This is a genomic window from Streptomyces sp. NBC_00557, from assembly GCF_036345995.1.
In the GTDB taxonomy this organism is placed as follows: domain Bacteria; phylum Actinomycetota; class Actinomycetes; order Streptomycetales; family Streptomycetaceae; genus Streptomyces.
Genome location: NZ_CP107796.1, coordinates 2,633,534 through 2,748,386, shown reverse-complemented (window position 1 = coordinate 2,748,386; position 114,853 = coordinate 2,633,534). Strand labels below are relative to the sequence as shown.

Here is a 114,853-nt window from a genome sequence, read left to right as displayed (position 1 = left end):
CGGTCCACCAGCGACCGGGCGCCCTCCTTGGCGACCAGCTCGAACAGAGCCTGCCAGTCGCCCTCGCGGAACACTTCCGTCCAGCGGGCCGCGCCGTCCGTCAGCGCGGCCAGCGCCCTCACCTGCCCGCGCGGCAGCGTGCCGGCGACCGCGCGGACCGCCACCGAGGGATCGGCGGCGGCCGTGAAGAAGCCGCCCTCCCGGTTGCGCAGGGTGGCGTCCACCAGGGCGTCGGAGGCGAGCGCGGAGCGCGGCAGCCGGGCCAGCCGGTCGTCCAGGACCGCCGTGACCGTGCCGTCCGGGTCCTGCAGCAGCAGCGCGGAGTCGGACAGCACCAGGTACTCGACGGTCTCGGCGGACCAGCGGGCCAGGGCCACGGTTGCCTGGGGGGTTCGCGGGTGAGAAAGGTCACAGGTCTCCGCGTGGGCCTCGGCGGTCCGGGCGATCGCCCGCGCCAGAATCTCCGGGAGCGTCAGATCTATGGCCGAAACGGTCAGTTCGGTCACCGTGCCGCCCAGCCGCGCGGTGAACCAGGGGACGGAATGCAGACACCCCGTCTCGCCCCGTGGCGGAGTCACTCCGTCCAGGACGACCACGCAACCTCCCTGTCCGCAGGCGGGTAGTCCGACGGCGGCGAAGTCCTCGTTGGGTCGGTGCGCGTCGCCGGGTTCCGAAACGAGATCGGTTCGCATTCAGCCAGTCTGCACGAGGCCTTCACAGGATGCCCCAAAGGCTGGCAACCGCCGCCGAATTGACGCGTCCATGCAGGTCAGCCGCCTGGTTTGGGGTGGAATGGCGTACTCCGGGAAGGTGTGGTGGCGAATACTGCCAAAGCCAGCCGCGTGCGTCCAACCGGCGTACCGCCGAACCGCCTCGCACACGCCGGAGGAACTTGCCCGCCAACTCCCCTCCGATGTTCACTCCTTCGGGTGGCGGGTCAGGTGATGCGCGACCACTGCCCACCGGCGCTGGGAGGGTCGGGAACCGTACGAACCGGGTGCAGGCACCACTTGGCCGCCGATATGGCCGGGCCCCGACGGGCAGCGGACATGACGGGACACCACCCGGGCCCTTGGGTAGACGAGTTCAGGAATGCGAGCACCGGTGCAGATGAAGCGGCCTCGGCGCACAGGCAGGCAGACGGCCCCCACGGGGACCGCCCAGCAGACTCCCGTGGGCACCGGCCGCCCCACGCATGTGCGTACCCGGCTCATCGTCGCGGTCGCCGTGGTGGCCGCCGCTGTCGCGGGAGCGGGCGCGCCCTCCCTGCTCACCGCCTCCCAGGACGTCGGCGACTCCCAGGACCTGGTGACGCTGGCCTCCCGCACGCAGGACGCCCTCGCCCTGGCGAACTCCCTCGCCGACGAGCGCGACGAGGTCACCTCCTACATCGCGTCCGGGCGTGACAAGTCCAAGGCGCCCGACGAGGACCGCAGCGCCCGCGTCGACCGGCAGGTCGAGGACCTGCGCGCCGAGGACGACACCCCGGCCAGCCTGCGCGGCGACCTCGACGGCATCGCCGCCGTCCGCCGGGCCGCGCTCACCGGCAAGACCACGGCCCTGCAGACCCAGCAGGCCTACTCCGAGACGATCGCCGAACTGCACCGGCTCGCCGAGCAGCTCGCCGACCGGACGCCCCCGCGGGCCGGCTCCGGCGCCCACGCGCTGGCCGAACTGGACACCGCCGTCCAGCAGTCCGCCGCCGCCCGCGGCCTGCTGCTCGCCGCGCTGAACGTGCCGTCCACCACCCGGACGGTGGTCAACCCCGTCACCGGCGTGCCCACCACGACCTCCAGCACCTCCGCGGCCGACCGCAGGCAGCGCGACCAGCTGACCGCCGCCGCCCAGCAGGCCCGGCTGCGCGCGGACGCGGCCCTCGCCGACTTCCGCGCCGACGCGCCCAGGTCGGCCGTCGAGTCGTACGACTCCACCGTCACCGGACCCGAGGTCAACTCGGCCGAGAAGTACCTCGCCACGCTCACCGACCAGCCCACGCTGGCCGACAGCGAGCTGACCACCAGCACCAAGAAGCTGGACGCGGCCCTCGCCGCCCGCGTCGACCTGATGCGCGGTGCGGAATCGGCCCTCTACGACCACCGCACCAAGGAGCTGGCGAAACTCCGCGACGACGATGTCACGGCTCTGGAGATCCGCATCGCCGTCCTCGGCGCGCTGATGCTGGTCGCCGTGGGCCTCGCCACCGCCATGGCCCGCACCCTGACCCGCCCGCTGTCGGTGCTGCGCCGCGGCACGGCCCGGCTCGCCGAGTCCGAGGACCCGACGGCCCAGGAACCCATCGCCTTCACCGGCCGCAACGACGAGTTCGCCCAGGTCGTGCGCTCGGTCAACGCCCTGCACGGGCACGCGGTGGCACTCCGTGAGCGGGCGGCGGCCCTGCAGGATCGCGTGGCGACCCTGGAGACCGACCGCAAGCACCTGGTCGGCCAGCGCCAGCAGATGGCCGACGCCCGCGAGGAACTGCGCGCCGAACTCGCCGAGTCCGCCGCCCGGCTGGAGCGGCTGCGCACCAGCATCGGCGGCACGTTCGTCAACCTGGCTCTGCGCACCCTCGGCCTGGTCGAACGCCAGCTGGGGGTCATCGAGGGCCTGGAGGAGCGGGAGCATGACCCCGACCGCCTCGCCACGCTCTTCAAGCTGGACCACTTCGCCACGGTCATGCGCCGGCACAGCGAGAACCTGCTGGTCCTGGCCGGTGCCGAGCACGTGCAGCAGCATCACGCGCCGGTGCCGCTGGTCGACGTGGTGCGGGCGGGCGTCAGCGAGATCGAGCGCTACGAACGGGTGCGGATCGCGGCGCTGCCCCCGCACGCGCATGTGGCGGGCTTCGCGGCGGACGACCTCTCCCACCTCCTGGCCGAACTCATGGAGAACGCCACCTCGTTCTCCCCGCCGGACCTGCCGGTGGAGATCTCCGGCTGGCTCCTGGAGTCCGGCGAGGTGATGCTCTCGGTGCAGGACGAGGGCATCGGCATGGCGGCCGACCGCCTGGACCGGCTCAACGCCCGGCTGGCCGACTTCGACCCCGAGTCCGGCTACGACGACGACGGCGACGACGGCCTCGGTCTCGGCCTGTACGTCGTCGCCCGCCTCGCGCACCGGCACGGGATCCGGGTGCAGCTGCGCGAGCAGAAGCAGGGCGGTGTCGCGGCGGTGGTGGTCCTCCCGGCTTCCCTCGTCTCCGACCCGCCGTCCACCGCGCTGCCCCCGCACACCGCGTCCCCCGGTGCCACCGGCACCTTCTCCCTGCCGGGCGCCGACGCCGAGGTCAACTCCAACGTCCTGCACGCCCGCACCAAGCACCAGGACCCCCTGGTCACCCTGGCGGAGGAGGCAGTCCGCCAGGCCTCCGCCGACGCGCCCTCCCGCCCCGAGGAACCGACGGCGACCGCGGGCGGCGCGCCACAGGAACCCACACCGGCCGCCACCGACCGGGCCGACGGGCACACGCCCGGCTCCGCCGACATGGACGACCGGCGGCCCGCGAGTGCCTTCGGCGATGCGGGGGAGGGGCCCGCGAGTGCCTTCGGTGATGCGGCGAAGGGGTCTGTGCTGGACTCCGACGACCGGGCAGGCGGCGACGCAGCCGCGTCCGGCGATGGGAGCGTGCGGCCCGGGGATGCCTTCGGCGATGCCGCCGAGGGAGCCGCGGGGGCCTTCGGCGACCGGGCAGGGGGGACGACCGCCTCCGGCAGCCCGGCGGCCGAGCGGTCGGCCCTCGCCTTCGGGGAGCCGGCCGGTGAGCCCGCGACCGCCTCCGGCGATGCGGCCGACGGGGCCCAGGGCGTCTCCCGCGGCCCGGCCGGCGAGACCGGTGCCGGCCGGGGGCACGACGACGCGTCCCGGTACGCCTTCGGCGGGCAGGCCGGGGAGCGGGCGGTGCCGGACGCCTCCGGGACCCCGGCGGACCAGGGTGCCGGTGCCGCCTCCGTCGGGCCGGACGGTGACGCAGCGCGGGGCGCCTTCGGCGGGCCGGCGGAGCGTACGGCGGACGATGCCGGTGAGCGTGCCGTCCACGAACAGGCGGGGGCCGGGGGCCGGGACACGGAGACGCGGCCGAAGGCGCCGGTGGAGACCTTTGCCGAGACGACGATGGAGCTGCTGCTCCCGGACCTGACGCGGGAACCGACCGACCCGCAGGGTGACGGCGGTGGGGGTGCCCCGCAGGAGCTGCCCGCTGCCGACGACGACGGCCGCAGCCACGCCCGCGCCGAAGGTGAGGCCGAGGCGGACGCCGAGGAGGAGGAGCAGGTCACCGCCAAGGGCCTCCCCAAGCGCACACCCAAGATCACCGTACCGACCCAGGCCCCGCGCCAGCGGCCCCGCTCTGTGGACGCCGAAGCCCTTCGCCGCAGGCTCGGCGGCTTCCGCCAGGGCGCCCAGGCCGGCTACCGCGACGTAGAGGCAGAGATCGCGGCACGTACCGAAAACGTCACGGGGGGCACAGCCGAGGAGGCAAGCAGTTGACCGCGCCGAGTACTTACGGACTGAGCAGCGAAGCCCGCAACCTGCACTGGCTGCTGACCAACCTGGTCGAGGAAGTCCCCGGCATCCAGTCCGTCGCCGTGGTCTCCTCGGACGGACTGCTGCTGCTGTCGTCCGACCCGGCCCACACCGAGCAGTCCCGTCAGAACCGCCCCGCGAAAGGTCCTCGCGGCTCCGCCGCCGACCTGGCCACCATCGTCTCCGGCATCGGCAGCCTCACCGTCGGCGCCGCGAAGCTGATGGACTTCGGCGGCGTCAAGCACACGATGATCGCGATGGAGGAGGGCAGCCTGTTCGTGATGTCGATCAGCGACGGCTCGCTGCTCGGCGTGCACGGCAGCGCCGAGTGCGACATGAGCGTGGTGGCGTACCACATGGCGTTGTTCGTCGGTCGCGCCGGACACGTCCTCACCCCGGAACTCCGCAGCGAGCTGCGGAAGTCCATGGAGGCCGAGTCGGCGGGGAGCGCCTGATGAGCGGCACATCGAAGAAACTCCCCGTGCGCGGCGGCGAGCGCAAACCCGCCCGCGTCCGCCCCTACTCGCTCACCGGCGGCCGGACCCGTTTCGGCCACGTCCTCCTCGTGGAGACCTTCGTCGCCGCGCTGGAGGCCCCGGAGGAGCGCAAGGAACTGACAAGTGCGCCGCTCTCCGCCGGTGTCATGCCGGAGATGCGGGCCATCGTCGAACTGTGCCGCCGTATGCGCACGGTGGCCGAGATCGCCGCGCTGCTGAAGATGCCGCTCGGCGTGGTCCGCGTGCTCCTGAGCGACCTCGCGGACCAGGGAAAGATCCGTGTGTACGGCACCGGAACCGGTCACGGCACCGGCCGCCCGGACCGCGCTCTGCTGGAAAGGGTGCTGCATGGACTCCGTCGTCTCTGACGCCGCCGCCTCCGCCGTCGGGGGCGCCCCCCTCGTCGCCGGGTTCACCGAGCCCGACGACGACCTGAAGTCCTGGCAGACGGACCGTACCCGGGCCCCCATCGCCACGAAGATCGTGGTGGCGGGGGGCTTCGGCGTCGGCAAGACCACGCTGGTCACCTCCGTCTCGGAGATCACGCCGCTGCAGACCGAGGCGCTGATGACCGAGGCGAGCGAGGAGACCGACGACCTCACCGCCACGCCGGGCAAGCTCACCACCACCGTGGCCATGGACTTCGGCCGTATCACGCTCGACGACGACCTGGTGCTCTACCTGTTCGGCACGCCGGGCCAGCAGCGGTTCTGGTTCATGTGGGACGACCTGGTGCGCGGCGCGATCGGCGCGGTCGTCATGGCCGACACCCGCCGGCTGAAGGACTGCTTCCCGGCCCTGGACTACTTCGAGAGCTGCGGGCTGCCGTACGTCGTCGCGGTCAACCACTTCGACGGCAGCGAGCTGTTCGAGCCGGAGGACGTACGGGAGGCGCTGACGATACCCGCGCACATCCCTGTCATGATCATGGACGCGCGGCGCAGGATCTCGGTCATCGAGACACTGCTGGCCCTGGTCGGTCACGCGCTGGACGAAACCCCCGAGTAGTCCGGCGGGCGGCCGCCGCGCGGTCCCCAGTGCAGTCCCCGAGCAGTTCCCGTAAGGAGTCCCCACCCGCATGCGGAAGATACTCGTCGTCGGAGCCGGCCAGTCCGGCCTCCAGCTCGCCCTCGGCCTGCAGTCGCACGGCTACGAGGTCACCCTGATGTCGAACCGGACCGCGGACGAGATCCGCAGCGGCCGGGTCATGTCGACGCAGTGCATGTTCCACACGGCACTGCAGCACGAGCGCGATCTGAAGCTGAACTTCTGGGAGTCCCAGGCCCCGAAGATCGAAGGACTCGGCGTCTCGGTCGCGGCCCCCGGCTCGCACGACCCGGGCCCGACCCAGCGGGCGATCGACTGGGTCGGCAAGCTGGACGGGTACGCGCAGTCGGTCGACCAGCGCGTGAAGATGGCCGGCTGGATGGAGACCTTCGCCCAGCGCGGCGGCCAGCTGGTCATCCACGGCGCGGCGGTCGGCGACCTCGACTACTTCTCCCGTACGTACGACCTCGTCCTGGTCGCCGCCGGCAAGGGCGAGCTGGTCCAGATGTTCGGCCGCGACGCCTCCCGCTCGCCGTACAGCGAGCCGCAGCGGGCGCTGGCGGTGTCGTACGTCCACGGGCTCGGCCCGCGCCCGGAGCACCCGGACTTCCTCGCCGTCCGCTGCAACCTGGTCCCCGGCGTCGGCGAGCTGTTCGTCATGCCGACGCTCACCACCTCCGGCCCGGCCGACATCCTGTTCTGGGAGGGCATACCCGGCGGCCCGCTCGACGTCTTCAACGGCGTCAAGGACCCGGCGGAGCACCTCTCCCTGACCCTGGAACTCATGGAGAAGTTCACGCCCTGGGAGTACGCGCGGGCCACCAAGGTGGAACTGACGGACGCCGGCGGCACGCTGGCCGGCCGCTACGCCCCGACCGTCCGCAACCCCATCGGCCGCCTGCCCGGCGGCGGCCTGGTCCTGGGCGTCGCGGACGTCGTCGTGGCCAACGACCCGATCACCGGCCAGGGCTCCAACTCGGCCTCCAAGTGCGCGGCCGCGTACCTGGCGTCCATCCTCGAGCACGGTGACAAGCCGTTCGACGAGGAGTGGATGCAGGCCACCTTCGACCGCTACTGGAAGACGGCCCAGCACGTCACCAAGTGGACGAACGCGATGCTGGCCCCGCCGCCGGAGCACGTCCTGAACCTCATCGGCGCGGCCGGACAGCTGCAGCCGGTCGCGGACCGCATCGCCAACGCCTTCAACGACCCGGCCGACTTCGAGGACTTCTTCTACGAGCCGGAGAAGGCCGAGGCCTACCTGGCGTCGGTGACGGGAGCCTGACCGTCCGGGCGTACGGCGCCGAGCACCGGATACGACGCCAGGGGTGAGACCTGGATCGTCGCTCCGGGTCTCGGCGCCTGTACGACCTTCCCGTTCCCGACGTACATCGCCACGTGCGTCGCGTCCGGGAAGTACACCACCAGGTCGCCGGGGCGCAGCCCGGCGAGCGGGACGCGCCGCAGCCGGTGCCACTGCTCCTGGCTGGTGCGGGGAATCGGCCGGCCCGCGTGCCGCCAGGCCTGCGCGGTGAGGCCCGAGCAGTCGTAGGAGCGGGGACCCTGGGCGCCCCACGCGTACGGCTTGCCGATCTGGTCCAGGGCGTAGCGGACCGCGCGGGCGCCATCGGGGGAGGCGGGCCGGCTCGCGGGCAGGGAGCCCGCGGTGGTGAGCTTGTGCTGGGCCTCGGTGACGTCCCGCTGTTCGAGCGCGGCGACCGCGGCCAGCTGGGCCGGGGTGAGACCGGCCAGCAGACGTTCCACCGCGGCCAGCTTGGACCGCACCGCGTCCTGCTGCTTCTTCTGCTGCTCGGCGAGGGTGAGCTGGGCGTCCAGGGCCCTGCGGGCGGCACGGGCCACGGCGTCCCTGGCCCGCTCCGTGGCGCTCAGCCGGTTCACGGTGCGGGTCTGCGCCCGCGCCAGCTCGCCGACGACATGGCCCTCGTCCAGCGCGGTCTGCGGATCGCGCGCGAGGAGCACGCGGACGTACGGGCCGAGGCCGTCGGCGCTCTGGTACTGCCGGCGGGCCAGCCGGCCGGCGTCGGACCGGCTGCCCAGCAGGGCGAGGCGGGCGCGGGCCAGTTCGCCGTCGAGACGGGACACCACCGCGCGCTGGCGGGCCAGCTTCACCGCGGTGGCGTTGTAGGTCTCGGTGGCCTGCTCGGCCTGCCGGTACAGGGTCTGAAGGTCCGTCAGCAGCTGGGAGACGGACCGCTGGGGCTGCGGCGCGGCCGCGGCCGGTGCGGGCACGAGGACGGCCTGGGTTGCCACCGTGGCCGTACAGGCCAGGCGCAGAAACGTTCCTGACACGTCATCACCTCGGGTGCGGGGGAGAATCCCGGCGGGCGGGCTGGTCGCCTCCTATCGCACCGCGATAATCAGATGTATGCGTGCGGGGCGCGCGCCCGGTGTGCGCGGTTCGGCGTACGCCTGTCACCCGTCGGTGTCATCCGCCCGGCCCGGCGGCGTGGCGCCCGGCCTCGACCAGGGCCACCGCGGCTTTCCGCCGGAGGCGTCCTCCGGGTCGTACTGGTACTTCCACCCCTGCACCAGCCCCAGCCTCCTGCTGTGCCCGCGCGGCACCCGGCGGTAGACGAGCACCGTGGGCTCTTCGCCCTCCGGGTCCGGGACGGGGATGCGGTACGTCTTCGGGGGGTGCCCGGTGGGGCCGACCAGCACCGGCAGCACGCGCCCGTCCATGGGGCCGCCCTCGAAGGGGGTGTCCTGACTCTTCACCCCTTCAGTTTCCGCCATCCGCGGCCAGCTCGCCGACGACGGCGGCCGTCTGCGGGTCCCGGGCGGCGGTGACCGTGAGGATGGCCACGAACTGCTCCACCAGCCAGTCACGCAGCTCCGTCATCGGGGGCTGCTTGCCCTCGTCCAGCCAGATCAGGGAGGCCGCCTCCACGGCCGTGATCCAGGTCCGCACGCTCATGCGCAGCCGCGGGCCGGGCTCGGCGACACCGAGGTGGCGGTAGATGTGCTCGGCGGCGGCCCGGCGCACCCCGTCGACGATGGCCGTGGTCCGCGAGGTCTCCACCACGCTGCCGCCCTGGAGCAGCGCGCTGAAGCCGGTGTCGTGCTCGTCGACGAAGCTCAGGTACCGGTCCAGGGCCCGCGACAGCCGGGGCAGCGGCGGGCCCTCGCGGGGCTCGTCGAAGCACAGCTGCAGCTCCTCGGCGGCCGACCGCAGCGCGGCCTCGTACAGCTGCTGCTTGCCGCCCGGGAAGTACCGGTACACCAAGGGCCGTGACACTCCGGCCGCCTCGGCCACGTCGTCCAGCGACACGTCCTCCGGGGCGCGGTGGGCGAACAGGCCCAGGGCGGCGGCGAGGAGCTGGCTCCGCCGCTCCTCGACGCTGAGGCGGCGGTAGGCGGGGGTGGCGGCGGGGGTCATGGCCGTCAGCCTAATCGCCGCGGGGGTGTCATCGGCTTCGCGGCACCTCACGGCGAGTAGCGCACGGCCCCTTGTCCGGCCCGGCCCTACGCCAGCAGCCCGGACGACTTCCACAGCCGCCGGCCGACTCCCCGCAGCACCCCGATGTCGTCCAGGAAGTCGGTCAGCCGCTTGGCGCCGGTCTGCATGACCTCGCGGCGGTGCCCGCTCGCCTTCACCTGGGCCATGGCCTCCCGCTTGTCCAGGCCGACGTTGGTGTAGACCTCGGGGTTCACGAACGCGACCGAGAAGACGCGGGCGAACTCGCCGGAGGTGATCCGGGTGAACTCCTGGGACCACTTCGGCGCCGTCACCATCTGGCGCCGCAGCTCCTCACGGGCGTACCGGACGTGCCGCGCCTCCTCGACCACGTGGATGCGCGTCACGCCCCGGATCAGCGGCTGGATCCGCTCGTCCGGGAAGGTCAGCCGCTGCATCCAGTCCAGCACCTCCTCACCCAGCAGCGTGGCGGTGAAGGAACCGGGCGTGGTGGAGATGGTCTTGAACAGGCGGCCCAGGTTCTGGTGGACCCTGCTCACCGGGTACCAGGGCGTGCCGCCGTGCGAGATCAGCCGGGCGAACATCTTCGAGTGCCGGCACTCGTCCTCGATCTCGGTGAGGGCGTAGCGGACGTGCGCGCTCGTCGCGGCCTTGTCGTAGATGTGCCGGACGAGCAGCTGCATCAGGATGATCTCGAACCAGATGCCGAGCGAGGCCAGCGCCGCCGCCTCGTGCTGGGAGAGCAGGATCCGCTGCTCCTCGCTCATCCGCTTCCACATCGGCGTGCCGTACAGCGACACCAGCTCCGGCGGCCAGAACCACTTGCCCTCCTCGAAGGGTGCGTCCCAGTCCAGCTCCCTGTCCGGGTCGAAGGAGTGCTTGGCGGAGGAGGCCAGCAGCCGTTCGGCCACCTGCTCCCGGTCCTTGAGCAGGCCGAGCGCATCGCGCAGGCCGTCCAGCGCGTCCGCTTCCGTCAGGGTCGTCATGGCTCCGTCACCTCGTTACCCGGGGGTAGTGTTCCTCCCCCTTATGAGACTGCCTGTCAGCAAGGGCGTCAATCCCTTGCGCATGACTTGTTGACTTCCCGTCTACGTGTGAGCCTGCGGGGTATGCCGACCCATGACCTGTACGCCAACGCCCCCTCAGACTCCCCCTGGCAGGTGCCCGCGAGCGGCGCGGCCCGGTTCAGCTGGGAGTACGACGACGGCCGCGAACGCCTGCTCGCCCTGTACCAGAAGGGCAAGGACAAGCAGTGGGACGGGCAGCAGCGCATCGACTGGGACCTGGAGGTCGACCCGTACGACGCGCTCGGCACGCCCGACGAGGCGATGAGCCTGTACGGCACCCCGTACTGGGACAAGCTGACCGAGAAGGACAAGGGCGAGCTGCGCCGGCACTACGCCTCCTGGCAGTTCAGCCAGTTCCTGCACGGCGAGCAGGGCGCGATGATCTGCGCCGCCCGGATCGTGGAGTCGGTGCCCGACCTGGACGCCAAGTTCTACTCCGCGACCCAGACCATGGACGAGGCCCGGCACGCCGAGATCTACGGCCGCTTCCTGCACGAGAAGATCGGGCTCGTCTACCCGATCAACGACAACCTGCAGTCCCTGCTCGGCGACACGCTCCGCGACAGCCGCTGGGACATGCCCTACCTCGGCATGCAGGTCCTCATCGAGGGGCTGGCGCTGGCCGCCTTCGGGATGATCCGGGACACCACGAACAAGCCGCTGCCCAAGCAGATCCTCACCTACGTCATGCAGGACGAGGCGCGGCACGTGGCCTTCGGCCGGCTGGCCCTCAGGGACTACTACAAGCAGCTCACCGACGCCGAACTGCGCGAGCGCGAGGAGTTCGTCATCGAGGGCTGCCATCTGATGCGCGACCGGCTGCGGGGCGTGGAGGTCCTGGAGAACTTCGGCATCCCCAAGGCCGAGGCGGAGGCCCTCAGCGAGCGCTCCGAGTTCCTCCAGCTGTTCCGCAAGCTGCTGTTCAGCCGGATCGTGCCCTGCGTGAAGGACATCGGCCTGTGGGGCAAGCGGCTGCAGCAGGCCTATGTCGACATGGGCGTCCTCGAACTCGGCGACTCCGACCTCGACCTGCTCATGGCCCAGGACGAGGAACTGGCCGACCAGCTGGACGCCCAGCGCTTCGCCGCCGAGGAGCGGGAACGCGTGGCGGAGGTCCAGGAGGCCATCGAGGCGGGGGCGGCGGACAGCTGAGGCGGCGGATGCCGAGGCGGGCGTCGGGGTGTTCACCCGGGTGCAGTAGCGTTCCGACGTGTCCATGCCTCCGCCACCGCAGCAGCCGTACCCCAACGGCCCCCAGCAGCCGAACCCGTACGGCCCGCCCCCGCAGGCCGCCCCAGGGCCGTACGGCGCGCCCCCGCAGGCTCCCTACGGTCAGCAGGTGCCGCCGGCCGCCCCCGGCGCCTACGGCCAACAGCCCCCGCAGGCCGCCCCCGGCCCCTACGGCTCGCCGTACCCGCCGCAGCAGCCCTACCCGCCCCAGCCGTACGGCCAGCAGCCGTACGGCGGCTGGGGTGCCCCGCCCATGGCCCCGCTGCCGAAGAAGCGGCGGGTCGGGCTGGTCCTCGGGATCTCGGGCGGCGCCGTCGCGGCGATCGTCGTGGCGCTCGCGCTGATCGGGATGGCGGCCGAGAGCGGCTTCCCGGAGGCGAAGAACAAGCTGACGCTGCCCAGGACCCTCCTCGACGACAAGTACCGGCTCGCCCAGGACATGTCCGACACCGAGGGCAAGAAGGTCGAGAAGGAGGCCGACGGCGCCTGGGACGCCAAGGACATCCACGCCGTCACCGCCCGCTACAGCCCCGGCGGCGACAGCAGCAAGGGCATGCTGCTGGTCTCGGGCATGTACGGCCGGTTCAAGAACAAGGACGCGGTGCGGCGCAGCATGCTCAAGGGCGCCGCCGAGGCGGAGAGCGTGACCGTGGACCAGGCGCCGCAGGACGTCACCCCGTCCGGTTCCGACGTCACGATCAGCTGCGAGGTGCTGACCCAGAAGGCGGCCCTGGTGACGATCACCTACCCGGTGTGCGCCTGGGCGGACGGCAACACGGCGGCCGTCATCGGCGAGGCCGCCCTGCCGGCGCCCGACCCGTCCGACGTCGACCTCGACGCGGCCGCCCGGCACACCCTCAAGGTCCGCTCGGAGATGCTCCAGCCGGCCGGCTGACCGCACGGCTCCCCCCGAGGCCCGCCCTCCGGGCGGACGGCGAGAGTTCGACGACAGGACCTGGGCCGGTGCTCACCGGCCCAGGACCGCCCGCATCACGTCCCGCGCGATCGGCGCCGCGTCGCCGCCGCCGCTGATCTCGCCCCGGTTCGCCGACGCGTCCTCCACCACCACCGCGACCGCCACCTGCGGCTCCAGACTGTCGTCGGCCTGCGCCCAGGACACGAACCAGGCGTACGGCACACCGGAGTTGCCGACCCCGTGCTGCGCGGTGCCGGTCTTGCCGCCGACCAGGGCGCCGCGGATGGCCGCCCGGGTGCCGGTGCCCTCCCGGACCACGTCGGCCATCAGCTCCCTCAGACGCTCGGCCGTCGAGGGGTTCATCACCTGCCGCACCGGATGCGGCCCGCTCCCGGCGACCGTCTCGCCGTTCCTCCGGGTCGTCCGCTCCACCAGGTACGGCGTCCGCAGCTGCCCCCGGTCGGCGACGGCCGCCGCCACCATCGCCATCTGCAGGGGCGTGGCCCGCGTGTTGTACTGCCCGATCGACGACAGCGCCAGCTGCGCCTGGTCGACGCGCGGGTCGAAGGTGCTCCGCGCCACCCAGAAGGGGATGCGCAGCCGGGTGTCGTTGAACCCGAACGCCTCCGCCGTGGCCACCATGTCCTTCACCCCGACGTCCACGCCGAGCTTGGCGAACACCGTGTTGCAGGACCACTCGAAGGCCGACCGCAGCGAGGCGTCCCCGCAGCCGTCGGCCTCGTTGGTCAGCCGGGTCCTGGTGCCCGGCAGCCGGTAGGGGTCGGGAGAGCCGGTGCGCGCGTCCACATCGGTGACCACGCCCGCGTCCAGCGCCGCCGCCGCGGTGACCACCTTGAACGTGGAACCCGGCGGATAGGTCTGCCGCACCGCCCGGTTGAGCATCGGCTTCTCCGGGTCGTGGTTGAGCCGCGCCCACGCCGACGCCACCGCCTCGCCGTTGCCGGACAGCTCCCCGGGGTCGTACGACGGACTCGACACCAGCACCAGCACGCGGCCCGTCGTCGGCTCGATCGCGGCCACCGCGCCCTTGCGCCCGGCGAGTCCCCGGTACGCCGCCTCCTGCGCGGCCCGGTTCAGCGTGGTGACGACGTTCCCGGCCGGGCTCGCGCTGCGGGTCACGTCCTGCCACAGCGGCAGCGGCGACAGCATCGGGTCCCTGCCGGAGAGCACCCCGTCCCCGGAGTGCTCCAGGAACGTCGTGCCGTACGACTGCGAGGAGAAGCCGGTGACCGGCGCGTACAACGGGCCGTTCTTGTAGGTGCGTTCGTAGCGCAGCTGCTCTCCGGTGTCCACGGAGCCGGTGACCGGCTCGCCGCCGACGAGGATGTCGCCGCGCGGCCGGCCGTAACGGGCGATCTCGGCGCGCCGGTTGTACGGGTTGCCGTCGTACACCCCCGACTGCACCACCTGCACCCGGGCCGCGTTGGCCAGCAGCGCCGCCAGCAGGAGTGTGCAGAACGCGCAGGCGTGCCGGATGTACCGGCCCATCGGCCGCTCGCCCTCGTGGAAGCCGCCGTACCCGGTCACCGCGCCTCCCGCCCGTCGTACTGGTGGCGCGCCGAGTCGCTCACCCGGATCAGCAGCGCCACCATCACCCAGTTGGTGACCACCGAGGAGCCGCCCTGAGCGAGGAACGGCATCGCCATCCCGGTCAGCGGGATCAGCCCGGTGACCCCGCCCGCGATCACGAACACCTGCAGCGCCAGGATCGAGGCCAGCCCGACCGCGAGCAGCCGGCCGAAGGGCTCGCGCAGGGCGAGGCCGGCCCGGTAGCCGCGCTCCACCAGCAGCGCGTACAGCAGGATGACCGCCGCGAGCCCCGCGAGCCCCAGCTCCTCGCCCGCCGTGGCCAGGATGAAGTCCGACTTGGCGGCGAAGCCGATCAGGACGGAGTGGCCGAGCCCGAGCCCGCTGCCGAGGACCCCGCCCGCCGCGAAGGCGAACAGCGACTGCGAGAGCTGGTTCGGGCCCTGTCCGGCCTCGATGGTGGCGAAGGGGTGCAGCCAGTCCGTGATCCGCTGGTGCACATGCGGTTCGGTCCGTCCCACGGCCGCCGCGCCGACGACCGCGAGCAGCAGCCCGACCGCGATCCAGCCGGTCCGGCCGGTGGCGACGTACAGCAGCACCACGAACAGCGCGAAGAACAGCAGCGAGGTGCCCAGGTCCCGCTCCAGGACCAGCACGCCGACGCTCAGCAGCCAGATCGTCACGATCGGCCCGAGCACCCGCCCGGTGGGGAACTGCAGCAGCCACAGCCGCCGGCCCGTGTAGGCGAGCGCGTTGCGGTTGGCGGCCAGGTAGGCGGCGAAGAACACCGCGAGCAGCACCTTCGCGAACTCGCCCGGCTGGATGGAGAACCCGGCGAACCGGATCCAGATCCGGGCGCCGTTGACCGGGGGGAACAGGATCGGCAGCGCCAGCAGCCCGAGCGCGACGGCGACGCCGACGTACGCGTACCGCTGGAGCACCCGGTGGTCGCGCAGCACCAGTACCACGCCGATGAACAGCCCCACCCCGAGCGTGGACCACACGAGCTGGGCCGGGGCGGTCTCGTGGCCCGGTGTCTCCAGGTCCAGCCGGTAGATCAGGACCAGCCCCAGCCCGTTGAGCAGCACGCCGATCGGCAGGAAGAGCGGATCGGCGTACGGCGCCCGGATCCGCACCGCCGCGTGCGCGCACAGCGCGAGCACCCCGAGCCCGGCGCCGTAGCCGACCGCGCCGGGCGGGACGGTGCCGGCCCGGGCCAGCCCCACCGCGCAGTAGCCGTACACGGACAGCAGGACGGCCAGCACGATCAGGGCGAGCTCGATGCCACGGCGCCGGCGCAGGCGTACGACGGGCGGGGAGGCCTGCGCCGCCAGGGTGGTTCCGGCCTTGGTCATGCCGCGAACCTACCCAAGGGGGATTTTTTTCTCTGTTTGGGCGCGCCCCGAAGGGGCGCGGGGAACGGCGCGGGAAACCACAACGGACCCGCACCCGGCGACCCACCGGTGGACCCGAGGCCCCTACCGCCCGCCCCCGTCCGGCAGGACCAGCGTGGCGACCGCCCCGCCGTCCACGGCGTTCGCGAAGGACAGCCGCGCGCCCAGCACCTCCGCCTGCCCCACGGCGATGGTCAGCCCCAGCCCGTGCCCGGTGGCCCCGCCCTCCGTACGGAACCGCTGCGGCCCGTGGGCCACCAGGTACTCCGGGTATCCGGCCCCGTGGTCCCGGACGGTCACCACGGCCCCGTTCACCGTCACCACCACCGGCGGCGCCCCGTGCTTGTGCGCGTTGGCGACGAGGTTCCCCAGCACCCGCTCCAGGCGCCGCCGGTCGGTCTCCACCCGCGCGTCGGTGAGGACCCGCACCTCGGTGTCGGTGCCCGAGGCCCGTACCACCCGCCGGGCCAGCGCGCCCAGCTCCTCGGTGTCCACGGCCGGCTTCTCCCGCCCGGTGTCCAGCCGGGAGATCTCGAGCAGGTCCTCGGTGAGGGTGCGCAGCGCCGCCACCCGGTCGCGCACCAGCTCCGTCGGCCGGCCCGGCGGCAGCAGCTCGGCCGCCGCGTGCAGCCCGGTCAGCGGGGTGCGCAGTTCGTGCGCCACGTCCGCGGTGAACCGCTGCTCGCTCAGCAGCTTGCTCTGCAGCGTGGCGGCCATGGTGTCCAGGGCCGCCGCCACCGCGGCCACCTCGTCCTGCGGGCGGGACGGGTCCTTGGTGCGCGGGTCGTGCACGCGCGCGTCCAGGTCGCCCGCGCTGATCCGCCGGGCGACCTGCGCGGTGTCGTGCAGCCGCCGCGTCACCCGGGTCACCGCGAACACGCCGACCAGCACCGTCGCCCCGATCGCCAGCCCCGACGACCACAGGATCGAGTTGTCCAGGCCGGCGATGGTGCGGGACTGCTGCGAGTAGTCGACGGCCACGGCGAGCGCCCGGTGCCCGGCCACCGGGCCCGCCGCCCACATGGTGGGCCGTCCGCCGTGCGAGGAGACCATGGTGCCGCGCCGGCCGGCCGCCGCGAGCCGCCGCAGCCGCGCGGGCAGGCCCTCTGGGTCCACGCCGGCGTTCACTGGCAGCGTGTCCCCGGCCTCGTACGCCGCGGTGGCGTCCGCGAGGCGGGACAGCGCCCGGCTCCGGGCCTGGCCGACGGTCTGGTCGGTCACCGAGACGTGCACCAGGACGCCGAGCAGCGCGGCCAGCGCACAGCACATCACCGTGATGAAGGCGGCGGCCTTCACGGCGAGCGCCCCGGCCCAGCGGGGGAGCGCGAGCCTCATGGCGCGCTCGCGGAGAGGGAGGGGGAGCCGGACGGGGACGGGGACGGGGACGGCGAGGGCTTCTTGGCATGCCGGCCGCCACCGGTGTGCAGGTACTCGTCGCGGGAGAAGACCATCGCGCGCTGCCCCGGGTCCCACACCCAGGTCGTGCGGTACTCGTAGCCGGAGATGTCGGCGGGCGAGCGCTCGATCAGCGTCCGGCCGGCCAGCTCCACGCCGATGATCGCGTCGTTGTCGGACAGCACCTGCACCAGCCGGTGCTTCTCGACCGTGTAGACCCGTACGGCCGTCTGGTTGGTCGGGTAGAGCCGGAAACCCAGCGTCATGTCGTCCCGGCCGTCGCCCGTGAGGTCCCGGTAGTACGGCGGCAGCAGCGGGCAGCGTGCCCGGTCGCCGCCGGGCCGGCAGTCCCCGAGCCGGTCCACGGTCGCGTGGTACGGCCCCTTCGGCCCGTAGTCGTCCGCATGGGCCCTGACCTCCGCCTCCACCACGTCCACCGGGTCGACCCTGCGGATGTCGTCACCGGGGACCGCGACGCCCTTGACGACCTCCCGGGTCGCCACGTCGTAGGGGTAGGCGGGGCTGGACGCCGGGCGCAGGTCGGGCCAGAGCCTGGCGGGGCTGACCGCGGGCGGCGTCGCCCCCGCGCTCCGCAGCCCTCCGGCGTCCCCGCAGGCCGTCGCGGTCGCCGCGAGCAGCACGACGGCGGCCGCGGTGAGGGCGGTGCGCGCGGGACGGCGGGCTGGCACGGTGCTCCTGGGGGTCGGTCCGGTCGGGACGTTCGAGGCCGGTGGGGACGGTCGGGCTGGTGGGGACGGTCGGGGCCGGTACACCTTACGCGTAGACGGGTAAATTCCCATGTACGTACTTTTTGCACCCGTGCGGGTGACGTGACGCCTGTGGGGCTGACGCTTGTGGGGCTGACGCCTGTGTGGCCGTCGCGGCCGTCGGGGTGACCCCTGCGCCCCCGCCTCCGGCCGGCGCCGGCATGAGGCCGGAGGAGAGGCTACTCGGCCAGTTCCTCCAGCAGCCGTACGGTCGACAGGCCCGCGCGCAGGTACTCCACGAACAGATCGTTGTGCAGCGCCCACGCCGAGCGCCGGGACCGGATCAGCTGGATCACCTCGTCCGGCGAGCCCCGCCCGCGCTGCAGCAGGGCGTGCGCGACGACGAGACCCGAACGGTTGTACCCGTGATAGCAGCGCACGAGCACCCGGCGGCCGGCGTCCAGGGCCTCGTTCGCCGCGCGCGCCAGCCGGATCACCCCGGCCAGCTGGGTCCCGTCCAGCGGACCGTCCGGGATCGGCCACACATGGTGCTCGACGCCCGGATCGGGGCCGTACCCCGGCAGCCGCAGCAGCGTCTGCACCACATCGAACTCGTCATGGACGACGGCGAGCTCCGGCCGTCCCGAGCGGCCCCGGAACTCGTGCCCGCCCATCCACAGGCCGGGCACGATCTCGTTCCACGGGCTCTCCGGAGCCGGTACGTCGGGCTGCTTTCCGCGGATCCGCAACGGCGCCTCCCCAACTCCCCCTCGCGGGGCCGCCCTCCACGGTAACCGGTCTTGCCCCGGGAGCACCCCGCCTGTTCCCATGGTCGAGGGGTGATGGCGCATGAGCGCACTGCGCGTGGTGCCGGCCAGCCGGCACGGCCGGGAACGGCTGTACGTCTGCCGCCCGGACGGATCCAACGTCGCCTGGTACGACCGTGAGACAGGCCGGGTCAACCTGCTCGGCGAGGACAGCAGGGACGCCGTACTGCAGGCCCTGAAACCGTTCCTGACCGGCCCGGTCACCGTGGGCCCGCCACCGGTGCCGACCCCCGCGGAACTCGCCCGGCTGACCCTCCACCCCGACGACGACCTGGCGCCCAACCGCCCCGGCGAGGCCCTCCTCGTCGCCCTCGACCGCGACCCCGCCCACCGGCTGCGCCCCGACCCGCGCCGGCGCGCCCTGACCGCCGAGGAGACCGTCGGCACGGCCCTGGACGGCCTGGAGGGCGCCGGCTGGCACACCCTGCACTCCATAGCCCTGCCCGGCGGCGACCGCATCCACCACCTCCTTCTCGGCCCCGGCGGCCTGTTCGCCGTACACGCCCTGTACGCCCGCAAGGCGCGGGTGCGGGTCGCCGACCCGATGGTCACCGTGGGCCGCCGCGAGCCCGAGCCCCTGCTGCGCCGGCTGCGCGCCGTCGCCGACCGGGCCTCCTACGCCCTGACCGCCGAGGTCCACCCGCTGCTGGCCCTGGCCGGCCCGGCCGACGTGACGATCACGGTCCAGCCGAGAACGGTACGGATCCTCCAGGACACCGAGTTGCCCGGCCTGGGCCGGCTCGGAGGGGTGCTGAAGCCGGCGGACGTGGAGGCGCTGCACGCGATGGCGCGGGACCGGAGGACGTGGGGGAGGGTGTAGGCGGAGCGGCGGGCTGAGGGGTAGGCGCCAGCGGGGGTGGGCGCAGCCGTCGAGCCCCCCCCGGTCAGGGCAACGGCGCGGCCGAGTCCGCGTCCAGCAGCGGCGCCATGAGGTCCCCGAGGTCCTGGAGCCGGGGCGCGATGTCGCCGGCCTGGAACTCCAGCTGCCCCGGGCTGCGGCACTGCGCGACCTCCTCCCAGGTCACGGGCGCGGACACCAGCGGAACCCGGCGGGCGCGCAGCGTGTAGGGCGTGGCCGTGGTCTTGCGGGCGGCGTTCTGGCTCCAGTCGACGAACACCTTCCCCGGCCTCAGGCTCTTCGTCATCCGGTGCACCACCAGCCGCGGCATCGCTCGCTCGGCCTCCACGGCCAGTGCCTTCGCGTACTCGCTGGTCCGCTCGGAGGACGCCCCCCGCACGGAGGCCAGCAGATGCAGCCCCTTGGAGCCGGCCGTCTTCGGGTACGCCTCGATGCCGTCCGCCGCGAGCCGGTCCCGCAGCCACAGGGCGACCTCGCAGCAGTGGAGGACGGTCGCGGGCGCACCCGGGTCGAGGTCGAAGACGAGCCGGTCGGCCAGGTCCGGCGACTGCACCAGCCACTGGTGGGTGTGGAACTCGGTGACGAGATTCGCCGCCCAGACCAGGCTCGGCAGATCCTGTACGACGACCATCCGCGCCGGGCTGTCGGCCGACGACCGGGGCACCTCGGCGGTCGTGACCCAGCCGGGCGTACCCGGCGGGACGTTCTTGGTGAAGAACAGCTGCCCGTCCGGGCCGTCCGGGTAGCGCAGGAAGGACACGGCCCGGTCGCGCAGATGCGGCAGCAGCGCACCGGCGCTGGTCGCGTAGTAGTGCACCAGCTCCGCCTTGGTGAAGCCGGTCTCCGGATACAGCACCTTCTCCAGGTTGCTGAGCGCGACCCGCCGCCCCTCCACCTCTGTGATAGGCGTCATACGATGACAATCGCAGACAATCCCATGCAAACCAGTGAAATCGCCGTGATCACCTGATCTCTGCGATCGGCCATCGGCGTAGGAAGGGTGCGGCTCGTGCGATCGATTTGGAACGGCGCCATCTCCTTCGGGCTCGTCAGCATCCCGATCAAGCTGGTGAACGCCACGGAGAGCCACTCGATCTCCTTCCGCCAGATCCACACCGAGGACAACGGCCGCATCCGCTACCGCAAGGTGTGCGAACTGGAGGACCGCGAGGTCAGCCAGTCGGAGATCGGCAAGGGCTATGAGGACGCGGACGGCACGATCATCCCGATCACCGACGACGACCTCTCCCACCTCCCCATCCCGACGGCCCGCACCATCGAGATCGTGGCCTTCGTGCCGGCCGACCGCATCGACCCGCTCCAGCTGGACGCGGCGTACTACCTCGCCGCCGGCGGAGCCCCGGCCGCCAAGCCGTACGTCCTGCTCCGCGAGGCCCTCAAGCGCAGCAACAAGGTCGCCATCGCCAAGTACGCCCTGCGCGGCCGCGAACGCCTCGGCATGCTCCGCGTGGTCGGCGACGCGATCGCCATGCACGGCCTGCTGTGGCCGGACGAGGTCCGCGCACCCGAGGGCGTGGCCCCCGACGCCAACGTCACCGTCCGCGACAAGGAACTCGACCTCGCGGACGCCCTGATGGACACCCTCGGCGAGGTCGACCTCGACGACCTCCACGACGAGTACCGCGAGGCCCTGGAGGAGGTCATCGCCGCGAAGGCCTCCGGCGAGGCCCCACCGGAGGCCCCCGAGCCGGCCGCCGGTGGCAAGGTCCTGGACCTCATGGCCGCCCTGGAGAGCAGCGTCCGTGCGGCCCGCGAGTCCCGCGGCGAACCCCCCACCGCAACGGAGGCCGAGGTCAGACCCCTGCCCAGCAGGGCGGCGCCGAAAGCGGCCGGCGGCAGGAAGTCGACCTCCACGGCCAGGAAGACCACCACCGAGAAGCCGGAACCGGCCCGGAAGTCGACGTCCAGGACGGCCCAGGGCACGAAGAAGACGGCGGCTTCGAAGAGCACGGCGGCGAAGAAGACGGCGGCGGAAAAGTCGGCGGCGAAGAAGACGACGGCGAAGAAGACGGCGTCCCGCAAGCGGACGGCGTGAGGGCGGGGAGCCTGAGAGGGGAGAGCCGGAGAGAGGAGAGCCGGAGAGAGGAGAGCCGGAGAGGGGAGAGCCGGAGAGGGGAGAGCCGGAGAGGGGAGAGCCGGAGGGCGGGGAGCAGAGACTAGCCGTCAACCTCGTACTGTCCGACCTCGAGGAAGTAGCGCAGCGCTTCCGGAGTGTCGTCGTCCAGAGCCGCGCTCGCCGCCGCACGCAGGGCGTCGCTGGTGGCGGGGTCGGCGAGGATCCTGAAGATGGCGACGCGGTCGTCCTCGGCCTGGGCGAGCCGGTACCCGCTCTCGAGCCAGGCGCGCATCTCCTCCGCGGTACCGCTCTCGAGCAGTTCGTTGCCCTCCTGGGTCACGCGCCTGCCGCTGTCGGGATCGGCGAGGATGCGGAGTATCGCGATGCGGAGGTCGTCCACGTCCATGTCGTCGTAGGGGGACCCCGTCTGCGACGCGCTGACGGCGCCCGAGGAGGTCGTGGCACCGGAGTAGGACGTCGCGGCGCCGGCCGAGGACGTCGCGGCGGCGTAGGACGGAGTGGCGAGCAGCAGGACGGGGACGAGGGCGCCACCGGCGACGGCGAGGGGTACACGGGTCAGTCTCACGAAGTCCACCACCTGGGTCATAGGCCATATGCACGGAACGGTGCGGCAGAGAGATCGTTCCAAAGAAGGACGGCCGGATCCCTACCAGGACCACGCAGTGTTGGAAGCCCTTTCCTTGCCGAGGGCAGGCAGACATCCTCCTGGGGCGCGGCGGATGTGGAAGAGTCAGACTCCGTTGCCGACGCCGGCCATGCGAGCGGAAACCGTGTGGCCGAAGGGATGAGGAGCCGTTCCGTGTCCGATGAGATCGTGCTGCGCCCGGTGACCGCTGACGATCTGGACCTGTTCGAGCGCGAGTTCAACAGGCCGGAGGGAACCGGCGAGTTCCAGTGGTTCGGCTTCGGTTCACCGGCCGGCCTGCGTCGGCGGTTCGCGGAGACCGGCCTGCTCAGTCCCGACGGCGGCGTGCTCTCCGTAGCGGAGGCGGGCCGGACGGTGGGCCGGGTCGAATGGTTCGCCGGCACCTGGGGGCGGCCCGCCACCTCCACCTGCTGGAGCCTGGCGATCGGCCTGGTGCCCGCCGCGCACGGCCGCGGCATAGGCACCCAGGCCCAGCGACTGCTGGCCCAGTACCTCTTCGACCACACCAGGGCCGAGCGGCTCCAGGCCTGGACGGACTGCGCGAACCTCGCCGAGCAACGTGCGTTGGAGAAAGCCGGCTTCGTGAGGGAGGGCGTGCTGCGCTCCGCACAGTGGCGCGGCGGCCGGTGGCACGATCAAGTGATCTTCTCCATGCTCCGCGCGGAGCGGCCCGGCAGCGAACCAAGCCGGTGATCGCCCGGACGCGTCTTCACCGCCCGCCACGCTGGGCACCTCCGCAGCCAACACCCATGACAGCCAGACCCTTCAGGCGCTGGTGCAAGGCATCCCGCCGATCCGAGCGCAAGCCTGACCACATCCCTGTAAAGGCCAACGTGCCCGGGTTGTGAGTCCCCAAGGGGGCGAATAGCCTGGTCGGAGGGGGTCGGTTCGATCGGAGGGGCCGCCCATGAGTAAGTACAGAAAGCCTGCATGGCGCGCGATGGGAGTCATCACCGCACTCGCCACGACCGCCACGATCGGCTTCGTCGCTCCGGCTCAGGCTCAGTCCACCGCCCAACTCAGCGCGTACGTTGCTGACGGCTGGGGTGGCGGAACCATTACCAGCAGCCCGGCCGGGATCAACTGCCACATTTCGGCGTGGGATCCATACGCCGGCGACCAGCAGCCGAGCCCGACCGGCACCTGCACTGCGACCTTCTCGGTCGGGACGACAGTCCACTTCAGCGCTACAGCTGACGCGGGTTCTTACGTCAACATCCCTCCCGACCCCAATCCCGTGACCATACGGGCCGGTTACAACTACACGGGGGTTGTGTTCTGTCCGAACAACGGCCTCTGTTCCTCAGGCTAGTCGCCCGTTGAGTCCGATGTGTCGCCGCTGCCCCGCCACCACAAGTGGTCCGGCGCCGCGCGCCGCGTCGGACACTCGGGAAAGTCTCCCTCTCCCGAGCAAGGGCAGGCCCGTTGTGGGGTGGACGGAGCCTGCCCTTGTGCATCGGCGCGGGAAAGTGGCCAACTCCGGTGCGCGTCGGCAGCCCCTGCGGCCAGGCGATCCGTGCTGGGTGGTGACCCTTGGCGTCGGTGCGGGCCTCGCCTTTCCCTGGCCCACACCTGCAGCCATACTCCAAGATCCCGTCAAGAGGCCCCGACGTACGGCCGCTTCGGGCGGCATACGCCTGCACATACGCCAAGACCGCGGCCTCAGCGTTTCCGCTGGTGACGGGGTCTTTGCGCACCTCATGCTGGGTGCCCCCGGCCGGCAGGATTCGAACCTGCGCAGACGGCTCCGGAGTGGATGTAGCGATCCCGTCGCATACCTCGACTGACCTGCAAAAAGGAGACCTGGGGTACCACGGAGACGGGCAGTGTGTCGGAGGTGTGTCGAACGCGTCGCCAAGCATGGGCCTTGGACCGGTGCCTGACTCACCTGCTGCTCGCCTGCGAAGCTAGATCCAGCCGATGCGGCGCAGGACGGGCACAACACGGGTCACCGCATAGAACGCGGGGTGGGCCCCATCGTCGCAGTCCGGTTCGAACAGAGCGCAGAGCTCGCCCTTGCCTGGCCGATCGCGGGTGACGATTTCTCCCTTATGGCCGATGTCAGCGATACCCAATCGGCATGCTGCACGGATGAGGTCTGCGCCGCACTCAGCGTCGAGGGCGTCAAGCGTGTGCGGTTGCCGGTGCATCGGCCAGCCGTCGGCTGCGAAGGTGACGGTGCGTGCGGTCATCCATGTGTGCTGTTCGTCGTCGCAGTAGTAGATGCCGGCGCGGCGCCGCTCGTAGAACTTGGCAATTTCTCGGGGGAGTTCGGGGAGTTGCTCGGGCATGATCGTGCGAATGTCGCGCTTTCCGACCTCCCAGGTAATGTCCCGGATGGTGATGCTAGGGCGATCCTCCACGGTCAGTGCCCAGTCGGAAGCGAAGCCTTGGGATCGTTCTTTTGTGAAGGTCAGCCCGTGGAGTGCGAGCAGCTTTTCGGGCGGTGTGAGAGCTATGCCCTTCCCGAGCTCGATCTTGGACATATGAAGCCTGCCGTTCTCCGTACGTGCGCGGGCTCTGGTGCTCTGGGTCTGGATTGCGGATAACCGGTCAGTTGCACTACCAGATCACAAGGGGACGGGGGCGCCGGAGCTTCCGTCCCTCTTGCTTCCTGTTGTTTCTCAGAAGATGGCCTCACCCTCGCCTGCCCGGGGCAACCGTGTGGCGTATTCTGGGACAGGCAAAACGCCCGCCGCCGTCAGGTCGTTCACCGTAATGCGCGGTCCCTGGCAGACTTCGTCCAGCAGTTGGCGCTGCTCTGGCTCAAGTTCCACCAACAGGCCAACACGTTGAGGAGTTCGAGCAGCTCAGAAGTCCAGTCAGGGAGCCAGGTAGGCGAGCACTCGTGGTCAAGCGAGCGCAGGCGCTTGCCTGCAGGCTCCTTACGGCGGTAGCCGAACCACTTGTCCAGCACATTCATGCCCGACACCGAGTACCGGCGCACTTCTGGCTCTACTGGTCCAACGCAGCCAGCTCCTATCCATAGCTGCTTCGAGGCCTCGTCATACCGCATGGACGTCGGCATGCCATCTGTAGTGTCGGGGATTGCCACCAGACTGACCGGGCGCCGTTCGGCCGGGAGGCGGGGGCTCGGAGGCGCCCCATGCCTCCCGGCGCTGGCATCGGCAAAACGCTCACCGAAAGTATGCAGCCACAGCACCCGCCGCCCAATTTCAACGGCCCGGTCCCAGAGCTCCGGGGCAGCCGTAAATGGTATGCGCGCGCCGGGCATTTCCAAGTCCTCCACGAATTGCTCGGTGTAGGCGGGGTGTGAGGTCACGGCTGCTATATAGGCGATGAGTTCTTGCGCGCTTACTGACACGCCAAGGCGCTGAGATACGACCGGAAGCAGTTCGGGGGTGACATTGGCAGTTTGCCCGGCTGCGTCCCGATAGAGAGGCCGGACCGCCCCGCTGCGCCCATTAAAGTAGTGCATGTCTGGGATGAAGGCACTAAAGACAAGGCCGGGTCCGTTTGTGATCGCGTGAGCATTTTGCTCCACAACGAAGAGTTGTGATGCGCCACGTACGCGCCACAGGTCGGGCCGGGGCACGACCATCAAGCGATTGTCTGGGATCAGCCACTGCCGGTCGAAGGCTCGGTAGCCAACACGCACGGGATCCAACATGCCTCGGCGTTCTTGAGCGAGGGGCACGGCCCCTCGGTCTTGGATGCCCGGAAGCGAGCCCACCGTAGTATGTAGATTGCGGTCGCGAGCTTCTCCGAACATCTCTCTCTTGTCGGCTTCGTCAGCCGCGACGAAAAGCTCCCAGCGGCGCTCCAAAGTCGCCCGGTCCGGCGCATACACCCACACACGACCTGGCGTCACCCCTCTGGATGACCATGGCATGAGATCGCTAAGTCGGGGACTTGATTCCCACAGATCGCTGCCTGGAGGAAGGAACGGAGCGGTTTCACCGGAAGCGCAGGTTCTCCACCGGCTATCGCCGAGGCTGAGGTCCGTCAACGCCTGTATTTTCTGAAGGCGGTGGCCGGCGAGGGAGATGTGCCTCACAACTGCAGGTGGCTTCACGGACTTCGGTTGATCTTCGGGGCGGCTCCACCGCACAAAGACTGCGATGCATAGTTCCTGAGCGACCTCAGGGAAGATCCTCGTAGCTCCGTCTGGCCGTTGGCCCTCAGGCGACAGATCGATGATCCAGCCTTCGTCTGCTGCCGATCGTAGGTACTTGCGCATACCGGCGAATCCTGCGCCCTTGATCCACGCGCGCGGGGTGATGAAGGTGATGACGCCGAATGGAGAATCATCGTGGCATTCAAAGACCTTCCATGTGGCCCAGTTCCAGAAGTAGACGTACAAGTTCGACATCTTTGACTCGTACTTGCCGTTGCCTGGGAGTCGGAAATTCGCGAGAGGGGCCCGAACTCCCAAATCGGGGTCGCCGAGCTCGATCCATTTTCCTGCCCCGTGCTTCACAGCGTCGTAGGGTGGGTTACCCAGAACGACCATGACCCTCTCGTCGCGCTTAACCTTGTTGGCTTGCTTTCGCGACTCTGCGATTGCCTTGAACGTACCGGGAAGCCAATTGAATTCGTCTTTTGGGTTGTCGAGAGTGTTGGTTACGTACAACCGCAGGCCGTGCGCTGGAGCGGAAGACTTCAGGTCCCTGAGTCTGGCATGCATGCGCAATTCGGCGACTGCATAAGGGCCAGTCTGCATCTCGAAGCCAATAAGCCTCTGGCCCGTCATCTCGCGAAGGCGTGGTCCCACGGCACCCGGCCCCTCGTCTTCATGGATCGATTTGGCGGCGCGGTCCAAGATGTTGAGAAGGAATGTTCCTGTTCCCATCGCCGGGTCGACGACTACAACCTGCGGTGACGCAAAGCCATTGGCTATTCCGAGGCGCTGCCGTATCACATCCTCAGTGAACCTGACCATTGCCGCGACGACCCCGTTTGGGGTGTAGTACGACCCGGTGCGTTCGCGCAGTTTTGGGTCGTAAACCTGAAGAAAGTCCTCGTACAGGCGCAGATATGCATCGCCGGAGCCGTCGTCGAGGCGTTCCCAATCAACCGTACCGATAACGCGTATCAGTGTGTCGAGGGTCGTCGAAAGGCCAGTGAGGGAGTCGTCCGTCAACACATCCAAAGCCTTGCCCATGAGGGAATGCTTCTTGCCTAGCTTTGTGGCGATCCCGTGCATGGTGTCGTGTTCGAAGACAATGCCCTCCACACGGGCAAGTAGCAGAGCGAAGACGACGGTCTGTGCGTACTGATCAGCGAACTCTTCGTCGGTTTGTTCCGGGAAAAGGAGCTTGCCCCAGTCCTCCTTGAGGACTGTAAGTGTCTCGAGACGCTTCCCGGACTTTTCTAGGCGCAATGCTTCCCGGACTTCAGAACAGAGCAGCCTGCAGAGGCCAGCCACCGCTCGAACCAACTGCGTGATGGTTCGTGGCGGCTGCGGCTTCCAGGTCAGGAAGTCGAATAGCACCCGGGAAACGCCGTCGTCGGCTGGTGCCAGTTTGCTTCCCGCGGTCTTGACCGACAGGTTCATCCGGGCAATTTCACCGACACGGTGGCCGTTGCGATAAAGACCCCATTCGTTGCCATCGGTGTAGAGCACGTTCGGCAAAAGCTTGAGTTTCTGCCATTGGCTCGCGTTCCGGCCAGTGAATGAGTCCGGGTCCGCACCGACGCCCGGTCGCTTTAATTCGACGTGGCCAACTAGTGCGTCGGCGACATGCACGGCGTAGTCTGGGCGGGCGCCGATGTCAACGAGAGGGACTTCACCGATCAGGACCGATTTCAGCCCGAGCCCTCCGACAGCACTTGTGATGAGGCGTTCAAATGGCCCTCGAAGCTGATCTTCCGTGCCGGTTGAAGCCTTGAGTTTAGGTTTTAATTCTTCCCCGAAAACACCTATCGCTTCGCGAATAATAGACTCGAAGCTCCCCATGCTGGACATCGGCCCCCCAACTACTTGCATGTGGAACTCGTTGATGGCCCGTCACCATATGGCCGATTGTGATCGGCGACAAGAGATCGTGTTGCACTTCGTGAGTGGAAGGTGAAGCACGATGGAAGACGCGTGCGCCCCCCTTGCTTCTACCTGTACGTAACCGCGAGGACGGACTCTGTCGACAGGGCGCTGAGCTGCGTACGAGGGCGTTCCACTGTGCTCGGCTGAGTGTCCAGCTCGCACCGCCGGCAGGCCCGTACCGGCAGCCCCGTACCGTGCACCGACCTTGAGCAGGCAGGGATGTTCGACGCCCTTCTGTCACTCCCTCGCGAGGCAGATCAGATCAGAAGTCGCCTCCGGCTCCTCCGCCCATTGAGAGGTCGGCTTCGCCACGGGCTGTAACACCCGGAGCGCCCGGCTGTTACAGCCATCTGTGACCGGACACCCCGGACAGCGGGCCTTTGGGCTGTCCGGCCGTTTGCGCAGGTGAGAGGCGTAACCGGACAGTCGGACAGCAAGGACACGCCCAGCAACACGGGTGCGCGCGGGAAGCTTGGACGCGACGGTGTCCGAAGGAGGAATGCGTGCCGGGCCCCAGCCCACGCGGGACCTATCAGGTGATCTCTCAGGCGTTGCGTGAGCGAATCGCGGCTGGGGCCTACCTGGACGGGTTACCCTCTGAGGATTCGTACGTCGGCGGGTATGGCCGCGCGCGTGGTCGCCGTCTCGTCGGCCTGTTCGCATGTATGTACTACGGCGCCCTACGCCCGGCTGAGGCCGTCGGCCTCACCAGTGCAGACCTGAAGCTGCCCGAGGTCGGCTGGGGGACGGCACTGCTGAACCGGACGCGCCCGAGAGTCGGCAAGCAGGGGACGGACTCCGGTGAGACCCACGACGACCGGGGCCTGAAGAACCGGCCGGCGGAGGAGGTCCGGCTCGTACCGATCCCGCCTCAGCTCGTCGCCATCCTCCGGCAGCACCTCGACACCTTCGGCACCGCCGAGGACGGGCGGTTGTTCACCAACGAGCGCGGGGGAGTGGTCGGCTCCTCAAACGTACTACCGCTCTGGCAGGAAGCCCGTGCGCTGGCTCTCCCGCCGACCGCGGTCGGCTCGCCGCTCGCCGCCCGGCCGTACGATCTCCGGCACTCGGCCCCGTCAACCTGGCTCAACTCCGGGGTGGATCCCACCGAGGTGGCCGAACGCGCGGGCAACAGTGTTGAGGTCCTGCTGAGCCGCTACGCCAAGTGCATCGACGGACGACAGGACATCGCCAACCGGAAGATCGAGGAGCTGTTGCGTGAGTACGAGTGATCGCCGATCTACCAGGGGCAAGTTCCCGCGCCATCTGGAGGCTTGCCCCTTCAGCGATCAGTGGTCGGCCAACTGGTGCTGTGGCAGCCCGATCTCCGGGTTGTACCAGTCCGGAAGCTCTTCAGTGGCGCGCACCTCAAGGCGCATGAGCGCTCGCACATGCCCCTGCTGCGAAATGATGGAGTCCAAAAGGTCAATGACCTGGTTGAGCCTGGCCTCACGAGTGGATGAGTCCGGCTCGCCCGCTACTTCCATCAGGCGTCTGTAGGCGATCGTAAGCTGGGCATTGACCCGACTTTCGATCTCGAGCACTGCGTCGCTGGCAATCAGCTGAGCTTCAGCACGAGCGTCCCTTTGAGCACGCCGCGCGCTACTTACTTCCGTTGCCTCCGCCTCGGCGGATCCCGATTTGAGCGCGTAGGCGTACGCCAGCATTGCGTCTCGATAGTGACGATCACGGGCGTTCAACTGGACGTAGCAATCCCGGAGCTGATCGACCTTGCGCTGATCTTCAGAAGCTCGCTGCTCCGCGAGACGAACCCGCTCCTCCCGCTCCAGCCTCTGCGACTCAGCTCGCTGAGCAAGAACTTGAGTGATCACTGCTGAGGCCAGCGTGCCACCAACGCCAACGATTGCAACGATCAAAGAAAGTGTCGCACCGGACATCCCCACCCCCTGGCACTCACTGAGCTCCCCGATGTGCAGACAGTAGCTAACGGAGCTGCATGGTTCGGTCCGATCGCGGCTATTGCTGATGGGAGCCGCTACCTACATGGTGCGGTCGGCCGCTCTCTCGCCGTGATGCCTGCTGCCCGACTCCTCGGTGTCCAGAGGTACTCTCGTTCGTTGGGTCTGACCTGGGCAGACGCCCCAAGATCCTGTCCATGAACAGTCCACAGGCCCCGTCGCACGGCCACTTCCGGCGGCGTACGTCTGCGTATACGAGCCGCCGTCTCCGCCGTCTCGGCGCGGGGCCCGGCAGTGGTACGCCGGGCGCCCGCGCCTCGGAGACAGGTTGCGGTCAGCCCGCCTTGGCGAGGGCCGGGACGAAGCGGGCCGCGTCGATCGTTCCGACACCGGTCGCCATGTCGTAGCCCTTCACCGCGGTGTAGCCGGTGACGCCCGCGTAGCTGTTGTTCGTGCCGTCCTTCACGTCCACGATCCCGGTGGACGGGGTCGACGAGGACTTCGCGTACAGCGAGTACAGCGCCTTGTGGATGTCTCCCAGCCGGTGCCCGGCGACCTGGTCGGCCAGGGCCACGATTCCTGCGAAGAGCGGGCTGGCCTCGCTGGTGCCGACGTAGACCTCCCACCCGACCTTCTTCGGGTCGTAGCTGGAGTACACCCATCCGCCGCCCTTCAGCGCGGCGGACATGGAGACGTCCGGGGTGCTGCGGTGATTGCCGGCCACCCCGTTCTGGTATGAGGGACGGGCGAAGACGTGGGACTCGCCGCCGCCGCTGGCGCCGTGGTCGTTGTAGACGCTGTCCGGCGCGGTGCGGTTGCCGTTGGCGTCCAGGTGCAGCTGGGTGCCGCCGACCGAGACCACCAGGGGGTCGTCGGTCGGCCAGGCGTTGACCCTGTACGGATAGGTGGTCTGGCCGTTCGACGTGGTGTCGGTGGGTCCGCTGTCGCCGGAAGCGTCGGTGACGGTCACACCGTGCTTGGCCGCGTCCTTGTAGGCGTAGCGCAGGTTCTGGATGCTGGAGAAGTCACCCTTGCTGAAGCCGGGGAAGTTGTTCTCCGCCACGCCCCAGCTCTGGCTGATCACATCGCCCACGCCGCGGTCGATGAGCGACTTCTCGGCGTCCATGACCTCTTTCAGGCCGGTGGTGCCGTCCCCGATCCGGCCGACCCCGGTCTCCGCCAGGACGATGTGCGCGTCCGGGGCGACGGCATGCGCCATCTCCACGTCGAGGGTGGTCTCCCCGGCCCAGCCGAGCTGGTCGGGGTCGCTGGGGTTGAAGCGCGGGACGTTGCCCCACTTGACCACGTCGACATGGGTGCTCTTCATGCCGAACCGGGCGCTGTAGACGTCCAGGTCCTTCTGGATGGTCGGCGAGCCGAACGGATCCACGATCACGATCGTGCGCCCCTTGCCGGTCACTCCTGCCTTGTACAGCGGGTTCAGGTTGTACGCCTGGCGGTACTGGAGCGCGTTGTAGCAGTCGAACCCCCACACCGCCCGGCACTGCGCAGTGGTCATCAGGCTGCCGGGCGCGATCTTCGACTGCTGTCCGGCCGCCGGCACGGGCTTGACTTCTTGCGCCGGTCGCACGGGTGCGGCGACGGCGGCGGAACCAGACAAAAGCCCTGCTATCGCTGCGAAACTGGTGAGACTGGTGATCCAGGCTGCGGCGACCGCAGTGCGCCGCCGCGCATGAATCCTGCGCATAGATGCTCCTCGTAGTGGACTAGACCAGGCTCGGCCGTTGACTGCCGATCCCACCTCGAGGCCGCCCGTGAGGCAAGGGATTGCCTCTGTGTGGCTTGTCACTGCTTCGGGCGATTCGACGCCCTATGTCCATGACGAGTGGGTCCCGCGCGGCCTTGGCGGCCCGTCGAGGGCGCGCATGTCGACCTGGCTGTCGCACGGCTTCAGTCCAGGTGGCAGCGAGGCCTTCGCGTGTCGGGCTGTCTCCCGCGCAGTCGCGACCGGTCCGATGTTCGGCATACCGGTTTTATGAGATAGGTCTGATCTGACCGCTTCGTGAGATACATCACGGTCTGACCGCCGGAGAGGGGGCGACGCTTGAGCGGGATCGGGTGCTGCTGGAGCATCGATGGACGACGGGAGATCGCCGAACGCAAGATCGAAGAGCTCTTGCGCGAGTACGAGTGATCGCGAGCGAGGGCAGGCTCGGGCCTTCGGGTAGCCGGGGGCCCGCGCTTCAGCCGGGTGCGGGGGATGGCGCCCGAAATCCTGGCTTGTCCCCGCGGTCAGTTCTGTGGGCACTACAGTTACCCGTGTGCGGCGCGTCACACTGCGTCGTATGTCAGGCAGTCAGGGCAGGCTTTATGCCCGACTTGTGCCAATTGGGGGGCGCTGTGCATGAAATGAGCAAAGGCTCGAATGTGGCTCTGGCAGCCCTGAGTGAGAACGTTGGGTCTGTGATCGTCAGTTTGGGCTGGGGGAGCTCGACTGGCGAGGGTGACGCGGACGTCTCCGTCCTGTTGCTGGACGTGAACGGCAAGGTCCGCAGTGACACCGACTTCTACTTCTACAACAACCCAGTCGCGGCCGACGGAAGCGTGCAGCTTCTGGGCAAGACGCCGACGGAGGACGGGAACGAGGACCGGATCAGCTTCGACTTGACTGCGGTATCGGCTGACGTCGACCGGATAGTCGTGGCTGCCAGCCGTTACGACGGAGCGCGCTTCGGGGAACTTGAGGACGTCAGGCTCTCGTTGGCTGATGGGGCCGGTGATGATCTTCTTCGCTTTGCCATCAATGACGTCGACTCGGTGAGTGCGATCATCTTTGGTGAGCTGTATCGGCGCGGACAAGAGTGGAAATTTCGCGCTGTGGGCCAGGGCTACGACACTGGTCTCGCCGGTCTGGCAACGGACTTCGGCGTCGACATCGATGACGATGCGACGGCAGTGGAAGCGCAGGCCGGCGCGAGCGGCGATCAGGCGGACATGACGGGTCCGGCAGCCTCGGCCGACGAGCCGATATCACAAGGATCGCTGGGAGTCGTTCCATCTCCTCGTCGACCCGAAGACGGCGACGAGCCGCAGAAGCCGGCTGCTCGACCGCGTACGGCGAAGAAGAAGGTCACTCTTCCCAAGGCGGTCAAAAAGACCCTGGCTGAGAATGAATCTTGGAGGGTGGCCCGGCTGTTCCCGGTGTCTGCGCTCAAGAGTGACCGGGATCGTGAAATGCGGGCGACCTCCGTGCTGCTGTCGGTGATGGCACAGGTTCCTGAATTCGGCAGGCGACTCACCGCCGGCTTCGGGGCGCCGGCAGGCCGCATGGAGACCTACACCGAAGTCACCCTGCCGCACGGTGATACGCCGCGACGCCCTGACGGGGTGATCCGCGTCGAGCGGGCCGGCAAGCTGTGGACGGCGCTGGTCGAGACGAAGACCAACGGCAACGCCCTCAAGCCCGATCAAGTACAGGCGTACATGGACATCGCCGCGCGCCGTGGCTACGAGGCCGTGATCACGCTGTCGAACGATGTCGCGTTGGAGGGCAGCCCGCTCGTCGACGTCAAGATCGACGGACGGCGCAAGCACAAAGTGGCGCTCCGGCACCTTTCGTGGGCGGAAGTCGCGCACCAGGCGCAGATGCTGATCCGGCACGAGGGTGTCAGCAGCGGGGCGCACGCGTGGCTCCTCCAGGAACTGCTCCACTACCTGCAGCACGAGAACTCCGGCTGCCATGGCTTCCAGAACATGGGCCCGGCCTGGGTGCCTGTACGCAACGGAATCGACGACGAGACCCTGTGCCAGGGAGATACACGCGCACTGGAGGTTGTCGAGAGCTGGGAGCGGCTGATCCGCCAGGTATGTCTCGGGTTGGGTGGTGAACTGGGACAGAAAGTACTGCCCGTCCAGCGAGCCAAGAGGGGAACGGATCCGGCAGCACGCCGGAGCGGTCTCGCCGATCAGCTTTGCCTCGACGGGCTGCTGCAGGCGGAACTGCGCATCGAGGGAACGCCCGGCGTTCTGGCGGTCACCGCTGACCTCCGCACCGGCAAACTGCGCACCTCCATTGAGATCTCGGCACCGGAGCAGGGCTACCCGTTGTCCTGGGCCAAACGACTCGTCCGGACCTTGGCCGAAGCGCCGGCGGACCTCCACATCGAGACCCTGGTCGAAGGGGGCACTGGTGGCCCCCGGGGCACCCTGGAGCGGCTCCGTCCTGAGCCGGCGGACCTGCTTCCGAAGGACAGCAGCACCCACATCACGGGCTTCCGCTTGTCATTGTTCAAGGGGATGGGAAGCGGCCGGGGCAACGCCGAGTCCGGCTTTATCCGGAGCGTCGACGAAGCGGTGCACCGCTTCTACGCCGGCGTGGTGGTCCATTTGGATCGTGTGACACCCCGCCGAGCCCCCACCAAGGAAAAGACGGCGACGGGCTGAGTCTCAACAGTCGCCATGGCCAACTGGGCCGGCAGTCGGTCTCTCCGGCCCTGGAACTGCCCAGGGGCCTTTCCGTTTGCCGGGACTGACCAGGGAGGATGCCCCAAGATCCTGTCCACGAACAGTCCACAGGCCCCGTCCTAGGGCCGCTCGCCGCGGCATACGCCTGCACATACGCGAAGACCCCGGCCTCAGCGTTTCCGCTGGTGACGGGGTCTTTGGGCACCTCATGCTGGGTGCCCCCGGCAGGATTCGAACCTGCATACACGGCTCCTCGAACCTGCATACACGGCTCCGGAGGCCGAACCAGTCCCGGTTGTTCTCGAAGGTCAGAGTGTTGTCTGATCAGCGTCAGGAGAGCGATCCCGCGTATGTCCCCCGATGGCGAAATATTCGGTTCATTCCAATTTTGGGCGTCAGACCTTGATGACGGTGGCGCGGGTTCCGCATAGGGCCGTGAGATCTTCCGGGTCGGAGGTGAGCACGGTGACGGGCCCAGGGGCGGCAAGGGCGGTTGCGCTGAGCATGGCGTCGATGGCGTACTTGTGGCCGTGCAGGCTGGCATCGGTGAGCAGGGCGGCGGCGTGGCGTGCGACTGCGTCGGTGACCGGCTCCACGATGAGGCGGGAGAGCGTCCACTCCAGGGCCGGGCGGTTGATGCGTGGGTGGACGACTTCCACCAGAGTGGCCGCTGACGTGATCACACGCAGGTCATCGGCGCGCGCCAGGGCGAGCCAGGCGGTGACTGTGCGGTCGCGCAGCACGGCCTTGGCCAGCCCCTCGCTGTCGAGTACCAGTGTGCCGCCCGGGGCGGCAGGGGACCGTGTCACGCCGCGCTCGCCGCATCGCCGGTCTGCTGTGCGCGTGCCTGGTGGAGCTGGTCGCGCAGGGCCTGCACCTCATCATCGGTGATGGGGCCGTGCTGTGCCTCGGCGACCTGGATGAGTTCGTTGAGGTTGTCGCGCTCGATCTGGCGGGCGACGGCGGCGGCGACGTAGGCGGACAGGCCGGAGGGGCCACTACGGGCGCGGGCGGCTTCGGCGATGTCCCGGGGCATCGTGATCGAGTACTTCTGGGTAGGCTCGCTCATGCTCTTCATGCTACTGCGGATGCTACCGCTGTGTAACGAGTCGTCCGCCGGTCACCTTGGCCAGATTGGTGGTGGTCAGCGCTGGGCTGCCCTGGTACTACGGATCAAGATCCAGGCGGCGCGGTCGTAGCGGGGGAACGTGGGCTGGCAGGAAGAAGTCGTCTCGGCGTTGGATGCCTGGGTGGCCCACGAGGGCGTACCAGCGCGCGAGCCACGGTGGCGCCCCCTGGGGCGGGCGGTACGGGGCCGAAAGCCCGGCGAGTACGTCGTCGACGTGCGTGGCTCCGACTTCGGGACGGATCAGCTTCAGGGCGACAGCCTGAGACTGGCCGGGCCCGACGAGAGCGGTGTCGATGCCGGCCACTCCGTCCTCGACGTGTTCAAGGACGGTACCGCCTTGCGGGTGCGCGTTCCCGAGTTCGCGGACCCGATTGATCCCCATCTGTGGATGAAACCGCAGCCCACTGGCTTCCTCGTCAAGGCGTTATGGGAGGGCATGGCCGCGCTCACCGACGCCCCTCTGGCTCACCTCATGGCCCGCGGCGAGGCGGGCACGGGTCGGCTCGCACCGACCGGGCCGCCGCAGGGCCTGCTCCTGTCGGGCCAGGAGCAGGCGTACCGCGCTTGCACGGGTGAGGGCCTGTGGCTGGTCTGGGGCCCGCCGGGCACCGGCAAGACCACGGTCCTCAAGCGGGCCATCGGTGACCTGATCGCGCGGGGCAAGCGGGTTCTGCTGGTCTCGGCCACCAATATCGCCGTGGACAACGCCCTGTGGGGCGTGGTGAAGGAGCGGCGGCACGCAGACGGGGAGATCGTCCGAGTGGGGCCGCCCCACCTACGGGAGGTTGCGGAGGACGCGAGCGTCTGTCTCACCCTGATGGTGCGTGAACGGCTGGCCGAAGCCGATGCCCGGCGTCGCGCGGTCGCCGCTCAATTGGTCGAAGCCCGGGAGCGAGCACGTCAGTTGGAAGAGCTGGAGCGCAGCCTGACCGACTTCGATCCAGTGGCGTACGCGGCGGACCGCACGAGGCTCGACGATCCCGCGCGTACACCTGAGGCCCTGAAGAGAGCTCGCGTCGAGGCGCACCGCGACTCCCAGGCAGCAAGAGAGACGGTCACGCAGTTGGAAGAGGCGTACCAGGCCGCGGTCGAAGCAGTGAAGGCGACGGAACAGGCCCAAGCCGACTGGAAGTCCCACGACGAGCACCAGGCACACCTCGCCCGACTGCGGTCGGTGGTCACCGATCTGGAGGCGAAGGCCTTTCTGGCTGACAGCGAGCGGGCTGCGGCTCAGGAGCTTCTGGACGGACTTGAGCAGCTGAAAGGCTTCGCGAAGCGCCGGACTAGGCGGGACAGGGAAACGGCGCGGGCCAGTCTGGAGACGGCACGAACCGCGGCCCGGGAAGCCGAGAAGAAAGCGGCGGACGCCCGTTCCGTCCTCGCGCGCCAGGAGGCAGGCATCACAGGACGACTGGCGGAGATCCGCGCGCGGATCCCCTTCAGCAAGCAGGAGATCACGCTCCGGCAGACGACCCTGCGCAGGGTGGAGAACGACCTGGAACAGGCCCGGAGAACCCACAGGACCACCGCCGCCCGTCTGGATCCCCTCGTCAGGGAACTCGGCCTCTCGCAAATGGCAGAGGACCGCGTCGCGGCGGCCGACCGACTCGGCCATCCCAGGCGTCACGCTCTGGCGACCGCCCTCAAGCCTCAAGTCGTCGCGGACCAGGAGAGCCGTCCGGCCCTGGAACGCCGCCACCGCGAACTCCAGGAGGAGTACGACAAACTCGCCCGTGACGCCCAGGGCGAGATCATCCGGGGTGCGAAGCTCGTCGCCACCACGCTCGCCCGCTTCCGCACCACCAGAGCGGTGTTCGAGGGCGAGTACGACGTCGTCCTGGTCGATGAGGCCGGAGCCGCGACCCTGCCCGAAGTCCTCCTCGCGGTGGGCAAGGGGAAGACCACGGCCGTGCTGCTCGGAGACTTCATGCAACTCGGGCCTGTCCTGCCGAAACTCGACGCCAGGAAACGGCCGGATGTCGCCCGCTGGATCTTGCGTGAGGTCTACGAACACTTCGGCATCGAGTCACCGGCCGCTGCCGTCAACCACCCCGGCTGTGTCGTCCTGGACGTCCAGCACCGCTTCGGCCACGACGTCATGAGCCTTGCGAACGCCCTCGCGTACGACGGCGTGCTGAAACCCGGCCCCGGCGTCGAACAACGCGCGGCGCGCCGCGCACCCGACGACGCTGAAATCGTGATCATCGATACCGACGGACTCCAGAGCCTCGCCCAGGCCCACCGCACGGGCCGCCGCAAGGGATGGTGGCCGGCCGGCGCCCTGCTGGCGCGCGCATTGATCGACCTGCACCTCGAGGACGGCGAGACGGCCGGAGTCGTCACGCCCTACTCGGTACAGGCGGAAGCCACCCTGGAGGCACTCCGCGACCACGAGTCGACTGACGGCCAGGTCGCCGAAGTCGGCACGGCACACCGCTTCCAGGGTCGTGAGTTCCCGGTGGTCGTCTTCGACACCGTGGAGGACGACTACGGCGACGGCCTCTGGATGTCCCAGGCAACACGGGCCCCCGGGGCGACGACCTGGGCCCGCAACGGCGTACGGCTCTTCAACGTCGCCGTCACTCGGGTACAGACCAGGCTGTACGTCCTCGGAAGCCGCACCCGCATCCTCGCCGCGGGCGAACAGACGGCCATGGGCAAGCTCGCCGCACTCATCCGCGACCGGCGTGCCAAGTGGGTCCCGGCGACCCAGCTCGTCGCCCCCGGCGGACAGCCCGACATCCCTCTCGGCCCGTTCAGCACCCGCCTCGCGGACGTACTCTCGCGCCACGTGGAAGTCACCGACGTCCACGACGAGATCTCCTTCTACGAAACGTTCGCCGACCGCTTGGCCGAGGCCCGCACATCCCTGTGGATCTGGTCCCCCTGGACCGCGAAACGCCTGCTCAGCCTGCTCCCGGTGCTGGAGGACGCGGTACGCCGTGGAGTGCGCGTGACGGTCTTCGTCCGCGACCCCTACGACACGGGCCAGAAGAAGCAGGCCCAGCTGGTCAAGCAGCTGCGGGCCGTGGTTCCCACCGTCGTCTCCGTCAACGTCATGCACCAGAAGATCGTCGTCATTGACGAGCACACGGTTCTGCTGGGCAGCCTCAACACCCTCTCGCAGAGCCGCTCCCGCGAGGTGATGCTGACCATCAAGGGCGGCCACTTCGCCCGCAAGATCCTCACCCACGAACACGCGGAGGACTTCGCGAAACCGCCGCGGTGCGGTGCGTGCAAGGGAGACGACGTGGACCTGCGGCGTCGAGGCGACGGCTCCTGGTACTGGAGGTGTTTCAACCGGGCGTGCCCGGCACGGCAGGGCTCCCGGGCGTGGGAAGCGCCGGTGCGCTTCGGGTCGGAGCGTCGTCGCTGAGCTCGAAGGCCGGCGCGGCGGGGGACTGGGCCGCGCGCCGCACCCAGCCCGCGACCGCTCTCGGGGCGGTGGAAGGAAATGACCTCGCGGGAGCGGGCGTCGGGGTCGAGCCGGTTGACGAAGTACGTCTCCGCGCCGGTCGTCGCGTAACGGAAGGCGAAGGGCTCTGCCTCCCACCACACTGCGAGCCGGTGCTCATTCAGTACGCCGGCCCGCGCATCGGTCGTTTTGCCACGAGCGAGCAGTCTGCGCTTGTTGGCATCCGCGCCGGCGATCAGGTGCTCGGCCTCGGCGCGAGCCCTGCCTCTGACGCTCGCCCTCGACACCCATCCGGGCGATCAGTTCCTCGGCGAGGACCTCCCGCATTGGCCCGCCTGCACCAGAACGGAATCAGGGTTAGTGAAGACCGTGGCCTCGGCCGACGCGCCGTAGAGAGCCAGCAACGGCTGGTGTGAGAGCGCGAGGGGCGCTGCTCTGCCGACGGCGGCGTCGGGCAAAGTGCAACGGCTTGCTGCTCCGTGTGCTGATGGCAGTCCTGGACCGCGGGCAGGCAGGCTGATGCGGTGAGGCCCCCCGCGAAGGAGTCTCGCGGTCCCGCGTATGTTCCGCGAGAAATGGTCCTCTACAGAGCTCCAAGAAGGCTGCGGTCGCCAGTGGTCACAAAGGACCAGGTCAGAGACGACCCGATGGCTGCCATCAAACGCGGAAAGGGCCTGCACCTTCGGCCTGCAAAAAAGCTCCTGACCAGCATTTCTGCTGGTCAGGAGCTTAACCGGAGTGCCCCCGGCAGGATTCGAACCTGCGCACACGGCTCCGGAGGCCGTTGCTCTATCCCCTGAGCTACGGGGGCGTGTCGGCTGCGGAGCTTCTCGCTCGCGGCGACGGGTAGAACACTAGCAGGTCCGGCGGGGTGATCAGGAATCCGTTTCCCGGGGTGCCGGGTGGGGCGGGTCCACTCTGTGCCGGAGTGGGTCCCCTGTACGGGGTGGAAGTGGGGAAAACCCGGACGCGGTGGCCGGTCCGGACCTACTCTCGACGTGTGCCAGGCGCTTCGGGCCGGGTGCTTGTTGTGGACGACAACAAGGTCATCCGGCAGCTGATCAGGGTCAACCTCGAGCTGGAAGGTCTCGAGGTCGTGACCGCCGCCGACGGTGCCGAGTGTCTGGATGTGGTGCACCAGGTGCAGCCCGACGTCGTGACGCTCGATGTCGTCATGCCCCGGCTGGACGGCCTGCGGACCGCAGCCCGGCTCCGTGCTGATCCCCGTACGCATCATCTGCCCCTCGCCATCATCAGCGCGTGCACGCAGTACGAAGTCGACACCGGTCTCGACGTCGGCGTGGACGCCTTCCTTGCCAAGCCCTTCGAACCCGCCGAGCTCGTCCGGCTCGTCAAGCAGCTCATCGAGCGTGGGGGCGGTGACGGACCCGGTGGTGACGGGGACGGGGGAGAGGGAGGGCATCGTGGCGGTGGGGAGGGAGATGGTGATGCGGGTGGGGGTGGGGATGGAGAAGGGGGAAAGGGCGGCGTAGGGGGTGACCACCGGGTTCCGGGAGGTATTTCCTCCGGCGGGTGAGGTCCGTGGGTGGGGTCGGTCCCATTCGGGTGGGTCGGTCCCATTCGCTCCGGGGTGCCATTCGCTGCAGGGTGTCATTCGTTCCCTGGTCCGCTCGTCCCGCTTGTCCCTCTGGTCCCGTGGTCCGCTGTTCTCGTTGTCCCGCTGGTCCCGCTGTTCTCGTTGTCCCGCTGGTCCCGCTGTTCTCGTTGTCCCGCTGGTCCCGCTGGTCCCGCTGGTCCCGCTCGTCCCGCTGGTCCCGCTGGTCCCGCTGGTCCCGCTCGTCCCGCTGGTCCCGCTGGTCCCGCTGGGGCCGGTCGGCCGTGGTGCATCGGTCCCGGGTGTCGGTTTCCCCACTCCCCGTCGGCTCCCTACTCCCCGTCGGCTCCCTACTCACCCGTCGGCACCACCGCCGTCCCACAGTGAGAACCGCCTCGCCTGCCCACCCCCTCCCTCCCCTACGCTTGTCCCGTGACCCCCGTCGAGCTGTCCCGCACCGTGCTGCACGCGGTGCGTCGTGCTGTCGAGGACGGGGAGCTGAATGTGACCGTGCCCGAGCGGGTCGTGGTGACCGAGCCCGGGCCCGGGGGGTGCGGGGACTTCGCCACGAACGTCGCTCTGCAGCTCGCTCGGCCGGCGGGGCAGCCGCCTTTGCGCGTTGCCGGGATTCTGCGGTCCCGGCTGGCCGGCGCCGACGGCATCCGCGACGTCGTCGTGACCGGGCCCGGGTTCCTCAACATCAGCGTCGAGTCCGCGGCCGATCTCGTCACCGGGCTTGTGCGCGAGATCCGGGAGCGGGGTGCCGCGTACGGGCACGGCGACGCCCTCGCCGGGCAGGTCGTCGTGCTCCGCGTGCCGTACGAGGTCCGGGCGGAAGTCGTCGCCGACGCCGTCGTACGGATCGTCGCCACACAGGGCGGGCGAGCCGTCGTCGAGCACGGCGAACCCGTCAATCTGCGGCCCGTGCCCGCGCCGGAGGACCCCGCCCCGCTCGGCCCCGACGCCTCCCGGTGGGCCCTGCTCCATCCCGCCCCGCACGACCGGCCCCGGATCACCGCCGACCACCTCGTGCAGCGGGAGAGCAATCCACTGTTCCGGGTGCGGTACGCCCATGCCCGCATCCGGTCGCTCAGCCGTAACGCCGCCCGCCTGGGCTTCACCGCCGAGCCCGGCCCCCTCGACGCCGAGCCGGTCGACGGCAGCCCGTTCCGCGCCGATCCGTCCCTCGCCGCCCCTCCCGGCTCCGGCCCCATCCCGGCCGCCCCGGTCGACGGCAGCCCGGTCGACGCCGTCAGCTGCGCACGCCCCGCCACCCCTGGCACCAGCCTCCCCACCGCCCACCCCCTCCTCACCCCCCTCACCACCCACCCCCGCATCCTCGCCGCGGCCGCCGCCCACCGTGCCCCGGACCGGCTTGCGCGGCATCTCGTCACCGTCGCCGATGCCGTGTTGCCCTTCCTGCCCTGTGTGCTTCCCCGTGGCGAGGAGAAACCCTCGGCCGCCCACCGTGCCCGGCTCGCGCTTGCCGAAGCGGCCGGGACGGTGCTGGCCGGCGGCCTGTCCCTGCTCGGCATCGACGCACCCGAACATCTCTGAGGGCCCGAGAGCAGATGCGCCCCGGAGAGAGACAGAGAGTCTGAGAGCCACCGTCATGAGCCGTTCCGCCCACCCCGCCGGGCCCCGCCACGCCGACGTGCTGCCCGAGGGGCACTACACCGCGCCGCCGGCCGATCTCAACGTCCTCGACCACAAGGTCTGGGCCCAGACCGTGGGGCGCGGCGCCGACGGAGTCGTCACCGTCGGCGGTGTCGACGTGAAGACCCTCGCCGAGCGCCACGGCACGCCGGCGTACATCCTCGACGAGGCCGACTTCCGGGCACGCGCGCGTGCGTGGCGTACGGCGTTCGGGGCCGAGGCCGACGTGTTCTACGCCGGGAAGGCGTTCCTGTCCCGTGCCGTCGTGCGGTGGCTCCACGAGGAGGGGCTCAACCTCGACGTGTGCTCGGGGGGCGAGCTGGCCACCGCCCTGTCCGCGGGCATGCCGGCCGAGCGGATCGCGTTCCACGGCAACAACAAGTCCTCGGAGGAGATCCGGCGCGCCGTCGAGGCCGGTGTCGGGCGGATCGTGCTCGACTCCTTCCAGGAGATCGTGCGCGTCGCCCACATCGCGCAGTCCCTGGGCAAGCGGCAGAAGGTCCAGATCCGGATCACGGTCGGCGTGGAGGCGCACACGCACGAGTTCATCGCCACCGCCCATGAGGACCAGAAGTTCGGGATTCCGCTGGCCGGGGGGCAGGCCGCGGAGGCGGTGCGGCGGGCGCTGCAGCTCGACGGGCTGGAGCTCATCGGCATCCACAGCCACATCGGGTCGCAGATCTTCGACATGTCCGGGTTCGAGGTCGCCGCGCACCGGGTCGTCGGGCTGCTGAAGGACATCCGCGACGAGCACGGGGTCGAGCTGCCCGAGATCGACCTCGGCGGCGGGCTCGGCATCGCCTACACCAGCGACGACGATCCGCGTGAGCCGCACGAGATCGCCAAGGCGCTGACCGAGATCGTCAGCCGCGAGTGCGACGCCGCCCGGCTGCGCACGCCGCGCATCTCCGTCGAGCCGGGGCGCGCCATCGTCGGGCCGACCGCCTTCACGCTCTACGAGGTCGGCACCGTCAAGCCGCTGGAGGGGCTGCGGACGTACGTGTCCGTCGACGGCGGCATGTCCGACAACATCCGGACGGCGCTGTACGACGCCGAGTACAGCGTCGCCCTCGTCTCCCGCTCCTCCAGCGCCGAGCCGATGCTGGCCCGTGTGGTCGGCAAGCACTGCGAGAGCGGGGACATCGTGGTCCGGGACGCGTTCCTGCCGGCGGACCTGGCGCCGGGCGACCTGATCGCCGTACCGGCGACGGGCGCGTACTGCCGGTCCATGGCCAGCAACTACAACCATGTGCTGCGGCCGCCGGTCGTCGCCGTGAAGGACGGCGAGTCCCGGGAGATCGTCCGGCGTGAGACGGAGGAGGACCTCCTGCGTCTCGACGTCGGCTGAGGACGGTCCGGACGCCGGCGGCGGGAAACAGCCGCTGACGTCGGGCGAAGGGGGCTGGAAGATCTTCGGTCTGCCGGGCCCGCACAAGTGAAATACGAGTCTCAGGATCCGGACGAAGGGGAGAAACTTCCGTCCGGTGAGTGAGACTGGTCCAACCGTAGACGGTATGAGGAAACGAGGTCGGATGATGCGTACGCGTCCGCTGAAGGTGGCGCTGCTGGGCTGTGGGGTTGTCGGCTCAGAGGTGGCGCGCATCATGACGACGCACGCCGACGACCTCACGGCCAGGATCGGGGCCCCCGTGGAGCTCGCGGGGGTCGCGGTACGGCGGCCGTCCAAGGTCCGTGAGGGCATCGACCCGGCCCTCGTCACCACCGATGCCACCGCCCTCGTCAAACGCGGCGACATCGACGTGGTGGTCGAGGTGATCGGCGGCATCGAGCCCGCGCGGACCCTCATCACCACCGCCTTCGAGTACGGCGCGTCCGTCGTCTCCGCCAACAAGGCCCTGCTCGCCCAGGACGGTGCCGCCCTGCACGCGGCGGCCGAGGAGCACGGCAGGGACCTCTACTACGAGGCCGCCGTCGCCGGCGCCATCCCGCTGATCCGCCCGCTGCGCGAGTCCCTCGCCGGCGACAAGATCAACCGGGTGATGGGCATCGTCAACGGCACGACCAACTTCATCCTCGACAAGATGGACTCCACCGGCGCCGGATACCAGGAGGCGCTCGACGAGGCCACCGCCCTGGGGTACGCCGAGGCCGACCCGACCGCCGACGTAGAGGGGTTCGACGCCGCCGCCAAGGCCGCCATCCTCGCCGGGATCGCCTTCCACACGCGCGTGCGCCTGGACGACGTCTACCGCGAGGGCATGACCGAGGTCACCGCCGCCGACTTCCGCTCGGCGAAGGAGATGGGCTGCACCATCAAGCTGCTCGCCATCTGCGAGCGCTCCAAAGACGGGGCGTCCGTCACCGCGCGCGTGCATCCCGCGATGATTCCGCTGACCCATCCGCTCGCCTCCGTGCGCGGCGCGTACAACGCCGTCTTCGTGGAGAGCGACGCCGCCGGTCAGCTGATGTTCTACGGCCCCGGCGCCGGGGGTTCCCCGACCGCCTCCGCCGTGCTCGGCGACCTGGTCGCCGTCTGCCGCAACCGGCTCAACGGCGCAACGGGGCCCGGTGAGTCGGCGTACGCCGCCCTGACCGTCTCGCCGATGGGCGAGGTCGTCACGCGCTACCACATCAGCCTCGACGTCGCGGACAAACCGGGTGTTCTCGCCCAGGTCGCGACCGTGTTCGCGGAGCACGGGGTGTCGATCGATACGGTGCGCCAGCAGGGCAAGGACGGTGAGGCCTCCCTCGTCGTCGTCACCCACCGGGCCTCGGACGCCTCCCTGAGCGGGACCGTCGAGGCGCTGCGCAAGCTCGACACCGTGCGGGGTGTCGCCAGCATCATGCGGGTTGAAGGAGAGTAACCAGCAATGACCCACCAGTGGCGCGGAATCATCGAGGAGTACCGGGACCGGCTGCCGGTCTCCGACACCACGCCGGTCGTGACGCTCCGCGAGGGCGGCACGCCCCTCGTGCCCGCGCAGGTGCTCTCCGAGCGCACGGGCTGCGAGGTCCACCTGAAGGTGGAGGGCGCCAACCCCACCGGCTCCTTCAAGGACCGGGGCATGACCATGGCGATCTCCAAGGCCAAGGAGGAGGGCGCGAAGGCCGTCATCTGCGCCTCCACCGGCAACACCTCCGCCTCGGCCGCCGCGTACGCCGTGCGCGCCGGCATGGTCTCGGCCGTGCTCGTGCCGCAGGGCAAGATCGCGCTCGGCAAGATGGGCCAGGCCCTCGTGCACGGCGCGAAGATCCTCCAGGTCGACGGCAACTTCGACGACTGCCTCACGCTCGCCCGCTCGCTGAGCGAGAACTACCCGGTGGCGCTGGTCAATTCGGTCAACCCGGTGCGTATCGAGGGCCAGAAGACGGCTTCGTTCGAGATCGTGGACATGCTCGGCGACGCGCCCGACATCCACGTCCTGCCGGTGGGCAACGCGGGCAACATCACCGCCTACTGGAAGGGCTACCGGGAGTACGCCGCCGACGGCATCGCCACGAAGACCCCGCGCATGTGGGGCTTCCAGGCCTCCGGCAGCGCGCCGATCGTCCGCGGCGAGGTGGTCAAGGACCCCTCGACCATCGCCACCGCGATCCGCATCGGCAACCCCGCCTCCTGGCAGTTCGCCCTCGCCGCGCGCGACGAGTCGGGCGGCGCCATCGACGAGGTGACGGACCGTGAAATCCTGCGCGCCTACCGCCTGTTGGCCGCGCAGGAGGGCGTGTTCGTGGAGCCCGCCTCCGCCGCCTCGGTGGCCGGTCTGCTGAAGGCCGCCGAGCAGGGCAAGGTCGACCCGGGCCAGACGATCGTGTGCACGGTCACCGGCAACGGTCTGAAGGACCCCGACTGGGCCGTCGCCGGCGCCCCGCAGCCGGTCACCGTCCCCGTCGACGCGGCGGCCGCGGCCGAGCGCCTGGGACTCGGCTGAGCATCGCCCGAGCCGCGCCCCGGGCACGGCTGAGGATTGCTTGGGTGGCGCCCCGGCCACGGCTGCGGATCGCTCGGGTGGTGCACCGGCTCCGGCTGAGCATCGCCCGAGCGGCGCCCCGGCCCCCGCCGGGCGTCGCCCGTGCGGTCCGCGCCGCTTCCCGCACGGCCCCGGCCGGGGTTTTCCCTGACAGGGGGCACAAGGGGCTTGCGACACGCATCGTGCGCCTCCTGTGCGCCCTATGTCGCCACAGAACCTTCCTTCGATAGGCTGTACCGAACCCGCCCGTTGCATATGCCCTCGCATCGGGGCAGCGCCGCGCCGTCTGCGCGGCCCGAGGGTCTCCCGTACGTCATCGAATGTCTTCGACAGTCACGCAGCTCAAGGAGAGTCAACGAGCGATGGCCGGTCCAGCGTTCCGCGCCGCCGCCGTCCGGGTGCGCGTTCCCGCCACCAGCGCCAATCTCGGCCCGGGCTTCGACGCCCTCGGCCTCGCGCTGGGGCTCTACGACGACGTCGTCGTCCGGGTGGCCGACTCCGGGCTGCACATCGACATCGCGGGAGAGGGCAGCGAGACCCTCCCGCGTGACGAGTCCCACCTTCTCGTCCGCTCCCTGCGCACCGCCTTCGACCTGCTGGGCGGACAGCCCCGCGGCCTGGAGATCGTCTGCGCCAACCGCATCCCGCACGGCCGCGGCCTCGGCTCCTCCTCCGCCGCGATCTGCGCCGGCATCGTCGCCGCCCGCGCCGTGACCATAGGCGGCGAGGCCCGTCTGGACGACGCGGCCCTGCTGGCCCTGGCCACCGAGATCGAGGGCCACCCCGACAACGTGGCCCCGTGTCTGCTCGGCGGTTTCACCATCGCCTGGATGGAGGCCGGCGCCGCCCGCGCGATCAGGCTGGAGCCGGCCGATTCCATCGTTCCGGTGGTTTTCGTGCCCGGAAAGCCGGTCCTGACCGAAACCGCCCGCGGCCTGCTGCCGCGCACCGTGCCGCACGTCGACGCCGCCGTCAACGCGGGCCGTGCCGCCCTGCTCGTCGAGGCCCTCACCCGGCGCCCCGAGCTGCTGCTGCCCGCCACCGAGGACCGCCTCCACCAGGAGTACCGCGCCCCGGCCATGCCGGAGAGCGCCGCGCTGGTGGAGCGGCTGCGGGCCGACGGCATCCCCGCCGTGATCTCCGGCGCCGGTCCCACCGTCATGGCGCTGGCCGACGCCGGCAGCGCCGACAAGGTCGCCCACCTCGCGGGTGAGGGCTGGGCCGCGAACCGGCTGGACCTCGACGTCCAGGGAGCGAGCGTGCTGCCGCTTGCGACCTGACACACGGTTGCCGGATTTGGAGAGGGGGAATGTTTGTTGGATCCGGTAGTGTTAACCTCAAGTCTGCACCCGACCCCACCATGGCGAGGTGCCTCGTGTCCCAGTCCGGGACAGACATTCTTCCGGGAGTCTCCCACGCCACTCCGTGTTCCGTACGCCGTACCTGGGCAGTACGTCGTATGCGGGCACTGAGCGGATCGCCGGGCACGCTCCGGAATCGGTGCTACCACGCCACGTGACACTGGGTGCCACGACCCGCGGAAGCGCCATCACCGCACATTTCCTCCGCCGCTTTGGCGGACCACCGCCCCGGCACGGTTCGCGGAAAGCAAGAACCGTAGCCGGACAGCACAACCGGTCGCCGAGCCAGACAGGCCGACGTCCGCTCCAGGGAAGGACCCTTCGTGAGCGACACCACCGATCTGATGGGCGCACGTGTCGAGGAGACCGCTGCCGCGCCCGCCACGGACGCCTCCGCGCCTGCCACCGGTGCCGGCTCCCGGCGGCGCCGCGGTACCGGCCTCGAGGGCATGGTGCTGGCCGAGCTGCAGCAGGTCGCCTCGGGCCTCGGCATCAGGGGCACCGCGCGGATGCGCAAGAGCCAGCTGATCGAGGTCATCAAGGAGGCGCAGGCCGCGGGGGGCACGGCCCCCAAGGCCGAGACCGCCACCTCCGCCGAGACCAAGCCCAAGCGCCGCGCCACCTCCAAGGCCCGTACGGGTGAGGCCGCCGTCGACGGCGAGAAGAAGGCCGAGGCCCCCGCCGAGAAGGCCGTGGCCCAGCAGCAGATCGAGATTCCCGGCCAGCCGGCCTCCGACGAGCCGGCCGAGCGCCGTCGTCGTCGTGCCACCGCCGAGGCCGGCAGCCCCGCGCCGAGCGGCGCCGAGACCGTCTCCGCCGAGGCCAAGGCCGAGCCCAAGGCCGAGACGCCCGCCCAGCAGCCGCAGCAGCAGGGCGAGGCGAAGGGCGACGCCGGTGACGGCGAGGGCCGTGGCCGCCGTGACCGCCGCGAGCGCGGCCGCGACCGTGACCGCCGCAACAAGGGCGACGACCAGCAGGGCGGCGGCCAGCAGCGTCAGCAGCAGGGCCAGCAGCAGGGGCGTCAGGACGGCCGGCAGGACGACGACGACTTCGAGGGCGGCCGCCGCGGCCGTCGCGGCCGCTACCGCGACCGCCGGGGCCGTCGCGGCCGCGACGACATCGCCGAGCCGCAGGTCGCCGAGGACGACGTCCTGATCCCCGTCGCGGGCATCCTGGACATCCTCGACAACTACGCCTTCATCCGGACCTCCGGCTACCTGCCCGGCCCGAACGACGTGTACGTCTCCCTCGCCCAGGTCCGCAAGAACGGCCTGCGCAAGGGCGACCACATCACCGGCGCGGTCCGCCAGCCGAAGGAGGGCGAGCGCCGCGAGAAGTTCAACGCGCTGGTCCGCCTCGACTCCGTCAACGGCATGGCGCCCGAACACGGCCGCGGCCGCCCGGAGTTCAACAAGCTGACCCCGCTCTACCCGCAGGACCGCCTCCGCCTGGAGACGGACCCGGGCGTGCTCACCACCCGCATCATCGACCTGGTGTCGCCGATCGGTAAGGGCCAGCGCGGTCTGATCGTGGCCCCGCCGAAGACCGGCAAGACCATGATCATGCAGGCGATCGCCAACGCGATCACGCACAACAACCCCGAGTGCCACCTGATGGTCGTCCTCGTCGACGAGCGTCCGGAAGAGGTCACCGACATGCAGCGGTCGGTCAAGGGCGAGGTCATCTCCTCGACCTTCGACCGCCCGGCCGAGGACCACACCACGGTCGCCGAGCTGGCCATCGAGCGGGCGAAGCGCCTGGTGGAGCTGGGTCACGACGTGGTCGTCCTGCTCGACTCCATCACGCGTCTGGGCCGCGCCTACAACCTGGCGGCGCCGGCGTCCGGCCGCATCCTCTCCGGTGGTGTCGACTCCACCGCGCTGTACCCGCCGAAGCGGTTCTTCGGCGCGGCGCGCAACATCGAGGACGGCGGTTCGCTGACCATCCTCGCCACGGCGCTCGTGGACACCGGGTCCCGCATGGACGAGGTGATCTTCGAGGAGTTCAAGGGCACCGGCAACATGGAGCTGAAGCTCGACCGCAAGCTCGCGGACAAGCGGATCTTCCCGGCCGTGGACGTGGACGCCTCCGGCACCCGTAAGGAGGAGATCCTGCTGGGCGCCGAGGAGCTGGGCATCGTCTGGAAGCTCCGCCGCGTCCTGCACGCGCTGGACCAGCAGCAGGCGATCGAGCTGCTTCTCGACAAGATGAAGCAGACCAAGTCGAACGTCGAGTTCCTGATGCAGATCCAGAAGACGACGCCGACGCCCGGCAACGGCGACTAGTCGAAGCGAGCAATCGCCCCCTGGGAATCGAAAACGCCGCCCCTCGTCCGTCTGTGACGAGGGGCGGCGTTTTGGCGCTGAGGGGAGTGGGACGCACCACGCGCCACCTCCTTCTCATCTCTCCCTGGGGGGAACTCCCTTGCCCAATCCCCTGTCCGGGCGGCACAGACGCCGCATACGCGTCGGTCTGCCCCTCGGCGCCGCCGCTGTCGCGGCCGCCGTCACCGCCGCGCTGACGATGACGTCCGCCGGCGCCACGACGGCCTCCGCCTCGCCGACCGTCAGGCCCGCCACCGGCTCCGCGTCGCTCTCCGCGCTGACGGACCGCGTCGCGGGCGCGCTCGCCGCCGACAAGGACTTCAAGAACGCCTCGAAGACCAAGGACACCAAGAGCGGGACGACGGCGTCGCCGTCCTCCTCCGCCACGGCGTCCGGCACCGGGACCGTCAGCCCGATGATCATCGGCGGCACCACCACGAGCATCACCTCGGCCCCGTGGATGGCCCAGCTCTGGTACTACGACGACAAGGGCACCAGCGACACCGGCGACGACCTCGGCTTCTTCTGCGGCGGTGCCGTGGTGGCGCCGACGAAGATCCTCACCGCCGCGCACTGCGTCAAGGGCTACGACTGGCACGCCAACGGCGCCATCGTGACCGGCACCGACCAGCTGCCCACCACCGACTCCTCCGGCGCCACCGACCTGCACGGCGGCACCGTCTCCGGCATCTGGCGGCAGTGGAACCACCCGTCGTACACGGCGGCGACGACGAACGACAGGCCGCCCGCCGACAACGACATCGCCGTGCTGACCCTGCCGGCGCCGGTCAAGGCCACGCCGATCCGCATGACGACGTCCGCCGACACGGCCTCGTACAAGGCCGGCACCAGCGCCAGGGTCTACGGCTGGGGCCGTACCAGCTCCACCAGCAACGACATCTCGCAGACGCTGAAGACGGCCACGCTGCCGATCCAGTCCGACAGCACCTGCACGAGCGCCTACGGCAGCTCCGTGTTCGTCGCGGGCCACATGGTGTGCGCCGGCAACCCCGCCACCGGCAGCGACAGCGGCACCACCACCACGTGCAACGGTGACTCCGGTGGCCCGCTGATCGTGAACAACCGGATCGCGGGCGTGGTCTCCTGGGGTGTCACGAACTGCGTCGCGAAGGGCGCCTACGCCGTCTTCACCAAGGTCAGCACCTACGTCGGCGCCGCCTACCCGCGCATCGACGACACCAACCTCAGCGGCGACCACAGGGCCGACCTGTTCGTGCGCGAACACTCCACGAGCACCGGCTACGAGAAGGACTCCAAGGGCACCTCGTTCGCGTCCCGGGTCTCCTGGGGCAGCTTCTCGGGCTACGACACGATCCTGCAGACGGACCTGGACCGGGACGGCTACCAGGACTTCGTGCTGCGCCGCAGCAGCGACGGGGCGGTCTTCTGGCTGCACTACGTCCCGGCCACGCAGAGCTGGAGCAAGAAGGAGATCTTCAGCAACTGGTCCACCCGGAAGTTCACCGTCGCCCCCGGTGACGTCACCGGCGACTACCTGCCCGACCTGCTCTCCGTCGACTCCTCCGGGATCCTGTGGATCTACCCCGGCAAGGGCGACGGCTCCTTCTCGGCCCGCGTCGAGGTCGGCTCCGGCTGGGGCCAGTACAACTCCCTGCGCGCCCACGGCGACTTCACCGGCGACGGCAAGGCCGACCTGATCGCCCGCCAGAGCGGCACCAGCGACGTGTACCTGTACCGGGGCACGGGCACGTCCGGCACGGGCGCCTTCGCCTCCCGGATCAAGGTGCGCAGCGGCTGGACCGGCTACAACGCCTTCGACGCCGTCGGCGACGTGACCGGCGACGGCAAGGCCGACTTCCTGGCCCGCACCTCCGGCGGCACGCTCTACCTGTACCCGGGCACCGGCAAGGCGACCAGCGAGATCTTTGCCACAAGGATCTCGGTCGGCACCGGATTCCAGGCGTACGACATCTGGGGCTGAAACCCCAGGTGAGCAAGGCTCATCACGCGTGACCCCGTTACGCACAGTGCCCATCGCCCCACGCGGTGGGCACTCTGCGTTGTGCAACTCTGTCCCCGGTTTCTCCGTCTGACCCTACGGAGCGACGATGGAGCGGTACCGACCGCGCCTGACCCTGAAAGCAGGGGGTAACCGACCGACGAGACCTAGGAGCGATGTGACCGCCGAGAGCACGCCGGAGCCCGCGATATCCGAGCCGGGCGGCACCGGCCCCCGCAAGCCGGGCAAGGGCCGCCGCCGCAGGGCCACCGGCAGGGGCCGCCGGGCCCTGCACGCCGCGGCGTGGACGGCCGCCGGTGTGGTCGTGCTGGGCGGTACGGGCGCCGGATACCTGTACTTCAAGCTCAACGGCAACATCCGCAGCGTCGACATCAACCAGGCCCTCGGCAACGACCGGCCCTCGAAGGCCGCGGACGGCTCCGAGAACATCCTGGTCCTCGGCTCGGACACCCGCTCCGGCGGCAACAGGAAGCTCGGCGGCGGCACCGACGACGGCAGCGCCCGCTCCGACACGGCGATGATCGTCCACGTCTACCGGGGCCACAAGAAGGCCGCCGTCGTCTCCGTCCCCCGGGACACCCTGATCGACCGGCCGGCCTGCACCGACACCAAGGGCGCCACGCACCCGGCCGTGACCGGCGTGATGTTCAACGAGGCCTACTCCACCGGTGGCGCGGCCTGCGCCGTGAAGACCGTGGAGTCCCTGACCGGCCTCCGCATGGACCACTACCTCGAGGTCGACTTCGCCGGCTTCCAGAAGCTCATCGACGACCTCGGCGGCGTCCCGGTCACCACGGCCAAGGCCATCGACGACCCGCAGAGCCACCTGAACCTCAAGGCCGGCACCCACACCCTCGACGGGCGGCAGGCCCTCGGCCTGGTCCGTACCCGGCACGGCGTCGGCGACGGCTCCGACCTGGGCCGCATCCAGCTCCAGCAGGCCTTCGTCAAGGCACTGATGACCCAGGTCAAGCACGTCGGAGTCTTCAGCGACCCGAAGAAGCTCTACGACCTCGCCGACACCGCCACCAAGGCCGTCACCACCGACTCCGACCTCGGCTCGGTCAACTCCCTGATCGACTTCGCCGACGGCCTCAAGGGCATCGGCCCCCGGCACATGACCATGATCACCATGCCGGTCCGGTACGACCCCTCCAACCCGAACCGCGTGATCATGCAGCAGTCCAAGGCCCAGCTGGTGTGGGACGCCCTGAAGAACGACCGGCCCATACCGAAGAGGGCGACGGCGGGAACGGCCACCGGTGAGGCGAAGGGCGTCGTGAACGCCCCGTAGGGGTCCCCGGAACGCCCCACAGGGGTGCCCGGAACGCTCCGCAGGTGTGCCCGGAACGCTCCGCAGGTGTGCCCGGAATAAAGAACCGTGGCCCCCGGTTTTGGGGGATGGCGCCAGTCCTGGCAGACTGGTACGTCGGCTCCGGTTCACGCCCCCGCACCCCGCGGCGGCGACCCGGCGCCCTCCCGAAACCTAGGAGACACCTTGAAGCGCGACATCCACCCCGCGTACGTCGAGACGCAGGTCAGCTGCACCTGCGGCGCGTCGTTCACCACCCGCAGCACCATCGAGTCCGGCACCATCCGGGCCGAGGTCTGCTCCGAGTGCCACCCGTTCTACACGGGCAAGCAGAAGATCCTCGACACCGGTGGCCGTGTGGCCCGCTTCGAGGCCCGCTTCGGCAAGGCTGCCGCCGGCTCCAAGAAGTAGCGAGCCCCATTTCGCCGGTCCACGGCCGTACGCCCACCGAGGCGTGCGCCGGGACCGGCGTTTTTGGTCGCCCGCCCTTCCCTCTTCACCGCAGTACAGGAGCCCAAGATGTTCGAGGCCGTCGACGAACTCGTCGCCGAGCACGCCGATCTGGAGAAGAAGCTCGCCGACCCGTCGGTCCACGCCGACCAGGCGAACGCGCGCAAGCTGAACAAGCGCTACGCCGAGCTGACCCCGATCGTCGCCACGTACCGCTCCTGGAAGCAGACCGGCGACGACATCGAGACCGCGCGCGAACTCGCGGCGGACGACCCGGACTTCGCCGCCGAGGTCAAGGACCTGGAGAAGCAGCGCGAGGAGCTGACCGAGAAGCTCCGCCTGCTGCTGGTCCCGCGCGACCCCAGCGACGACAAGGACGTGATCCTCGAGATCAAGGCGGGCGCGGGCGGCGACGAGTCGGCGCTGTTCGCCGGCGACCTGCTGCGCATGTACCTGCGCTACGCCGAGCGCGTGGGCTGGAAGACCGAGATCATCGACGCCACCGAGTCCGAGCTGGGCGGCTACAAGGACGTCCAGGTCGCGGTGAAGGCCCGCGGGCAGATCGAGCCCGGCCAGGGCGTGTGGGCCCGGCTGAAGTACGAGGGCGGCGTGCACCGCGTGCAGCGCGTGCCGGCCACCGAGTCGCAGGGCCGTATCCACACCTCCGCCGCCGGCGTCCTCGTGACCCCGGAGGCCGAGGAGGTCGACGTGGAGATCAACCCGAACGACCTGCGGATCGACGTCTACCGCTCCTCGGGGCCGGGCGGCCAGTCCGTGAACACCACCGACTCCGCGGTCCGCATCACGCACATCCCGACCGGCGTCGTCGCCTCCTGCCAGAACGAGAAGAGCCAGCTGCAGAACAAGGAGCAGGCGCTGCGTATCCTGCGCTCCAGGCTGCTCGCCATGGCGCAGGAGGAGGCCGAGCGGGAGGCCGCCGACGCCCGCCGCAGCCAGGTCCGCACGGTCGACCGCTCCGAGAAGATCCGCACCTACAACTTCCCGGAGAACCGCATCTCCGACCACCGCGTCGGCTTCAAGGCGTACAACCTCGACCAGGTCCTGGACGGCGACCTCGACGCGGTCATCCAGGCCTGCGTCGACGCCGACTCGGCGGCGAAGCTGGCGGCCGCGTAGGACGCGTACCCGCACCAGTACGAGCACGACACGGAGGACTCGCGTGAACCTGCTGCTCGCCGAGGTGGCCCAGGCCACCCAGCGGCTGGCCGACGCCGGCGTGCCCTCGCCGCGCACCGACGCGGAGGAGCTCGCCGCGTTCGTGCACGGGGTGAAGCGCAGCCAACTGCACTCCGTGAAGGACTCGGACTTCGACGCCCGGTACTGGGAGGTCATCGCCCGGCGCGAGCAGCGCGAGCCGCTGCAGCACATCACCGGGCGGGCCTACTTCCGGTACCTGGAGCTCCAGGTCGGGCCGGGCGTCTTCGTGCCCCGGCCCGAGACCGAGTCCGTGGTCGGCTGGGCCATAGACGCGGTGCGCGCCATGGACGTCGTCGAGCCGTGCATCGTCGACCTGTGCACCGGCTCCGGCGCGATCGCGCTCGCCCTCGCCCAGGAGGTGCCGCGCTCCCGCGTGCACGCTGTGGAGCTGTCCGAGGACGCCCTGGTGTGGACCCGGAAGAACGTCGCCGGGTCCAGGGTCGACCTGCGGCAGGGCGACTGCCTGACGGCCTTCCCCGACCTCGACGGGCAGGTCGACCTGGTCATCTCCAACCCGCCGTACATCCCGCTCACCGAGTGGGAGTACGTGGCTCCCGAGGCCCGCGACTACGACCCGGAGATGGCCCTGTTCTCCGGCGAGGACGGCCTGGACCTCATCCGGGGCATCGAACGCACCGCGCACCGTCTACTGCGCCCCGGCGGCGTCGTCGTGATCGAGCACGCCGACACCCAGGGCGGCCAGGTGCCGTGGATCTTCGCCGAGGAGCGGGGCTGGGCCGACGCGGCCGACCACCCCGACCTCAACAACCGGCCGCGCTTCGCCACCGCCCGCAAGGCCCTGCCGTGACCCCGCAGACACATTTCCCGCAGTACGCGTACGAGGAGGCCCGCTGAAGATGGCACGGCGATACGACACCAACGACGCGACCGACCGCGCGACGGGTCTGCGCGAGGCCGCGTCCGCCGTCCGCCGGGGCGAGCTGGTGGTGCTGCCGACCGACACGGTGTACGGCATCGGCGCCGACGCGTTCTCCTCGGAGGCGGTCGCCGACCTGCTCGCCGCCAAGGGCCGGGGCCGCACCATGCCCACCCCCGTCCTCATCGGCTCCCCGAACACGCTGCACGGCCTCGTCACGGACTTCTCCGAGCAGGCCTGGGAACTGGTCGACGCGTTCTGGCCGGGCGCCCTCACGCTCGTCGCCAGGCACCAGCCGTCCCTGCAGTGGGACCTGGGCGACACCCGGGGCACGGTGGCCGTCCGCATGCCGCTGCACCCGGTCGCCATCGAACTGCTCACCGAGGTCGGCCCGATGGCCGTCTCCTCCGCCAACCTCACCGGCCACCCGGCGCCGGAGGACTGCGACGCCGCCCAGGAGATGCTCGGCGACTCCGTCTCCGTCTACCTCGACGGCGGCCCGATCCCGGGCAACGTGCCCTCCTCCATCGTGGACGTCTCCCGCGAGGTGCCGCTGCTGCTGCGCGAGGGCGCGATCTCGCCGGAGGAGCTGCGCAAGGTCGTACCCGACCTCGAGGTGGCGAATTGACGGCCCCTGAGGCGGGGCGTGGCATAGGCACCGGGGAGAGCGCGGCGGAACAGACGACGACGTTCGGCTTTCCGCGCGACACCTTCCGCATCCTCCACGTCAGCACCGGCAACGTGTGCCGCTCGCCCATCACCGAGCGGCTGACCCGCCATTTCGTCGCGGAGCGGCTCGGCGTGCTCGGCGGCGGGCTGATCGTGGAGAGCGCGGGCACCTGGGGCCACGAGGGCGCTCCGATGGAGGCGAACGCGGAGACCGTGCTGGCCGAGTTCGGCGCGGACGCCTCCGGGTTCTTCGGCCGGGAGCTGCTGGACGAGCACGTGATCAAGGCCGACCTGGTGCTGACGGCCACCCGCGACCACCGCGCCCAGGTCATCTCCATGGGGCACTCGGCGGGCCTGCGCACCTTCACCCTGAAGGAGTTCACCCGGCTGGTCCGCGCCATAGACCCCGCCACGCTCCCGCCGCTGGAGGACGGCGTGGTCATGCGCGCACGGGCCCTGGTCCGCGCGGCCGCCGCTCTACGCGGGTGGCTCCTGGCCCCGACGGCCGAGGCGGACGAGGTGCACGACCCGTACGGGGCGCCGCTGCCCTTCTTCCGGTCCATCGGCGACGAGATACGCGAGGCGCTGGACCCGGTGGTGACGGCCCTGACGGGGGTACCGGCGCGGACGTAGGCCGGAAGAGGCAGATACCGGGCACTGGGCACATCACGGGCCTACATTGGACCTACGTCACCACCGACCGCCCGGGAGCTCGCCATGTCGGTCACCCCCACCCTCGAGACCGACGTCCTGCGGAAACAGGACCCGGCGATGGCCGAGATCCTCCTGGCCGAGCTGCACCGGCAGTCGACCACCCTGCAGCTGATCGCCGCCGAGAACTTCTGCTCGCCGGCCGTCCTCGCCGCCCTCGGCTCGCCGCTCGCCAACAAGTACGCCGAGGGCTATCCCGGCGCCCGCCACCACGGTGGCTGCGAACTCGCCGACGTCGCCGAGCGCGCCGCCGTCGACCGCGCCAAGGAACTGTTCGGCGCCGACCACGCCAACGTCCAGCCCCACTCGGGCTCCTCGGCCGTCCTGGCCGCCTACGCCGCCCTGCTGCGCCCCGGCGACACCGTCCTCGCCCTCGGCCTGCACTACGGCGGCCACCTCACCCACGGCTCGCCCGCGAACTTCTCCGGCCGCTGGTTCGACTTCGTCGGCTACGGCGTGGACGCGGAGACCGGGCTCATCGATCACGACCAGGTGCGTCACCTGGCCCGGAACCACCGGCCGAAGGCGATCGTGTGCGGTTCGATCGCCTATCCCCGGCACATCGACTACGCCTTCTTCCGCGAGGTCGCCGACGAGGTCGGGGCCTATCTGATCGCCGACGCCGCCCACCCCATCGGGCTGGTCGCGGGCGGCGCGGCGCCGAACCCGGTGCCGTACGCCGACCTCGTGTGCGCGACCACCCACAAGGTGCTGCGCGGCCCGCGCGGCGGGATGATCCTGTGCGGTTCCCCCGAACTGGCCGAGCGCGTCGACCGGGCGGTGTTCCCGTTCACCCAGGGCGGTGCGCAGATGCACACGATCGCCGCGAAGGCCGTCGCGTTCGGCGAGGCGGCGACACCGGCCTTCGCCGCGTACGCCCGTCAGGTGATCGCCAACGCGCGCGTGCTGGCCGGTCACCTGGCCGCGGAGGGCCTCACCGTGGTCACCGGCGGCACCGACACCCACCTGATCGTCGCCGATCCGGCCCCGCTCGGCGTGGAGGGCCGCACCGCCCGCGGCCGGCTCCTGGCGGCCGGACTGGTCATGGACTGCTGCGCGCTGCCGCACGGCGACGGCCGGGGCCTCAGGCTCGGCACGGCGGCGGTGACCACGCAGGGCATGGGGGAGCCGGAGATGGTGCGGATCGCCGCGCTGACGGCGGCCGTGCTGCGCGGGGAGACCGAGCCGGCCGCGGCCCGGGAGGAGGTGCGCGGTCTCACCGCCGCTTTTCCGCCGTATCCGGCCTGAACGGGGGTAGGCGCTCTCCCGTACACCCCGGTGTGCGACGAGGTCCACAGCCACCCGTGCAACCATCGTGGCTACCCGGAAGTCCCCACCCGTATACGTCCCTCGCTAGGGTGTGGGGCTGTGATGGCCAGCGAGACCCGTGGGGAAGCCTGTGCGTGAATACCTGCTGACGCTCTGCATCACGGCCGCGGTGACGTACCTGCTGACCGGGCCGGTACGCAAGTTCGCGATCGTGGCCGGGGCGATGCCGGAGATCCGGGCCCGTGACGTGCACCGGGAACCCACTCCGCGGCTCGGCGGTATCGCCATGTTCTTCGGCCTGTGCGCGGGCCTGCTGGTCGCGGACCACCTCACCAACCTCAACGAGGTCTTCGCGAAGTCGAACGAGCCGCGCGCCCTGCTCTCCGGCGCGGCCCTGATCTGGCTGATCGGCGTCCTGGACGACAAGTTCGAGATCGACGCGCTGATCAAGCTGGGCGGCCAGATGATCGCCGCGGGCGTGATGGTGGTCCAGGGTCTGACGATCCTGTGGCTGCCCATCCCCGGTGTCGGCAACGTGGCGCTGACCCAGTGGCAGGGCACGCTGCTGACCGTGGCGCTCGTCGTCATCACGATCAACGCGGTGAACTTCGTGGACGGCCTGGACGGCCTGGCAGCGGGCATGGTGTGCATCGCGGCCGGCGCGTTCTTCCTGTACGCCTACCGGATCTGGTACTCGTACGGCATCGAGGCCGCCGCCCCGGCCACCCTGTTCGCGGCGATCCTGATGGGCATGTGCCTGGGCTTCCTGCCGCACAACATGCATCCCGCGCGGATCTTCATGGGCGACTCGGGTTCGATGCTGATCGGCCTGGTGCTGGCGGCGGGCGCGATCTCGATCACGGGTCAGCTGGACCCGGACGCGCTGGGCCTGTACGTGGGTTCCGAGAGGGCCGCTGTGCACGCGACGGTCCCGGTCTACATCCCGCTGCTGCTGCCGCTGACGATCATCGCCGTGCCCGCCGCCGACCTCGTGCTGGCGATCGTCCGGCGCACCTGGCGCGGCCAGTCGCCGTTCGCGGCCGACCGCGGGCATCTGCACCACCGGCTGCTGGAGATCGGCCACTCGCACAGCCGGGCCGTGCTGATCATGTACTTCTGGTCGGCGCTGATCGCCTTCGGCGCGCTGGCGTACTCGGTCAACTCCGCCTCGATGTGGATCGTGCTCGGCGTGGTCTTCCTCAGCGCTATCGGTCTGGTCCTGCTGCTGCTTCCGCGCTTCACGCCGCGGGTGCCGGTGTGGGCGCAGCGGTTCGTGCCGCCGCGCTACCGGCCGCGGCGCCGGGCGGCCGGGGCGGCTGTGGCCATGGAGTCCGGCGAGCAGCAGCAGACGCAGGAGACCGCTCGCCGGGCTCCGGTCACGGCCGGGGTCTCGGGCGTCAACGGAGCGACGGCGCTGGGCGCCCGTTCGCGTTTTGTTGACCGTGACTGAGACACTCAAGGTAAGAATCTGACGAGAGCATTGCCAAGTCGTGGGGGAACAAAGCCCCCATTACCAGACAAGCGGGCTCGGTTCCTGCACAGACGCGCACGGTCACTCTCATGTGTGAGAGTAAGCACACGTCACGGGTAAAGACCTCATCAAATAGTTTGTGATACGGTTCACGAGAACCCGGAGAGAGTCGAAGGACCCAAGTGCGTGGGCCCCTCGGCCTGAGGAGTTCGTTCACTCAGCCCGGGACTACGCTCGTCCATGACGACACCCTGCCCCCTTGTGAAAGCGGAGTTGCCGCCATGCCGTCCAATGACGTCCGGAACCTTGCGCAGATCGCTGTGCCCGCAGCGGCTGCCGGCGTGATCGCCGTCGCCGTGAGCGCCGCGGTCGCGGGGGGCAAGGGCGCGCTCGGCGCGGTCGTCGGCACGCTGCTGGCGGTCCTGTTCATGGGAATCGGCCTGTACGTGCTCCAGTGGACGGCGAAAACGCTCCCGCAGCTGTTCCAGATGATGGGCCTGTTGCTCTATGTCGCGCAGCTGCTGCTTCTCCTGATCTTCGTCGCTGTTTTCAAGGACACCTCTCTCTTCAACGCGAAGACGTTCGCCGTGTCGCTCGTCGTCGCGACCGTCGTGTGGATGGCCGCGCAGGCGCGCGCCCACATGAAGGCCAAGATCTTCTACGTCGACCCGGACTCCCAGAAGAGCGAGAAGCCCGAGAAGACAGGGCCGTCGTCGTGAGGAGTAGGGGCGGGATAAAGGCTTGTGAGATCTCCTGCTATCGTCCGGTGCCAACTGCGGCATCGCGGGCGCGGGCATCTGAGCTGACGCCTGCTCGATCGCGAGGCTCGATGCCCCCCAGCCGCCCCCACATCCGTAACACCAGTCCGGTGCCGATCCGCGGCCGCGCGCCGCGCCGACACAACGAGGTTGCCGTACCCATGCGTCATGCCGAAGGAGCCCGCGGTGAGTGCTGACCAGACCCAGCTCGCCTTCGACTGGAGTTGTCGGGTCCTGTCCGACAACGGATGCGGCTTCCCGGCCCCGGGCCTGCAGTCCTTCCTGTTCAAGCCGCTCGCCACGGTCGGGGGCTTCGAGTTCAACAAGGTGATGCTGCTCGCGCTCGTCACCACCGTGCTGATCGTCGCCTTCTTCTGGGCCGCTTTCGGCAAGGCCAAGGTCGTCCCGGGCAAGCTGCAGATGATCGGCGAGGCCGGCTACGACTTCGTGCGCCGCGGCATCGTCTACGAGACCCTCGGCAAGCGCGAGGGCGAGAAGTACGTCCCGTTCATGGTCTCGCTGTTCTTCTTCATCTGGATCATGAACGTCTGGTCCGTGATCCCGCTGGCCCAGTTCCCGGTGTCCTCGGTCATCGCCTACCCGGCGGTGCTCGCCGCGGTCGTCTACATCACCTGGGTCTCGCTCACCTTCAAGAAGCACGGATTCGTCGGCTTCTTCAAGAACGTCACGGGCTATGACAAGTCGCTCGGCGCCGTGCTGCCCCTCGTCATGGTCATCGAGTTCTTCTCGAACCTGCTGGTCCGCCCGTTCACGCACGCGGTGCGACTCTTCGCCAACATGTTCGCCGGTCACCTGATGCTGGTCATGTTCACCGTGGCCTCCTGGTACCTGCTGAACAGCTGGCTGGTCGTGGGCGCCGGCGTCTCCTTCGTGATGACGATGGCCATGATCTGCTTCGAGCTCTTCGTCCAGGCCGTCCAGGCGTACGTCTTCGTGCTGCTGGCCTGCTCCTACATTCAGGGCGCTCTCGCCGAGCACCACTGAGTCGTACCACCTCCGCCAACCCCCAGACGTCCGGTGGCCAACCCCCACCGGTCCAGTAAAGAGAAGGAAGAACCGGCATGTCCGCTGCTCTTGAGACCCTCGCCGCCACCGCTGGTGTCCACGGCTCCGTCGGCTCGATCGGCTACGGCCTCGCTGCGATCGGCCCCGGCATCGGCGTCGGCATCATCTTCGGTAACGGCACGCAGGCCCTCGCCCGTCAGCCCGAGGCCGCCGGCCTGATCCGTGCCAACCAGATCCTGGGCTTCGCCTTCTGTGAGGCGCTCGCCCTCATCGGCATCGTTATGCCGTTCGTGTTCGGTAAGTAATCACCCCTTACCTGACACGAATCGACGAAAGGCACTGATGTGATCGCCAACCTGGTACAGCTGGCGGCCGAGGAGACCGAGCAGAACCCGCTCGTTCCCCCGGGTCCCGAGCTGCTCGTCGGCACCATCGCCTTCGCCATCGTGTTCTTCTTCTTCTGGAAGAAGCTGCTTCCGAACATCAACAAGGTTCTGGAGGAGCGCCGCGCGGCGATCGAAGGCGGTATCGAAGAGGCCGACGCCATGAAGGTCGAGGCCCAGAGCGTCCTTGAGCAGTACAAGGCCCAGCTCGCCGAGGCCCGGCACGAGGCCGCGCGCCTGCGCCAGGAGGCGCAGGAGCAGGGTGCCGCGCTCATCGCCGAGATGCGGGCCGAGGGCCAGCGGCAGCGTGAGGAGATCATCGCCGCCGGCCACGCCCAGATCGAGGCCGACCGCAAGGTCGCCGCTGCCACGCTCCGGCAGGACGTCGGCCGGCTCGCCACCGAACTGGCCGGCAAGCTCGTCGGCGAGTCCCTCGAGGACCACGCCCGCCAGAGCCGTGTGATCGACCGCTTCCTCGACGAGCTCGAGGAGAAGGCCGAGGCCGCGCGATGAACGGAGCGAGCCGCGAGGCCCTGGCAGCCGCACGTGAGCGTCTCGACGCGCTGACGGACTCCACGTCCGTCGACGCCACCGCGCTCGCCGACGAGCTGGCGGCCGTCACCGCGCTGCTCGACCGCGAGGCCGGGCTGCGCCGGGTCCTCACCGACCCGGCGAAGTCCGCGGAGGCCAAGGCCGGCCTCGTCCAGCGTCTGCTCGGCAGCCAGGTCAGCGGGCCCGCCGCCGACCTGGTCGCCGGGATGGTGCGTTCCCGCTGGTCGCAGCCGCGCGACCTGGTGGACGCGCTGGAGCAGCTCGCGGACGTCGCCGACCTCACGGCCGCGGAGAAGCGGGGCAACCTCGACGAGGTGGAGGACGAGCTGTTCCGGTTCGGCCGGATCGTCTCCTCCAGCACCGACCTGCGCGCCGCGCTGACCGACCGTGCCGCCGCCGGCGAGGCCAAGACCGAGCTGCTGCACCGGCTGCTCGGCGGACGGGCCAACCCGATCACCGAGCGTCTGGTGACGCGCCTTGTGACCGCGCCGCGGGGACGTAGCCTGGAAGCGGGACTGGAGTCCCTGTCCAAGCTGGCCGCCGAGCGACGGGACCGCGTGGTGGCCGTCGTCACCTCGGCGGTGCCGCTGAGCGACGGCCAGAAGCAGCGCCTCGGCGCCGCCCTCGCCAAGCTCTACGGCCGTCGGATGCACCTCAACCTGGACGTGGACCCCGAGGTGATCGGCGGTATCCGGGTGCAGGTCGGTGACGAGGTCATCAACGGCTCCCTCGCGGACCGGCTGGACGACGCCGCCCGTCGCATGGCGAGTTAGCAACTCAAGAGTCAGTACGTACTTACGGCCCTGGTTGGGCCGTGCAGAGGATTCACCTCCTATTGGGGGGTGTCCCCATACCCCCCAAGTGAAACTTCGGGCCCAACAAGGAGAGCAGGGAACCCAGATGGCGGAGCTCACGATCCGGCCGGAGGAGATCCGGGACGCACTGGAGACCTTCGTCCAGTCGTACAAGCCGGACGCGGCCTCGCGCGAGGAGGTCGGTACGGTCACCCTTGCCGGCGACGGCATCGCGAAGATCGAGGGTCTTCCCTCGGCCATGGCCAACGAACTGCTGAAGTTCGAGGACGGCACCCTCGGCCTCGCCCTCAACCTCGAGGAGCGCGAGATCGGTGCCATCGTCCTCGGCGAGTTCAGCGGCATCGAGGAGGGTCAGCCGGTCACCCGCACCGGCGAGGTCCTCTCCGTCGCGGTGGGCGAGGGCTACCTCGGCCGCGTCGTCGACCCGCTCGGCAACCCGATCGACGGCCTCGGCGAGATCGAGACCGACAGCCGGCGCGCGCTGGAACTGCAGGCCCCCACGGTCATGCAGCGCAAGTCGGTGCACGAGCCGATGGAGACCGGCTACAAGGCCGTCGACGCGATGACCCCGATCGGCCGCGGTCAGCGTCAGCTGATCATCGGTGACCGCCAGACGGGCAAGACCGCCCTGGCCGTCGACACGATCATCAACCAGCGCGACAACTGGCGCTCGGGCGACCCGAAGAAGCAGGTCCGCTGCATCTACGTCGCCATCGGCCAGAAGGGCTCCACCATCGCCGGCGTGCGCCGCGCGCTGGAGGAGAACGGCGCCCTGGAGTACACGACCATCGTCGCCGCCCCGGCGTCCGACCCGGCCGGCTTCAAGTACCTGGCGCCGTACACCGGTTCGGCCATCGGCCAGCACTGGATGTACCAGGGCAAGCACGTCCTGATCATCTTCGACGACCTGTCGAAGCAGGCCGACGCCTACCGCGCCGTGTCCCTGCTGCTGCGCCGCCCGCCGGGCCGTGAGGCCTACCCGGGTGACGTCTTCTACCTGCACTCCCGGCTGCTGGAGCGCTGCGCCAAGCTCTCCGACGACATGGGCGCCGGCTCGATGACCGGTCTGCCGATCGTCGAGACCAAGGCCAACGACGTCTCGGCGTTCATCCCGACCAACGTCATCTCCATCACCGACGGCCAGTGCTTCCTGGAGTCGGACCTGTTCAACGCCGGTCAGCGCCCCGCGCTGAACGTCGGTATCTCCGTCTCCCGAGTCGGCGGTTCCGCCCAGCACAAGGCGATGAAGCAGGTCTCCGGCCGTCTGCGCGTGGACCTCGCCCAGTTCCGTGAGCTGGAGGCCTTCGCTGCCTTCGGTTCCGACCTGGACGCTGCGTCGAAGGCGCAGCTGGAGCGCGGTCAGCGCATGGTCGAGCTGCTGAAGCAGGACCAGTACCAGCCGATGTCCACCGAGGACCAGGTCGTCTCCGTGTGGGCCGGCACCACCGGCAAGATGGACGACGTCCCGGTCGCCGACATCCGCCGCTTCGAGAAGGAGCTGCTGGAGTTCCTGCACCGCAAGCACCAGCCGCTCATGACCTCCATCAAGGAGGGCGGCAAGATGTCGGACGACACCCTCACGGCCGTCGCCGACGCGATCGCGGAGTTCAAGAAGCAGTTCGAGACGAGCGACGGCAAGCTGCTCGGCGAGGACGTTCCTGCCGCTGCCGCCAAGTGACGTAAGGAAGGGACCTGACTCATGGGAGCCCAGCTCCGGGTCTACAAGCGTCGCATCCGATCCGTCAGCGCGACCAAGAAGATCACGAAGGCGATGGAGATGATCGCCGCCTCGCGCGTCGTCAAGGCGCAGCGCAAGGTGGCGGCCTCCACGCCGTACGCGAACGAGCTGACGCGTGCGGTCACGGCGGTCGGCACCGGCTCGAACACCAAGCACCCGCTCACCACGGAGGCGGAGAACCCGACCCGTGCCGCGGTCCTGCTCCTCACGAGCGACCGCGGTCTGGCCGGCGCCTTCAACTCCAACGCCATCAAGACGGCGGAGCAGCTGACCGAGCGCCTGGAGCGCGACGGCAAGCAGGTCGACACGTACATCGTCGGCCGGCGCGGTGTCGCCCACTACAACTTCCGTGAGCGCAAGGTCGCGGAGTCGTGGACGGGCTTCACCGACGAGCCGACGTACGCGGACGCCAAGAAGGTCGCGGCGCCCCTGATCGAGGCCATCGAGAAGGAGACGGCGGACGGCGGCGTGGACGAACTCCACATCGTCTACACCGAGTTCGTCTCGATGATGACGCAGACGGCGCTGGACGCCCGGCTGCTGCCGCTGCGCCTCGAGGAGGTCGCGGAGGAGGCTCACCCGAAGGGCGAGATCCTCCCGCTGTACGAGTTCGAGCCCTCGGCGGAGGACGTCCTCGACGCCCTGCTGCCGCGGTACGTGGAGAGCCGCATCTACAACGCGCTGCTCCAGTCGGCCGCTTCGAAGCACGCCGCCACGCGGCGCGCGATGAAGTCGGCCACGGACAACGCCGGAGAGCTCATCGAGACGCTCACCCGGCTTGCCAACCAGGCCCGCCAGGCCGAAATCACCCAGGAAATCAGCGAGATCGTCGGTGGCGCCAGCGCCCTGGCCGACGCGACCGCGGGGAGTGACCGATAAATGACCACCACTGTTGAGACCGCGACGGCTACGGGCCGCGTCGCCCGGGTCATCGGCCCGGTCGTCGACGTGGAGTTCCCCGTCGACGCGATGCCGGACATCTACCAGGCCCTGCACGTCGAGGTCGCCGACCCGGCGAACCAGGGCGAGAAGAAGACGCTGACCCTGGAGGTCGCCCAGCACCTGGGTGACGGTCTGGTCCGCGCGATCTCCATGCAGCCGACCGACGGTCTGGTCCGCCAGGCCCCGGTCGTCGACACCGGCGCGCCGATCACCGTGCCGGTCGGCGACTTCACCAAGGGCAAGGTGTTCAACACCCTCGGTGAGGTGCTGAACGTCGACGAGTCCTACGACGGCGAGCGCTGGCCGATCCACCGCAAGGCCCCGAACTTCGACGAGCTCGAGTCCAAGACCGAGATGTTCGAGACGGGCGTCAAGGTCATCGACCTGCTCACCCCGTACGTCAAGGGCGGCAAGATCGGTCTGTTCGGCGGCGCCGGCGTCGGCAAGACGGTGCTCATCCAGGAGATGATCTACCGTGTCGCCAACAACCACGACGGTGTCTCCGTGTTCGCCGGTGTCGGCGAGCGCACCCGTGAGGGCAACGACCTGATCGAGGAGATGTCCGACTCGGGCGTCATCGACAAGACCGCGCTGGTCTTCGGCCAGATGGACGAGCCCCCGGGCACCCGTCTGCGCGTCGCGCTGGCCGGCCTGACCATGGCCGAGTACTTCCGCGACGTCCAGAAGCAGGACGTGCTGTTCTTCATCGACAACATCTTCCGCTTCACGCAGGCCGGTTCCGAGGTCTCCACGCTGCTCGGCCGTATGCCGTCCGCGGTGGGTTACCAGCCGAACCTGGCCGACGAGATGGGCCTCCTGCAGGAGCGCATCACCTCGACCCGCGGTCACTCGATCACGTCGATGCAGGCGATCTACGTCCCCGCCGACGACCTGACCGACCCGGCCCCGGCCACCACCTTTGCCCACCTCGACGCGACGACGGTTCTGTCCCGTCCGATCTCCGAGAAGGGCATCTACCCGGCCGTGGACCCGCTGGACTCCACGTCCCGGATCCTGGACCCGCGCTACATCTCGCAGGACCACTACGAGTGCGCCATGCGCGTCAAGGGGATCCTGCAGAAGTACAAGGACCTCCAGGACATCATCGCGATCCTCGGCATCGACGAGCTGGGCGAGGAGGACAAGCTCGTCGTCCACCGTGCCCGTCGCGTGGAGCGCTTCCTGTCCCAGAACACCCACGTCGCCAAGCAGTTCACCGGCGTGGACGGCTCGGACGTGCCGCTCGACGAGTCGATCGCCGCGTTCAACGCGATCTGCGACGGCGAGTACGACCACTTCCCCGAGCAGGCGTTCTTCATGTGCGGTGGTCTCGAGGACCTGAAGAAGAACGCGAAGGAGCTGGGCGTCTCCTGAGCCTCGGCTCCGAGCCCCGTGCTCGTGTGAGGGGGCGGGTCCGTCCCGCCCCCTCCTGCACGCCCCCTAGAATTGACCCCAACACCCGGCACCCCCGCCGGGTGGTGACCCGAGGAGCCACCCTTGGCTGCTGAGCTGCACGTCGAGCTGGTCGCCGCCGACCGCCAGGTCTGGTCCGGCGAGGCCACCCTGGTCGTCGCGCGCACCACGTCCGGCGACATCGGCGTCATGCCCGGTCACCAGCCGCTGCTCGGTGTGCTGGAGTCGGGCCCGGTGACCATCCGTACGAGTGAAGGTGGAACGGTCGTCGCCGCGGTGCACGGCGGTTTCATCTCGTTCGCGGACAACAAGCTGTCCCTGCTGGCCGAGATCGCCGAGCTGTCGGACGAGATCGATGTCCAGCGCACGGAGCGGGAGCTGGAGCGCGCGAAGGCGGAGGGCGACGCCGCCGCCGAGCGCCGCGCGGATGTCCGCCTGCGTGCGGCGGCGGCGAGCTGAGCCCACGCTCGTCCGCCGTATGACGTCACTCAGCCGCGGCCGGCCCGGAGCAATCCGGTGCCGGTCGCGGCTGAGGCAGATGTGGGTGTTTTTTCCGTTTCATTACTCAAGCACAGAAGCAGTTCCCCTACCGAGGAGACGAGGAGGTCGGTGCCGATGGTCCTCGCTCTGACTGTGTGCGGGATCGTGGTCGCGCTCGTGGTGGTGGGGCTGTTCCTGTTCGGGCTGCGGCGCCGGCTGATCCAGCGCTCCGGCGGGACCTTCGACTGTTCCCTGCGCTGGGACGTGGCCGAGAAACCGGACGCGGGCGGCAAGGGCTGGTCCTACGGCGTCGCCCGCTACAACGGCGACCGCATCGAGTGGTACCGGGTGTTCTCCTACGCCTTCCGCCCGCGCCGCACCCTGGAGCGCGCGCAGATCGAGGTGGCCGGCCGCCGGCTGCCCGAGGGCGAGGAGGAACTGGCGCTGCTCTCCGACGCGGTGGTCCTCGCCTGTACCCATCGGGGCACGCGCCTCGAACTCGCCATGAGCGAAGACGCGCTGACCGGATTCCTCGCGTGGCTGGAAGCAGCCCCGCCCGGACAGCGCGTCAACGTTGCTTGAGGGCTCTCTTACAGGTTGCTGCTGATGGCGTTCACCAGCTCACCGTTGCTGGTGTCGCCGCTGAACTCCCAGAAGAAGGCTCCGCCGAGCCCCTGGGACTTGGCCCAGCTCATCTTCCCGGCGATGGTCGACGGGGTGTCGTACGACCACCAGTTGCTGCCGCAGTGGGCGTACGCCGTGCCCGCGACGGTGCCGGTGACCGGGCAGGACGACTTGAGCACCTTGTAGTCCTCGATGCCCTGCTCGTAGGTGCCGGCCGCCGGTCCCGTGGCCGTGCCGCCCGGGGCGTCCTGGGTGACGCCGGTCCAGCCGCGGCCGTAGAAGCCGATGCCGATGAGCAGCTTGCTCGCGGGGACGCCGGCCGACTTGTACTTGGCGATCGCGTCGGCCGTGTCGAAGCCGGCCTTGGGGATGCCGGAGTACGAGGTGAGGGGGGAGTGCGGGGCGGTCGGGCCCTGGGCGTCCCAGGCGCCGAAGAAGTCGTACGACATCACGTTGTACCAGTCGACGTACTGGGAGGCGCCGGCGTAGTCCGCGGCCTCGATCTTGCCGCCGGAGGAGCCGTCGGCGGTGACCGCCGCGGTGACCAGGGCCTTGGAGCCGAACTTGGCGCGCAGCGCGGCCATCACGTTCTTGAAGGCCGCCGCCCCGCTGGTGTCGCAGGACAGGCCGCAGGCGTTGGGGTACTCCCAGTCGATGTCGATGCCGTCGAAGACGTCCGCCCAGCGCGGGTCCTCGACCAGCTTGTAGCAGGAGTCGGCGAAGGCGGCCGGGTTGGCCGCGGCCTGGGCGAAGCCGCCGGACCAGGTCCAGCCGCCGAAGGACCACAGGACCTTGATGTTCGGGTACTTGGCCTTCAGCTCGCGCAGCTGGTTGAAGTTGCCGCGCAGCGGCTGGTCCCAGGTGTCGGCGACACCGCTCACCGACTGGTCGGCGGTGAAGGCCTTGTCGTAGTCGGCGTAGGAGTCGCCGATCGCGCACTGACCGCCTGTGACGTTGCCGAAGGCGTAGTTGATGTGCGTGATCTTCGCCGCCGAGCCGGACGTCACGAGGTTCTTGACGTTGTAGTTGCGGCCGTAGATGCCCCACTCGGTGAAGTAGCCGAGCTTGACCTTGTCGCCGGTGGTCGGGGGAGTGGTGGTGCCGCCGGTGGTGTGCACCCTGACCGCGCCGCTGACCGGGCCGGTCTGGTCGGCGGTGTCGCGGGCCTGCACCGTGTAGGAGTAGTCGGTGCCGGCGGTCAGGCCGCTGTCCGTGTACGAGGTGGTCGTCACGGTGCCGACGACCTTGCCGTCGCGCAGGACGTCGTAGTTCTTGATGCCCTTGTCGTCGGTGGCCGCGCCCCAGGAGAGCCTGACCGAGGTGTCGGTGACGCCGGAGGCCGTGGGAGTGCCGGGCGCGGAGGGCGCCGCGTCACCGGGGGCTGTCGTACCGTCGCAACTGTCGCCGTTGAGCCTGCAGTTGCTCGGCGAGCCGGATCCGGAGCCGTTGAAGCCGAAGGACACGGAGGCGCCGGGGGCGATGGTGCCGTTGTAGGACTTGTTCTTGGCGGTCCAGTGGGTGCCGGAGCTGGTGACGTCGGCGTCCCAGGCTGAGGTGACGGACGTGCCGGAGGGGAAGTCCCACTCGACGGTCCAGGAACTGACGCTGGTGGAGCCGGTGTTCTTGATGGTCCACTGGCCGCCGAAGCCGGTTCCCCAGTCGCTGGACTTGGTGTAGGTGGCCGTGACGCTGGTCGCGGCCTGGGCGGGGCTCGCGAGACCGACGAGGCCGGCCAGGGGGAGCAACAGGGTCGCGAACCCTGCCGCGGCTCTGTGTCTGAAGCGCATGCTGCGCCTCCTCACTAGGGGGAGTCGGGGATGCCGTGTGCATGACTGAGCCTTCACGCCCACGGTGCTGCGAGAGTAGGAAGGTCTGGACCATGGGTCAATAGGTCTGGACCACTTGTCTCTATGGCCCGCTTGATCGCCAACTCCCGTGCCGCTGCGGCCGCTTGCGCGCGCCGTACCGGATCGCCCACCTGGCCTGCCGCGCGCCCGGCGCGGGGTCGTACGCTGACCCGGCGACGAGGAGGGGTACATGACGGACGCGGCGGGCCAGGGCACGGTGCTGGTCGTCGACGACGACGCGGCCATCCGGCGCTCGCTGGAGCGCGGCCTGAGACTGAGCGGGTTCGCGGTGCGCACCGCCGCCGACGGGTCGCGGGCGCTGGCCGCGATCCGGGACCTGCCGCCCGACGTGCTGGTGCTCGACGTGTCGATGCCCGGCATGAGCGGCATCGAGGTGTGCACCCGGCTGCGCGACGAGGGCCGGGACCTGCCGGTGCTGATGCTCTCCGCGCTCGACGAGACCGCCGACCGGATCGCCGGCCTCCAGGCGGGCGGCGACGACTACCTGGTCAAGCCCTTCGCCCTGCAGGAACTGGTGCTCCGGCTGCGCGCCCTGCTGCGCCGCCGCCCGCCCGCGGGCCGGGAGCAGCTCAGGGTGGCGGACCTGGTCGTCGACCCCGCCGCCCGCACCGCCGAGCGGGACGGCAGCCCGCTGGACCTCACCCGGCGCGAGTTCGAGCTGCTGGAGGTGCTCGCCCGCAACGCCGGGCTCGTCCTCACCCGCGACCAGCTCCTGGAACGGGTGTGGGGCTACGACTTCGACGTGCGCACCGACGCCGTCGACACCTTCGTCAGCTATCTGCGGCGCAAACTGGAGGCCGAGGGGCGGCCCCGGCTGATCCACACCGTGCGCGGCGTCGGCTTCGTGCTGAGGGAACGGCCATGAGGCTCTCCACCCGGATCGCCCTCGCCGTCGGCTGCACCGTCCCGCTGCTGGTCCTCGCCGCCGGCTGGCTGCTGCTCGGCCTCGTCGCCCGGGACCTGCACCGGGCCGAGGACCGGCACCTGCAGCAGCGCGCCGTGGCCCTGGCCCCCGAGGCCCGCGCCCTGCTGCGCGCCTCGGCGAACGGCCGCCCCAAGGCCGCCGACACCCGCGAGCGTCGGCTGTTCAGCACGGCCCTCGACGTCGGCGTACGGCTGGTCGGACCGGACGCCACCTTCCGGGGCGGCCCCCAGCCGGACCCGTCCGTGCCCCTGCCCGACGCGTCCGCCGGTTTCGTCACCGTCCGCTCCGCCGGGCGCAGTTGGCGGGCCCTCGTGCGGCAGGTCCGCACCCCCGCCGCCGCCGGCACCCTGTGGCTGTTCGCACCCGACACCGCCGACCGCGCCCAGGTCCGGCTCGTCCGCAACCGGGTGCTGCTCACCGCCGTGCTCGCCGCGCCCCTGTCCGGACTGCTCGCCTGGGGCCTGGCCGCCGGGGCGAGCGCGCCCCTCGCCCGCCTCACCCGCCGCACCGCCGGACTCGACCCGCGCACCAGCACCGCCCGGCTGCCGGAAGAACACACCGGTGTGCGGGAGGTCGACGAACTCGCCGCTACCCTCAGGACCGTCCTCGCCCGCTACGACGAACAGGCCGCCCGCACCGGCCAGGCCCTGGACACCGCCCGCTCCTTCTCCTCGGCCGCCGCGCACGAACTGCGCACCCCGCTGATGAGCATGGGCACCAACCTCGACATCCTCGCCGGCCACCCCGATCTGCCGGCGGCGGAGCGCGCCGAGGTGCTGGCCGACCTGCACCGCGAACACGCCCGGCTGCTCGGCCTGCTGGTGATGCTGCGGGACCTGGGCCGGGCGGATCTGGTGGAGGCCGACGCGTTCCGGCCCGTCGATCTCTCCGACCTCGCCGACACGGCCGTCGCCGAGGCCCGCCGCCGCGCCCCGGATGCGGACATCACCCTCGACGCCGCACCCGGGCTCACCGTGCACGGCTGGGAACCGGGCCTCAGGCTGCTGCTGGACAACCTGCTCGGCAACGCCCTCGCCCACGGCCGCGATGCACAGGGCCGGGCACGGGTACGGGTCGGCGTGAGCCGAGCCGAAGGCGGGCTCCTCGTCGCGGTCGACGACCAGGGCCCCGGCGTGCCGCCCGACGCCCGCGCCCGGATCTTCGAACGGTTCCAGCGGGGCCCGGACAGCGCGGGCTCCGGGCTCGGCCTCACCCTCGTCGCCCAGCAGGCGGCCCTGCACCGGGGGAGCGTCACCGTCACGGACGGCCCGGACGGGACCGGCGCCCGCTTCACGGTACGGCTGCCCGCGGACGGCGGCGGCCTGTCCGGGGACGGCGGGGGACTGCCGGGCCGACGGGACTGGCTGATCGGCACAGCCGGGGCGGACCGGGACTGGCCGATCGGCACAGCCGGGGCAAACCGGTCACAGAGTTTCCCCAAAGACCGTCCCTAGCCTCCGTCCCGTACGGACGGCGACCCGCCCGGCCGGAAAGCGGCCGGACCGGCGACCGGGCCGGTCCGGGAGGGAAACGGAGAGAAGGATGAACGCACGACGACGTACGCGCACGCTGCTCGCGGGCGGCGCGATGGCGGCCGTACTGGCGGTGGCGGGCACCGCCGGGGCCGCGTCGGCCGACAGCACGCCGAAACCGGCCCCGACCGGCGACGGAGCGCAGAAGCTGTGCAAGCGGGTGCCCAGGATCGACCGCCGGATCGCGCGGGCCCTGAAGCGGCTGGACGCCGGGCCCGGCACCCGTGGCTCGATCGCCCGGCTGCAGCAGCGGGTGGACAACGCCGAGAAGGCGGGCCACACCGCGGTCGCCACCTTCCTCAAGGACCGGCTGGAGTTCCGTAAGTCGCTGGTGACCAACCTGAAGCAGCGCCAGAAGGACCTGGGCGACGTGCGCACCTGGTGCCAGGCCAACGGCGGCAAGGCGGCGAGCTGATGCGGGCGCGGCGGGCGGCGGCCGCCCTGCCGGCGGTGGCCCTGCTGGCGGCGCTCACCGCGGGCTGCGCCCACCACGACGCCGCGTCCCCGAAGACGCCGCCGTCGTCCGGCGCGTCCGCCGGTACGCCCTCCGGCTACGCGGAGATGCAGAAGAAGGTGGACGCGGCCGAGTCGGCGGCCGCGGCGGCCGACCGGGACGCCGCGAGCGGCACCGACCGCTGACCCGGACGGCCCCGGTGGGGAGGGCTCAGCACCCCGCACCGGGGCCCACGGCACCGGAGGGCCGGTTCAGCCGCGTTCCCCGCCCGGCACCCACAGCACGTCCCCGGTCTCCTTGTTCGCCACGCGGGCCAGGATGAACAGCAGGTCGGACAGCCGGTTGAGGTAGGTCGCCGTGAGCGGGTTCATCGTGTCGCCGTGCACCTCGAGAGCAGCCCAGGTGGAGCGCTCGGCACGGCGTACGACCGTGCAGGCCTGGTGCAGCAGGGCCGCGCCCGGGGTGCCGCCGGGCAGGATGAAGGAGCGGAGCTTGTCGAGCTGCTCGTTGAAGCGGTCGCAGTCCGCCTCCAGCCGGTCGATGTAGAACTGCTCCACCCTCAGCGGCGGGAACTGCGGGTTCTCCACCACCGGCGTCGACAGGTCCGCGCCCACGTCGAACAGGTCGTTCTGGACGCGCGTGAGCACCTTGACGATCTCCGCGTCCAGGCCGCCCAGCGCGATCGCGGTGCCGATCACCGCGTTGGCCTCGTTGGCGTCGGCGTAGGCGGAGATCCGCAGGTCGGTCTTGGCGACCCGGCTCATGTCGCCGAGCGCCGTGGTGCCCTTGTCGCCGGTCCTGGTGTAGATGCGCGTCAGATTGACCATGCGACCAGCGTAGTTACGCCCCGGCCGTCCGGAACACCCGTGTGCCCACGGTCACCGCCAGCGCCGCGAAGGCGACGGCGACGAGGACGCCGTGGAGCATGTGCGCGCTCGTGTACCGCCCGACGTACGCGTCGCGCACCGCGTCCACCAGATAGCGGAACGGCACGAAGTGCGACAGCACGTCCAGCCAGGCGGGCGCCAGGGTCATCGGGAGCATCAGCCCGGACAGCAGCATCGACGGCATCGACACCATGTTGATCAGCGGGCCGAACTCCTGCGGGGTGCGGACCTTCATGCCGAGCGCGTACGACAGCGAGGCCAGCGACACGGTGAGCAGGGCGACGAAGGCGAAGCCGATCAGGACGCCGCCGAGCGGCGCCCGCAGGCCCATCACCAGCGCGGCGAGCACCAGCAGCACCGCCTGGAAGACGAACACCGTCGCGTCGCGCAGCACGCGGCCGAGGAGCAGCGCGAGCCGGCTGACCGGGGTCACCCGCATCCGCTCGACCACCCCCTGCCCCTTCTCGACGATGACCGTGAACCCGGCGAACAGGGCGCCGAACAGGCCGAGTTGGAGCAGCAGGCCGGGCACGAGCACCTGCCAGGAGCTGCCCGTGCCGCCGAGCGGCAGCCGGGTGAGCAGCGGACCGAAGAAGACCAGGTAGAGCAGCGGCGTGAGCACCCCGAAGAGCAGGGCGAACCGGGAGCGCAGCGACTGGCGCAGATAGCGGCCGTAGACGAGGGCCGTGTCGTGCAGAAGCATCGGGGATTCCTAGACGGCTACGGGGACGGAGTCGGCCGGGACCGGCCCGCGTCCGGTGATGGCGAGGAACGTGTCCTGGAGGGTTGCGTCGATCGAGCCGCCGTACTGGAGCCTGAGCGCGGACGGCGTGCCCTCGGCGGCGACCGCGCCCCGGTCCACGACCACCAGGCGGTCGGCGAGGGTGTCGGCCTCGTCCAGGTAGTGGGTGGTCAGGAAGACGGTCGTGCCGTGCTCGTCGCGCAGCCGGCGGACCAGGTCCCACAGGTCGGCGCGGCTGCCCGGGTCGAGTCCGGTGGTCGGCTCGTCCAGGAACAGCACCTTCGGCCGGTGGGTGAGCGCCATGGCGATGTCCAGCCGCCGCCGCTGCCCGCCGGAGAGGGCGCCGGCCTTCCGGTCGAGGAACCCGGTGAGGTCCAGCTCCCGCGCCAGGTCCTGAGCGCGCAGGGCGGCGTCGGCCTTCGACAGGCGGTACATCCGCCCCTGGGTGACCAGTTCCTCCCGCACGGTGATCTGCGGGTCGACCCCGCCGGACTGGGCGACGTACCCGATCGCGGCGCGCACCCCCGCCGGATCCGTCGCCAGATCGTGCCCGGCGACCGTGGCCGCGCCGCCGGTCGGCTTCAGCAGGGTGGTGAGCATCCGCAGGGTGGTCGTCTTGCCGGCGCCGTTGGGTCCGAGGAAGCCGAGGATCTCGCCCTCCCGGACGGTGAGGTCGATACCGCGCACCGCCTCCACGGGGCCGGCCTTGGTCTGGAAGGTGCGGGCGAGTCCCGCCGCGCTGATGACTGCTGCCATGCCCCCAGAAAAACAGAGCCATTGAAAAATTGCAATGCCACCAAGTTTTCAGGAGCCCCAAAAAAGTGCCGCCGATCTACGATGGCGCCATGGCAGAGGGGCTCAGGGAGCGGAAGAAGCGCGAGACCAGGCAGCGCATCTCGGACATCGCCACGGGGCTGTTCATCGAGCGCGGCTTCATGGCGGTGACCATGGCGGACGTGGCGGAGGCGGCGGACGTCTCCGTGAACACCGTCTACAACTACTTCCCCGCCAAGGAGGACCTCTTCTTCGACCGCTCCGCAGGCGTGGTCGACCGGCTCGCCCGGTGGGTGCGCGGCCGGGACCCGGGGGAGTCGGCCGCCCGCGCCGTACTGCGCGAACTGCGCGAGGAGGTCGAGGCCGTCTCCCCGCGGGTCGGCCTCATGGAGGGCTACGACCGCTTCATGCGGGTCATCCACGACGCCCCGCCGCTGCGCTCCCGGCTGTGGAGCCTCCAGCAGGAGATCCACGACGCCCTGGAGGCGGCCCTGCGCGAGGAGACCGGCGCCGCCGGCGCCGACCCGCTGCCCGGCCTGGTCGCCGGTCAGATCTGCTGGATCCACCAGACGGTCTTCACCACCATCGGCCGCCGCCTCCTCGCCGGCCGCACACCGGTCGAAGTGTCCCGAGAGGTACTGGTTCTTCTGGACGACATCGAGGACCTCTTGAGTGAAAAGGTCCTGAACTACGCCGTACGGGCGGCTTCCTGAGCTTTTCGTGCCGCCAACCGAACCCCGGTTTCTGGGAATTGGCACCTCCGCGACCCTGGCGCGCACCCCGCCGGATCCGCCGGCCGCAGGCCCGCCGAGCCCGTCGTGTCGGACGTGACCGGCGTCTCACCCTCTGAGACCGTGACACGCGTTACTAACCGCTCACACAGCGGCGTCGGAGCGCTAGGGTCCGCCGGAGAAGCAGACTTGGAGCGCGTTCGAGGGAGTCGGAGTGGCACGGAAGCTCGCCGTCATCGGGGCCGGTCTCATGGGGTCCGGGATCGCTCAGGTCGCCGCGCAGGCGGGCTGGGACGTCGTCCTGCGCGACGTCACCGACGAGGCGCTCAAGCGCGGCACCGACGGCATCAAGGCCTCGTACGACAAGTTCGTGAGCAAGGGCAAGCTGGCCGCGGACGACGCCGGGGCCGCCCTCGCCCGCATCACGCCGACGACCGACCTGGACGCGGCGGCCGACGCCGACGTCGTGGTCGAGGCCGTCTTCGAGAAGCTCGAAGTGAAGCACGAGATCTTCCGGGCGCTCGACAAGCTGGTGCGCGAGGACACCGTGCTCGCCTCCAACACCTCCGCCATCCCGATCACCAAGATCGCGGCGGCCACCGAGCGCCCCGAGCGGGTCGTCGGCGTCCACTTCTTCTCGCCGGTGCCGATGATGCAGCTCGTCGAGCTGGTCCGCGGCTACAAGACGAGCGACGAAACCCTCGCCACCGCGCGGGAGTTCGCCGAGTCCGTCGGCAAGACCTGCATCGTCGTCAACCGTGACGTGGCCGGCTTCGTCACCACCCGGCTCATCTCGGCCCTCGTCGTGGAGGCGACCAAGCTGTACGAGTCGGGCGTCGCCACCGCCGAGGACATCGACCTCGCCTGCAAGCTGGGCTTCGGGCACGCCATGGGCCCCCTCGCCACCGCCGACCTCACCGGCGTCGACATCCTGCTCCACGCCACCAGCAACATCTACACCGAGTCCCAGGACGAGAAGTTCGCCCCGCCGGAGCTGATGCGCCGGATGGTGGACGCCGGTGACATCGGCCGCAAGAGCGGGCAGGGCTTCTACAAGTACTGAGGCGTCCCGTCACCGACATTCACCCCGGGAACATCACCCCCCGGGGTGAATTCGGTATCGGTTCGCTTACAAGCAGCAACCGCACCACCACTGACACAGTCAGACGGTGCAACGTCACGGAGTAGCCAACCGCACTCAACGGGGAGCGCATATGCACATCAGGGGCGACCACGCCGAGCTGGTCGTCGGGGGCCGCCTCGACGTCCGCAGCGCGGCGGACGCCCGTACGGCCCTGCACTCGGCCGTCGACGGCGGCGTCGGCGACCTGGTGCTCGACCTGTCCGAACTGGACTCCTGGGACGCCACCGGACTCGGCGTGATCATGGGTGCCCATCGGCGGGCCGGCCGCTGCGGGCGCCGTCTGGTGCTGCGCGGTGTCCCGCCGCAGATGCAGCGCCTGCTGGTCGCCACCCGCCTGCACCGCATCCTCGCCATCGAGGGCGGCATCGGAGTGGAGTCGCTGCCCCGGGTGTGACCCCGTGGGGCGGCCGGTCCCGCGGGGACCCGCCGGACGGGTGCGGCCGGCGGGGCGGACGGACGGCTCGGGTGCCGCACGGCGCCGGCTCGGGCCCGCGGGACCGCGGCGCAACCGTGCGAGCGGGTGTGAAACGGGCGACGGGGGAGACCCGGGCGCAGCCGCCGAAGCGCACGTCGCGGGCAATCCTCACCGGACTGTGACGTCTCGGACCGCACGGCACCCCGCCCTGTCGGAGATACTGTGCGAAGGTTTAGGGTTCGGTCGCCCGCCGTCTCGCAACCCTCGATCGAGCGGGCCCGGACCAGAAGCGACAGCGCGGTGTGCGACAAGGCCGGGAGGGGCCGGACATCACGGGCACACGACGCTTTTGGGGGGCTTGAACCTATGGACCCGATCAACCCGGGACCCGAGGAGCACGGCCAGGCGCACAGCCGCCGCCCGCCCCGGGAATCCCTGACCTCCGACTTCGGCCAGAGCACGCCGTCGCTCGCCCGCACGGCGCACGTCGTCTCCGGCGACCTGCTGCTGACGGTGAACCCCGTCGACGGCAGCGAGATAGAACCCTGCCCGCCCGTCGAGCGCCCGGAGCGCCCCCGCAGGCGCACCGCCGCCGAGCGCGCCGAGACCGAGCGCGCCGCCCGGCCGCCCGTGCCGCCGGGCCCCGCCCAGCCGGCGGTCTCCCTGGTGGAACGCCAGGACGAACGCGAGCGCCTGGTCCGGCTGCTGGCCCGCGGCCGCTCCGTCCGGCTCACCGGCCCCGGCGGCTCCGGCCGCACCGCCCTGCTCGACCTCGTCGGCGAGGACTGCCAGGACCTCGCCCCCGACGGCGTGGTGCGCCTGAACGGCTTCCACCGCACCGCGCAGGACCTCCTGTACGACCTCTTCCACGCCGTCTACGACAGCCCGCGCCACCGCCCGGAACCGGACGAGCTGCGCGCGCTCGTGCGGGAGATCGGCGCGGTCGTCGTCCTGGACGACATCGAGTTCGGCGGCGCCGCCCTCGACGAACTGCTCGACGCCACCCCCGAGTGCGCGTTCCTGATCGGCGCCACCCCCGACGTGCCCCCGCCGTCCCCCGAGTCGGAGGTCGAGGAGGTCTTCCTCAGCGGCCTCGACCGGGCCGGCGGCGAGGAGGTCCTGGAGCGGACCGCGGGCCGCGTCCTCACCGAGGAGGAGGCCAACTGGGCCGGCGACCTGTGGTTCGAGTCCGAGGGCCTGCCGCTGCGGTTCGTCCAGGCCGGCGCGCTGCTCCGGCAGCGCGACCAGCTGCGGGCCGGCGCCGGGGCGGTGGACGAGTACGGCGTCTTCGAGGACGTACGCCCCCCGGCCGAACTGCCCGTGGAGGCGGCCGACGACGTCCCGCTGCCCTCCCTCGGCGAGGCCGCCGCGCCCGCTCCGCTGCTCGCCTCCCGGCTCAGCCCCTCCGCCCGCGCCACCCTGCGCTTCGCCGTCGCCCTCGGCGGCGAGGTGCCGCACCAGGCGCATCTGCCGGCGCTGATCGGCGACACCCACGCCGACGCCGCCCTCGGCGAGCTGGCCGCCTGCGGACTGGTCTCCCCGGTCGGCGCCCGCTACCGGCTCGCGGCGGGCGTGCTGACCCAGCTGGAGGCCGCCGGATACACCGACGACGCCCAGGCCCAGGCGCTGGCCGCCGCCGAGCACTACGCCTGGTGGGCCGGGCATCCGTCGGTCACCCCCGAGCGGGTCTGCGCGGAGGCCGACGCGGTGCTGGCCGCGCTCGCCGCGATCGTGCCGCACACGGTCCCGCCCGCCGAAGGGCAGCAGAGCTGCGCGGTACGGCTGGCCCGCACGGCCGCGCCCGCGTTCGCCGCCGGGCTGCACTGGAGCGCCTGGGAACGCGCCCTGCGCTCCGGCGCCGAGGCCTCCCGGCTCGCCGGTGAGGTGTCCGAACAGGCCTACTTCCACCACGAGCTGGGTGTCCTCGCGCTGTGCGGCGGCCAGCTCGACCGGGCGCGCGCCGAGCTGGAGGCGTCCATCGGGCTGCGCGGGGCGCTCGCGGACAAGCGCGGCACGGTCGCCGGCCGGCGCGCCCTGGCCCTCGTCGCCGACCTCTCGGGCGAGGTGCCGGGGATCGCGGCGACGGCGGGGGAGGAGCAGGCGGAGACACGGCACGAGGAGTCGGCGCCGCCGCCGTACGTGCCCCTCGGCGATCCCCTGGTCACCCGCCGGCTCCCGGCCGCCGCGCCGGCCGGCGGCGGCTTCCGCCGGCTGGCCCGGCGCAACCTCGTCGCGGCCGGCTCCGGGGCCCTGCTCGCCGCCGTGCTCGGCACGGTCGTCACGCTCGGCATGACGTCCAACGACAACGCCGGCAAGAACCCGGCCGGCAAGGTCGACGTCAACCCCTCGGCGAGCCAGGACCCGGCCGACGGCTCGCTGGGCGCCGACCCCAACCAGACCCCGCGGGCCGGCACCGGCTCGGCCGCCCCGGTGACCCGTCCCACGGACCCGGGCCCCGACGGCACGTACGGCACGACGGACGACCCGACCCCGGCCCGGCCGACCACGTCCCCCTCGGCCGGCCCGAGCCACACCAAGGGCACGGGCGGCGGGGGCACGACTCCGACGCCGTCGAAGTCCCGTACGACCGAGCCGGGTTCGCCGACGCCGACGAAGTCCACGCCCTCGGGCACGCCGACCTCGCCGTCACCGTCCAAGTCACCCACCCCGACGCCCACGTCGAGCCAGTCGTCGAGCCCGTCCACGACGGACACGGCGAGCGGCCCGGCGTCCAGCAGCCCGGCGAGCGCGTCCGAGAGCACGGGCACGGAAACACCGACCGGCCCGGGCGCGGTGATGTGACGCGAGCCTGACCCGGCAGACACGCCCTCGTCGGAGCGGCCGGGTCAGAACAGGCGGAGCTTGTCGTCCTCGATGCCGCGCAGGGCGTCGTAGTCGAGGATGTGGCAGTTGATGCCGCGGTCGGTGGCGAGGACGCGGGCCTGGGGCTTGATCTCCTGCGCGGCGAAGATGCCGCGGACCGGGGCGAGATGGGGATCGCGGTTCAACAGCTCCAGGTAGCGCGTGAGTTGCTCGACGCCGTCGATCTCGCCCCGGCGCTTGATCTCGACCGCGACCGTCCGCCCCTCCGCGTCCCGGCACAGGATGTCCACCGGGCCGATGGCCGTCATGTACTCGCGCCGGATCAGCGTGTATCCCTCGCCGAGCGTCTCGATGCGGTCGGCCAGCAGCTCCTGCAGGTGCGCTTCCACGCCGTCCTTGATCAGACCCGGGTCCACGCCGAGTTCGTGCGAGGAGTCGTGGAGGATCTCCTCCATCGTGATGATCAGTTTCTCGCCCGCTTTGTTGACGACGGTCCACACGCCCTCTTCCTCGCCGGTGCCCTCCTTGAGCGTGCAGGGCGGCGACATCCAGTTGAGGGGCTTGTAGGCCCGGTCGTCGGCGTGGATGGAGACGCTGCCGTCCGCCTTGACCAGGATCAGGCGGGGCGCCGAGGGCAGGTGGGCGGTGAGCCGGCCGGCGTAGTCGACCGAGCATCGGGCAATGACGAGACGCATGGTCGGCAACGCTACTCGACGCCCTGAGGTGCGCGCGATCCGCCCGCCCCGCTCCCGAGCGATCGCCCCAATTGTCCCTGGAAACTCTTGTTCATCCCTGGCCGATTGTGCCCGTAAAGGGATCGTTCCATATACGCATTCTGCTGGTGTGGTCACCGACCGTTGCCTACGGTAGTGAACGGGAGGTCGCCGCATAGGTACTGAGCGTGTTCGATATCGCGAACTCCCTTACCCGTCCGGCAACCCCTGCTCTTCGGGGGTGCGAGAGGAGAACCCATGTCGCTCGACGTCTCACCGGCCCTACTCGAACAGGCCGAGCGAGGCGAGGTCGACGAAACAGCATTCGTCGACTGCGTCCGGACCTCCCTGCCCTACGCATGGGAGATGATCAGCTCCCTGGTGGCCCAGCTGAAGGTCGACGGCGGACCGTTCGCCGACAACCAGACGCCCCCGCCGGACGAGCAGGCACGCGGTCAGCTGCTGCGTGCGCTCGCGAGTGACGCCATCCGCGGCGCCCTGCAGCGGCACTTCGGCGTGCGGCTGGCATTCCAGAACTGCCACCGGGTGGCGGTGTTCCCGCTGGACGCCGCGGTGGACGAGACGCTGGCCCGCTTCACCTCGGTGCGCAGTCAGTTGCTCAACCAGTCGCCGGAGCTTCGGGACTGCTGACGGGCGGCCCCGCTGCGGCGGATGCCGTGAGCCGCTTGCTTGCCGCTCCACCCGGGGGAGGTGCATGCAGTACTGGGGCGGCAAGCCCTCCAGGCGGCAGGGGAGTTGCGGTCCCGCTCAGCGCAGCTGGGGCAGCACCTCGGCGCCGAGCCGCCGCAGGTTCTCCTCCGTCGCGGCGAGATCGCCCGAGCCCTCCACGAGCAGGGCGAAACGCGAGATGCCGGTGCGCTCCGAGGTGGCCGTGAGCCGGTCGGCGGCCAGGCGTGGGGTGCCGACCGGGTGCAGGCCGCAGAGCAGCTCGGTGTAGGCGTGCGGGTCGCGCATCGCGCGCGCCCGGCCGTCGACCGTCACATGGGCCTCCAGGCCCTGCCTCAGCCATCCCGGCATCGCCTTCAGCAGTGTCTCGACCGCGTCCGTGCGCCGGTCCGCGAGCTGGCAGACCCCGGCGGAGACGTGCGGGGCGCCGGCGATCTCCTCGGCCGGCCGGCCCGCGGCCCGGGCGCAGCGCCGCCACAGGGCGACCATCTCGGCCTTCTCCTCGTCCCCGACGTGCATGCCGAGCAGCATGGGCAGTCCGCGCTCGGCGGCCAGCCGCACGCTCGCCGGGGAGGTGCAGGCGACGACGACCTCGGGTCCCGGGGATTCCGTGAGCGCCTCCGACGGGCGGGGTACGACCGGCACCTCGCGGAAGCTGAACCGCTCGCCGGACGCCGACACCGACGGCTCGCGCAGCCAGCGCAACAGCAGATCGAGGGACTCCGGGAACCCGTGTTCGTAGGCCGCGAGGCCCGCGCCGAACACCTCCAGGTCCACCCAGGGACCGCCGCGGCCCACCCCGAGCGTGAACCGGCCGCCGCTCGTCACATGCAGCAGCGCGGCCTGCTCGCCGAGGGCCACGGGATGGGCGGTGGGCAGTACGCTGACCGCCGTGCCCACCCGGATGCGGCGGGTGCGGCCGAGCAGCAGAGCGGCCAGGGTGACGGCGGACGGGCATGTGCCGTACGGCACGAAGTGGTGCTCGGCGAGCCATACCGAGTCCAGTCCGGCCTCCTCGGCGACCTCCGCCGAGCGGACCGCCCGGTGCAGGGCCTCCCCCGGACCCTGGCCCGGGAACTGGGCGCCCAGCACAAAACTACCTACGTACATCGCATTTCCTGCTTCCTTGGCTCCGACCCGGAGCTCCCCCACCCCGCATAACCGCCTGACACGTGCCCAGGACACGGCCTGGCGGAGGGATTTGCGGATTGTCTGCAGAATGGGTCGCCCTGGAGGGGGACTTGTACGGGTTGGTCCCGGCCGGGTACCCCACTCGGCGGCGCGTAGGCTGGATGCAGCCCGTGCTTCCTGTATAGCCCCGAGAGGTGTCCCGTGTCCCCGCGTCGCAACCGACCCAAGGCAGCCGGATCGTCGGGCCGGAGCGCCGAGGACGACCGGGCCGGCCGGTACGGCGGCTGGCAGTCGACCGAGAACTGGCAGGGCGAGGAGTGGAGCGTGCGCCATGTCGCCGGGGCGAGCGCCCAGGGCAAGACCTACCGCTGCCCGGGCTGCGACCAGCTGATCCCCTCCGGCATGCCGCACGTGGTGGCCTGGCCCGAGTACGCGGGCGTCGACGACCGCCGCCACTGGCACAAGGCGTGCTGGAACGCGAAGGACCGCCGCACCACGCGGGTGCCGCGGTCCCGTAACGCGCCGAGGTTCTGAGCGCGGGGTCAGACGTCCCGCTGCTGCAGCAGCAGGCAGGCGCCGGCGAACGCGGCCGCCGTCAGGCCCAGCATGATCCACAGCGGGTCCCAGCCCGAGGGGCCGGAGCTGCTCAGGGAGTTGTCGTAGAAGCAGCTCATCTGGCTCGGGATCGAGTACTCCAGCAGCCACTGGCGCACCTTCTCCAGGGACTGCGCGGCCATGAACAGCGCGATCACCAGCGGGGCCAGCACCGCGCCGATCATGATGGTGATGCCGCCCGCGGAGTGCCTCACGACCGAGCCGACGAGCAGCGAGAACAGTCCGAGCAGCGCGAGGTAGAGGCTGATGCCGACGGTCGCCTTGAGCCAGTCGTCGGTGGAGGGGGTACGGGCGCCGCCCACCCCCTTGAGCATGGACACGTGGACCATGGCGACGAAGCCGGACGTGACCAGCGTGACGACGAAGGCGACCGCGAAGAACACGATCGCCTTGGCGGCGAGCACCCGGATGCGGCTCGGGCACGCGGTCATCGTCGTGCGGATCATGCCGGTGCCGTACTCGGAGGCCGTGGTCAGCACGCCGAGCGTGATGATGCACATGCTGCCGATGAGCAGGCCGAAGAAGCCGAACTGCAGCGGGTTCTGGTCCGCCATGCTGTCCGGCCCGGAGTTGGAGCTGACCAGCGAGCCGGCCATCAGGCCGATGCCGAGGACGAGCACGATGAACACGCCGAGCGTCCACATCGTCGACCGTACCGACTTGATCTTCGTCCACTCGGAGGCCAGCGCGTGCCCGAGGTGGGCGGGCCGCACCGGGATCGGCGAGCTGTAACCGGGGTACGAGCCGCCGGACGCCGCCTGCCAGTCGGGAGCGGCGGAGGCGGGGGCCTGCGGCATCGGAGGCTGGTGGGTGCTCATCGGGCGTCCTCGGGCTTGGTCAGGTCGGCGGGGGCGGCGGCCGGGGCCGGGGGAGCGGCGGCGGGCGTCTGCGGCGGCGCGGGCGGCGCCGAGGGCGCCTGCGGCGCGGCGGGAGCCGGCGGGCTGCCCGCCGACCCGCCCGGCGCGTACGCCTGCGCCTGCGCCTGCGGAGCGGCGCTGCCGGGCGTCCGGGCCGGCACGGGGGCGGCGGGCTGCGGGGCCTGCTGCGCGTACGGGTTGGGGGCGCCCGGGGCGGCGGGAGCGCCGTAACCGGGCGTCTGCGGGCCGCCGTACGGCCCGGCGGGCGGCTGCGGCATGGCGAAGGGCTGCCCGCCCTGCTGGGGCGGCGGCGGGGCGTACCAGCCGGGCTGGCCCTGGCCGGGCACCGGCATCGGGGGCTCGGCGCCCGGCGGCAGCGGCTGCTGCAGGCCCGCCTTCTGGTCGACGGTCGAGCGGTAGTCCACGGCGCCCTGCGTCATCCGCATGTACGCCTCCTCCAGCGAGGCCTGGTGCGGCGACAGCTCCCACAGCCGTACGCCCGCCTCGTGCGCGAGGTCGCTGATCCGGGGCAGCGGCAGTCCGGTCACCCGCAGGGCGCCGTCCTGCTCCGGCAGCACATGGCCGCCCGCCTCGGCGAGCGCGGCGGTGAGCTTCTCGCGCTGCTGCGGCTCGGTGTCCGGGGTGCGCACCCGGGCGAAGTCCGCGGAGTTGGCCGAGATGAAGTCCTTCACGCTCATGTCGGCGAGCAGCTGGCCGCGTCCGATGACGATGAGGTGGTCGGCGGTCAGCGCCATCTCGCTCATCAGGTGCGAGGAGACGAAGACCGTGCGGCCCTCCGCGGCGAGGGCCTTCATCAGGTTGCGGACCCAGAGGATGCCCTCGGGGTCGAGGCCGTTGACCGGCTCGTCGAACAGCAGCACCTGCGGGTCGCCGAGCAGCGCGGCGGCGATGCCGAGGCGCTGGCCCATGCCGAGCGAGAAACCCTTGGAGCGCTTCTTCGCCACGTCCTGCAGGCCCACGACCCCGAGCACCTCGTCCACCCGCCGGGCCGGGATGCCGGACAGCTGGGCGAGGCTCAGCAGGTGGTTGCGGGCGCTGCGGCCGCCGTGCACCGCCTTGGCGTCGAGCAGGGCGCCGACCTGGCGGGGGGCGTTGGGCAGCTTGCGGTAGGGGTAGCCGCCGATGGTCACCGAACCGGACGTCGGGTTGTCGAGCCCGAGGATCATCCGCATCGTCGTCGACTTGCCCGAGCCGTTGGGCCCGAGGAAGCCGGTGACGGCTCCTGGCCGCACGTGGAAGGAAAGGTTGTACACGGCGGTTTTGTCGCCGTAGCGCTTGGTCAGGCCGACAGCCTCGATCATGCTCCGCACCCATCGAAAGGTTCAGGACAGCCGGGGCAGACGCCCCCGTAAGGGTTAGGAGGATATCGGGGCGCTGACGGTTCCACCCAAGAGAACGCAAAGCCAGGGAATCGCTGAGCGTGACAGCCTGCTCTGCCGAACGCGACGAAGCCCCCTGCCGTGGGACGGCAGGGGGCTTCGAAGGCGCTCGTACGGCTGCGGCTCCCGCTTACCGCGACTGCTGCGCCGGCACCCCACGCGAGATCGGCTCGTCCTCGGTCGGCGAGCCCGCGGCAGCCACCGCCGCGCCGGTGAGCGTCGCCAGCATCTCGCGCACGTTCGTCAGCTGGGCGTTGATCGAGTCGCGGCGGTTGGTCAGCGCGGCGAGCTCGCGCTCGGATTCCGAGCGGATGCGGTCGGCCTTGGCGTTGGCGTCGGCCACGATGTCCTCGGCCTGGCGCTGGGCCGTCTCCACCGTCTGGCGGGCACGGCGCTCGGCGTCGGTGCGCAGCTTCTCCGCCTCCAGGCGCAGCTGCTCGGCGCGGTGCTCGATCTCCGCGAGGCGCTTCTCGGCCTTGGCCTGGCGGGAGGCCAGGTCGCGCTCGGACTGCTCGCGGCGCTTGGCGAGGTTCGTCTCGAAGTCGGCGGCGGCCTGCGCGGCCTTGGCGCGGGTCTCCTCGAAGAGGGCGTCCGCCTCCTCGCGCTTGGACTGCGCGTCCTTCTGCGCCTCGGCGCGCAGCTGGGCGGCCTCGCCCTTGGCCTTCTCGACGATCCGGACGCCCTCGTCCTCGGCCTTGGCCTTGCGCTCGGCGGCGTAGGCCTCGGCGTCGTTGCGGACCTGCTGGGCCGCGGACTCGGCGAGGTCGCGGTGCTGCTCGGCCGCCCGTCGGGCCTCCTCACGCAGTTCCTTGGCCTCTTCCTCGGCCAGGCGCAGGATCTTCTCGACCCGGGCACCGAGACCCGCGTACGACGGCTCGGCGTCGGTGACCTGGGCCTGGGCGTTCTGCGTCTCGAGGTGGAGCTCCTCGATGCGCTTCTCCAGGGCGGTGATGCGGGCGAGAGCGCTGTCACGGTCGGAGACGAGCTTGGAGATACGTTCGTCCACCTGAGCGCGGTCGTACCCACGCCGCACAAGCTCGAAGCCGTAGGGGGAAGTGTCGCTCATGGGGTTCCTGTCGAATGAGACCGGTGAGGTGATAGGGGGAATCCTAGGGGCCGAAGCGGTGTGTCATCGAGCGGATACGTGTTTGATCTGGAGAATGAGACCCCTTTTGAGTGGCTGACGGCCGGATGGCTTGCCAACGAGTCGGGCAAAGCCCCCAGACGTTACCGGAACACATCGCTCAGGTTAGCCGTCTGACGACTTGCCACCCGATCGGGGGGCGCCCACCGTCGCGCCGGCCTTGACCCCGCCGTCCTTCCCGGACGCCGGCGTCTCGAAGGACTCCAGCGCCTCCAGGACGTCCTGGACCCGGGAGATCTCGGCGTTGATGTCCTCGCGCCTGCGCACCAGGATCTCCAGCTCGCGCTTGCCCTCCTCGACCGTGCGCCGGGCCTCGCGGATCGCCTCGGCCTTGAGCTCCTCGGCCTCCTTGATCAGGCTGGCCTTCTTCAGCTCGGCCTCCTTGAGCAGCCCCTCGGCCTTCTTCACGGCGGCGATACGCACCTTGCCCGCCTCGGAGTTGGCCTCCGACACCAGCTCCTTGGCCTTCGCCTCGGCCTTCGCCAGCTGCTCCTCGGCCGCCTTGATGAGCGCGTCGCAGCGGTCGCCGGTGGACTTCATCGTCTCGGCGGCCTCGCGCCGGGCCCGCTCGTGCAGCTCCTCGATCTCGGCGGTGATGCGGTCGCGCAGCTCCTCCGCGCGCTCCCTGATCGCGGTCGCGTCCCGGCGGGCGCCGACCAGCAGCTCGTCGGCGTCCGTACGGGCCTTCTCCACCCGGGCGTTGCCCTCGACGGTCGCCTCGGCGACGATCCGCTCGGCCTCGGCGCGGGCGGCGCCGACCATCGTGTCGGCCTGGGACTCGGCGTCCGCGGTGGTCTTCAGCGCCTGCTCCTGCGCCTCCGCGAGCAGCTTGTCCACCTCGGCCGTGGTCTCGGTGATGAGCGTGTCGACCTGCTCGGCCGCCTCCGAACGCCGCTTGTTGGCCTCCTTGCGGGCCTCGTCCAGGGTCCGCTCGGCCTCCTCGCGGGCGGAGTTGACGAGCCGTTCGGCCTCCGCCTCCGCGTCCGCCTTGAGCCGCTCGGCGTCCGCCCGCACCCGCTCGGCGTGCGCCTGCGCCGAGCCGACCGTCTCGGCGGCCTCCGCGCGCAGCCGCTCGGCCTCGCCGGTGGCCTCCCCGACGAGCTGCTCGGCGGCCGCCAGGGCCTCCGCACGCACCCGGTCCGCCTCGGCCACCGCCTCGCCGCGCACCCGCTCGGCCTCGGCGGCGGTCTCCGTCTGCAGCCGCTCCGCCTCGCTGCGCGCCTCGGTGATGAGGGTGTCCGCCTGGGTCGCCGCGTCCGAGCGGATCCGGTTGGCGTCCTCGCGGGCGTCCGCCCGGGTACGGGCCGCCGCCTGGTCGGCCTCGGCGAGCACGTCCGAGGCCTCGGTGCGCACCCGCTGGGCGTACTCGCCGGCGTCCGTGCGCAGCCGCTCGGCCTCCGCCATCGCCTCCGCGACCGTACGCTCGGCCAGCGCCTTGGCGGCCTCCGACTCCTCGTTCGCCTCGCGCCGCATCCGCGAGGCGTCCTCGCCGGCCCGCTCCCGCTCGGCGTAGGCGTCGGCGCGGACCCGGTCGGCCTCCTCCTCGGCCTCCCGCCGGGTGCGGTCCGCCGCGTGCTCGGCGGCCGAGCGCAGCCCGGCGATCTCCTCCTGCGCCTGCTCGTGCAGCCCGGCGACCGAGTCGCGCACCTGCTGGGCGTGCTGCTCGGCCGCGGAGACCATCTCGGTGGCCCGCCGGTCGGCCTCCTCCACCAGCCGGGTGGCCTCGGCCTGCGCCTCCTCCACCCGCTTGCGTGCGGAGGCCAGCAGCTCCTCGCTCTGCTCGCGGGCCCGCCGGCGCTCCTCCTCGGCCTCCTCGCGGGCCGCGCCGAGCAGCTCCTCCGCCTCGCGGCGGCGCCGGGCGGCCTCCTCCTGGGCGGCGGCCAGCGTCTCGGACGCCTCGGTGCCGAGCCGCTCGGCGGCGGCCTGCGCCTCCGCACGCACCCGGTCGGCGGTGTCCTGGGCCTCGGCCTTGAGCCGCTCGGCCTCGGCGGCGGCCTCACTGCGCAGCCGTACGGCGACGGCCTCGCCCTCGGCGCGGAACGCGGACGCGTCGGAGGCGGCCTCGGTGCGCAGCCGCTCGGCCTCGGCCTCGGCCTGCTGCTGGAGCGTACGGATCCGTTCGGCGGACTCGGTGCGCAGCCGCTCGCTCTCCTCGGCGGCCTCGCGGCGGATCCGGGCGGCCTCCTCGCGGGCGTCCGCGAGCGCCTGCTCGGCCGCCTCCAGCCGCTCCTGCGCCTCCGTCTGGAGCCGGGTCAGCTCCGCCGCGGCCTCGGTGCGGCGGGCCTCGACGGCGCGCTCGGTCTCCTCGCGCAGTTCGCGCGCGGCGGTCTCGGCGTCCGCCGTGATCTTCTCGGCCTGCTCGCCGGCCTCGGCACGCAGCCGCTCGGCCTCCTTGCGGGCCCGGCCCACGGTCTCCTCGGCCTGCCGGCGCAGCGCGGTGGCCCGCTCGATGGCCTCGGTGCGGACCTTCTCGCTGTCGGTCGTCGCGGTCTGCCGCAGCTCGTCGGCGTCCGCCTTGGCCTTGGCCAGCAGCTCCTCGGCGGTCCTGGCCGCCTCCTCGATCTGCGCGACCGCCTCCCGGCGGGCCTCCGCGCGGATCGACTCGCCCTCGGCGACCGCGTCGGCACGCAGCTGCTCGGCCTCGCCGCGCAGCCGGCGGGCCTCCTCCTGCAGCTCGACCGTCTTGGCGCGGTACTCCTTGGTGTCGTCCTTCGCCGCGCCCTTGAGCTGCTCGGCGATGTCGTGCGCCTCGGCGCGCAGCCGGTCCGCCTCGGCCTCGGCCTCGGTGCGGATCCGCTCGGCCTCCTCGGCGGCGGCCCTGGTGGTCCGCTTGGCCTCCTCGGAAGCCTTGGTGAGCACGTCCTCGGCGGTCCTGGCCGCCTTGGACAGCTGGGTGGCGCTCTCCTCGGCCGTGATCGCGCGGGCCTTCTCGGACGCCTCCGCGAGGATCTTCTCGGCCTCGGCGCGGGCGTCCGCGACCAGCTGCTCGGCCTCCGACCTGGTCTGCTCGGCCTCCTTGGTGGCCTCCTCGACCAGCCGGGCGACCTGCTCCTTGGCCGTGCGGGTCCGCGTCTCGTTGGCGGCCTCGGCGCTCGCCAGGGCCTTGGCGGCGGCCTCCTTGGCCTCCGTGACGACCTTCTCGGCCTCCGCCTGGGCCTTGCGCAGCGCCTCCTCGGCCGCGGCCATCCGCTCCTCGGCGGCCCGGGTCAGCTCGGCGGCCTGCCGGCGCGCGGTGTCGGACTCGCCGGCCGCGTCGGTGCGCAGCCGCTCGGCGTGGTCGGTGGCCTCCTGGGCCTGGGTGGAGGCGGCGTTCAGCAGGCGCTCGGCGTCCGTGCGGGCGCGGCGCAGGATCTGCTCGGCCTCCGCGCGGGCCGACTCCGCCTCGCTCTGCAGCCGCTCCCGGGCCTCGCGGGTCAGCCGCTCGGCCTCGGCGCGGGCGGCGGCCATCGCCTGCTCCGCCTCGGCGCGGGACTCCGCCAGCAGCCGGCGGGCCTGCTCCTCGGTGCGGGCGCGCAGCTGCTCCGCCCAGGCCACGTTCTCGTTGACGTGCGACTCGACGGTGGCGCGGCGCTCGGCCAGCTCCTGGTCGAGCTGCTGGCGCCGGGTGACGGCCTCCTGGTGCAGCTCCGCCTGGAGCCGGGCGGCCTGCTCGGCGTGCTCCTGCAGGATCCGCTGGGTCTGCGCGCGGGCCTCGGCGGCCATCCGCTCGGCTTCCTGCCGCAGCTGGTCGGCCTGCATCTGGGCATTGCGGAGCAACTGCTCGGCCTGATAGCCGACGTCACCGCCGTCGAAGGCGGGCCGGGTCATCAGGGTGCGGCGCGCCTCGTGCAGCTTGGCGCGCAGCACCTCGACCTGGTAGCCGAGGTCCTCGGCGTGCTGGATCGCCTTTTCCCGCTCGGTCTTCAGCCGCTTCATCTCGGCCTCGAACCGAGAGAGGTGGTCGACGTCAGCCGCCGGCTCTCGCTCCTGGCTCTCGTAGCCCCGCACTGCGCGGTCCCATCCGTCCCCTGGTCAGCTTCTCCAACGAGCCTCGTCCTCCGCCGAACGGGGCCCCCGGGGAATGGTGTCAGATCAACGGCGGAGCACGGGCTGCTGCCCCGACGCTCGTCCCCCGAAACCCGGACCCCGGAAACGGCCGTCCCCCGCTTTCGGGGACGACCGCCCCCAACCCTACCGGCCCTTATGTACGGCGGTCAGTGCTCAGGGGACTCAACCGGGGCCGAAGTGACCAGTTCTGTCAGGACGCCGTGGCAGTCCTTGGGGTGCAGGAAGGTGATCCGCGAGCCCATCGAGCCCCGTCGCGGCTCGTCGTACAGCACGCGTACGCCCTTGTCGCGGATGGCGGCGGCGTCCCCGTCCACGTCCGCCGTGCCGAAGGCGATGTGGTGGACGCCCTCCCCGTTCTTCGCCAGCCACTTGCCGACCGCGGAGTCCTCGCGGGTCGGTTCCAGCAGCTGGAGGTAGGAGGCGCCGCCGTCCGAGGTCTCGTTGATCTTGAGCATGGCCTCGCGCACGCCCTGCTCCTCGTTGACCTCGGTGTGGAACACCTCGAATCCGTACGTGGCCCGGTAGAACTCGACGGTGGCGTCGAGGTCGTGGCAGGCGATCCCGATGTGGTCGATTCGCGTCAGCATGAATTCAGTGCAGCGCCACCGCGGTGGTTACGCAACGTGCGAGCGATCACACTGACAGCCCGATGACGGCACGGAGTGCCACTCAGTACATTCGAAGTAAACCCTCGTTCACTCCTCGGCCTGGGCAAGGCCGGTAAGGGGATCGCAGCTCATGCCTTCTGGAACGAACAGCTCGGTGATCGTCGCGGGCGCGCGAACGCCCATGGGACGACTCCTCGGCTCCCTCAAGTCCTTCTCCGGAGCCGACCTCGGCGGTTTCGCGATCAAGGCCGCCCTCGACCGTGCGGGGATCGGCGGCGACCAGGTGCAGTACGTGATCATGGGCCAGGTGCTCCAGGCGGGTGCCGGGCAGATCCCGGCGCGTCAGGCCGCCGTGAAGGCCGGCATCCCCATGAACGTCCCGGCGCTCACCATCAACAAGGTGTGCCTCTCCGGGCTCGACGCCATCGCGCTGGCGGACCAGCTGATCCGCGCCGGCGAGTTCGACATCGTCGTGGCCGGCGGCCAGGAGTCCATGACCAACGCCCCGCACCTGCTGCCGAAGTCCCGCGAGGGCTTCAAGTACGGCGCGGTCGAGATGCTCGACGCGATGGCCTACGACGGCCTGACCGACCCGTGGGAGAACATCCCCATGGGCCAGTCCACGGAGAAGCACAACACCCGCCTCGGCATCGGCCGCGCCGAGCAGGACGAGATCGCCGCCCTGTCCCACCAGCGGGCCGCCGCCGCGCAGAAGAACGGCCTGTTCGAGGCGGAGATCACCCCCGTGGAGATCCCGCAGCGCAAGGGCGACCCGGTCCTGTTCAGCAAGGACGAGGGCATCCGCGGCGACACCACCGTCGAGTCCCTGGCCAAGCTGCGCCCGGCCTTCAGCAAGGACGGCACGATCACCGCCGGCTCGTCGTCCCAGATCTCCGACGGCGCGGCCGCCGTGGTGGTGATGAGCAAGGCCAAGGCCGAGGAGCTGGGCCTGACCTGGCTCGCCGAGATCGGCGCGCACGGCAATGTGGCGGGTCCGGACAACAGCCTGCAGTCCCAGCCGTCCAACGCCATCCGGCACGCCCTGAAGAAGGAGGGCCTGGAGGTCTCCGACCTCGACCTGATCGAGATCAACGAGGCCTTCGCCGCGGTCGCCGTGCAGTCCATGAAGGACCTCGGCGTGTCCACCGAAAAGGTGAACGTGAACGGCGGCGCGATCGCCCTCGGCCACCCGATCGGCATGTCCGGCGCGCGTCTGGTGCTGCACCTGGCGCTCGAGCTCAAGCGGCGCGGCGGCGGGGTCGGCGCGGCCGCGCTGTGCGGCGGCGGCGGCCAGGGTGACGCGCTGATCGTGCGGGTACCGAAGGCGTGAGCACGCTCGTCGTGCGCGTCTGTACGTCTGTGAACTGAACGGAGCTGTTTGATGCAGGACGTCTCCTCTCTGGTGGCCCAGGCCAGGGAAGGCCGGCCGCGGGCCGTGGCCCGGCTCATTTCCCTGGTGGAGGGGGCGTCCCCGCAGCTCAGGGAGGTCATGGCGGCGCTGGCCCCGCTGACCGGCAACGCCTACGTGGTGGGCCTGACCGGCTCCCCGGGAGTCGGCAAGTCGACCTCGACCTCCGCGCTCGTCACCGCGTACCGCAAGCAGGGCAAGCGGGTCGGCGTCCTGGCCGTCGACCCGTCCTCGCCCTTCTCCGGCGGCGCCCTGCTCGGCGACCGCGTCCGCATGTCGGAGCACGCCTCCGACCCCGGCGTCTACATCCGCTCGATGGCCACCAGGGGCCACCTGGGCGGCCTCGCCTGGGCGGCGCCCCAGGCGATCCGGGTCCTGGACGCGGCGGGCTGCGACGTGATCCTGGTCGAGACGGTGGGCGTGGGCCAGTCGGAGGTCGAGATCGCCTCCCAGGCCGACACCAGCGTGGTCCTGCTGGCCCCGGGCATGGGCGACGGCATCCAGGCGGCCAAGGCGGGCATCCTGGAGATCGGCGACGTGTACGTCGTCAACAAGGCGGACCGGGACGGCGCGGACGCCACCGCCCGCGAACTGAACCACATGCTGGGCCTCGGCGAGGCCCGCGGCCCCGGCGACTGGCGCCCGCCGATCGTGAAGACGGTCGCCGCCCGCGCCGAGGGCGTCGACGAGGTCGTCGAGGCCCTGGAGAAGCACCGCGCGTGGATGGAGGAGCGCGGGGTGCTGGCCGAACGCCGCAGGGCGCGCGCGGCCCGCGAGGTGGAGACCATCGCGGTGACGGCCCTGCGCGAACGCATCGGCGACCTGCACGGCGACCGCCGCCTCAGCGCGCTCGCGGAGCGCATCGTCGCCGGCGAACTGGACCCGTACCGCGCGGCCGACGAACTGGTGGCGGGCCTGACGCAGGGATAACCGATCGCCGGCCCGCCTGCCCTGCTGCTACCTTGACGGCCATGCTCCTCTCCTTGGCGTAGAGCGCACCCCGGACCGCGAGGCCGTGACGTACGACCGGCTCTCGCGTCCCTCGGTGCCCCTCTCCCGCCTCCCGCAGAGGAACATCCGCATGTCGACGCATGCCCCCGCGCGGCCCTCGTACGCCGCCGTACTGCGCCTGCCGCACGCCCGCCGCACCTTCGCCTCCGCCCTCACCGCCCGGCTGGCGTACGGCACGGTCTCCCTGGCGATGCTGCTGTCCGTCACCCGGTCCACCGGCTCCTACGCCGTCTCCGGCGCCGTGCTGTCCCTGTTCGGCGCCACGACGGTCTTCCTGATGCCGCTGCGCGCCCGGCTGACGGATCACTGGGGCCCCCGCCGCGCCCTGCCGCCCATGGCCGCGCTGTACGGCGCCCTGCTGGGCGTCCTGGCCGCGCTGACCTGGCGCCCCGGGGCGCCGCCGTGGGCCCTCGCCGTCACGGCGGCCCTCGCGGGCGGGTGCGCGCCGCCGCTGGGGCCGGCCATGCGTGCCGTCTGGGCCGGACTGGCCCCGGAACCGGCGATGCTGGCCCGCGCCTACGCCCTGGACGGCGTCGCCGAGGAACTGCTGTACGTCTCCGGCCCGGCCCTGGTCGGCGCCCTGACGGTTTTCGCCCCGCCCGCGTCCGGGATCCTGCTCAGCGCGGTCCTGATCGTGGGCGGCACCTGTGCCTTCGCCACCTGCCCGGCGGTCCCGGGCCCCTGCCGGAGAGCCCCGGGAAAGCGGCGCGGCACCTTGGCGGGGCTGCTGGCGCCGGTCGCCGTGGTGACCGGGGCGGGCCTCGCGCTGAGCGGGGTGGAACTGCTGGTGACGGCGTTCGTCACGGCGCGGTCGTACGACGCCGGGCTGGTGCCCTGGGTTCTGGGCGCGCTGTCCGCGGGGAGCGCGGTCGGCGGTCTGCTCAACGGGGCGGTGAGGTGGCGGGCGCCGGCCCGGGCGCGGCTGTGCGGGTTCGCCGCCGGGCTCGGCCTGGTGATCGCGGCGGCGGGCCTGGCGCCGGGTCTGTGGACCCTGGCCGGGGGCATGGCCCTCGCCGGGATGTTCGTCGCCCCCGTCCTCACGACGGCGTACCTCGTGGCCGAGGAGACCGCGCCCGAGGGAGCCCGGACGCGGGCCGGCGCCTGGGTCAACACGGGGGTGAACGCCGGGAGCTCGGCGGGTGCGATGGCGGCGGGACTGCTGATCGGCCGGATGCCCCTCGCGGTGTGCTTCCTGCTGGCGGGCGGGGCGGCCGTGCTGCCTGCCGCTGCGGGGTGTCGCCGTCGCAGGGAGCGGGCCGTGGTGGGCCGGGCCTGAAGCGCCCCGGGCGGCACGGGTGGGCACCGGGAGCACCCCCTGCGGCGAGGCTCCTCGCCGGAGCCGGTCGGCACCCGCCCCTCGCCCGGCCGCACCACCCCGCACGGCTCAGGGACGCCCGCGTTGCCCCCGCAGATGCTCCGCGATCGGCTTCAGCGCCTTGTCCAGTTCGTGCAGCGCCTCCGGTGACAGCAGATCGATGAAGTGCCGCCGTACGGAGGCGACGTGGTGGGGTGCCACCTTCTTCATCGTCTCCAGGCCGTGCTCGGTCAGCACGGCGTACAGCCCCCGCCGGTCCGACTCGCAGTTCTCGCGGCGTACCAGGTTCGCGTTCTCCATCCGCGTGATCTGGTGCGAGAGCCGGCTCTTGGACTGCAGCGTCGCCGAGGCGAGGTCGCTCATCCGCATGCGTACGTCGTCCGACTCGGACAGGTTCACGAGGATCTCGTAGTCGTTCATCGTCAGGCCGAACGGCTGCAGATCCTTCTCCAGCTGGTACATCAACAGCCTGTTGACCTCCAGGTGGGTGCGCCAGGCGCACTGCTCCGCATCGGTCAGCCAGCGCGTGGCCGTCTCGGTCTCCATGAATGAAGTCTACCTAAGAAGTTGAATGACGAACTACCTTGGACGGTGTGACTGTGCGCACGCGTTCGACGTCACACTCCGCAGACTACCGCTCACAGCCCGAAGCGACGCTGGAGGTCCCCCAGCTGTCCGGGAAGGCGCGGTGCGCCTGGCGGTTGCGGACCGTGTCCGCCCGGCCCCGCAGCGCCACCCCCCGGCACCCCCGGCTCGGACGGGACGACCCCCGTCGCCGTCTCCTCCATGAGGGTCTCCGAGGACTGCAGCAGGACCGTCCCGGCGCCCACGAACTCGAACTGGTGCTCCTCCCCGGATACCCCGCCCAGGCCCGTCATCGCACGTAGACCGCCCAGTACACCCGTCAGATACCCGTGGTCGTAGTGATGGCACGGTGACGGGCAGTCGGCCCACCCGACGAGCGCCTGAGGGTCGACCCGGATCGGAGGTTCCATGAACACCACCGGTCCGTTAGATGCCGCCACAAACTTTCCGGTTCCGATAAGGGTCAGAAAACCCGGCACGATCGACTGCTTCAGCGACAGACTTGGCTGAAAAGCGAGCAGGTTGCCCGCGCGAATGGTCAAGTTCCCGTCGTCGAGGTCGTACGAATTGACGTCGAAGGCCCGGTCGGCGAGCAGCATCCTGCCCGAGCCCGACGCCACGACCCAGTCGCTCGCGTGCAGTGGCGAATGGAACGACGTGCGGACAAGTCGGTCCAATCGGCCGTGTCCGATGCCGTTGAACTCGATCGCCCCGTAGTAGGCGATCATCTTCCCCTTCTGCAGGAACCACTCCGCACCCTTCAGCTCGACACAGAACGTGTACTTGTTCACGTTGTCGTCGGCGGGCAGGGTCATCGGGTCGTACACCACCGGGCCGCCCGGGGCGCCGTACATGCCTGCGTGCGCGCTCACAGCTTCTCCTCCGAGGCCTGGACGAACACCGTGCCGTTGCCGCTCAGCTCCAGCTGGAAGGCCTCGCCGGAGCCGCGCCCCACCATCTCGCGCCAGCCGAGCGCGGCGGACAGCCTGTTGCGCACGTCGCCGTGGTGGGCGACGTAGGCCTGGGGGTCGACGTGGACGGGGCGCTGGGGGGTGACCGGGATCTCGAAGACGCCGCCGTGCGCCATCACGGCCACCGAGCCCTGGCCCTGGAGGGTGGTCGTGAACAGGCCCTGCCCGGTGACCTGGCCCCGGACCAGACCCATCACCCCGCCCTGGGAGCCCATGAACATCGTGCCCTGCCGCAGTGTGCCCTCGAAGGCGAGCAGGCGGTCGGCCTCCACGTAGAGGGTGTCGCCGGTGAGGTGGATCACGTGGACGTGGTGGCCGCCGTGCCCGAAGAAGACCGTGCCGCTGCCCTCCACGGTCATCAGCGGGGTCGCCTCGCCCGCCACCCGGCGTCCGATCATGGACATCAGGCCGCCCTGGCCGCCCTGGACGTTCGGCGTGAAGGACACGTCCCCCTTGTAGGCGAGCATCGCCCCGCGCTGGCTGAACAGCCGCTGCCCGGGCAGCACGGTCGCCTCGACCATCTTGGAATTGATCTCGCGGAACGCCATGGCTACAGATCCCCCGCGATCGTGTTCCGCTCGCTCGGCTGCACGTACACCAGACCGTCCCCCTCGAAGCGGATCTGGAAGGCCTCGCCGCCGCCCTCCCCGAAGAACGTGCGGAACGTCACGCCTGACTGGAAGGACTGCCGGACGTCGCCCTGGTGCGCGACATAGGCGCCCGGGTCGACGATCAGCGGGTACTGCGGGCTGACCCGGAGCACCACCGCCGGCCCGTCGGACAGGATCGCCGCCTGCCCGTGCCCCTCGACGGTCGTCGTGAACAGGCCGTTGCCCTGCGAGGCGCCGCGCAGCCCCGTGAACGTCGTGCCCGTGCGCAGCCCCGCGTCCGTCACGAGCAGGTTGCTCGACTCCACGTACAGCTTGTCGCCCTGGAGACTCACGAGATTGATCTCGGTCGCCCGGTCCGCGAACCAGCAGGTGCCGTGCCCCTTCACCTCCATCACCGTCATCTGCTCGCCGGTGAGCCGGCGGGTCACCATCCCGCGCAGCCCCTCCCCGCCGCCGCTCAGCTTCTTGAAGCTCATCTGCCCGTCGTACGCGACCATCGAGCCGTTCTTCGCCTTCACGGCGTCCCCGGTCATGTCGACGGCGAGCACCTTGCTGCCCTGTAGTCGGAACATCGCCACGCAGTGAAAGTAGCGGCGCGACGGGTGGACGGAACAGGGCCTCCGGGTGGACACGGACCCTGAGCGGACCCCTAGGGCCGCCGTTTGCCACAATGGGGACGCTTGTGGGTGCGTTCACAAATTGCAGCCCGCCGCCGACGGACCGTAACCGCAGGCCGTCGCGAGAACTCCCACCGAAGGTGATCCGTGGACATCAAGACCGCCACCGCCCTCCGCCGCCTCCGCCTGGTCTCGGCCCCGGAGGCCGTGTCCTTCCTGATCCTCCTCGTCTGCTCGGTGCTCAAGCGGACCACCGACTTCAACGCGGTCCCCGTCATGGGCGCGGTCCACGGCGTCCTGTTCATCCTCTACGTGGTCTTCTGGATCGACGCCTGGAGCCGCACCAAGTGGCCCCTCGGGACCGCCGCCCTCTATTTCGTCCTCTCCGTGCTGCCCACCGGCGGCTTCTTCGCCGAGCGCAAGCTCAAGCGCGCCGCCGAGGACGAGGTCATCGCCGCCCGCGCCCGCAAGGAAGGGATCGTCAACGCATGATCGTCGCCTTCTCCGTGACACCCCTCGGCGTCGGCGAGGACGTGGGGGAGTACGTCGCCGACGCCGTCCGCGTGGTCCGCGAGTCCGGGCTGCCCAACCGCACCGACGCCATGTTCACCTCCCTCGAGGGCGAGTGGGACGAGGTCATGGACGTCGTCAAGCGAGCCGTCGCCGCCGTGGAGGCCCGCGCCCCGCGCGTCTCGCTCGTCCTCAAGGCCGACATCCGGCCCGGCGTGACCGACGGACTCACCTCCAAGGTCGAGACCGTCGAACGGCACCTGGCAGGGTGACGGGACCCCTTTTGAGCGGTCGCCGGGGCAGGTGTACCTTCCCCTCCTGATCATCCGGGCGATCGCCCGGCTTGACGTGCTGACCTGGGGGAACACCATGCGTCTCTACCGAGAGACACACATACGCGCCGGCCTCGACGAACTGTGGGCACACACCCAGGACCCCGTGACACGCCTGCGCTGGGACCTCCGCTTCCGGTCGATCGAGCCCCTTCCCGGCACTTCGGGCGGGCCGCGCCGCTTCACGTGCGCCTGGCGCGTGCTGCCGCTGCTCACCGTGCCCGCCACCGGCGTCGCGGCCGGCGAGCGCGACCGGCCGGACGGCACGCGCGTGTGCGCCCTGCGCTTCTCCTCCCGCCACCCGCTCTCCCCGGTCGCCGAGGCGAGCGCCTACTGGCGCTACGTGCCCGAGGCGCAGGGCGTGCGGCTGCTCACCGGGTACGAGTACCGCCCCCGCGGGGGCGCCTTCGGCGCGGTCGCCGACCGGGTGCTGCTGCGGCCGCTGACGGGCTGGGCCACGGCGTGGTCCTTCGACCGGCTCCGGCTGTGGCTGGAGCGCGGCATCACGCCCGAGCGCTCCCTGCTCAACTGGATCCTCGAACTGACTGTCCGCGCGCTCGTCCTCACCGCCTGCCTGACCGGCCTGGCCCTGCGCCCCCTGCTCAGCCTCTCCGGCCCCTTCGCGGACACCCTGGCCTTCCTGTGCCCCCTGGCGCTGGTGACCGCCGGCTCGCTCGCCCTCTTCACCACCCCCCTGCCCGCGACCCCCGCCGCCCGCCGCTGCCTGCGCTCACCGGCCACCCGGACCCGGACCCCGCGCGTGCTGCGCCGCCTGGAGGCGTACGGATGAGAGGAGCGGCGGTCCGGCGCGCTTCCGCGCACGGGCCGCCGTACGGCTTCGGGCCCGAGCCGCCCAGGCGATCCGAGCGGCCCGGGCCATCCGGGCGGCTCGGGCCGCCCGGCGGCTTCTGGGCGACCGACAGACGAGACAGGGCTGACCGGCATATGACCGGCCGGTAGGGTCTGATGACGTGCCGAAGCCACTCAGCCTTCCCTTCGACCCCATCGCCCGCGCCGACGAGCTCTGGAAGCAGCGCTGGGGAAACGTGCCGTCCATGGCCGCGATCACCTCGATCATGCGGGCCCAGCAGATCCTGCTCGCCGAGGTGGACGCGGTGGTCAAGCCGTACGGACTGACGTTCGCGCGGTACGAGGCGCTGGTGCTGCTGACCTTCTCCAAGGCCGGCGAGCTGCCCATGTCCAAGATCGGGGAGCGGCTGATGGTGCATCCCACGTCCGTGACGAACACCGTGGACCGGCTGGTCAGGTCCGGGCTGGTCGCCAAGCGGCCCAACCCCAACGACGGCCGCGGCACCCTCGCCGTCATCACCGACAAGGGCCGCGAGGTGGTCGACGCGGCCACCCGGGACCTGATGGCGATGGACTTCGGGCTCGGGGTGTACGACGCCGAGGAGTGCGCGGAGATCTTCGCGATGCTCCGCCCGCTGCGGGTCGCGGCGGGCGACTTCGAGGAGGACTGAGCCCAGCGGCCACCCCGGGCAAGATCTCCCGGAACGGGTGGTTACGCTCGACTGCATGAAGAAGAGCGTGCTGACCCGCTACCGCGTCATGGCCTACACCACGGGTGTCCTGCTGGTGCTGCTGTGCCTGAGCATGATCGCGAAGTACGGGCTGGACATCAGCGGCGCGGCCGACGTGACCCGGGTCGTCGCCATCGCCCACGGCTGGCTGTACGTCGTCTACCTCGTCGTCGCCTTCGACCTGGGCTCGAAGACGAAGATGCCGATCGGCAAGCAGCTGTGGGTGCTGCTGGCGGGGACGATTCCCACCGCCGCCTTCTTCGTGGAGCGCAGGATCAGCCGCGAGCTGGAGGCCAGGGTCGCCGACCAGGCCCCGGCCGTCGCGAAGGCATAGCCCCCGCCGTACGGACGCCGTGCGGCGGGCTCCGTGCCCGCCGTGTGGCCCGGCCCACCCCACCGGACGGCGGTCTGCCATCGACATTTACTAGGACGTCCAAGTAAATTCGATGGTATGGACGCTCACGCCATCGAGGAGGGCCGCCGCCGCTGGCAGGCCCGCTACGACGCCGCACGCAAGCGCGACGCAGACTTCACCACGCTCTCCGGTGATCCCGTGGAGCCGGTGTACGGGCCCCGACCGGGCGACACGTACCAGGGATTCGAGCGGATCGGCTGGCCGGGGGAGTACCCCTTCACGCGCGGGCTCCATCCGACCGGCTACCGCGGGCGCACGTGGACGATCCGGCAGTTCGCCGGGTTCGGCAACGCCGAGCAGACCAACGAGCGGTACAAGATGATCCTCGCCGCCGGCGGCGGGGGCCTGTCCGTCGCCTTCGACATGCCGACGCTCATGGGGCGCGACTCCGACGACCCGCGCTCGCTCGGCGAGGTCGGCCACTGCGGCGTCGCCATCGACTCCGCCGCCGACATGGAGGTCCTGTTCAAGGACATCCCGCTGGGCGACGTGACGACGTCCATGACCATCAGCGGTCCGGCCGTCCCCGTCTTCTGCATGTACCTGGTCGCCGCCGAGCGGCAGGGCGTGGACCCGTCGGTGCTCAACGGCACGCTCCAGACCGACATCTTCAAGGAGTACATCGCGCAGAAGGAGTGGCTGTTCCAGCCCGAGCCCCATCTGCGCCTGATCGGCGACCTCATGGAGTACTGCGCCGCCGGCATCCCCGCCTACAAGCCGCTGTCCGTGTCCGGCTACCATATCCGCGAGGCGGGTGCGACGGCCGCGCAGGAGCTGGCGTACACGCTGGCGGACGGTTTCGGGTACGTCGAACTGGGGCTCAGCCGCGGCCTGGACGTGGACGTCTTCGCTCCGGGCCTGTCCTTCTTCTTCGACGCGCACGTCGACTTCTTCGAGGAGATCGCCAAGTTCCGTGCCGCGCGCCGCATCTGGGCGCGCTGGATGCGCGACGTGTACGGCGCGAAGAGCGACAAGGCGCAGTGGCTGCGGTTCCACACGCAGACGGCCGGTGTGTCGCTGACGGCCCAGCAGCCGTACAACAACGTCGTCCGTACGGCGGTGGAGGCGCTGGCGGCCGTGCTCGGCGGGACCAACTCGCTGCACACCAACGCCCTCGACGAGACGCTCGCGCTGCCCAGCGAGCAGGCCGCGGAGATCGCGCTGCGCACCCAGCAGGTGCTGATGGAGGAGACCGGCGTCGCCAACGTGGCGGACCCGCTGGGCGGTTCGTGGTACGTCGAGCAGCTGACGGACCGGATCGAGGCCGACGCGGAGAAGATCTTCGACCAGATCAAGGAGCGGGGTCTGCGGGCCCACCCGGACGGGCAGCACCCCATCGGGCCGATGACCTCCGGGATCCTGCGCGGGATCGAGGACGGCTGGTTCACCGGCGAGATCGCCGAGTCCGCCTTCCGCTACCAGCAGGCGCTGGAGAAGGGCGACAAGAAGGTCGTCGGCGTCAACGTCCACACCGGTTCGGTCACCGGGGACCTGGAGATCCTTCGGGTCAGCCACGAGGTGGAGCGCGAGCAGGTGCGGGTGCTGGCCGAGCGGAAGGCCGCCCGGGACGACGCGGCCGTGCGCGCCGCCCTCGACGGCATGCTGGCCGCCGCCCGCGACGGCTCCAACATGATCGAGCCGATGCTCCAGGCCGTACGGGCCGAGGCGACGCTGGGCGAGATCTGCGGGGCGCTGCGCGACGAGTGGGGCGTCTACACGGAGCCCGCGGGCTTCTAGCGCCCGCCCCAGCCGGCTCAGGCGGACGAGGTCAGTCCCTGCAGCAGGACCCGGGTGAAGTCGCGTACCCACTCCTCGTCCGCCGGTTTGCCGCTCACCAGGGTGCGGTGCACCACCGCGCCCGCCACCACGTCGAAGATCAGCTCCACCGTGCGGGCGGCCTCCTCCGGCTCGGGCACCGGGGGGAGTTCGCCGCGGCTCTCGGCGCGGGCGCGGCCCTGCAGGACCAGGCGCATCTGGCGTTCCACGATGGAGGAGCGGATGCGCTCGCGCAGCGCGTCGTCGCGGGTGGACTCGGCGACCACCGCCATCAGGCCACTCTTCGCCTCAGGGCGCGCCAGGATCGCCGCGAACTGCAGCACCACGCCCTCGATGTCCGCGGCCAGGCTGCCCCGGTCCGGAAGCTCCAGCTCGTCGAAGAGCTCCGCCACCGCGTCGCACACCAGCTCGTGCTTGCCGGCCCAGCGGCGGTACAGCGTCGTCTTCGCGACCCCGGCGCGGGTCGCCACGTCTCCCAGGGTGAGCTTGGACCAGCCGAGTTCCACCAGAGCCTGCCTGGTCGCGGCCAGGATCGCGGCGTCCGCGGCGGCGCTGCGCGGGCGCCCGGTACGGCTGGCGGGAGTGCGGCTCTGCATCCCTCGACCATAACCGGCGGGATCTGTGCGGTCGTGAGGGAGATCACCGGGTACTGGTGTCGTGCGGGACCCCGATGGCATTACGCTACGACTCGTAGCGAAAGCGTGGGGCGGCTCGTGACGGACGTACACGAGGTGTGCGCACGCGATGACATGGGGGCGCGGGTGGGGACCCGGGCGCCCGTGCACGGTGTTTTTCATTTCGACGCGGTAACGGGGGAGGATAGACGCATGCAGCCACGGAACATGTCCATGAGCGGCGTCGTCGACCTCGCCGCGGTGAAGGCGGCCCAGGAGGCCAAGGCCAAGGCCGAGCAGGCGCGCGCGGAGGCCGCCCGGCAGGGCGGCACGGGTGCCGTCGCCCCGGCCGATCTCGTCATCGACGTCGATGAGGCGGGCTTCGAGCGCGACGTCCTCCAGCGGTCCGCCGAAGTCCCGGTCGTCATCGACTTCTGGGCCGAGTGGTGTCAGCCCTGCAAGCAGCTGAGCCCGGTTCTGGAGCGGCTGGCCGTCGAGTACGCCGGACGCTTCCTCCTCGCCAAGATCGACGTCGACGCCAACCAGATGCTGATGCAGCAGTTCGGGATCCAGGGCATCCCGGCCGTGTTCGCCGTCGTGGCCGGACAGGCGCTGCCGCTGTTCCAGGGCGCGGCCGCCGAGCCGCAGATCCGGCAGACCCTGGACCAGCTGGTGCAGGTGGCCGAGCAGCGGTTCGGCATCACGGGCCTGACCGTCGACCCGGACGCGCAGCCGGGCGGCGGCGCGGCGGTCGATCAGGCGGGGCCGTACGACGCGGCGCTGAACGCCGCCGCCCAGGCCCTGGACGCCGGCGACCTGGGCGGCGCCATCCAGGCGTACAAGAACGTGCTGGCCGACGACCCGGGCCACCCCGAGGCGAAACTCGGCCTCGCGCAGGCGGAGTTGCTCCAGCGGGTACAGGGCTTCGACCCCCAGAGGGTCCGTCAGGAGGCGGCCGAGAAGCCCAGGGACGTCGACGCGCAGATCGCCGCCGCCGACCTGGACCTGGTGGGTGGTCATGTCGAGGACGCCTTCGGCCGGCTGATCGAGACCGTGCAGCGTACGGCGGGTGACGACCGGGACGCCGTGCGGCGCCGGCTGCTGGAGCTGTTCGAGGTCGTGGGGCCCGAGGACCCGCGTGTGGTGGGCGCGCGAAGGGCGCTCGCGCGCGCCCTGTTCTGACCAGTCGCTAAACGCCACGGCTTGTGATGCCGAGGTGAAAGGTTTGCCGACGAGTCGTCACGGGGACGGCTCTTTGCCAAATCTTGGTAATCGGGCAAACTGTTACTGCGAGTAAGTCGAGGCCGTTGGTCTGTCTGGATTCGTCCAGGGATCAACGGCTTTGCTCTGCCCCTGATTGCCACCGAGCGTGGCGCTCCGAGACCGCTCGGTCGTCCTGCGGTTATCCGGCCGTTACTAGCCAGTAACGAACCCCCTTGTGCCTGGCGCGAGAATGCACCACGATCGGCGACGCTCGGTCCATTCCCGCACCCCGGCAGCCGGTCGGGTCACGGGAGACTCTGGGTCCCCACCGAGCAGAGCCGGCGGCAGTGGCGCCGGGTCTAGGGCAGGGGGGTCTTCGCCCGTCCGGCGAAGCCTGTCCAAGCAAGGTTGTGCGTGATGCGTGTCAGGCGCGACCAGTGGTTGTCGCTCGGGGGTGATCGCCGGTGATTCGGGCGCGGTTCGCGCCACCGAGCGCGGGCGCTCTCCTTCCCGAGGACGTAGCACTTCTCCCATCCCTGCCTGGTTGAGCCGCCGGCCGGCGGCCGGCCCGGGCCAGGAGATGTACGTCCGAGAAGGAGGAAATATGGAGTCCCAGGTGCGTGGCGGGACCAGATGGAAGCGGTTCGCTGTGGTCATGGTGCCCAGCGTCGCCGCGACGGCCGCGATAGGTGTCGCCCTCGCGCAGGGCGCTCTGGCCGCTTCGTTCAGCGTCTCCGGTCAGTCGTTCAAGGTGTCCGCCGACCAGCTCGTGGGCACCGGCTTCGAGCAGTACGGCGCCATCGACAGCGGCTACACGCTGGACGGTCACAAGACGGCTCACCCGGTGGCCGTCTCGGCGTTCAAGCACGCCGAGATCACCAACCTGTGCCAGTCCGTGGTCACCCCTGACGTGCCGATCTTCGGCAGCGTCAGCCTGATCCTGCGGGCCGGCGGTGCGGGTCACGACAAGGTCCAGGCCGACAACATCTACATCGATGTCGCCGACCTGAACGCCGACGCGACCTTCAACAACATCGACATCGGTGTTGCCGCCAAGGACGCCGGCAAGGGTCCGGGCATGAAGGGCGGCGGCGAGCAGGCCAACCCGTACGGCTTCGCCCAGCAGGCCGATTCGGCCACGCTGAGCGACGTCAAGCAGACGGCCTGGGCGACCACTGCGGGTACCTTCAAGCTCAGCGGTCTGCACATGTCGCTGGCGACGGGCACCCACGAGTGCTACTGAGCACCAGGTGATGGGCGGGGGAGCCGGTGGCGCCCCCGCCCGTCCACTCTCCGGCCGTGTTTCACACGCGCCACACATCACCACCACAGCAACGCCGCACCAGGGAGCTGTTTTCCATGAGCGCCGAGACCTCTGCCGCCGCACCCGGCCAGTTCACCCGCCGGAGGCTGCAGTTCCGCGCCTGGCGGGGCACGCGTCCGTTCTGGGCCGGACTGTTCGTCATCCTCGGCGGCTTTCCGATCATGTACTTCCCGTACGCCCATCTCCAGCTCGGCCATCTCACGCTGGCGATGGCGACCACCGCGGGAGCCGGGTCCCTGATCATCGGCGTGCTGCTGATCGTCCTGGGCATCAGCCTCTGGTTCCAGAAGCACGTACGGGTCTTCGCCGGAGTGGCCGCGATCCTGCTCGCGCTGGTGTCCATCCCCGTGTCCAACTTCGGTGGCTTCGTCCTGGGCTTCCTCTTCGCCCTCATCGGTGGGGCGATGGCCGTGGCGTGGGCCCCCGGCGCACCGGCGGAGCAGCCGCCGGCCGAGGCGGCGCCGGGCGAGGCCGGTGCCCCGCAGACCGCTCCGCTGCTCGACAAGCGCGCGGACGGCGGGCACGAGGCGAACGACCTGTCAGGAACGAGCCCGGCCAACGGGGCGAACGGGAGGCACAGTGCCGGCTGACGAGGTGACCCGCGGGACCGATGTGGACGGGTCCCGTGCGAGATCCGGTCCCCGCCACGCGGCGCCCAGAAAGCCGCTGTTCACCAGGTTCCACATGCCGGCCGGCAAGGCGATCGCCTCCGTGGCGATGCCGACGGCGGTGCTCATGGGCATGGGCTTCACGTCCTCCCTGGCCCTCGCGGCCGGCGGCGGCAGCAGCCCGTCCCCGTCGACCACGGCCAAGAGCCTGACGGCGGACGAGTACAAGGACTGCGTCAAGGCGCTGGACGGCTCCAAGGACGCCAAGGACGCCTCCGCCTCGCCCTCGCCGTCCGCCTCGAAGAGCAGTGACACGGCCACGCCGTCGCCCTCGGCGAGCGCCGACGCCAAGGACTCCACGGACTCCAAGGACGCCAAGGACACGAAGTCCGGTGGCACGGGCACGGCCTCTTCGCCGGATTCAGGTTCCGGCGGCAAGGCCACGCCCACGCCGACCGCGACCTCCGGCTCCTCCGGCACGGGCTCGTCGTCGGGTTCCGGCGACGGCTCGGCCACGCCCACGCCGTCCGCGTCCAAGAGCAGCGGCGGTCTGCTGGGCACCCTCGGCGACACGCTCGGCGGCATCCTGGACGGCGGCAAGGACTCCGGCGGCTCCTCCACGAGCCCGTCGCCGTCCGCCACCCCCTCGGCGACCGCGTCGTCGGACTCCTCGTCCGGCTCCTCGTCCGCGTCGGACTCGTCGTCCTCCGGCTCCAGGCTCACCGACACGGTGAACGACACCGTCTCCAAGACCACCAAGACGGTCGGCGACACGGTGAAGAAGACCACCGACACGGTCTCCAAGACGGCCTCGGACGCCACCAAGGCCGTCAAGGACACCGCCGCGTCGGCCACGCCGAGCCCGTCGGCGAGCTCCAGCGCCTCGGCGGACGACTGCCCGGCGGCCACCACCGACGAGGGCGGCGTCGACAACAAGGTGCCGGTGGCGGACGACCCGTGGTACCTGAGCGCCAGCTCGCTGCTGCTCAAGGGCGCCGACTACCAGGGCATCGTGGAGGTGAAGACGGCCTCCGGCACCACCAAGAAGGTGCTGAAGTACGTCATCTCCGACGGCACGGACATCGGCGACCTGCACCAGACGGTGAACGACAAGCTCTCCGGCAAGACCTACCACGTGCAGGCGGCCAAGGGCTCGACGTCCACCATCCGGGGCGGCTCCACGGTGATGTACACCGAGAAGATCTCGGGCAACCTGTTCGGTCTGATCCCGATGACCTTCAGCCCCGACAGCCCGCCCCCGCTGAACCTCCCGCTGATCTACTTCACCAACGTCCACGTGGTGCAGGCGGCACAGTTCGGCGGCAACCTGCACGTGCCCGGCATGCATGTGTACACGACCGACTGACCGGTCCCGCAAAGCCCGTTCGGGAGCCGCACACAGCTGAGGGCGCCCCCTGCTCCAGGGGGCGCCCTCAGCGCCGTACGAGACCTTGCGGGGCCGTCAGCCGGCCTGCGTGCCCAGGTGGTGGACGCGCAGCATGTTGGTGGTACCGGGGACGCCGGGAGGCGAGCCGGCGGTGATGATGACCGTGTCGCCCGCGTCGAAGCGGTGCAGCTTGGCGATCTCCTGGTCGACGAGGTCGACCATCTCGTCCGTGGTGTTCACGAACGGCACGACGTGCGGCTCCACGCCCCAGCTCAGGGTGAGCTGGTTGCGGGTGCCCTCGTCGGTGGTGAACGCGATGATCGGCTGGACCGCGCGGTAGCGGGAGAGGCGGCGCGCGGTGTCACCGGACTGGGTGAACGCGATCAGGCCCCGGCCGCCGAGGAAGTCGGCGATCTCGCAGGCCGCGCGGGCCACCGAACCGCCCTGCGTGCGCGGCTTCTTGCCCGGCACCAGCGGCTGCAGGCCCTTGGAGAGCAGCTCCTGCTCGGCGGCGGCGACGATCTTCGACATGGTCTTGACCGTCTCGACCGGGTAGGCGCCCACCGACGACTCGGCGCTCAGCATGACCGCGTCGGCGCCGTCCAGGATCGCGTTGGCCACGTCGGAGGCCTCGGCGCGGGTCGGGCGGGAGTTGGTGATCATCGACTCCATCATCTGGGTCGCCACGATCACCGGCTTGGCGTTGCGCCGGCACAGCTCGATCAGGCGCTTCTGCACCATGGGGACCTTCTCGAGCGGGTACTCGACGGCGAGGTCGCCACGGGCGACCATCACACCGTCGAACGCCATCACGACGTCCTCCATGTTCTCCACCGCCTGCGGCTTCTCCACCTTGGCGATGACCGGGACCCGGCGGCCCTCCTCGTCCATGACGCGGTGCACGTCCTGGATGTCCTTGGCGTCCCGGACGAAGGACAGCGCGACCAGGTCGCAGCCCATACGGAGGGCGAAGCGCAGGTCCTCGACGTCCTTCTCGCTCAGCGCCGGCACGTTGACGGCCGCGCCGGGCAGGTTGATGCCCTTGTGGTCGGAGACGACACCGCCCTCGATGACGATCGTCTTCACCCGGGGGCCCTCGACGTCCAGCACCTTCAGCTCGACGTTGCCGTCGTTGATCAGGACCTGGTCGCCCTTGTCGACGTCGCCCGGCAGGCCCTTGTACGTCGTGCCGCAGATGTGCTTGTCGCCCGGGACGTCCTCGGTGGTGATGACGAACTCGTCACCGCGCTCGAGTTCGACCGGACCCTCGGCGAAGGTCTCCAGGCGGATCTTCGGGCCCTGCAGGTCGGCGAGGACGCCGATGGGCCGGCCGGTCTCCTTGGAGGCGGCCCGGACGCGGTCGTACCGCGCCTGGTGCTCGGCGTGGGAGCCGTGGCTGAAGTTGAACCGGGCCACATTCATGCCCGCCTCGATCATGGCGACGAGCATCTCGTGGGAGTCGACCGCGGGGCCGAGAGTACAGACGATTTTCGAACGGCGCATGGGGCGATCCTATCGGTTTGTTTCGCAACGGAATATTCCGTCTGGCGGAAGATACAAATGAGTGGCGCACCGCTCAGGTGCTGCTATTCAGTTGTTCTTTCCGACCAGTGCGTAGGTCTGCGTCGCGATCTCCAGTTCTTCATCCGTCGGCACCACAGCGACCGCGACACGCGCATCGTCGGGAGAGATCAGCCTGGCCTCGTCCGCTCGCAGCGCGTTCCGGTCCGGGTCGACCGCCAGCCCAAGTCCCGCAAGGCCCGCGATCGCCGCCTCCCGCACGGGCGCCGCGTTCTCGCCGACGCCGGCCGTGAACGCGACCGCGTCCACCGTCCCGAGTACGGCGTAATAGGCGCCGATGTACTTCTTGATCCGGTGAATGTAAATGTCGAACGCGAGAGCGGCCTCCGCGTCGCCTTCGTCGATCCGGCGGCGGATCTCCCGCATGTCGTTGTCCCCGCACAGACCGAACAGACCGCTCCTCTTGTTGAGAAGAGTGTCGATCTCGTCCATGGACATATCCCCAACCCGGGCCAAATGGAAGATGACGGCCGGATCCACATCACCGGAGCGCGTACCCATCACCAGTCCCTCCAAAGGCGTCAGTCCCATGGAGGTGTCCACGCACCGGCCGCGCTCCACCGCCGACGCCGAGGCGCCGTTGCCCAGGTGCAGCACGATCACGTTGACCTCGGACGGGTCCTTGCCCAGCAGCCGCGCGGTGCGACGCGAGACATAGGCGTGCGAGGTGCCGTGGAAGCCGTAGCGGCGGATGCGGTACCGGTCGGCGATCTTCGGGTCGATCGCGTAGCGCGCCGCCGGCTCCGGCATCGTCGTGTGGAACGCGGTGTCGAACACGGCGACCTGGGGCAGGTCGGGGCGCAGCCCCTGGGCGGTGCGGATGCCGGTCAGGTTGGCCGGGTTGTGCAGCGGGGCCACCGGGATCAGCCGCTCGATCTCGGTGAGCACCGCGTCGTCGATGACGGTCGGCTCGGTGAAGAACATGCCGCCGTGCACCACCCGGTGCCCGATCGCGGCCAGTTCCGGCGAGTCGAGGCCGAGGCCGTCCCGGCTCAGTTCCTCGGCGACGGCCTTCAGCGCGGCGTCGTGGTCGGCGATCGGCCCGGTGTGCTCGCGGGTGTCGCCGGTGGCGAGGCAGGTGTGCTTGAGCCGGGAGGTCTGCTCGCCGATGCGCTCGACCAGGCCGACGGCGAGCCGGCTTTCGTCGCGCATGTCGAGCAGCTGGTACTTCACCGACGAGGAGCCGGAGTTGAGGACGAGGACACGGGTCGCGGTCACGGTGATGGGGAAGCTCTCTGTACTCAGTGGGCGGGCGTCTGGGCCTGGATCGCCGTGATGGCGACGGTGTTCACGATGTCCTGGACGAGCGCGCCCCGGGACAGGTCGTTGACCGGCTTGCGCAGACCCTGCAGGACCGGTCCGACGGCGATCGCGCCGGCCGAGCGCTGCACGGCCTTGTAGGTGTTGTTGCCGGTGTTCAGGTCGGGGAAGATCAGCACGCTGGCCTGCCCGGCGACCTGGGAGCCGGGCAGCTTGGTGGCGGCCACGGACGGCTCCACGGCCGCGTCGTACTGGATCGGCCCCTCGATCTTCAGGTCCGGGCGGCGCGCGCGGGCCAGCTCGGTGGCCTCGCGCACCTTCTCGACGTCGGCGCCCGAACCGGAGGTGCCCGTGGAGTACGACAGCATCGCGATCCTCGGCTCCACGCCGAACTGCGCGGCCGTGCTCGCCGACTGGATGGCGATGTCCGCGAGCGCCTGCGCGTCCGGGTCGGGGTTGACCGCGCAGTCGCCGTAGACCAGCACCTTGTCGGCCAGGCACATGAAGAAGACGGACGAGACGATCGACGACTCGGGCCTGGTCTTGATGATCTCGAAGGCGGGCCGGATGGTCGCGGCCGTGGAGTGCACCGACCCGGACACCATGCCGTCGGCCAGGCCCTCCTGGACCATCAGGGTGCCGAAGTAGTTGACGTCCGAGACCACGTCGTAGGCCAGCTCCACCGTGACGCCCTTGTGGGCGCGCAGGGCCGCGTACTTCTCGGCGAAGGAGTCGCGCAGCTCGCTGGTGGAGGGGTCGATCAGCCGGGTGTCGCCCAGGTCGATGCCGAGGTCGGCGGCCTTCTTGCGGATCTGGTCCTCGGGGCCCAGCAGGGTCAGGTCGCACACGCCCCGGCGCAGCAGCACCTCGGCCGCGTGCAGCACCCGCTCCTCGGTGCCCTCCGGCAGGACGACCCGGCGCTTGTCGGCGCGGGCCTGCTCCAGCAGCTTGTGCTCGAACATCATCGGGGTGACCCGGTCGGTGCTGGGGGCGCTCACCCGCGCGGCCAGCTCGGCGGTGTCGGCGTACCGCTCGAACAGGCCGAGCGCGGTCTCCGCCTTGCGCGGGGTGGCCGCGTTCAGCTTGCCCTCCAGCGAGAACAGCTGCTCGGCGGTGGGGAAGGAGTTGCCGGTCACCGAGAGGACCGGGGTGCCCGGGGCGAGCCGGGCGGCCAGGGTGAGGATCTCCTCGCTCGGCACCTCGTTCAGGGTCAGCAGCACGCCGGCGATCGGCGGGGTGCCGGCGCTGTGCGCGGCCAGCGAGCCGACGACCAGGTCGGCGCGGTCGCCCGGGGTGACCACCAGGCAGCCGGGGGTCAGGGCGGTGAGCAGGTTGGGCAGCATCGCGCCGCCGAAGACGAAGCCGAGGGCGTCGCGGGCGAGCCCGGAGTCGTCGCCGAGCAGCACCTTGGCGTCCAGGGCCTGGGCGATCTGGGAGACGGTCGGCGCGGACAGCGCGGGCTCGTCGGGGACGACGTAGCAGGGCACCGGCAGCCGGTCCGCGAGCCGCCCGGCGATCTCGTCGCGGTCCTCGCGGGCCACCCGGTTGGCGACCATCGCCAGCACGTCGCAGCCCAGGCCGTCGTACGCCCGGTAGGCGTTGCGGGTCTCGGCGAGCACCGCCTCGGTGCTCTGCCCGCGGCCGCCGACCACCGGGATCACCGAGGCGGCGAACTCGTTGGCGAGGCGGGCGTTCAGGGACAGCTCGTCCGGCAGCTGGGTGTCGGCGAAGTCGGTGCCGAGGACGAGGACCACGTCGTAGTCGCGCGCCACCAGGTGGAAGCGGTCGACCAGCGCGGACACCAGCTCGTCGGTGCCCTGCTCGGCCTGGAGCGCGGACGCCTCCCGGTAGTCCATGCCGTACACGGTGGCCGGGTCCTGCGACAGGCGGTACCGGGCCCGCAGCAGCTCGAACAGCCGGTCGGGGCCGTCGTGCACGAGCGGGCGGAACACGCCCACCCGGTCGACCTGCCGGGTCAGGAGCTCCATGACCCCCAGCTCCACGACCTGGCGGCCGTCACCGCGGTCGATCCCGGTCACGTACACGCTGCGCGTCACGCGTCCACTCCGTTCCTCATGTCATCGGCCTGGTCTGTCCCGAAGGTCCCGTTCTTCGGCATAAAAATCGCCCACCAAGGTGAGCAGAACCCTCTTGACAATACCTCCGCCGCCGGATAAGGCGCCCGTCAAGTCACTCACTGCCCCGGTGGACGTGAAAGAATCGACACCGGCTCACCGGTACCCACAGCGAGCAGGAGACACAGCACGATGCGCATCGGAGTTCTCACCGCAGGCGGCGACTGCCCCGGCCTGAACGCCGTGATCCGGTCGGTCGTGCACCGGGCGGTCGCGCAGTACGGCGACGAGGTCATCGGCTTCGAGGACGGCTACCGGGGTCTGCTCGACCGTCACTACCGCACCCTCGACCTGGACGCGGTCAGCGGCATCCTGGCCCGCGGCGGCACCATCCTGGGCTCCTCCCGGCTCCAGCGCGACCGGCTGCGCGAGGCCTGCGAGGGCGCCGCCGACATGGTCGAGGAGTTCGGCATCGACGCGCTGATCCCGATCGGCGGCGAGGGCACGCTGACCGCGGCCCGCATGCTGTCCGACGCGGGCCTGCCGGTCGTCGGCGTGCCCAAGACCATCGACAACGACATCTCCTCCACCGACCGCACCTTCGGCTTCGACACCGCCGTGGGCGTGGCGACCGAGGCGATGGACCGCCTGAAGACCACGGCCGAGTCGCACCAGCGCGTGATGGTCGTCGAGGTCATGGGCCGGCACGCCGGCTGGATCGCCCTGGAGTCCGGCATGGCCGCCGGCGCCCACGGCATCTGCCTGCCCGAGCGCCCCTTCGACCCCGCCGACCTGGTCAAGATGGTCGAGGAGCGGTTCGCCCGCGGCAAGAAGTTCGCCGTCATCTGCGTCGCCGAGGGCGCCCACCCCGCCGAGGGCACCATGGACTACGGCAAGGGCGAGATCGACCAGTACGGCCACGAGCGCTTCCAGGGCATCGGCACCGCCCTCGCGTACGAGCTGGAGCGGCGCCTGGGCAAGGAGGCCAAGCCGGTCATCCTCGGCCACGTCCAGCGCGGCGGCGTCCCCACCGCCTACGACCGCGTCCTCGCCACCCGCTTCGGCTGGCACGCCGTCGAGGCCGCGCACCGCGGCGAGTTCGGGAAGATGACCGCGCTGCGCGGCACCGACATCGTGATGGTGCCGCTCGCGGAGGCGGTCACCGAGCTGAAGACGGTCCCGAAGGACCGCATGGACGAGGCCGAGTCGGTCTTCTAGGCCGGCCGGTCCGTCCGGCCCTCCACCGCCGTCCAGAAGTTCTCCACGATCCGGTCGAGGAACTCCTTGCCGGACTCGCTCGCGCTCGTGCTGCCGCCGCCCCAGCTGAGGGTGGCGGCCATGTGCCCCTGGTAGTCGTCGTAGAGCTGCTGCAGGACTCCCTGAAGGACGGCCGCGTCCAGGGGCACCAGCCTGCGCACCGGCCGCACATACGCCTGCCAGCGGGTGGTCACCGCGCTGCGCAGCAGGTCGGCGAGCTTCGCCTCGCGTCCGGTGACGGCGACGAGGCCGGGCAGCGCCAGGTCCAGCACCCGGGCGAGCGCGGCCGACTGGCGCTCGTCGCCCCGCCACTGCCCGCTCTCCTCCATGCGCAGGTAGC

The 114,853-nt window shown here is 70.7% G+C and carries 101 protein-coding genes, 1 tRNA gene and 1 pseudogene (2 of these 103 cut by a window edge); 64 read left to right on the top strand and 39 right to left on the bottom strand.

The features are described from left to right. On the bottom strand, positions 1-692 hold the 5' portion of the coding sequence (locus OG956_RS11350) for a protein phosphatase 2C domain-containing protein (protein ID WP_330337836.1). The gene continues 97 nt to the left of window position 1, outside the view; only the first 692 of its 789 coding nucleotides appear in the window; the start codon lies at positions 690-692; the stop codon falls past the left edge of the window. Positions 693-1,173: 481 nt separating this feature from the next. Here OG956_RS11350 and OG956_RS11345 point away from each other — a divergent pair, with 481 nt between their 5' ends. The 5 genes from OG956_RS11345 to OG956_RS11325 all read left to right on the top strand — a co-directional run bounded on the left by OG956_RS11345 (position 1,174) and on the right by OG956_RS11325 (position 7,350). Beyond that, positions 1,174-4,485, top strand: coding sequence for a nitrate- and nitrite sensing domain-containing protein (locus OG956_RS11345; RefSeq protein ID WP_443065550.1), 3,312 nt, complete (start codon positions 1,174-1,176; stop codon positions 4,483-4,485). Then, entirely contained in the window at positions 4,482-4,976 is a 495-nt protein-coding gene (locus OG956_RS11340) for a roadblock/LC7 domain-containing protein (RefSeq protein WP_330337834.1), read from the top strand. Before OG956_RS11345 ends, OG956_RS11340 begins: the two co-directional genes overlap by 4 nt. Then, on the top strand, positions 4,976-5,386 hold the full coding sequence (locus OG956_RS11335; protein WP_330337833.1) for a DUF742 domain-containing protein: 411 nt from the start codon (positions 4,976-4,978) through the stop codon (positions 5,384-5,386). The genes OG956_RS11340 and OG956_RS11335 overlap by 1 nt, the downstream gene beginning before the upstream one ends. Further along, entirely contained in the window at positions 5,367-6,026 is a 660-nt protein-coding gene (locus OG956_RS11330; RefSeq protein WP_330337832.1) for a GTP-binding protein, read from the top strand. The genes OG956_RS11335 and OG956_RS11330 overlap by 20 nt, the downstream gene beginning before the upstream one ends. Before the next feature lie 70 nt (positions 6,027-6,096). Further along, positions 6,097-7,350 (top strand): styrene monooxygenase/indole monooxygenase family protein, encoded by a 1,254-nt coding sequence (locus tag OG956_RS11325; protein ID WP_330337831.1) that lies wholly within the window; start codon positions 6,097-6,099, stop codon positions 7,348-7,350. On the opposite strand, the gene OG956_RS11320 is transcribed toward OG956_RS11325, so the two are convergent. The 4 genes from OG956_RS11320 to OG956_RS11305 form a co-directional block, all read right to left on the bottom strand. Then, positions 7,323-8,375 carry a C40 family peptidase gene (locus tag OG956_RS11320; RefSeq protein ID WP_330337830.1) on the bottom strand — a complete coding sequence of 351 codons (1,053 nt, stop codon included), beginning with the start codon at positions 8,373-8,375 and terminating at the stop codon, positions 7,323-7,325. The two genes, OG956_RS11325 and OG956_RS11320, sit on opposite strands and share 28 nt — an antisense overlap. Positions 8,376-8,498: 123 nt before the next feature. Then, positions 8,499-8,801, bottom strand: a complete 303-nt coding sequence (locus OG956_RS11315) for a hypothetical protein (protein WP_330337829.1) — start codon at positions 8,799-8,801, stop codon at positions 8,499-8,501. A 4-nt stretch (positions 8,802-8,805) separates the two neighbouring features. After that, a complete protein-coding gene (locus OG956_RS11310; RefSeq protein ID WP_330337828.1) occupies positions 8,806-9,462 on the bottom strand; it encodes a TetR/AcrR family transcriptional regulator in 657 nt (218 codons plus the stop codon). 86 nt (positions 9,463-9,548) lie between these two features. After that, positions 9,549-10,487, bottom strand: a complete 939-nt coding sequence (locus OG956_RS11305) for an AurF N-oxygenase family protein (protein WP_330337827.1) — start codon at positions 10,485-10,487, stop codon at positions 9,549-9,551. Between the two features lie 123 nt (positions 10,488-10,610). Between OG956_RS11305 and OG956_RS11300 the strand changes: the two genes are divergently transcribed. Next, on the top strand, positions 10,611-11,720 hold the full coding sequence (locus OG956_RS11300; RefSeq protein WP_330337826.1) for a ferritin-like domain-containing protein: 1,110 nt from the start codon (positions 10,611-10,613) through the stop codon (positions 11,718-11,720). 64 nt (positions 11,721-11,784) lie between these two features. Further along, positions 11,785-12,693, top strand: coding sequence for a hypothetical protein (locus tag OG956_RS11295; RefSeq protein WP_330342806.1), 909 nt, complete (start codon positions 11,785-11,787; stop codon positions 12,691-12,693). A gap of 72 nt (positions 12,694-12,765) precedes the next feature. Here the strand turns inward: OG956_RS11295 and OG956_RS11290 are convergent, their stop codons facing one another. The 5 genes from OG956_RS11290 to OG956_RS11270 form a co-directional block, all read right to left on the bottom strand. After that, the gene (locus tag OG956_RS11290) at positions 12,766-14,223 is read right to left on the bottom strand and encodes a penicillin-binding transpeptidase domain-containing protein (RefSeq protein ID WP_330342805.1); all 1,458 of its coding nucleotides are present in this window, start codon (positions 14,221-14,223) and stop codon (positions 12,766-12,768) included. Positions 14,224-14,258: 35 nt separating this feature from the next. Continuing rightward, complete coding sequence (locus OG956_RS11285) at positions 14,259-15,617, bottom strand: FtsW/RodA/SpoVE family cell cycle protein (RefSeq protein ID WP_330337825.1); 1,359 nt, start codon at positions 15,615-15,617, stop codon at positions 14,259-14,261. 123 nt (positions 15,618-15,740) lie between these two features. Further along, a complete protein-coding gene (locus tag OG956_RS11280) occupies positions 15,741-16,991 on the bottom strand; it encodes a HAMP domain-containing sensor histidine kinase (RefSeq protein WP_330337824.1) in 1,251 nt (416 codons plus the stop codon). Continuing rightward, positions 16,988-17,740 (bottom strand): hypothetical protein, encoded by a 753-nt coding sequence (locus tag OG956_RS11275; RefSeq protein ID WP_330337823.1) that lies wholly within the window; start codon positions 17,738-17,740, stop codon positions 16,988-16,990. Before OG956_RS11275 ends, OG956_RS11280 begins: the two co-directional genes overlap by 4 nt. 257 nt (positions 17,741-17,997) lie before the next feature. Beyond that, positions 17,998-18,507, bottom strand: coding sequence for a protein-tyrosine phosphatase family protein (locus tag OG956_RS11270; RefSeq protein WP_330337822.1), 510 nt, complete (start codon positions 18,505-18,507; stop codon positions 17,998-18,000). A 100-nt stretch (positions 18,508-18,607) separates the two neighbouring features. Here OG956_RS11270 and OG956_RS11265 point away from each other — a divergent pair, with 100 nt between their 5' ends. Next, positions 18,608-19,405 carry an NERD domain-containing protein gene (locus OG956_RS11265; RefSeq protein WP_330337821.1) on the top strand — a complete coding sequence of 266 codons (798 nt, stop codon included), beginning with the start codon at positions 18,608-18,610 and terminating at the stop codon, positions 19,403-19,405. Positions 19,406-19,469: 64 nt separating this feature from the next. Here OG956_RS11265 and ligD read toward each other — a convergent pair whose 3' ends face one another. Next, positions 19,470-20,357, bottom strand: coding sequence for a non-homologous end-joining DNA ligase (gene ligD, locus OG956_RS11260; RefSeq protein ID WP_330337820.1), 888 nt, complete (start codon positions 20,355-20,357; stop codon positions 19,470-19,472). 96 nt (positions 20,358-20,453) lie between these two features. Here ligD and ku point away from each other — a divergent pair, with 96 nt between their 5' ends. Beyond that, entirely contained in the window at positions 20,454-21,500 is a 1,047-nt protein-coding gene (gene ku / locus OG956_RS11255; protein ID WP_330337819.1) for a non-homologous end joining protein Ku, read from the top strand. A 121-nt stretch (positions 21,501-21,621) separates the two neighbouring features. On the opposite strand, the gene OG956_RS11250 is transcribed toward ku, so the two are convergent. Further along, positions 21,622-22,107: a hypothetical protein gene (locus OG956_RS11250; protein ID WP_330337818.1), complete on the bottom strand. Its 486-nt coding sequence runs from the start codon at positions 22,105-22,107 to the stop codon at positions 21,622-21,624. A 234-nt stretch (positions 22,108-22,341) separates the two neighbouring features. Here OG956_RS11250 and OG956_RS11245 point away from each other — a divergent pair, with 234 nt between their 5' ends. After that, a complete protein-coding gene (locus OG956_RS11245) occupies positions 22,342-22,881 on the top strand; it encodes a GNAT family N-acetyltransferase (protein WP_330337817.1) in 540 nt (179 codons plus the stop codon). Positions 22,882-23,095: 214 nt separating this feature from the next. After that, on the top strand, positions 23,096-23,500 hold the full coding sequence (locus OG956_RS11240) for a hypothetical protein (RefSeq protein ID WP_330337816.1): 405 nt from the start codon (positions 23,096-23,098) through the stop codon (positions 23,498-23,500). Positions 23,501-24,095: 595 nt separating this feature from the next. Here OG956_RS11240 and OG956_RS11235 read toward each other — a convergent pair. Beyond that, positions 24,096-24,674 (bottom strand): hypothetical protein, encoded by a 579-nt coding sequence (locus OG956_RS11235; RefSeq protein ID WP_330337815.1) that lies wholly within the window; start codon positions 24,672-24,674, stop codon positions 24,096-24,098. A 224-nt stretch (positions 24,675-24,898) separates the two neighbouring features. Then, a complete protein-coding gene (locus tag OG956_RS11230; protein ID WP_330337814.1) occupies positions 24,899-28,108 on the bottom strand; it encodes a type ISP restriction/modification enzyme in 3,210 nt (1,069 codons plus the stop codon). A 689-nt stretch (positions 28,109-28,797) separates the two neighbouring features. On the opposite strand from OG956_RS11230, the pseudogene OG956_RS11225 reads away from it, so the two are divergent. Continuing rightward, a pseudogene (locus OG956_RS11225) lies at positions 28,798-29,424 on the top strand (tyrosine-type recombinase/integrase); the annotation flags it as partial. Between the two features lie 57 nt (positions 29,425-29,481). Here the strand turns inward: OG956_RS11225 and OG956_RS11220 are convergent. Both OG956_RS11220 and OG956_RS11215 read right to left on the bottom strand, forming a co-directional pair. Next, positions 29,482-30,090 carry a hypothetical protein gene (locus tag OG956_RS11220; RefSeq protein WP_330337813.1) on the bottom strand — a complete coding sequence of 203 codons (609 nt, stop codon included), beginning with the start codon at positions 30,088-30,090 and terminating at the stop codon, positions 29,482-29,484. A gap of 355 nt (positions 30,091-30,445) precedes the next feature. Next, a complete protein-coding gene (locus OG956_RS11215; RefSeq protein WP_330337812.1) occupies positions 30,446-31,675 on the bottom strand; it encodes a S53 family peptidase in 1,230 nt (409 codons plus the stop codon). Positions 31,676-32,481: 806 nt separating this feature from the next. Between OG956_RS11215 and OG956_RS11210 the strand changes: the two genes are divergently transcribed. Beyond that, positions 32,482-34,515 (top strand): TerD family protein, encoded by a 2,034-nt coding sequence (locus OG956_RS11210; RefSeq protein ID WP_330337811.1) that lies wholly within the window; start codon positions 32,482-32,484, stop codon positions 34,513-34,515. Between the two features lie 416 nt (positions 34,516-34,931). Here OG956_RS11210 and OG956_RS11205 read toward each other — a convergent pair whose 3' ends face one another. Then, a complete protein-coding gene (locus OG956_RS11205) occupies positions 34,932-35,345 on the bottom strand; it encodes a type II toxin-antitoxin system VapC family toxin (RefSeq protein ID WP_330337810.1) in 414 nt (137 codons plus the stop codon). Further along, on the bottom strand, positions 35,342-35,605 hold the full coding sequence (locus OG956_RS11200) for a CopG family transcriptional regulator (protein ID WP_330337809.1): 264 nt from the start codon (positions 35,603-35,605) through the stop codon (positions 35,342-35,344). Before OG956_RS11200 ends, OG956_RS11205 begins: the two co-directional genes overlap by 4 nt. 139 nt (positions 35,606-35,744) lie before the next feature. Here OG956_RS11200 and OG956_RS11195 point away from each other — a divergent pair, with 139 nt between their 5' ends. Further along, positions 35,745-39,041 carry an AAA domain-containing protein gene (locus OG956_RS11195; protein ID WP_330337808.1) on the top strand — a complete coding sequence of 1,099 codons (3,297 nt, stop codon included), beginning with the start codon at positions 35,745-35,747 and terminating at the stop codon, positions 39,039-39,041. Positions 39,042-39,819: 778 nt separating this feature from the next. Here the strand turns inward: OG956_RS11195 and OG956_RS11190 are convergent. Further along, positions 39,820-39,891, bottom strand: a tRNA-Arg gene (locus tag OG956_RS11190). Between the two features lie 141 nt (positions 39,892-40,032). Between OG956_RS11190 and OG956_RS11185 the strand changes: the two genes are divergently transcribed. From OG956_RS11185 to OG956_RS11060, 26 genes are all read left to right on the top strand, one after another. Further along, entirely contained in the window at positions 40,033-40,617 is a 585-nt protein-coding gene (locus OG956_RS11185) for a response regulator (RefSeq protein ID WP_330342804.1), read from the top strand. 450 nt (positions 40,618-41,067) lie between these two features. Continuing rightward, positions 41,068-42,192 carry an ArgS-related anticodon-binding protein NrtL gene (gene nrtL, locus OG956_RS11180; RefSeq protein WP_330337807.1) on the top strand — a complete coding sequence of 375 codons (1,125 nt, stop codon included), beginning with the start codon at positions 41,068-41,070 and terminating at the stop codon, positions 42,190-42,192. 55 nt (positions 42,193-42,247) lie between these two features. Then, a complete protein-coding gene (lysA, locus tag OG956_RS11175) occupies positions 42,248-43,639 on the top strand; it encodes a diaminopimelate decarboxylase (RefSeq protein WP_330337806.1) in 1,392 nt (463 codons plus the stop codon). Between the two features lie 184 nt (positions 43,640-43,823). Beyond that, complete coding sequence (locus OG956_RS11170; RefSeq protein WP_330337805.1) at positions 43,824-45,116, top strand: homoserine dehydrogenase; 1,293 nt, start codon at positions 43,824-43,826, stop codon at positions 45,114-45,116. A 6-nt stretch (positions 45,117-45,122) separates the two neighbouring features. Further along, complete coding sequence (gene thrC, locus OG956_RS11165) at positions 45,123-46,181, top strand: threonine synthase (protein WP_330337804.1); 1,059 nt, start codon at positions 45,123-45,125, stop codon at positions 46,179-46,181. Between the two features lie 401 nt (positions 46,182-46,582). After that, positions 46,583-47,500, top strand: coding sequence for a homoserine kinase (gene thrB, locus OG956_RS11160; protein ID WP_330337803.1), 918 nt, complete (start codon positions 46,583-46,585; stop codon positions 47,498-47,500). Between the two features lie 404 nt (positions 47,501-47,904). After that, positions 47,905-49,866, top strand: a complete 1,962-nt coding sequence (rho, locus tag OG956_RS11155; protein ID WP_330337802.1) for a transcription termination factor Rho — start codon at positions 47,905-47,907, stop codon at positions 49,864-49,866. Between the two features lie 238 nt (positions 49,867-50,104). Continuing rightward, positions 50,105-51,868 carry a trypsin-like serine protease gene (locus OG956_RS11150; RefSeq protein ID WP_330342803.1) on the top strand — a complete coding sequence of 588 codons (1,764 nt, stop codon included), beginning with the start codon at positions 50,105-50,107 and terminating at the stop codon, positions 51,866-51,868. A gap of 196 nt (positions 51,869-52,064) precedes the next feature. Next, positions 52,065-53,201, top strand: a complete 1,137-nt coding sequence (locus tag OG956_RS11145; protein WP_330337801.1) for an LCP family protein — start codon at positions 52,065-52,067, stop codon at positions 53,199-53,201. 204 nt (positions 53,202-53,405) lie between these two features. Then, positions 53,406-53,630, top strand: coding sequence for a 50S ribosomal protein L31 (gene rpmE, locus OG956_RS11140; protein WP_014675000.1), 225 nt, complete (start codon positions 53,406-53,408; stop codon positions 53,628-53,630). Positions 53,631-53,738: 108 nt separating this feature from the next. After that, positions 53,739-54,806, top strand: a complete 1,068-nt coding sequence (gene prfA, locus OG956_RS11135) for a peptide chain release factor 1 (protein WP_330337800.1) — start codon at positions 53,739-53,741, stop codon at positions 54,804-54,806. A 43-nt stretch (positions 54,807-54,849) separates the two neighbouring features. After that, complete coding sequence (gene prmC, locus OG956_RS11130) at positions 54,850-55,695, top strand: peptide chain release factor N(5)-glutamine methyltransferase (protein WP_330337799.1); 846 nt, start codon at positions 54,850-54,852, stop codon at positions 55,693-55,695. A gap of 49 nt (positions 55,696-55,744) precedes the next feature. Next, positions 55,745-56,392 (top strand): L-threonylcarbamoyladenylate synthase, encoded by a 648-nt coding sequence (locus OG956_RS11125; protein WP_330337798.1) that lies wholly within the window; start codon positions 55,745-55,747, stop codon positions 56,390-56,392. Further along, complete coding sequence (locus OG956_RS11120) at positions 56,389-57,066, top strand: arsenate reductase/protein-tyrosine-phosphatase family protein (RefSeq protein ID WP_330337797.1); 678 nt, start codon at positions 56,389-56,391, stop codon at positions 57,064-57,066. The genes OG956_RS11125 and OG956_RS11120 overlap by 4 nt, the downstream gene beginning before the upstream one ends. Before the next feature lie 84 nt (positions 57,067-57,150). After that, positions 57,151-58,392, top strand: coding sequence for a serine hydroxymethyltransferase (glyA, locus tag OG956_RS11115; protein ID WP_330337796.1), 1,242 nt, complete (start codon positions 57,151-57,153; stop codon positions 58,390-58,392). Positions 58,393-58,543: 151 nt separating this feature from the next. Next, positions 58,544-59,863, top strand: coding sequence for an MraY family glycosyltransferase (locus OG956_RS11110; RefSeq protein ID WP_330337795.1), 1,320 nt, complete (start codon positions 58,544-58,546; stop codon positions 59,861-59,863). A gap of 302 nt (positions 59,864-60,165) precedes the next feature. Continuing rightward, positions 60,166-60,603, top strand: a complete 438-nt coding sequence (locus OG956_RS11105; protein ID WP_330337794.1) for a hypothetical protein — start codon at positions 60,166-60,168, stop codon at positions 60,601-60,603. 273 nt (positions 60,604-60,876) lie between these two features. Beyond that, on the top strand, positions 60,877-61,647 hold the full coding sequence (gene atpB / locus OG956_RS11100) for a F0F1 ATP synthase subunit A (protein ID WP_330342802.1): 771 nt from the start codon (positions 60,877-60,879) through the stop codon (positions 61,645-61,647). A gap of 77 nt (positions 61,648-61,724) precedes the next feature. Further along, positions 61,725-61,973, top strand: a complete 249-nt coding sequence (atpE, locus tag OG956_RS11095; protein ID WP_023546735.1) for an ATP synthase F0 subunit C — start codon at positions 61,725-61,727, stop codon at positions 61,971-61,973. A 39-nt stretch (positions 61,974-62,012) separates the two neighbouring features. Continuing rightward, the gene (locus OG956_RS11090; protein WP_330337793.1) at positions 62,013-62,564 is read left to right on the top strand and encodes a F0F1 ATP synthase subunit B; all 552 of its coding nucleotides are present in this window, start codon (positions 62,013-62,015) and stop codon (positions 62,562-62,564) included. After that, positions 62,561-63,376 (top strand): F0F1 ATP synthase subunit delta, encoded by an 816-nt coding sequence (locus tag OG956_RS11085; RefSeq protein ID WP_330337792.1) that lies wholly within the window; start codon positions 62,561-62,563, stop codon positions 63,374-63,376. Before OG956_RS11090 ends, OG956_RS11085 begins: the two co-directional genes overlap by 4 nt. Positions 63,377-63,503: 127 nt before the next feature. Next, the gene (gene atpA / locus OG956_RS11080; protein ID WP_330337791.1) at positions 63,504-65,096 is read left to right on the top strand and encodes a F0F1 ATP synthase subunit alpha; all 1,593 of its coding nucleotides are present in this window, start codon (positions 63,504-63,506) and stop codon (positions 65,094-65,096) included. A 21-nt stretch (positions 65,097-65,117) separates the two neighbouring features. Further along, on the top strand, positions 65,118-66,035 hold the full coding sequence (locus OG956_RS11075; RefSeq protein WP_330337790.1) for a F0F1 ATP synthase subunit gamma: 918 nt from the start codon (positions 65,118-65,120) through the stop codon (positions 66,033-66,035). Then, positions 66,036-67,472, top strand: coding sequence for a F0F1 ATP synthase subunit beta (atpD, locus tag OG956_RS11070; protein ID WP_330337789.1), 1,437 nt, complete (start codon positions 66,036-66,038; stop codon positions 67,470-67,472). It begins immediately after the preceding gene. A gap of 123 nt (positions 67,473-67,595) precedes the next feature. Beyond that, positions 67,596-67,970 (top strand): F0F1 ATP synthase subunit epsilon, encoded by a 375-nt coding sequence (locus OG956_RS11065; protein WP_270081641.1) that lies wholly within the window; start codon positions 67,596-67,598, stop codon positions 67,968-67,970. Positions 67,971-68,126: 156 nt separating this feature from the next. Then, positions 68,127-68,573 carry a DUF2550 domain-containing protein gene (locus OG956_RS11060; protein ID WP_330337788.1) on the top strand — a complete coding sequence of 149 codons (447 nt, stop codon included), beginning with the start codon at positions 68,127-68,129 and terminating at the stop codon, positions 68,571-68,573. A gap of 8 nt (positions 68,574-68,581) precedes the next feature. Here OG956_RS11060 and OG956_RS11055 read toward each other — a convergent pair whose 3' ends face one another. Continuing rightward, the gene (locus tag OG956_RS11055) at positions 68,582-70,402 is read right to left on the bottom strand and encodes a glycoside hydrolase family 18 chitinase (RefSeq protein WP_330337787.1); all 1,821 of its coding nucleotides are present in this window, start codon (positions 70,400-70,402) and stop codon (positions 68,582-68,584) included. A gap of 250 nt (positions 70,403-70,652) precedes the next feature. Here OG956_RS11055 and OG956_RS11050 point away from each other — a divergent pair, with 250 nt between their 5' ends. The 4 genes from OG956_RS11050 (at position 70,653) to OG956_RS11035 (ending at position 73,579) form a co-directional block, all read left to right on the top strand. Continuing rightward, complete coding sequence (locus tag OG956_RS11050; RefSeq protein WP_330337786.1) at positions 70,653-71,348, top strand: response regulator transcription factor; 696 nt, start codon at positions 70,653-70,655, stop codon at positions 71,346-71,348. Then, positions 71,345-72,862: a HAMP domain-containing sensor histidine kinase gene (locus OG956_RS11045; RefSeq protein ID WP_330337785.1), complete on the top strand. Its 1,518-nt coding sequence runs from the start codon at positions 71,345-71,347 to the stop codon at positions 72,860-72,862. Before OG956_RS11050 ends, OG956_RS11045 begins: the two co-directional genes overlap by 4 nt. Before the next feature lie 88 nt (positions 72,863-72,950). Beyond that, complete coding sequence (locus OG956_RS11040; RefSeq protein WP_330337784.1) at positions 72,951-73,355, top strand: hypothetical protein; 405 nt, start codon at positions 72,951-72,953, stop codon at positions 73,353-73,355. Then, positions 73,355-73,579: a hypothetical protein gene (locus tag OG956_RS11035; protein ID WP_330337783.1), complete on the top strand. Its 225-nt coding sequence runs from the start codon at positions 73,355-73,357 to the stop codon at positions 73,577-73,579. The genes OG956_RS11040 and OG956_RS11035 overlap by 1 nt, the downstream gene beginning before the upstream one ends. Before the next feature lie 66 nt (positions 73,580-73,645). Here OG956_RS11035 and OG956_RS11030 read toward each other — a convergent pair whose 3' ends face one another. The 3 genes from OG956_RS11030 to OG956_RS11020 are packed head-to-tail and all read right to left on the bottom strand — an operon-like array spanning position 73,646 to position 75,779. Beyond that, complete coding sequence (locus tag OG956_RS11030) at positions 73,646-74,221, bottom strand: cob(I)yrinic acid a,c-diamide adenosyltransferase (RefSeq protein ID WP_330337782.1); 576 nt, start codon at positions 74,219-74,221, stop codon at positions 73,646-73,648. A 13-nt stretch (positions 74,222-74,234) separates the two neighbouring features. Next, positions 74,235-74,984, bottom strand: coding sequence for an ABC transporter permease (locus OG956_RS11025; protein ID WP_330337781.1), 750 nt, complete (start codon positions 74,982-74,984; stop codon positions 74,235-74,237). 9 nt (positions 74,985-74,993) lie between these two features. Beyond that, entirely contained in the window at positions 74,994-75,779 is a 786-nt protein-coding gene (locus tag OG956_RS11020; RefSeq protein WP_330337780.1) for an ABC transporter ATP-binding protein, read from the bottom strand. Between the two features lie 89 nt (positions 75,780-75,868). On the opposite strand from OG956_RS11020, the gene OG956_RS11015 reads away from it, so the two are divergent. The 4 genes from OG956_RS11015 to OG956_RS11000 all read left to right on the top strand — a co-directional run bounded on the left by OG956_RS11015 (position 75,869) and on the right by OG956_RS11000 (position 80,889). Beyond that, positions 75,869-76,510, top strand: a complete 642-nt coding sequence (locus OG956_RS11015) for a TetR/AcrR family transcriptional regulator (RefSeq protein ID WP_330337779.1) — start codon at positions 75,869-75,871, stop codon at positions 76,508-76,510. 232 nt (positions 76,511-76,742) lie between these two features. After that, entirely contained in the window at positions 76,743-77,591 is an 849-nt protein-coding gene (locus OG956_RS11010; RefSeq protein WP_330337778.1) for a 3-hydroxyacyl-CoA dehydrogenase family protein, read from the top strand. 151 nt (positions 77,592-77,742) lie between these two features. Continuing rightward, on the top strand, positions 77,743-78,066 hold the full coding sequence (locus OG956_RS11005; protein ID WP_330337777.1) for an STAS domain-containing protein: 324 nt from the start codon (positions 77,743-77,745) through the stop codon (positions 78,064-78,066). 387 nt (positions 78,067-78,453) lie between these two features. Further along, positions 78,454-80,889, top strand: coding sequence for an ATP-binding protein (locus OG956_RS11000; protein ID WP_330337776.1), 2,436 nt, complete (start codon positions 78,454-78,456; stop codon positions 80,887-80,889). 44 nt (positions 80,890-80,933) lie between these two features. Here OG956_RS11000 and nucS read toward each other — a convergent pair whose 3' ends face one another. After that, on the bottom strand, positions 80,934-81,605 hold the full coding sequence (nucS, locus tag OG956_RS10995; protein ID WP_330337775.1) for an endonuclease NucS: 672 nt from the start codon (positions 81,603-81,605) through the stop codon (positions 80,934-80,936). 276 nt (positions 81,606-81,881) lie between these two features. Between nucS and OG956_RS10990 the strand changes: the two genes are divergently transcribed. Further along, positions 81,882-82,274: an SCO5389 family protein gene (locus OG956_RS10990; protein ID WP_330337774.1), complete on the top strand. Its 393-nt coding sequence runs from the start codon at positions 81,882-81,884 to the stop codon at positions 82,272-82,274. A gap of 117 nt (positions 82,275-82,391) precedes the next feature. On the opposite strand, the gene OG956_RS10985 is transcribed toward OG956_RS10990, so the two are convergent. Continuing rightward, positions 82,392-83,420 carry an LLM class flavin-dependent oxidoreductase gene (locus OG956_RS10985; RefSeq protein ID WP_330337773.1) on the bottom strand — a complete coding sequence of 343 codons (1,029 nt, stop codon included), beginning with the start codon at positions 83,418-83,420 and terminating at the stop codon, positions 82,392-82,394. Between the two features lie 222 nt (positions 83,421-83,642). On the opposite strand from OG956_RS10985, the gene OG956_RS10980 reads away from it, so the two are divergent. Beyond that, positions 83,643-83,975, top strand: coding sequence for an ATP/GTP-binding protein (locus OG956_RS10980; protein WP_330337772.1), 333 nt, complete (start codon positions 83,643-83,645; stop codon positions 83,973-83,975). A gap of 8 nt (positions 83,976-83,983) precedes the next feature. Here the strand turns inward: OG956_RS10980 and OG956_RS10975 are convergent, their stop codons facing one another. The 5 genes from OG956_RS10975 to mce all read right to left on the bottom strand — a co-directional run bounded on the left by OG956_RS10975 (position 83,984) and on the right by mce (position 92,091). Next, entirely contained in the window at positions 83,984-84,874 is an 891-nt protein-coding gene (locus OG956_RS10975; RefSeq protein ID WP_330337771.1) for an ABC transporter permease, read from the bottom strand. After that, positions 84,871-86,235: an ABC transporter ATP-binding protein gene (locus OG956_RS10970; protein ID WP_330337770.1), complete on the bottom strand. Its 1,365-nt coding sequence runs from the start codon at positions 86,233-86,235 to the stop codon at positions 84,871-84,873. The genes OG956_RS10975 and OG956_RS10970 overlap by 4 nt, the downstream gene beginning before the upstream one ends. A gap of 208 nt (positions 86,236-86,443) precedes the next feature. Continuing rightward, entirely contained in the window at positions 86,444-87,379 is a 936-nt protein-coding gene (locus OG956_RS10965; RefSeq protein WP_330337769.1) for a cellulose-binding protein, read from the bottom strand. Positions 87,380-87,562: 183 nt separating this feature from the next. After that, a complete protein-coding gene (gene scy, locus OG956_RS10960) occupies positions 87,563-91,444 on the bottom strand; it encodes a polarized growth protein Scy (protein ID WP_330337768.1) in 3,882 nt (1,293 codons plus the stop codon). A 206-nt stretch (positions 91,445-91,650) separates the two neighbouring features. Further along, on the bottom strand, positions 91,651-92,091 hold the full coding sequence (gene mce, locus OG956_RS10955) for a methylmalonyl-CoA epimerase (RefSeq protein WP_330337767.1): 441 nt from the start codon (positions 92,089-92,091) through the stop codon (positions 91,651-91,653). A gap of 151 nt (positions 92,092-92,242) precedes the next feature. Here mce and OG956_RS10950 point away from each other — a divergent pair, with 151 nt between their 5' ends. The 3 genes from OG956_RS10950 to OG956_RS10940 all read left to right on the top strand — a co-directional run bounded on the left by OG956_RS10950 (position 92,243) and on the right by OG956_RS10940 (position 95,807). Beyond that, a complete protein-coding gene (locus tag OG956_RS10950) occupies positions 92,243-93,442 on the top strand; it encodes an acetyl-CoA C-acetyltransferase (RefSeq protein WP_330337766.1) in 1,200 nt (399 codons plus the stop codon). 51 nt (positions 93,443-93,493) lie between these two features. After that, entirely contained in the window at positions 93,494-94,450 is a 957-nt protein-coding gene (gene meaB, locus OG956_RS10945; RefSeq protein WP_330337765.1) for a methylmalonyl Co-A mutase-associated GTPase MeaB, read from the top strand. A gap of 151 nt (positions 94,451-94,601) precedes the next feature. Next, a complete protein-coding gene (locus OG956_RS10940; RefSeq protein ID WP_330337764.1) occupies positions 94,602-95,807 on the top strand; it encodes an MFS transporter in 1,206 nt (401 codons plus the stop codon). A gap of 108 nt (positions 95,808-95,915) precedes the next feature. Here OG956_RS10940 and OG956_RS10935 read toward each other — a convergent pair whose 3' ends face one another. The 4 genes from OG956_RS10935 to OG956_RS10920 all read right to left on the bottom strand — a co-directional run bounded on the left by OG956_RS10935 (position 95,916) and on the right by OG956_RS10920 (position 98,585). After that, on the bottom strand, positions 95,916-96,392 hold the full coding sequence (locus tag OG956_RS10935) for a MarR family winged helix-turn-helix transcriptional regulator (RefSeq protein ID WP_330337763.1): 477 nt from the start codon (positions 96,390-96,392) through the stop codon (positions 95,916-95,918). Between the two features lie 92 nt (positions 96,393-96,484). Beyond that, entirely contained in the window at positions 96,485-97,285 is an 801-nt protein-coding gene (locus OG956_RS10930) for an AIM24 family protein (RefSeq protein ID WP_330342801.1), read from the bottom strand. A gap of 14 nt (positions 97,286-97,299) precedes the next feature. Further along, complete coding sequence (locus OG956_RS10925; RefSeq protein WP_330337762.1) at positions 97,300-97,950, bottom strand: AIM24 family protein; 651 nt, start codon at positions 97,948-97,950, stop codon at positions 97,300-97,302. 2 nt (positions 97,951-97,952) lie between these two features. After that, on the bottom strand, positions 97,953-98,585 hold the full coding sequence (locus OG956_RS10920; protein WP_330337761.1) for an AIM24 family protein: 633 nt from the start codon (positions 98,583-98,585) through the stop codon (positions 97,953-97,955). A gap of 192 nt (positions 98,586-98,777) precedes the next feature. Here OG956_RS10920 and OG956_RS10915 point away from each other — a divergent pair, with 192 nt between their 5' ends. The 6 genes from OG956_RS10915 to OG956_RS10890 all read left to right on the top strand — a co-directional run bounded on the left by OG956_RS10915 (position 98,778) and on the right by OG956_RS10890 (position 103,165). Next, positions 98,778-99,122: a DUF3817 domain-containing protein gene (locus OG956_RS10915; protein ID WP_330337760.1), complete on the top strand. Its 345-nt coding sequence runs from the start codon at positions 98,778-98,780 to the stop codon at positions 99,120-99,122. Continuing rightward, positions 99,119-99,412 carry an MTH1187 family thiamine-binding protein gene (locus OG956_RS10910; RefSeq protein ID WP_330337759.1) on the top strand — a complete coding sequence of 98 codons (294 nt, stop codon included), beginning with the start codon at positions 99,119-99,121 and terminating at the stop codon, positions 99,410-99,412. The genes OG956_RS10915 and OG956_RS10910 overlap by 4 nt, the downstream gene beginning before the upstream one ends. Positions 99,413-99,509: 97 nt before the next feature. After that, entirely contained in the window at positions 99,510-100,262 is a 753-nt protein-coding gene (locus tag OG956_RS10905) for a hypothetical protein (RefSeq protein ID WP_330342800.1), read from the top strand. Between the two features lie 181 nt (positions 100,263-100,443). Next, complete coding sequence (locus tag OG956_RS10900) at positions 100,444-100,953, top strand: MarR family winged helix-turn-helix transcriptional regulator (protein WP_330337758.1); 510 nt, start codon at positions 100,444-100,446, stop codon at positions 100,951-100,953. A 55-nt stretch (positions 100,954-101,008) separates the two neighbouring features. Then, positions 101,009-101,347 (top strand): DUF3817 domain-containing protein, encoded by a 339-nt coding sequence (locus tag OG956_RS10895; RefSeq protein ID WP_330337757.1) that lies wholly within the window; start codon positions 101,009-101,011, stop codon positions 101,345-101,347. 117 nt (positions 101,348-101,464) lie between these two features. Continuing rightward, positions 101,465-103,165, top strand: coding sequence for an acyl-CoA mutase large subunit family protein (locus OG956_RS10890; protein WP_330337756.1), 1,701 nt, complete (start codon positions 101,465-101,467; stop codon positions 103,163-103,165). Positions 103,166-103,182: 17 nt separating this feature from the next. Here the strand turns inward: OG956_RS10890 and OG956_RS10885 are convergent, their stop codons facing one another. Further along, positions 103,183-103,800 (bottom strand): TetR/AcrR family transcriptional regulator, encoded by a 618-nt coding sequence (locus OG956_RS10885; RefSeq protein ID WP_330337755.1) that lies wholly within the window; start codon positions 103,798-103,800, stop codon positions 103,183-103,185. A 231-nt stretch (positions 103,801-104,031) separates the two neighbouring features. Between OG956_RS10885 and OG956_RS10880 the strand changes: the two genes are divergently transcribed. The 4 genes from OG956_RS10880 (at position 104,032) to OG956_RS10865 (ending at position 108,319) form a co-directional block, all read left to right on the top strand. Beyond that, positions 104,032-105,000 (top strand): tetratricopeptide repeat protein, encoded by a 969-nt coding sequence (locus tag OG956_RS10880; protein ID WP_330337754.1) that lies wholly within the window; start codon positions 104,032-104,034, stop codon positions 104,998-105,000. Between the two features lie 625 nt (positions 105,001-105,625). Continuing rightward, on the top strand, positions 105,626-106,264 hold the full coding sequence (locus OG956_RS10875) for a DUF6230 family protein (RefSeq protein ID WP_330337753.1): 639 nt from the start codon (positions 105,626-105,628) through the stop codon (positions 106,262-106,264). Between the two features lie 116 nt (positions 106,265-106,380). Next, entirely contained in the window at positions 106,381-106,935 is a 555-nt protein-coding gene (locus OG956_RS10870; RefSeq protein ID WP_330337752.1) for a DUF6114 domain-containing protein, read from the top strand. After that, entirely contained in the window at positions 106,925-108,319 is a 1,395-nt protein-coding gene (locus OG956_RS10865; protein ID WP_330337751.1) for a hypothetical protein, read from the top strand. The genes OG956_RS10870 and OG956_RS10865 overlap by 11 nt, the downstream gene beginning before the upstream one ends. 96 nt (positions 108,320-108,415) lie before the next feature. Here OG956_RS10865 and pyk read toward each other — a convergent pair whose 3' ends face one another. The 3 genes from pyk to pta form a co-directional block, all read right to left on the bottom strand. Next, complete coding sequence (pyk, locus tag OG956_RS10860; RefSeq protein WP_330337750.1) at positions 108,416-109,843, bottom strand: pyruvate kinase; 1,428 nt, start codon at positions 109,841-109,843, stop codon at positions 108,416-108,418. 87 nt (positions 109,844-109,930) lie between these two features. Beyond that, on the bottom strand, positions 109,931-111,139 hold the full coding sequence (locus tag OG956_RS10855) for an acetate kinase (protein ID WP_330337749.1): 1,209 nt from the start codon (positions 111,137-111,139) through the stop codon (positions 109,931-109,933). Positions 111,140-111,162: 23 nt separating this feature from the next. Then, positions 111,163-113,238, bottom strand: coding sequence for a phosphate acetyltransferase (gene pta, locus OG956_RS10850; protein WP_330337748.1), 2,076 nt, complete (start codon positions 113,236-113,238; stop codon positions 111,163-111,165). A 210-nt stretch (positions 113,239-113,448) separates the two neighbouring features. Between pta and OG956_RS10845 the strand changes: the two genes are divergently transcribed. Next, on the top strand, positions 113,449-114,474 hold the full coding sequence (locus OG956_RS10845) for an ATP-dependent 6-phosphofructokinase (RefSeq protein ID WP_330337747.1): 1,026 nt from the start codon (positions 113,449-113,451) through the stop codon (positions 114,472-114,474). On the opposite strand, the gene OG956_RS10840 is transcribed toward OG956_RS10845, so the two are convergent. Further along, a protein-coding gene (locus OG956_RS10840; protein ID WP_330337746.1) for a helix-turn-helix domain-containing protein crosses the window boundary here: on the bottom strand, positions 114,471-114,853 show its 3' portion. 316 nt of this gene lie beyond the right edge of the window; the window shows 383 of its 699 coding nt (coding positions 317-699); its start codon lies beyond the right edge, outside the window — the gene reads right to left on this strand; it ends in the stop codon at positions 114,471-114,473. The two genes, OG956_RS10845 and OG956_RS10840, sit on opposite strands and share 4 nt — an antisense overlap.

Bases quoted from the DNA above. Each gene is read 5' to 3' on its own strand.
- OG956_RS11335 (WP_330337833.1), top strand. From the start codon at position 4,976: ATGAGCGGCACATCGAAGAAACTCCCCGTGCGCGGCGGCGAGCGCAAA.
- OG956_RS11330 (WP_330337832.1), top strand. From the start codon at position 5,367: ATGGACTCCGTCGTCTCTGACGCCGCCGCCTCCGCCGTCGGGGGCGCC.
- OG956_RS11325 (WP_330337831.1), top strand. From the start codon at position 6,097: ATGCGGAAGATACTCGTCGTCGGAGCCGGCCAGTCCGGCCTCCAGCTC.
- OG956_RS11310 (WP_330337828.1), bottom strand. From the start codon at position 9,462: ATGACCCCCGCCGCCACCCCCGCCTACCGCCGCCTCAGCGTCGAGGAG.
- OG956_RS11305 (WP_330337827.1), bottom strand. From the start codon at position 10,487: ATGACGACCCTGACGGAAGCGGACGCGCTGGACGGCCTGCGCGATGCG.
- OG956_RS11300 (WP_330337826.1), top strand. From the start codon at position 10,611: ATGCCGACCCATGACCTGTACGCCAACGCCCCCTCAGACTCCCCCTGG.
- OG956_RS11295 (WP_330342806.1), top strand. From the start codon at position 11,785: ATGCCTCCGCCACCGCAGCAGCCGTACCCCAACGGCCCCCAGCAGCCG.
- OG956_RS11290 (WP_330342805.1), bottom strand. From the start codon at position 14,223: ATGGGCCGGTACATCCGGCACGCCTGCGCGTTCTGCACACTCCTGCTG.
- OG956_RS11285 (WP_330337825.1), bottom strand. From the start codon at position 15,617: ATGACCAAGGCCGGAACCACCCTGGCGGCGCAGGCCTCCCCGCCCGTC.
- OG956_RS11280 (WP_330337824.1), bottom strand. From the start codon at position 16,991: ATGAGGCTCGCGCTCCCCCGCTGGGCCGGGGCGCTCGCCGTGAAGGCC.
- OG956_RS11265 (WP_330337821.1), top strand. From the start codon at position 18,608: ATGAGCGCACTGCGCGTGGTGCCGGCCAGCCGGCACGGCCGGGAACGG.
- ligD (WP_330337820.1), bottom strand. From the start codon at position 20,357: ATGACGCCTATCACAGAGGTGGAGGGGCGGCGGGTCGCGCTCAGCAAC.
- OG956_RS11240 (WP_330337816.1), top strand. From the start codon at position 23,096: ATGAGTAAGTACAGAAAGCCTGCATGGCGCGCGATGGGAGTCATCACC.
- OG956_RS11235 (WP_330337815.1), bottom strand. From the start codon at position 24,674: ATGTCCAAGATCGAGCTCGGGAAGGGCATAGCTCTCACACCGCCCGAA.
- OG956_RS11230 (WP_330337814.1), bottom strand. From the start codon at position 28,108: ATGGGGAGCTTCGAGTCTATTATTCGCGAAGCGATAGGTGTTTTCGGG.
- OG956_RS11220 (WP_330337813.1), bottom strand. From the start codon at position 30,090: ATGTCCGGTGCGACACTTTCTTTGATCGTTGCAATCGTTGGCGTTGGT.
- OG956_RS11210 (WP_330337811.1), top strand. From the start codon at position 32,482: ATGAGCAAAGGCTCGAATGTGGCTCTGGCAGCCCTGAGTGAGAACGTT.
- OG956_RS11200 (WP_330337809.1), bottom strand. From the start codon at position 35,605: ATGAGCGAGCCTACCCAGAAGTACTCGATCACGATGCCCCGGGACATC.
- lysA (WP_330337806.1), top strand. From the start codon at position 42,248: ATGAGCCGTTCCGCCCACCCCGCCGGGCCCCGCCACGCCGACGTGCTG.
- OG956_RS11170 (WP_330337805.1), top strand. From the start codon at position 43,824: ATGATGCGTACGCGTCCGCTGAAGGTGGCGCTGCTGGGCTGTGGGGTT.
- thrC (WP_330337804.1), top strand. From the start codon at position 45,123: ATGACCCACCAGTGGCGCGGAATCATCGAGGAGTACCGGGACCGGCTG.
- thrB (WP_330337803.1), top strand. From the start codon at position 46,583: ATGGCCGGTCCAGCGTTCCGCGCCGCCGCCGTCCGGGTGCGCGTTCCC.
- OG956_RS11150 (WP_330342803.1), top strand. From the start codon at position 50,105: ATGACGTCCGCCGGCGCCACGACGGCCTCCGCCTCGCCGACCGTCAGG.
- prfA (WP_330337800.1), top strand. From the start codon at position 53,739: ATGTTCGAGGCCGTCGACGAACTCGTCGCCGAGCACGCCGATCTGGAG.
- OG956_RS11125 (WP_330337798.1), top strand. From the start codon at position 55,745: ATGGCACGGCGATACGACACCAACGACGCGACCGACCGCGCGACGGGT.
- glyA (WP_330337796.1), top strand. From the start codon at position 57,151: ATGTCGGTCACCCCCACCCTCGAGACCGACGTCCTGCGGAAACAGGAC.
- OG956_RS11105 (WP_330337794.1), top strand. From the start codon at position 60,166: ATGCCGTCCAATGACGTCCGGAACCTTGCGCAGATCGCTGTGCCCGCA.
- atpE (WP_023546735.1), top strand. From the start codon at position 61,725: ATGTCCGCTGCTCTTGAGACCCTCGCCGCCACCGCTGGTGTCCACGGC.
- OG956_RS11085 (WP_330337792.1), top strand. From the start codon at position 62,561: ATGAACGGAGCGAGCCGCGAGGCCCTGGCAGCCGCACGTGAGCGTCTC.
- atpA (WP_330337791.1), top strand. From the start codon at position 63,504: ATGGCGGAGCTCACGATCCGGCCGGAGGAGATCCGGGACGCACTGGAG.
- OG956_RS11075 (WP_330337790.1), top strand. From the start codon at position 65,118: ATGGGAGCCCAGCTCCGGGTCTACAAGCGTCGCATCCGATCCGTCAGC.
- atpD (WP_330337789.1), top strand. From the start codon at position 66,036: ATGACCACCACTGTTGAGACCGCGACGGCTACGGGCCGCGTCGCCCGG.
- OG956_RS11060 (WP_330337788.1), top strand. From the start codon at position 68,127: ATGGTCCTCGCTCTGACTGTGTGCGGGATCGTGGTCGCGCTCGTGGTG.
- OG956_RS11055 (WP_330337787.1), bottom strand. From the start codon at position 70,402: ATGCGCTTCAGACACAGAGCCGCGGCAGGGTTCGCGACCCTGTTGCTC.
- OG956_RS11050 (WP_330337786.1), top strand. From the start codon at position 70,653: ATGACGGACGCGGCGGGCCAGGGCACGGTGCTGGTCGTCGACGACGAC.
- OG956_RS11045 (WP_330337785.1), top strand. From the start codon at position 71,345: ATGAGGCTCTCCACCCGGATCGCCCTCGCCGTCGGCTGCACCGTCCCG.
- OG956_RS11040 (WP_330337784.1), top strand. From the start codon at position 72,951: ATGAACGCACGACGACGTACGCGCACGCTGCTCGCGGGCGGCGCGATG.
- OG956_RS11035 (WP_330337783.1), top strand. From the start codon at position 73,355: ATGCGGGCGCGGCGGGCGGCGGCCGCCCTGCCGGCGGTGGCCCTGCTG.
- OG956_RS11030 (WP_330337782.1), bottom strand. From the start codon at position 74,221: ATGGTCAATCTGACGCGCATCTACACCAGGACCGGCGACAAGGGCACC.
- OG956_RS11025 (WP_330337781.1), bottom strand. From the start codon at position 74,984: ATGCTTCTGCACGACACGGCCCTCGTCTACGGCCGCTATCTGCGCCAG.
- OG956_RS11020 (WP_330337780.1), bottom strand. From the start codon at position 75,779: ATGGCAGCAGTCATCAGCGCGGCGGGACTCGCCCGCACCTTCCAGACC.
- OG956_RS11015 (WP_330337779.1), top strand. From the start codon at position 75,869: ATGGCAGAGGGGCTCAGGGAGCGGAAGAAGCGCGAGACCAGGCAGCGC.
- OG956_RS11005 (WP_330337777.1), top strand. From the start codon at position 77,743: ATGCACATCAGGGGCGACCACGCCGAGCTGGTCGTCGGGGGCCGCCTC.
- OG956_RS11000 (WP_330337776.1), top strand. From the start codon at position 78,454: ATGGACCCGATCAACCCGGGACCCGAGGAGCACGGCCAGGCGCACAGC.
- nucS (WP_330337775.1), bottom strand. From the start codon at position 81,605: ATGCGTCTCGTCATTGCCCGATGCTCGGTCGACTACGCCGGCCGGCTC.
- OG956_RS10990 (WP_330337774.1), top strand. From the start codon at position 81,882: ATGTCGCTCGACGTCTCACCGGCCCTACTCGAACAGGCCGAGCGAGGC.
- OG956_RS10985 (WP_330337773.1), bottom strand. From the start codon at position 83,420: ATGTACGTAGGTAGTTTTGTGCTGGGCGCCCAGTTCCCGGGCCAGGGT.
- OG956_RS10975 (WP_330337771.1), bottom strand. From the start codon at position 84,874: ATGAGCACCCACCAGCCTCCGATGCCGCAGGCCCCCGCCTCCGCCGCT.
- OG956_RS10970 (WP_330337770.1), bottom strand. From the start codon at position 86,235: ATGATCGAGGCTGTCGGCCTGACCAAGCGCTACGGCGACAAAACCGCC.
- OG956_RS10965 (WP_330337769.1), bottom strand. From the start codon at position 87,379: ATGAGCGACACTTCCCCCTACGGCTTCGAGCTTGTGCGGCGTGGGTAC.
- mce (WP_330337767.1), bottom strand. From the start codon at position 92,091: ATGCTGACGCGAATCGACCACATCGGGATCGCCTGCCACGACCTCGAC.
- OG956_RS10950 (WP_330337766.1), top strand. From the start codon at position 92,243: ATGCCTTCTGGAACGAACAGCTCGGTGATCGTCGCGGGCGCGCGAACG.
- meaB (WP_330337765.1), top strand. From the start codon at position 93,494: ATGCAGGACGTCTCCTCTCTGGTGGCCCAGGCCAGGGAAGGCCGGCCG.
- OG956_RS10940 (WP_330337764.1), top strand. From the start codon at position 94,602: ATGTCGACGCATGCCCCCGCGCGGCCCTCGTACGCCGCCGTACTGCGC.
- OG956_RS10935 (WP_330337763.1), bottom strand. From the start codon at position 96,392: ATGGAGACCGAGACGGCCACGCGCTGGCTGACCGATGCGGAGCAGTGC.
- OG956_RS10930 (WP_330342801.1), bottom strand. From the start codon at position 97,285: ATGTACGGCGCCCCGGGCGGCCCGGTGGTGTACGACCCGATGACCCTG.
- OG956_RS10925 (WP_330337762.1), bottom strand. From the start codon at position 97,950: ATGGCGTTCCGCGAGATCAATTCCAAGATGGTCGAGGCGACCGTGCTG.
- OG956_RS10920 (WP_330337761.1), bottom strand. From the start codon at position 98,585: ATGTTCCGACTACAGGGCAGCAAGGTGCTCGCCGTCGACATGACCGGG.
- OG956_RS10910 (WP_330337759.1), top strand. From the start codon at position 99,119: ATGATCGTCGCCTTCTCCGTGACACCCCTCGGCGTCGGCGAGGACGTG.
- OG956_RS10905 (WP_330342800.1), top strand. From the start codon at position 99,510: ATGCGTCTCTACCGAGAGACACACATACGCGCCGGCCTCGACGAACTG.
- OG956_RS10895 (WP_330337757.1), top strand. From the start codon at position 101,009: ATGAAGAAGAGCGTGCTGACCCGCTACCGCGTCATGGCCTACACCACG.
- OG956_RS10890 (WP_330337756.1), top strand. From the start codon at position 101,465: ATGGACGCTCACGCCATCGAGGAGGGCCGCCGCCGCTGGCAGGCCCGC.
- OG956_RS10885 (WP_330337755.1), bottom strand. From the start codon at position 103,800: ATGCAGAGCCGCACTCCCGCCAGCCGTACCGGGCGCCCGCGCAGCGCC.
- OG956_RS10880 (WP_330337754.1), top strand. From the start codon at position 104,032: ATGCAGCCACGGAACATGTCCATGAGCGGCGTCGTCGACCTCGCCGCG.
- OG956_RS10875 (WP_330337753.1), top strand. From the start codon at position 105,626: ATGGAGTCCCAGGTGCGTGGCGGGACCAGATGGAAGCGGTTCGCTGTG.
- OG956_RS10870 (WP_330337752.1), top strand. From the start codon at position 106,381: ATGAGCGCCGAGACCTCTGCCGCCGCACCCGGCCAGTTCACCCGCCGG.
- pyk (WP_330337750.1), bottom strand. From the start codon at position 109,843: ATGCGCCGTTCGAAAATCGTCTGTACTCTCGGCCCCGCGGTCGACTCC.
- OG956_RS10845 (WP_330337747.1), top strand. From the start codon at position 113,449: ATGCGCATCGGAGTTCTCACCGCAGGCGGCGACTGCCCCGGCCTGAAC.